We start from the raw sequence: 109,824 nt of genomic DNA on the forward strand, positions 1-109,824 counted from the left end.
AGTCTCTTGGTTGCGGGATGCTCAGCTGCGCCGAATGCCAAGCCTCCGATCTCGCAGGAAGTGGTCCAGCCGGAGGAAATCTCCTTCTGGAATCCCTTTGGGGGCGGAGAAGGGGAGTTTGTGGAGCAGCTGATCCGAGATTTTAACGCTTCCCAGACGTCGGTTTATGTCAAGCAGCTGCGATTGGAGTCCAATGAATACTATGTGAAGCTGAGTACGGCGCTGTCTTCAGGCAAAGGTCCGGATGTCGCCGTTGCGCATGTTGACCGTATATCGCCGTACATCAAAGCGAAGCAGATTATGCCGTTGGATGGATTGGCTGCAGAGACCGGGTTCCGGTTCGATGAGATTGAAAGCTCCAATGTCCAAAGCGTAAGTTATAACGGCAAGCCTTATGCGGTTCCTTTGGATACTCATTTTCATGTGCTTTATTACAATAAGGATATTTTGGGTAAAGCGGGTCTGCTGCAGACGGACGGCACCCCCATGCTTGGCGAGGCTACGCCGGAAGGCTTCGTTCGGATGCTGGAGCAGATCGCGGCCCGTGTGCCCGGGGTTCAGCCGATTGCCGTGAATACGCCGTACTTCCAAGAGCCGTTCCTGAATTTATATTATGAAGCGGGCGGCGACCTGCTCACGCCGGATATGTCCCGAGCGGCTATCCATAACGAGAAAGCGCTGCGGGTGCTAACCTTTTATCAAGAGCTGTATGCCAAACGCTTGGCCGATTTGAGTGACCGGACCCCGTGGGACTCTTTCCATAGCGGGAAGGCCGCCCTCTGGTTCGGCGGTGTCTGGGAAGCCGGGCATCATCTCAGCGAAAAATCGCTGCCGGTCGGGCTGATGCCGCTTCCGCCGATTTTCGGAAGCTCGGCGCACTGGGGCAGCTCGCATACACTTGTCGTCCCCAGTTATGTAACCAAAGAAAAACAGAAGGCAGCGATGGCCTTCATGTCTTATTTCTCGGAAACGGGCAGCATGCTCTGGGGACAGGCCGGACACGTTCCCGCCAACAAGGCGGTCTTGCAAAGCGCCGCATACCGGCAGCTCCCCTACCGCAGCATGTTTATAGAAGCCAAACAGGATGTGAAGTTTGCGCCGCGAACCGATAAGTACAGGGCGATTTTCACGGCGCTGTCGGAGGACCTGCAGAGCATCGTACTAGGCGGGCTGGATCCTGAACAAGGTTTGGCCGCGCTGGAGAAGAAGATTAATGAGATTATCACGAACTAAGGTATGAGTCGGTGTGAGAATGGGCGATCTAATGGCAAGGATTGGGCGGCAAGCCGATACGTTTGCTCTTGCAGCATCTCCCATGTCACAATAGACTTGGAGTAGGAACATCATGATGGAGCTGCGGGTACGCGCATGGACCTAACATGCGCTTATCGTCGGAACAACGAATAGAGCAGCGTCCAAAGACTGGAGTGGGAGAAGATGGACGTCAAAGAAGCGATTCGTCATCGCCGCAGCATCGGGAAGGTTAAGCAGGATCCCGTTGACAAGGCGCTGATTGAAGAAATTTTGGAAGCGGGTACGTGGGCGCCGAACCACGCGCATACCGAACCGTGGCGGTTCTGGGTGATGACCGGCGAAGGCCGGGGGCTGCTGGGCAGAGGGTATGCCGACGTAGCGGCGGCAGAGGCGGATCCTGCCCTGCCGGCGGAGGAGCTGGCCAAGCTGAAGAGCGCTCAGGAGAAGAAAGCGTTCCGCGCGCCGGTCGTCATCGCGGTAGCCGTCACCCCGTCGGCAACGGCTGTTGTGCCGGAGGTGGAAGAATACGCGGCGGTGCATGCCGCGGTACAGAATATGATGCTGACCGCGCACGCACTCGGTTTGGGCACGATCTGGCGGACGGGCGCGCCGACCTACCATCCGAAGATGCGCGAAGCGTTCTCCCTCGAAGCGAAGGAGGAACTGGTCGGCTTCGTTTATATCGGCTACCCGGACATGGCGCCGCCGAAGGCATCCCGGAAGCCGTTCGCGGAGTCAACGCTTTGGGTTAGCGAGTGATTCACATCATAAATAAGCCTCCCAACGGTGAATTGTTGGGAGGCTTGTTTGACGTTCCGTGCCAAGCGGGGATGTGCCTCTGGCATTACTGCTTGAGCGCAACCGCGATTCTAGCGGCGGTTTGGGCGTTATGGTACACGAGCGCGATGTTCGTCTCCAGGCTGCGGCCCTCCGTTAGCTGCTTAATACGCGCGAGCAGGAAAGGCGTGACTTTCTTGCCGGTCACGTTCTGCTCTTTGGCTTCCGAGAGCGCCTGCTGGATGAAGCCTTCGATCTCGGTATGGTTCATGGCGGATTCCGCCGGAACCGGGTTGGCGATGACGGCGCCGCCGGCCAGGCCGAGCTCCCACTTCGTGCGGAGCATGGCCGCAACGTCCGCAGCTTCATCGAGGCGGAAGTCTACGCCGTAGCCGCTCTCGCGGGCATAGAAGGACGGGAACTCGCTCGTCTTGTAGCCGACCACGGGTACGCCGTGAGTCTCCAGGTACTCGAGCGTGCGGCCGATGTCGAGGATCGATTTCACGCCTGCGCAGACGACGGCGACATTCGTTTGCGCCAGCTCCGTCAAATCGGCCGAGACGTCCATCGACACCTCGCCTTCGCGGTGCACGCCCCCGATGCCGCCGGTAGCGAACACTTCGATGCCCGCCAGTGCAGCGCCGATCATCGTTGCGGCGACCGTCGTTGCGCCGATTTGGCCGGATGAGAGGATATACGGGAAGTCGCGGCGGCTGACTTTCTCCACGTTCGGATTCGTCGCGAAAGCTTCGAGCTCCTGCTCGTTCAAGCCGATCTTGATCTTGCCGTCCATGATACCGATGGTAGCCGGAACAGCGCCGTTATCGCGGATGATTTGCTCGACCATTTTGGCCATTTCGATGTTTTGCGGGTAAGGCATCCCATGCGAGATGATAGTCGTCTCCAGAGCGACGACCGGTTTATTATTCGCCAAAGCTTCTTTCACTTCATCTGTAAACGTTAAGTACGATGTATTCATAATCAGTTCTCGTCTCCTTCAGATAAGTTCATAATCGTGTGCTGAAGCCGCTCTTCCGTCAGCTCGCGGGCGACGGATTGATCGGTTTGAAGCGTGATATGCGCTGCGGCAAGACCGTATGCGCAGGAGTCCATGTAGCTGAGCCCGCGCATCACGCCGTAAGCGAGACCGGCGACGAAGGCGTCCCCTGCGCCTGTAACCTCCACGACCTTGGTCGGAATTGGCGCGAACATCTTCTCGCCTTCCTCACCGGCATATAGGACACCTTCACTGCCAAGCGTAAGGAAGACATGGCGGACACCACGGCCGCGAATTGCGCCGGTGATCCGGCTGTAATCGCGGCTGCCTCCCGGCGTCATGCCCGCCAACTGGCAGGCTTCCTCCAGATTGGGGAAGATCGCCGTAACGCCATGCAGATCGGGCGGTAGTTTCTTGGCCTTCTCCGAGGACACCGGATCGATGAACAAGGGCAGGTTGTCCGTCTTGCATCGTTCCATCAAGTCACTGAGCGTCTCGGCAGGTAAGTTGGTATCTGCGATCACCAACCGGGATGAGGCGACATGCGGCCACTTATCCCGCAGCAGGGCGGGCGTAAATTTATCGTAGATGTCCATATTGGCAAAAGCCAGGAACATTTCGCCGGAAGCATCCAGCAGCGCGGTGTACGTTCCGGTGTTCTCGCCTTGGAGCACAATCGCCTGACTGACGTCGACGCCGCGCTTCCTCGTTTCTTCCAATACCCATCCGCCCGCTTTGTCATCGCCTGTTACCGTCAGCAGCGCGGTCTGGCAAGCAAGCCCTGCCAACGTTTCGGCGATATTCCGCGCAACGCCTCCGCACGATTCCGACACGGTGACGGGGTTGGAAGACGCCAGCCGGATAGGCTGTTTGCTGGCCGCTTTGCTGTCCAGATTCGCGCCGCCGATGCACGTGATCGTCTTGTCGTCGGCAGTCACATAAGCGCGTCCGCGGATCGTCCCTTTCTTGGTTAAGGCGGCGATATACCCGGCTACAGCCGAGCGCGAGATGCCGATGCTAGCAGCCATTTCATGTTGGGATATGAATGGATTTTGACGGATAAGCGCTAAAATTTGCTGTTCACGATCCATGCAATGGCTCCTTTCGATCGTTGACTATCTCTAGTTTAGGACAAATACAAACAAATGTCCATATAACAAACTTTTGTCCAAATTGACCAAATGAAAAGGAGCCTGCCCGGAAGGGGACAATGCTCCTTGTATGCATTATTCCGAATAAGACGTTTCCCTCCGGGAGCTGAGCCCAAGCAAACCCAACAGGCCGAGCAGCCCGATATAATGCCATCCGGACCAGTGTTTGTCTTTCGTCTCCTGCGTATGAACCATGAGAGCTTTCATGGATGTCGGCGGTGTAAGTCCGTAGGAAGCGGCGTGCTGATTCATGTTGTCCAGCTTTTTCAACCCGGCGTCTGCCCCCGGCATGCCGAACGGATTCGTTTGGAAAAAAGTAGGCGATCCCTGCTTCGCAGCCTCCCAACTTTCGGGCGTCGCGGCCATCTGTCGGTCGTGCGGATGCGTACGGTAATGATGAGCCCCGAGCAAGGCGGTTATGCAAAGGAAAGAAATCAAAGCAAGCTTCATAAATCGCGGAAACATGATCCATACCTCCAAGATCTTGTTGAATAGTAGTCTGTAAAATGCAGGTATGGATATATTCCCCTATGCGCGGAAACTTATGTATGAGAGCCGGCTATTTTTATTATTGATTAATGAACTTCTCGAAAACAAAACCGAAATCTTTCACTTTGTACTGTTTGTGCGTGCTTACGAGCCACTCGAATGCGCCTTGGCTGACAGCTTTGAACTCTTCGGAAACCTTCTGCCCTTCGGTCTTATTCGTCCGGTTCAGGGTGGAAGAGGCGATTTCAATGCTTTGCTTCGCATAGTCGAGGAAATGTTCATTTTCCTGCGTAATATCGGCGATTTTGATCAGAGCTTTGTATAGATCCTTGAGTTCCTCAACATGCTTCTTATGCACATCGATCGTGAAGGGAACGGAGCCCAGCGCGAATTTGATTTCCACATCCAGATCCACGGTACCGGCCGTCTCCAGAGCGACCTGGGACACGGCATATTTGCTATAAGGGTAGCGGTGCAGCACGCGCTTCTTGCTGACTGCGCTTGTGCCGTCGAGATGAATAAGCGCCTGGTTCGTAAAGCAGTACTCATCCGATTTGGACTTAATCAGGAAGAAAATCTTCTCACTATCCTCATGCAGCACGTAATCGTCGGCATCCACCTTGTCGTAATTCTCAGGCTTGATAACGGATCCTACATCGCTTAATCCCAGAATATCTGCCGCTACTCTACCGAACATTCGATCCACCCTCTCCTCAACAGTAATTAGGTATAGTACAAAATATGGAAACCATGCGAGTCCTATGCCCGATTAAAAAAAGAGCATAACGCTTCTGAAAAACGGAAGCATCATGCCCTATAATAGACTGCTTATTTGGTAACCGTCACTTGAACGGTCGTTCTCATGTTGGAATACGTCACTGTAATTCTGGCGGTTCCTTTGCCTGTGGCTTTAATGATGCCGTCCTTCACGTCAGCGATCATGATATTGGACGATGTCCACAAGGCAGGCTTGGTTACATCCTCTTCCGATCCGTCCGTGTAAGTGGCCAGAGCCTCGACCTTGGCTGTACTGCCTTCTTTCAGCTCGACTTTAACGACATCCGTTTTCAAATATTTCAAGGAATCGATGTCCACCGGGATCGCGACCATTTTGCCGCCGAAGGAACCGGTGATCGTGGTTTTGCCCGAAGCTGTCGGGGTGAAAAGTCCGTTCGTAACCGTCCCCAATTTATAGGCGTTCACTTTCCATGTCGCTGCTTCGGTTACATCCTTGGTTGTCCCGTCGGATAACGTCGCCGTCAATTTCACTTGAACTTGCTCGCCTCTTTTGGTGACGATGTAGGTCTTGTCTGCAACCAGTCCGGCAACGACGCCGATTTCCACCGGAATCGATACGCTCTTGCCGCCATAGGTAGCTGTGATGGTCGCTTTCCCGCGGGATACCGGGGTTACGACCCCTTTGGACACGGCGGCAATAGCGCCGTTGCTCGTCTTCCATTCGGCCTCATTGGTGACATTACGCGAAGCGCCGGAGGAATCCGTAGCCGTCAGCACGACGGAACGCGTCTCATTCAGGTCGAAAACGAGATTCACAACACTCGCGGAAAGATCGCTGGCCATATCCACTTGAACCGGAATGGTGACCGTTTTGCTGTCCAGCTGAGCTGTCAGTGTGGATTCACCTGAAGCCACAGCTTTCACTTTCCCGCCGTCCACAGTGACGGCTTTGACGTTGCTGCTCGTCCAGATGACGTCCGAGGAAACGTCTTTCTTCGTATCGTCGGTGTAGAGAGCTTCCGCAGTCAATGTAACGGTATCGCCCTTCTTCATCACGAGCTTCTCTTCGCTGACGGTCAAGCTTTTCAATACCCCTACGGAAACTTGAATGACCGCCGTGCGCGTGCCGTACTTCGCGGTGATGGTTGCCGCGCCGGTCGCAAGGCCGGTGATATCTCCGCTGCGGGCTTCGGCAATATCTCTGGAGCTGGTTGTCCATTCGGCTTTGCTCGTGACATCGACTTCTCTTCCATCTTTGAAGGACGCTGTCAATGTCACTTTATCCGTGCCGCCGATTTGCAGGTTGACGATTTTCTTGCTTGCTTTGATGATCGTCGGCACATCGACCTCGACTTTGGTCGTCGTCTTTTTGCCGCCGTATGCTGCCGTAACCGTCGCGATGCCGGCTTTGTAGGAGGTGATCTTCCCTTTGGTGACGAATGCCACGTTCTCTTCGTCTACGCTCCACTCGGCGCTATCCGTAACGTCGGCGCTCGTACCATCGGCATAAGTGGCGTGCAGAGTAAGCTGCTGCTCCTGTCCGGCTTGCATAGCAACCAGATCCGTATCGACAACGAGACGGCGTGGAACTTCAACGTCTACATTCGCGGCAACCTCTTTCTCCCCATATTTGGCGTAAACCTTCGCTTCGCCCATGGCGATGGCGGAGAGCTTGCCCTTCGTGACTTGGACGACGTCTTCATCGCTGGATGCCCATTCGGCGCGGTCCGTGATGTCTTCCGTCTTGCCGTCGGCGTAAGTAGCGGTCAGCTTCAATTCGCCTGTGGCATTTCTCTTCAAAAGAATGCTTTGCTTGCTTAACTCCAGCTTCAAGGTGCTGTCGACATCAACGGTCACCGTCGTAGACTTGGTGCCGTACGTTGCCGTCAGGTTAGCCGTTCCGACGCTGTAGCCCGTGACTTTCCCTTTGATGGCGTCAGCCACATTGGCTTTGTCCGTTGTCCATACGACCTTATCCGACACGTCGGCAATGTCGCCGTTCGGGTAAGTGGCCATAATTTTGATATCCTCGGTGCCGTTCAGCAGCAAGGACAGGCTGGACTTCTCAGCGTCAATCCTTCTCACAACCTCGACATCAACCTCAATTGTCAGAGATTGATTCATATATTTCACTGTGATCTTAGCGCTTCCGGGATTTTGCCCCTTCACCAGACCGTTGGTCACTGTCACGATGGAGCTTGTATCTACCGTGTAATCCGCTTTGCTCGTCACATCCTCGGATGTGCCGTCATCGTAGTAAGCGTTGATTTGAAGCTGTTCGGATGCATTCAGGCGCAGATCGAGCGAACGTTTGTCCGTTGTTAACGATTTGACCTTCTTGCTGACGGTTACGTTGACGATTTCCGTTTTGCCCATGTAGGTGGCTGTAATAACGGCTTTGCCTTCTTTCTTGGCCGTTACTACGCCGGCGTAGACGGAGGCCACGTCAGGCGTTCCCGAATTCCAGTCTGTCTTGACCGTTGCGTTCTCGGTAGCGCCGCTGACGAATATAGCGGTAGCTGTCAGATTCGCCGTATCGCCAACTTGCAGTGCAAGCTCATTCTTGTTCAGGACGAGTTTGGAAATTTCCTCAGCGGCGAGGGCGCTTCCTGCGGCTAAGGTTTGTGCGGCTAAAATAAAAATGAATACCAAGGAAAACCACTTGCTGTGCCTAAACTTCACGTTAATATCCCTCCGATACCGTCCTCTTAAGTTGACATGAAAATTATGGAACTGATAATATATCGGTTTCTGCGAATCCGAAATGAATAGCTGCCACATTATTTACATGAAATTAACCGGAGGTGAAAGGGGGCTCCCCCTGAGTGGCCGCGCTTGGAAGGCAGCCTGTTAGGCGGGGAGCGGAGGATGGAGGAGAGTGAGGGAGAACGGAGGAGGACGAGGAGAGTGGAGGAGGATGAGGATGAGGATGAGGGAGAGCGGTGCAAAGAGAGAATAGTAACGAGATGAAGTGTGGAACAACAGACGGGAGGCGGGTAACGAGACAAAGAGTGGAAGCGAGCAGACGAGCGTCGGCGATTCCCCACCGCGCTAACGGACACAGAAGCCCTTATTCGATGAATAAGGGCCTTTTTGGCGATGTAACGGACACCAGCGCCGTTATTTGCCCGATTTTGCCGGATTTCGACCCCGAATTCGGCAAATAGGGTCTGCTGTGTCCGTTAGAAAGGGCGCGGGATGCTTTTCACGCGAATAACGGCTGCTGAGTCCGTTAGAATGATAAGTTGGCTCCCCGAGCAGACGTCACGAAGATTAGCGGGCCCCCCGCCGCGCCAACGGACACAGGAGCCCTTATTCCTCGATAACGGACACCATCGCCGTTATTTGCTCATTGCAGCCGGATTCCATCCCGATCCCGCCCCAATCCCCCGCTCTTGGCGATGATCACTCAGTGCCCTGCCTCCCCCTGCCAGCCAGAGGATAAAATCAGTCATTAAAACGGATAAGATCGGATATGTACAAATCCAAAATCCGACCCTTATAATGAGACTGATAATTATTATCAATTAAAAAGGGTCCAGCATTCGCATTCAAATAGAGATGACTCGCTCATCACCTGTGTTTGCATGCTGCATAAGGAGGAAGAAACAAATGAGAGTTTTACAATTGATGCTTGCCATGGTGTTGACGCTTGCACTATCGGCCTGCGGCACATCGTCAACGACAACGACCGGAAGCGCAAGCAGCAGCCCTGCCGCCCCGGCAGCAAGCGCCGCACCACAGACGGACGCGGGAGAGAAAACGATCAAGCATGCGATGGGCACCGTCACACTGAAGAAGAAGCCTGAGCGCGTCGTCGTTCTTTTCAACGGTATGACGGACATTACCGTCCACCTGGGCGTGAAGCCGGTAGGCTCCGTGCAGTCCTGGGAAGAGAAGCCATGGTACAACTATCTCCGCACCAAAATGGAAGGGGTAAAGGATCTTGGAGAAGAGACGCAGCCGAACGTCGAGGCGATCATCGCGCTCAAGCCGGATCTGATTATCGGGACGAAACCCCGTCATGAGAAAATTTACCCGCAGCTCAGCAGCATCGCGCCAACCATTATGACGGAAGAAATTTTCGACTGGAAAGCGAATTTGAAGTATGCCGCCGACGCGCTGTACAAGAAGGAAGAAGGCGACAAAATCCTCGCCGATTGGGATAAGAAGGTTGCTGAGTTCAAGCAAAAGGCAGGCGACAAGATAGGGAAGACGGAAGTCTCGATCGTCCGCTTTGAGAGAGACGGCAGCGCGCGCTTCTACGCAACGGGCTTTGCCGGCACCATTTTCAAAGAATTAGGGCTTGCGCGTCCGAAAGCGCAAATTCTGGAGCCGGGCAAGGCGGTTCTGAATTTGACGACCAAGGAGCAAATGCCGCAGCTGGACGGGGATTACATTTTCGACATTACGAGACTGAATGCGGGAGAGCCGTCCGTCGAGAAATCCCAAAACGATTGGACCTCGCACCCGCTTTGGAAAAATCTGAAGGGTGTCAAGAACGGCAAGTACTTCAAAGTCGACTCCATTACGTGGAACTTGGCGGGAGGCTCGATGGCGGCTCAATCCATGTTGGCCGACCTCTACAAATACTTCGAGATTAAATAATGAAATGCATAAAGGAATGAACGATACGAGATCGTTCATTCCTTTATGAGCATGGGGAGACTCTCAAGATGAACCTTACTAAAACGAGCTTATGGAGAGCCGGCTGGCTGCTGGTTTTCGTTCTTATTATGCTCGGCTGCTTCGTCGCGAGCATTCTGTATGGCGCTACCCGGTACGAGTGGGCGATGGCGTGGTCGTCGATTGTTCACTATGACGAGAATGTGAATGAGCAAATTATTTTGCGCACGACAAGACTGCCGAGGGCTTGCATAGCATCCGCCGTCGGAGCCAGCTTGGCGATCGCCGGTGCTCTAATGCAGACGCTCACCCGCAATCCGCTGGCATCGCCAAGCGTATTGGGGGTAAATGCGGGCGCGTCCTTCCTGGTCGTGCTGGCGGCGGTTACGTTCTCCGTTTCATCGCTGCAGGTGCTGATGTGGATCGCGTTTATCGGAGCGGCGCTGGGGGCCGTCACGGTCTATATGCTGGGCTCGATCGGGAGGGACGGTCTGACACCACTTAAGATCGTGCTGGCCGGCTCTGCGATGAGTGCGCTGTTCGCCTCCTTCACCCAGGCCGTCCTCGTATTGAATCAGCAGGGGATCGGCACCGTACTCTTCTGGCTGACGGGCACGGTCGCCGGCCGCTCTCCCGAATTCCTCATGACGGTTCTGCCGTATATGGCCGTCGCGGGGGCCGCCGCCTGGCTGCTGTCCAAGGACATGAATTTGCTGCAGATGGGGGAGGAAGCGGCCAAAGGCTTAGGGCAAAAGATGGTTCTTATCAAATCGCTAGCCGGTATTTTCATTGTTATACTGGCCGGATGTTCGGTCTCGGTAGCAGGTCCGATCGGTTTCATCGGCATTGTAATCCCTCATATATCGCGGTTCTTCGGCGGTACGGATCACCGGTGGGTCATTCCGTATTGTGCGGTGCTCGGCGCGATTCTGCTGATGCTGGCGGACTTGGGCGCACGGTTCATTGCAATCCCGGAGGAAATGCCGGTGGGGGTTATGACCGCAATCATCGGCGTCCCTTTCTTCATCTACATCGCGCGGAAGGGGCTGTCCAAAGCATGAAGCTTTATCATACGGTTCGTTCCAAAAGCGGAGCGTTCTCTTTCCTGGTGCACCGGAAATCGTTCCGCATGACGTTCATCCTGCTCGCAGCATGCCTGATCGTCGCGATTATCAGCACAGGGCTCGGGGAAATCGTTATTTCTCCGCTCGATGTCATTCGCAGCATCTTCGGTGTGGGAGCGGACGATCACGCCATGGTGATTCAGAAAATCCGCCTTCCCCGCATTATCGTAGCTCTGTTGGTCGGGGCGTCCTTGGCGGCGGCCGGGGCGATTCTGCAAGGTATTATTCGCAACCCGCTGTCTTCGCCGGATATTATGGGCGTCACAGGCGGAGCTTCCGTCGGTGCGGTGACATTTCTGACGTATTTCCTCGGCACCCTCAGCATCCGCTGGCTGCCGGTTGCGGCGATGCTGGGGGCGGCGGTTGTATCCATCGTTCTCTATACGCTCGCCTGGAAGAAAGGAATCACGCCGGTCCGGCTCGTGCTGGTCGGCGTCGGCATGGCCGCCTTGATGTCGGCTGCGACAACGATGATGATCGTGTTCAGTCCGACGAATGACCCGGCTCAAGTGTATCTGTGGCTGACGGGCTCAGTCTATGCCTCGAACTGGGAGAATGTCCTCACGGTACTGCCCTGGACGATGGTGCTGCTTCCGCTTACCTTCCTCATGGCCCGGCATGTGAATATCGGGCAGCTGGGGGATGATCTTGCAGCAAGTGCCGGCAGTGCGGTGGAACGAAACCGCCTGATCCTGCTGCTGATCAGCGTGGCGCTGGCCGGCTCGGCCGTATCCGTAGCGGGCGGCGTCGGATTCGTCGGTCTGATTGCGCCGCATATGGCCCGGAAGCTGGTTGGCTCCAGCTTCGAGAATGTGCTGCCTGTCGCTGCCTTACTCGGCGGCACGCTTGTCATGCTGGCGGATCTTGTAGGGCGCACGCTGTTCCTTCCGCTTGATATTCCGGTCGGGGTATTCACTTCTGCCATCGGTGCGCCTTTCTTTATTTATTTGTTGTATGCCAGAAGGAATTCATGAGAGGAGCAATCCAAATGAGTATATCTGAATCAAAAACGATCCAAGCGGGTTCAATCGCTAAGATCATCCAAGAAAGAAGAACGATCCGAACGTTCAAAGAAGATGCGGTATCCGACGAATTGCTGCTGGAGCTGCTGAATGTAGCGATCTGGGCACCGAATCATGAGAACAGACAGCCTTGGCGCTTTGTGTTGTACAAAGGAGAGGGGCGGGCAGCGCTGGCCGATGCGATGCTCGAGACCTACTCGGGCGAGGAGCGCGAGAAGTATGGGAAGCGCAAGCGCGAATATTTCCTGGAGGTACCCGTTCATCTGGTTGTGGTTCTGAAGGAGGATACCCGCCAAAAGCAGTGGGATGAAGACTATGCAGCTGCATCCGCGCTCATTCAGAACTTCCAGCTTGCAGCTTGGGAACAAGGCCTCGGCGTCGTATGGAAAACGAATCATTACAATTATGTGGCGAGCTTCCGCGAAGCGATCGGCATTCAATCCGATGAGAAAATCGTCGGTGTGCTGCATATCGGCTATCCTGCCACCATTCCTCCCGTACAGAAGCGCACGCCTGCAGAGGAGCTGCTGACGATTATTGATAAATAATTACCCAAACACCTTTTCAAGTCGAGAGCGAACATATATAGTTAATTTGTATGATAATGATTCTCACTCTCCGACTTGAAAAGGGGGAAGTTGTGCATGCTTCCGGCTTCTGGATCCGAATTTGATTTCGTGTATTTCTCTTCCATTCATAAGCGTCGGTATGATAAGCGGAATATTATGCTCACCAGGACAAGTCCCGGTGAGCTGCTTGTCGTGGTGGCGCAGGGCGCAGGGCATCTCTATGCCGGACAGCTAACGGCTCCCGTCAAGCCGGGGATGTGCATATGGCTGATGCCGGGTCAGACATTCGACGTGCTGCAGGAGTCCGACACGTTGGAAGTATATCTCCTAGCCGTCCGTGAGTTAGCCGTGGCCAGACGCCAAGGGGGCTGGAGCTGCTCGCCGCAGACGGCCAAACCGCCGGGCAGACTGAATGCTGTCATGATGAAGCCGATGTTAGAGGGCATTAAGCGTCTGTACGAGGAAAGCAGAGACGGCCGGGCGGCCGGTGCCGGGCTGCAGATGCGCTTGCAGGGGCTGCTCTACGAGCTGAAGGAGCAGCTAGGTGCACAGCATGTAAGCGGAGAAGCCGTCGGCATTGACAGGACTCTAAGCTACATGCATAAGCATTATAGAGAAAAGATCAAGCTCGAGACCTTGTCGGATCTCGTAGGTCTTACGCCTACCTCGTATTCGAGGAGCTTCAAGAAAGCGAAGAAGATGTCTCCGGTTAAATATCTCAACCGGATCCGCATCGATTACGCCAAGCGGCTGCTGGAACAGCCTGGCTGCTCGGTCAAAGCTGCCGCAAGCGCCGTGGGTATGGGCAGCGAGTTCTATTTCTCCCGGATGTTCAAGAAGACGGTGGGCTTGCCGCCAACGCTCTATGTCAAGAGGAGGCAATTGAAGGTGGCATCCGCTTCCTGTTTCCGGTACAAAGATTGTTTGCTTTCTCTGGGCGTAGAGGATGCCTTTGAGCTGAACGGATATCTAAGCATCCAAACGGGAGAGGACGAGCGGGTTGTGGAGCTTCAACTGGAGCAAATGCGGGAATTCGGTCCGGATGTTATCGTCGCCGATGCCAGACACCTGTCGCTCTATGAGCGGCTGAGGCAGATTGCCCCAACGGTTGTCCTGCGTCTCAGCATGGACTGGCGGAAGGGATATATGCAGCTTGCCGAATTGGTCGGCAGAGAAGCGGAGGCCAGGTCTAACTGCCTTCAGCTTGCGGACAGAGTGAGCTTGGCGAGAGAACGCCTGTCTCACACGATCGGTATTAAGACGATTTCGCTGATCCGGCTGATGCATAACGGGAACGTTCGCGTCCAAGGGAAAGTCGATCATCCGCTGAACGATCTCCTGTACGCGGAGCTGGGGCTGCAGCCCGGCAGCTGCGTGCCGCGGGACCGAAGGATCAAGGAAGTTGCGCTGGAGAGCCTGACATCCCTCGAGACGGACTACTTGTTGGTGTGCGACAATGCGGAGGCGGACCGCCGCTTGCTGAAGGGGGCGCAATGGCGGCAGGCCGCCGGCGGAACGCAAAGCCGGGAGCCTCGTCTGATCCCGAACTGGGTCAGCATGAGCTGGGCTCCATCGGGGCAGCATCAAATTATTGACATGCTGGAGCAGTGGGAGGACTAAATAACGAAACCGTCAGGGAGAGTATCCCTGACGGTTTTTCGGCGTGTCTATAAGCCCTCGTTATCCCCGCTTGACGATCTGGAAATTCTCCTCAAGCAGCAGCCAATTTTGCGGGAACTTCAACCCCAGCTTCCAGTAGCTGATGCCTCGCAAGCCAAGCTCCTTCAGCAGACGGAACTTCGCTTGAATGGAACGGGCGTCCTCGAACCAGACTGTATGCTCCTTGCCGGCGTCGTCCCAATAATTGAAATGCGGAGCTTGGGCCGTATAGTCATATAAGATTTGGGCGTTGTATTTGCGTGCCAAATCAATAGCGGCTTGCGGCGAGACCGCTTTGGCGAAAGGGCCGCCTTTGACGAAGGGCAGGGTCCAGTCGTAGCCGTACAGGTTCTGGCCCATCATGATTTTGGAGGCCGGCATTTCGCTCACGGCATATTCCAGCACTTTGCGCACGGGGCCGATCGGGGAGACGGCCATCGGCGGACCGCCGCTATAGCCCCATTCATACGTCATGATGACGACGAAGTCGGAGATCTGGCCGTGCGCCCTATAGTCGTGTGCGGAGTACCACTCGCCCGCTTGAGCGGCACTGGTCTTGGGCGCAAGCGCCGTAGACATCAGGTAGCCCTGCTGATGAATCTGATCGGCCGCTTTCCGCAGGAAGCGATTGTAGGCATCCCGATCGGTCGGATACAGATGTTCGATATCGAAATGGATATCTTTGAAGCCAAGCTCCTTCGCCGTGGTTAGGATGGTCTCGAGCAGGCGGTTCTGTACCGTCTGATCCGTGAGAATAATGTGGCCGAGTTCGGCGCTGAATTGGTCTTTCTCGAGATTGGTGACGACCATCATCAGGGTGGTCCCATGCTGCGCAGCGATGCCCCGCAGATCGTCCAGCGGCGGCGCTTGCAGGGTGCCGTCTCGTTGAATGCGGAAGGAGAAGGGCGCTAAGTATGTGAGATGCGGAGAGGCTTCTCTGGAGGCTTGGATCAAGACAGGTGACACTTCATTGCCTCTCGGCTCCAGATAGGCATTCACTTCAGCTTGTTTACGCGGAGCAGGCGGGATATAGAGCCGGAACCCGACAGGCAGCGTTTGATTCAACGAAAGGCTATTGATGGATGCAAGCTCATGGAGATCGAGTCCTAACTTCCTGGCTATCGCATAGAGGTTATCCCCGGGCTGTACCCAATAGTACGAGCCTACAATGGGAATAACCAATGCCTGTCCGATCACCAGCGTTTGGCTCGGTGTCATCTCATTGGCGTCGGCAATCGTATCCACGGATACGCCATACGTTTGCGAAATGCGATACAACGTCTGTCCCTTCTGGACAACGTGGATTTGCATAGGAATTCCTCACTTTCTTATCGTAAGCAAGGAACCGTATCCGAGCCTACTTTTTTCTTTACCATATTCGAGAAGTACACAATGGGTGTATGTCTACTCCCAAACAAAATGGCGTATGCGGAAGGCAAGCTGATGGATGCAAAGTCGATGCATATCTTGACGTCCAATGAAGATAATAGAATAACTGGAAACTTATTCTTCATAAGGATGCTGTACATGCCACAGAAACCCCGCAGACAAATTGCTTTCGTCAGCCTGTTAGGCACCACTCAGCTGCATAAGCGCAATCCGTTTATCATTGCCTGGTGGTCCGCGGCTTTTCCCGGCTTTGGCCATTTGCTCCTGTCCAAATACTTCCGCGGCTTCATGCTTATTGGCTGGGAAATGCTGATCAATAGCCAGATGCATTTGAATGAAGCCATGGTGTACACGTTTACAGGCCAATTCGATAAAGGCAATGAGGTGCTCGACATCAAATGGATGTCGTTCTACGCGCCTGTTTATTTATTCTCCATCTATGACAGCTATCGCACTTCCATCGATATGAATCACCAATATATTTTGGCGAAACGAGAAAATGCCCCGATTGATACGTTCACGATATCCGGTATGGAAATCAATTACCTCGATAAGCGTTCGCCTTGGCTCGCGATTGCCTGGTCGTTGCTGATGCCCGGGATGGGCCAGCTGTATACCCATCGCATCATTAACGCTTTTTTCGTGCTGGGGAATTGGATTGTCGTTTCTTACTGGTCGCATTTGCTGCAGGGGATTCATTACCTGCTGTACTGGGATTTATCGCAGGCGGGTCATGTGCTTAGCATGAAGTGGGCTTTATTCTTACCGTCCATATACGGTTTTGCCCTCTATGATGCCTATGTACATACGGTGGAATATAACCGGCTTTTTGACCATGAGCAGGCCGTGATGCTGAAGAACGAATACCAACACCCCCGTTTTGCATTTCCTAATTCATCGCAGCGAGAGTGAGGAGGACCCTATGCATGTCATAGCGTCATTTGAACATTCGATCTATTTGGAGATGGCGATTACCGCTATTGAAGAGGAAGGTATTCTGAAGGAAAATATTTATGCGGTGCCGCTGCAGGAGCGGCCGACGAAGCCGAAGATGTTTGATACGATTCACAATTCGGATGGTGTCAGCCTGTTCGATGCCGGTGTCGCGATGGCCACGGCGTTCACGGTGATCGGGTCGACGTATGGCTTTGTCTTGAAAGGCGGAGCCATACTATGGGGGCTGATCGGCGCCGTTGTCGGCTTCCTATTAGGCTTCGTCATCGATGTCCTGCACAAAAAGAGAAAAGGCGAAAAGTTCGCGGCGCCGGGCAAAAAAACGGAAGTCATCGTTCTCGTCAACTGTACCAAAGAGGAAGCCAAGTACATCCAAATGACTTTCTGGGAGCATATGGCGCTCGGCGTGGCGGTTTGCGATTAAAGGCTTATGACCAGGTACTATTGGTAAATAGTACTATTTGGAATGAAGGTGTTCTCCTATAATAAGTATCAATAGCAAGATACTACAGAGGCTGCAGCAAGCAGCCGCAGGAGGACGAAGATGATGACAATTCGGAAACGCAATACAGCAGCTTTCACTTTTATGGCATGGGCATCCTTTATCGGTGCATTTCTGGCGATGTTTATCGGGATCTATACGTTGGATGAGTCACTCAGCGTCAAAGGCTATTTCGCCGTGTGCGCTTTATTCCTGACCATGTCGGCGTTCGTGCTGCAAAAGGTGATTCGCGATAATCTGGAAGACAGCTTCGATGCGCGCAAACGGAACACGTCGGCTTTCACCTTCATGGCCTGGAGTTCCTTCGCACTCGCGCTGCTGGGGATGTTCATCGGCATCATTAACTTGGAGCAGCTGCTTTCCGTTAAAGGCTATTACGCGGTTACCGCATTGTTTCTGACCATGTCTTCGTTCGTGCTGCAAAAAACGGTTCGCGACAACAATGACGATGCCGCCTTGCAGCCGGTAGATAAAACGTTTGAAGAGCTGTAGCAAGCACATGTTTCGATTTCCGGCGGATAAATGGAAGTATTTGGGGCATATTGGTCAATAGGACATATTTGTAAGAAAGGTTGGGTGCTATGACAGTGGAACGAGTTGTATTGATCGCCGTATGGGCGGTCTGTCTTCTGCTCATACCGCTCATGATCCCGAGGCATCGGATCCGGGAAGCCGTCCTGCTGTTCCTTTTCACCCAAATGATTACGTGGGTCATGAGTTTGCTGTTCGTGGAATGGCGCTTCATTGAAAACCCGATCCGTGAATTCCCGGCGGCTACCCAAAGCAATTTTACGAATAATTATTTGCTGTTGCCGCTCTTATCGACGTTGTTCTCTATCTACTACCCCGCGCAGAAGCCTGCTTCCGTCAGGTTTCTTTATCATTTACGCATCGTGCTGGCGATTGGTGTTTACTTGGCTTTCGTTTCCAGCTACACAGAGATATTGAACTATGTTCATTTCAATATTTATGCTCACATCCTTGTTGTATGGCTTGTAATAAATGCCGTAAGAAGCTATGCTTCTTATTTTTTCAAGAAAGAGATCCGGAAGGAAGGGCAGCCAGCAGGCTATGAATAATAAGATCGAATATAGCATCCTCTTGGCCGTGTGGGCGATCGCCTTGACAGGTCTGCTCTTGGTGCCCAAACGCCACCGCCGTAAAGCGCAGGTTGCTTTTCTTTTTCAACAGTTTATTTGCTGGATTCTGGGACTTATCGTTGTGCAAAATAATTGGCTGGACTATCCGGTCAGAGAGCTGAAGCGCAATTATTCCAGCTTGACCTTCGAATTCATCGCCTACCCGGCGATTGCCGTTTATTTGAATATTTACTATCCTGTGATGAAAACAAAGTGGACACGCCTGCTCTTCGTGCTCGCCTTTCCGGCGGCCATTACAGTGGTCGAAATCATACTTGAAAAAAATACGGAGTTGATCGACTATCACTCGTGGAGCTGGTATTGGACATTTGCCAGCATCCTGGTGACGCTTGGTTTGTCTCTCGTCTTTAACCGGTGGTTCTTCCGCGAAGGGAAGAGCGCGGCAGGGGAGACATCTTAGTCCCCATGCGTCAAGGGGGACATAGAAAAGCGGGACCAAGGATATCTCCTCAGCCCCGCTTGATGTTCATTAAGCGTTAATCAGGTATTGGTTAACCGTAGCCTTGATCAATTCCAGGCGGCCCGATTGGTTCACGATGTTGTTGTTGGCAAGCGCGTAAGCTTCGAGCGATTTGAAATCCGCTTTACCAGATACGATATCCGCGCCGATGCCGGACTTGAAGGAAGCGTAGCGCGTGTCGAGAATGTTGTCAAATACGCGGTCTTCGATCAATTTGGCCGCAACCTGCAGGCCGCGTGCGAAGGAATCCATACCGGCGATATGAGCGTACACCACATCGATCGGCTCGAAGGACGTGCGGCGAACTTTCGCGTCGAAGTTCACGCCGCCGCTGCCGATTCCGCCTTCATTAAGCAGAATCTCGTACATCGCCATTGTCGTCGAGTACAGGTCTGTCGGGAATTCGTCGGTGTCCCAGCCGAGCAGCAGGTCGCCTTGGTTCGCATCGATGGAGCCCAGCACACCGTTGATACGCGCAACACGAAGCTCGTGCTCGAACGTGTGGCCGGCCAGCGTAGCATGGTTAGCTTCCAGGTTCAATTTGAAATATGGAAGCAGGTCGTATTTCTGCAAGAAAGCAAGCGTTGTTGCCGCATCGAAGTCATATTGGTGCTTGGAAGGCTCTTTCGGCTTAGGCTCGATCAGGAATTGGCCTGTATAGCCGATTTCTTTGGCATAATCAACAGCCATGTGCAGGAAGCGGGCAAGGTTGTCAAGCTCCAGGCCAAGGTCGGTGTTGAGCAGTGTTTCATAGCCTTCACGGCCGCCCCAGAAAACATAGTTCTCGGAACCAAGCTCTTTGGCATGGTCAAGAGCTTTCTTCACTTGTGCCGCAGCATAAGCGAAAACATCGGCATTATTCGTTGTAGCCGCACCGTGTACGAAACGCGGATTCGTGAACATGTTCGCTGTGTTCCACAGCAATTTTTTGCCGGATGCTTGCATGTTGTCTTTGATCAGCGCAACGATTTCGTCCAGGTTGCGGTTCGTCTCTTGCAGCGTGTCGCCTTCAGGCGCGATGTCGCGGTCGTGGAAAGCGAAGTAGTCGACATCCAGAATGTGCAGCAGCTCGAAGCAAGCTTCAACACGCGCTTTGGCCAGCTCCATACCGGAGTATTGATCCCAGTCGCGTACCATCGTACCACTGCCGAACGGATCTGCGCCGTTAGCGGAGAAGGAGTGCCAGTAAGCGATTGCAAAGCGCATATGCTCACGCATTGTTTTGCCTAGAATCACTTGGTCAGGGTTATAAAATTTAAAAGCCAGCGGGTTCGTGGATGTGCGGCCCTCGTACTTAACTTGTTGGACGTTCTCAAAGTAGCTCATGCATTCAGCCTCCAAAATGGATTATTAATTGCCTCTGAAGTCATCATAGCATCATTCGATAAGTTTGTAAATTCATTAAACAAACTTAGTTCGTGCATGCTGCGTTCTTTCGTGATAGAATCAGGGCAAACATATAGAAATATAGTAATTGGAGCAGTGTGGGGGCTATTGGATGAAACAAACCGGCGATTTGAATCTAGTGAAAAAAATTAATAAATCGATCGTACTCCATCATATTCGGACGGACTCGCCCATCTCTCGGGCGCGCATCGCAGAAATGACAGGACTCACGAAGGCGACCGTTTCGAGTCTTGTGAATGAGCTGATCGAAAGCAGCCTTGTCGAGGAAATCGGCGCAGGCGAGTCGAGCGGCGGACGCAAGCCGATGATGCTTCTGTTCAATGGGACGGCCGGCTATGCGATTGGGGTCGATCTGGGGGTGCACGACATTCTGGCGGTGCTGACGGACTTGAACGGCAAGGTCGTGAGCGAGAAGCGAGCCTTGCATGACAACGCCTCCGCCGAAGCGGTCATTCAACTGCTCAAGCGGACGATCCGCGAGCTGATCGACAGCGCGCCTGAGAGCGCCTATGGGATCATCGGCATCGGCATCGGGGTGCCCGGAATATGTGACGAGGAAGGCAATCTGCTCTTCGCGCCGAACCTGAGCTGGGAGAACGTGCCGCTCCAGAAGCTCATCGAGGATACGTTCCATATTCCCGTCGTGATCGACAACGAAGCGAACGCAGGCGCTGTCGGCGAGAAACAGTTCGGCGCGGGGACAGAGACGACGAATCTGGTGTATATCTCCATCGGCATCGGGATCGGTGCCGGAATCATCATCAAAGGCGAGCTGTACCGCGGCGCAACGGGCTTTGCCGGCGAGATCGGGCACATCTCGATCCAACATGACGGGCCGAAGTGCCGCTGCGGCAGCTTGGGCTGTTGGGAGCTGTACGCGTCCGAGCATGCGCTGCTGGAGCAGGCGCGAAGGGAGCTGGGCGAGCCGGCCCAGCTGGACACGCTGCTCGCCAGGGCGGAAGCGGGGGACAAGACGGCCATTGCGCTCTTCGAGCGGCTGGGCTATTACCTCGGCGTCGGCGTAGTGAATATTATCAACGGCTACAATCCCGAGTTCATCATTCTCGGGGGCCGTTTGGCCGGAGCGGAGAAATGGCTCATGAAGCCTTTGCAGGATCTGCTCGAGAAGCGTTCCCTGCCTCTTCCGCGCAAGCTGCTGAACGTGGAGTTCTCGAAGCTGAGCGACCGTTCGACCGTGCTCGGGGCGTCTTCCTTCGCGGTTGCGAAGTTTTTTGCCTCCACAACGGTTTCCGTAGACAGTAATTAACAGGAAATTTCGAATTGACCTTCCGTTCATATGTTATGTAAAATAAGAAAGGCTATCTTATTACTTACATATAAAGGACGGGAACCAACGATGCTTCTGCGTTCAATCATCATTTGCTGTTACCTGATGGGAGCTTATTGGGCGTCCTATCATTATCCATCAATGAAGATGGTATTTTATCCGACACTCGGTGCGTTCAGCTTCCTGTTCATGCATCGTGTGGATCAATTTAAAGATGTCGGCCGAATAACGATCGGAGCTATTATTGCCGTTACGATCGGCAGTGTCATGTACGCGATCAGCCACGGAGCTGTCTCCTTTTTCCTGACGGCAATTGTTACGATTTCCCTTATCCAGCTTTTCAAATGGAACGCGGCTCCGATACTGGCCGTTTCCTTCGTCCCTTTTTTCGCTCACCCGACTTCGATCTGGGCATTGCCGGCGGCCGTTTTCGTCTCGCTGCTCGGTCTGATGGTATCTGTGTGGCTGATCGGGAAGATGGAGCAGGTGCCGGTCGTGACAAGAATCACTATGGTTCTTGAAGATCTCCGGGCCAAGACAGCAACCGCCGCGATGAAGAAAGAACTTTAAAACGAAAAAAAGCGACCAGCATGAACCTGCTGTCGCTTTTTTCTCATAAAGGAGACTTGCGTATGAAGCTGCATAAAGGAGAGACACTATTCCGGCAAGGTGAAACGGGAGGTCTGTTCCGGTTAAAGAGCGGGCTGCTCAAAATTGTCCGCGTTCACGAGGACGGCCACGCTACGCTCGTTAACATTATCGTGCCGGATGAAACGATCCCGCATCATTCGCTGATCAGTCCCAAGCCGTACCATGGGACGGCGGTGGCTCTTGTGTCTTGTGAAGTAGAAACGATCCCTGCCGAAGCTTGGTACCGGGATTTGGAGATGAACCCGGAGAAGTTCAGAGTCATTGCCCAGCAGCTGCAGGACAAGCTCCGGATGATGCAGCAGCGCATCGACCAGCTGGCGGAAGTCACTCCTGCGGGCAAGCTGAAAAAGCTGGAGAACTGGGTGCGCACCTATCTCGGCGACACCGTTCTGACCGATATATTGACGCAGGAAGAGATCGGCCAACTGGTCGGGCTGCGGCGGGAGACCGTGAACCGCCTCTTGCGTGAACAGTCGTTGAACCTATAGCGTACCGGCAGGACCGAAAAATTCGTAATGCCGATCCCCATCCGGAACTCCCCAATCCCGCAAAGCGCTGTTGACGCCTTTCATGAACGGAACGGGACCGCAGAAATAGAAGCTTGCCTCGCGCGCGGGCACAATGCTTTGCAGCCAATTGAGATCGATATACCCCTCTTTGTGATAAGCGTTAGCGGCACGGTCCGCCTCCGTCGGCTGATTGTAACACCAGTACGCGCTCAGCGAAGGGCGCTCCGAGGCCAGCTGCTTCACGTGCGCTTTGAAAGCGTGGTGATGGCTGTTTTGCGCCGCATGAATAAAGGTGATGGGACGGTTCGAGCCGGCCTTCACTAATGTATTCAGCATGCTGACCATCGGCGTAAGGCCGACGCCTCCGCTGATCAGGACGACCGGCCGGGTGTCCGTTTGGTCCAGCGTGAAATCTCCGGCCGGCGCGGAGAGCAGCAGCGCATCGCCTTCCTTCATCGCTTCATGCAAGTACACCGACACTTTCCCTCCGGGGCGGTCTGCCAGGCTGTCTTCCCGTTTCACCGAAATCCGGTAATAAGGCTTGCCGGGAGCATCGGACAAGCTGTACTGACGAATATGCGTATATTCTTCCCCCGGGATCTCCAATTTGACGCTCACGTACTGACCGGGTTCAAAGGCAGGGAGAACCGCCCCGTCTTCCGGCATTAGATAAAAGGAAGTAATCACATCGCTTTCCTCCACCTTGCGGGCGATGCGGAATCGTTTGAAATCTTTCCAGCCGCCGCCTTGTGCCTCAGCCGAGTGATACATATCCGCTTCCATGCCGATGAAGGCATCGGCAATGACGCCGTAGGCTTCGCCCCAGGCTCCCAGGATTTCAGGCGTAGCGGCATCGCCAAGCACATCTTGGATGGCGGCAAGCAGATGCTGGCCGACAATCGGGTAATGCTCCGGCTTCACGCCAAGGCTGCGATGTTTATGGGCAATCTGTTTCACCACAGGCAGGATCGCCTCAAGCCGGTCGATATGCAGGGCGGCCGCGTATACGGCATTCGCCAGCGCCGTCTGCTGCCTGCCTTGCTTCTGGTTGGCATGGTTGAATATGTTCAGCAGCTCGGGATGAGAAGTAAAGAGCATTTCATAGAACCGTTTCGTAATGGCTGTTCCATGAACTTCCAAGACGGGAATCGTGGATTTAATGATGGCAATTGTAAGTTGATTTAACATAAGGACACGCCTCATTTCAGTAAGTTTTGGTGTTTATGAGCAAAGTATAATAAAAGACGGGTGAGCGGATTGTGATTATAATCACACCAAAAGACAACAATCTGTGTCTGTATCCATCCGAGACCGTTTCGCGGTATACTAGAATGTAGAAATTTCCATATCCTTATAAAAGACAGGTGAGCGTGGATGCCTGACTGGTCTTATCATTCGATATTTAGGCCCTTGCTGTTCCGTATGCCTGCCAAGCTGGCCAGGAATTTGACTTTACAAGCGATGGGCGGCCTCAGCCGCTTGCCGGGGGGCACCTTCGTGATCCGCACGATGGGCCATGTCGAGCTGCGGCCCGAGCTGCAGGATGAGCTCGCCGGTGTACGCGTCTCGTGCCCCGTCGGCTTATCCGGGGCGCTGGATCCGCACGGGACGGCGCACCAGGCGCTCGCGCAGTTCGGGATCGGCTTCATCGAGCTCGGTCCCGTCACGGTGCGCGAGGTGCGCTGCGACGCGCCGATCGAGCGCGCGTCGGACCAAGAAGCCATCGTGTACCCTGATGGCTATGCCAACGATGGCGCGGACGCAGTCGCTGCGCGTCTGCGCAAGGGCACGGGGCATCGCCTGCCGCACTTCGTGCGGCTGCGGCCGATGCCGGGCAGCTCGCCGCGCGAAGCGCTGCTTCAGCAGCAGGAGCTGCTGGAGAAGCTGGCGCCGTACGCGGCGGGCTTCTACATCGACGGCCTCGCCGAAGGCTGGCCGCCGGAAGAAGCTGTGGCGTACCTCCGCGAGGTACGCCTGTTAGCGGCAGCGGCCGGCAGGCCGGCGCTGCTGGTTGTGCCGCCGCGGCTGCCCGAAGGGACGCTGCGGATGATCGCCGCCCAGCTGGCGAGCTGGAGCGGGGTTGTCGCCGGCGAAGCGCTGCCGGCGGGCGGGCGCCGCGTGTGCGTCGGCGGCCGTGAGGTGCTGCGCGCGCAGCTGGATCTGGTGCGCGAGCTCCGCGCGGCGGGGGCGCACACGATTATTGCGGCGGGAGCGGTGAGCCAGCCGCAGGATGCGCTGGAGCTGCTGGCCGCCGGCGCGAACGGCATCCAGCTGCACAGCGGGCTGGTGTACGCCGGGCCGGGGCTGCCGAAGCGGGTTAACGAAGCGATCCTGTATGAGCGCATTCGGGAGACGGAAGAGCCCAGTCCACCGTCCTTTTGGGCGAATTGGGGCTGGATGAGTCTGCTCGGCACCGGTATGATCATCGGCGGCGTGCTGGCGCTGCTGGTCGCGCTAACCACCGTGCTTCTGCCCTATGACGAAAGCTTCCTTGGCGTCACTCGCAGTGTCATCAACAGGTGGAACGGGCATCTTCTACATTTCATGTCCCATGACCGAATCACACTTGCCGGCACGATGATGTCCATCGGCATTTTCTATAACCAGTTGGCCAGGCACGGTCTGCGCACCGGCTCCCATTGGTCGCGTACGGCCCTGTTAGCCTCGTGCACCGTCGGTTTCTCCTCTTTCTTCCTGTATCTCGGTTACGGCTATTTCGATCCGCTGCATGCCGTCGCGGCGGCGGTTCTGCTGCCGATGCTCCTGCTGACGATCCGGGGGCTGAAGGATCTTCCTTCGCGGAAGCCGCCTGGGCTTTATAATGACGCCGTTTGGCGCAGAGCCCAATGGGGGCAATGCTGCTTCGTCATTCTGGGCGCCGGCCTCGCCGCGGGAGGCCTTACGATTGCTTGCGTCGGGGTGACGACGGTGTTCGTCCCGACCGATTTGGCCTTTCTGGGCGTGACCGCGGAGGAACTCGCCGCTTGGAACGAGCGTCTCATCCCGCTCATCGCGCATGATCGGGCCGGCTTTGGCGGTGCGTTGTTTTCGCTGGCTGTGGCGATCACGGCCTCTGCGCTCTGGGGGGTAGCCCAAGGCGAAGATTGGCTATGGCGGACATTCCTCTGGGGAGGCATTCCGGGCTTTGCATCCGGGCTTCTGGTTCATCTTCATATTGGATACACGGATTTCGTTCATTTGCTTCCCGTATATATCGCTTTGCTGCTGTATGCGGCGGGCCTGTACCTGCTGCATCCGTTCCTCGTCCTGAGGGCGGACCGGGGTCTGGACCGGGCGGCATCGGCGGAACCATTTTAAACGTCAAAGGCAGGTGCGGCTTGGTGGAGAAACTAGCCCTTATTTCAGATATCCATGGCAATATGCCTGCATACGAAGCGGTTATGAACGACATTCAGGGTCGGAACGTCACGCAAATTCTTTGTCTTGGCGATCTCGTCGGCAAGGGACCGCATTCCGAGCGTATTGTGGATCTTGTACGGGAAACCTGCGATGTGGTCATCAAGGGGAATTGGGATGATTTCATTGGCAATCCGACTGTGGATCCAGTCTTGCTGTGGCATCAGAACAGGCTCGGGAAAGAACGGACGACCTATTTGAAGGAGCTGCCGTTCTGCTACGAGTTCTGGATGAGCGGTAAATTCGTAAGGCTGTTTCATGCTTCGCCGAGAAGCGTATATGAGCGCATTCAGCCTTGGGATTCCATGGAGAGCCGGAGCTCGATGTTCGAGTCCTCCGAAGCCTGCGATGAGCGGCGGGAGGCGGATGTCGCCGGCTATGCCGATGTGCATAACGCTTTCTTGCAAATTCTAAAAGGCCGGATGCTGTTCAACACGGGGAGCGTCGGCAATCCGCTCGATATGACGCAGGCTTCCTATGTGCTGCTGGAAGGGGATTACCATAGCAAGGAGGCCGGAGTGTTCAATCTGCAGCATATTCGCGTTCCTTATGACATTGAGCTTGCCGTTCAGCAAGCGAAGGAGGAAGGGATGCCGGATGCAGACGCTTATATTCTGGAGCTGCGGACGGGGCAGTATCGGGGACGTAAGAAATAACACGTTACTGGGCGCGAGTTGGAGTCCTCTAACGGACTGGAAAGCCGTTATTCCTCGAATATAGGGGCAATTTCTGATGTAACGGACTCACGTGCTCTTATTTGGCGAGAAATCGTGCGAAACTCGAGGAAATCGATAGAATAGTGGCACCACAGTCCGTTACATTTGAATTCGGAGCCAAAAATAAGAAATAGCGGCAGCTGTGTCCGTTAGGGAGGGATGACTGTATATGTCTAGCCTATACCACCTATCTCTGTCGTTTGCCTGCATATATAAACAAGGCCTGCCCACTCATGGTGGAACAGGCCTTGGCGTTTTTATTGCTTACCCACTCTTGGGAGAAGGTCAGACAGGCTCGGACACTCACGTTAAAAGCTCTTCGCCAATTCCTTCGCGCGCGCGATCGCGTCTTCTTTGATTTGCTGCGCCTTATCCGGGAACTGATTATGGCCCTCTACGAAAAGGCCTTGGAAATCGGTAATTCCGAAGAAGCTCATGATGGCGCCGATATGACGATGGCCCATTTCCATGGCTGCTGCCGGGCCTTCCGTGTAGACGCCGCCTCGGGCTTGAATGTGCAGCGATTTTTTGCCGGGGAGCAGGCCAACAGGACCATTCTCCGTATATTTGAACGTTTTGCCGGCTGTACATAGCGAATCGAGATAAGCTTTCATAATCGGAGGGTAGGAGAAGTTCCACATCGGCGTTACGAAAACATATTTGTCCGCGGCGACGAACTGGTCGGTCAATTCACCCAGCCGGGCCACCTTGGACTGCTCCTCCTTGCTAAGCGTTGAGAAATCTTGGCCGCCTCGCAGCTTGCCCCATCCGCTGAACACGTCGGCATCGATGTGCGGTATGGATATGCTGTACAGATCGAGTGGGATCACTTCGTCGTTTGGGTGGGCTTCTCTATAAGCGTCGATAAAAGCTTTTCCTACAGCCATACTATAGGAAGTTTGATGGTCGTGCGGATGAGCGGTAATGTGTAAAATAGTAGCCAAGATCGTCCTTCCTCCCTGTTGTGTGCTGCGCTTTTTTAAGCCTTTTATAATGTTGATTAAAACGAAGCCGGCTATACCTAGCGAATTCTGGATGGCCTGAATCTTTGCTAAAATTGTAAAGCTCTGCTCATTGAGCCCGGGCTTCTTTTGAGTTATGATGAAAGACGGTGCTTTTTGGCTATACCAACAAATAAGATGCATACAATAAAATTTATATAAAGCGAGATGGATGAACATGAAACCTCAAGATTTAGGCTACAGAATGCCCGCCGAGTGGACAACTCACGAACGTACTTTCATTTCCTGGCCGGTTCAGGACTCTATGGTATACCCGGATGATTACACCGTCGTAACCAAAGGCTACGCGGACCTGGTGAAGGCTATCGCCGAGTTCGAGCCTGTGACTGTGATCGTCAATCCTGAGGACGCTGAGCAAGTTAAGGCTATGTTTACGGAGTCTAACGTTGACTTTGTGACAATTCCGCATAATGATGCTTGGTTCCGCGATAACGGACCAACGTTCTTGCTGAATGAGCAAGATGAGCTGGCCGCTGTAAACTGGAAGTTCAACGCGTGGGGCGGCAAGTATGCTCCTTGGGATTTGGACGATAACGTCGCTCCGCAGATTATGGAACGCCATGGCGTGAAGCGTTTTGACGCTCCGCTTGTCATGGAAGGCGGCTCCATTCATGTGGACGGAGAAGGCACGCTGCTGACGACAGAGGAGTGTTTGCTGAACACCAACCGCAATCCGGAGCTGAGCCGAGAAGAAATTGAAGCGCATGTGAAACAATATGTGAACGTGGATAAAATTATTTGGCTGAACAAAGGGCTGGACGGCGATGAGACGGATGGCCACGTGGATAACATCGCATGCTTCGCGGCACCGGGAAAAGTAATCCTGCAGGTGTGCAACGATCCTGAGGATGCCAACTATGCGATTACCCAGGAGAATTTGCAAATTTTGCGCAATGCGACGGATGCTCAGGGGCGTTCCTTCGAGATTATCCAAATCGAGCAGCCGCCGGTCGCTTTCCATGAGGAACAGCGCTTGACGCTGAGCTATTTGAACTTTTATTTTGTGAATGGCGGCATCATTTTACCGGTATTCGGGGGAGCTGCCGAAGCAACGGACCGCAAGGCGGAGGAAGTGCTGAGCGCGGCGTTCCCGGACCGCAGAATCCGGACAATCAACGGTATGTCGATTATCAAAGAAGGCGGCAATGTGCACTGCACGACGCAGCAAATGCCAGCCGGCAAGAAAGGGTGATTTGTAGTGAGAAAAGTAGCAGTAGCAGCTACACAAATGAGCTGTTCCACTAACATAGATGAAAACATTCGCAAAGCGGAAGCTTTGGTGCGCCAAGCGGCAGCTAAAGGTGCGCAAATTATTTTGATTCAGGAGCTGTTCGAGACGCCGTACTTCTGCCAAAAGGAAAAGTCCGACTACTACAGCTACGCAACGGAAGTGGAAACCAACAAAGCGATCAATCATTTCCGCGAAATTGCCAAAGAGCTTCAGGTCGTCCTGCCGATCTCTTTCTATGAGAAAAAGAACTGGGCCCGCTACAACTCGTTGGCTGTCATCGACGCTGACGGGCAGGTGCTCGGCACGTACCGCAAAAGCCACATCCCGGACGGTCCGGGGTATGAAGAGAAGTTTTATTTCAATCCGGGCGATACGGGCTTCAAAGTATGGAAAACACGCTACGCCAAAATCGGCGTAGGCGTCTGCTGGGATCAATGGTACCCGGAAGCTGCCCGCGTAATGGCGCTTATGGGCGCTGAGCTGTTATTCTACCCGACGGCTATCGGTTCCGAGCCTCAGGATGGTTCCATCGATTCGAAGGATCACTGGCAGATGTGTATGCGCGGCCACGCCGCTTCCAACCTGATGCCGGTCATCGCATCGAACCGGATCGGCAGAGAAGAAGATGAGGATTCCAGCATCGATTTCTACGGCTCTTCCTTCATTGCCGGCCCGCAGGGCAACATGATTGAAGAAGCAGGCCGCACGGAAGAAGCCGTGCTTGTCGCCGAGTTTGACCTGGATCAGTTGGAAGTTCAGCGGATCGAGTGGGGCATTTTCCGTGACCGCCGTCCGGAATTGTATAAGGCAATCGCCACTTACGATGGCAATCAGGTGCTGTAAGAACCAGCGTTGGTGGTCGGTGTTTGTGACGGTTCCGCGTTGTTGCGCCTGAGGGCTCAGCTTCGCGATTGGCCTGTCGCGGGACCGTATTCACGTCGCGGTTCACTTCGGGCTGTTCCTTAGGGAGCAGCCTTTTTTTGCGTTTCGGCGTGTGTGCCTATCGTGCCCTTGCCTTACATCGAGCTCCGCCACCTTCCCATGCATTTAGCTCCCCGGCGCGGCAAATGTTATAATAGGAGTAAGAATGGAGTGATCATGAGATGGACGCTTCCAAATATCAAAAATACTTCAACCCGGACGATTTCTGGTCCAAGCTGAAAAAGGGCGCTAAAAAAGCCGGCAGCAAAGTGATTTATAGCGGTTTGCTGCTCTTCTATGCCATGGAAAGTCCCAAAACGCCGCTAAAAGCAAAAGTGCAGATTTATGGAACGCTCGGCTATCTTATTTTGCCGCTGGATCTTGTGCCCGATTTGCTGCCGATAGTTGGTTACGTCGACGATCTGAGCGCGCTCGGCCTCGCTCTTGCCGCGGTCGCCAAAAATATTGACGATGACGTAAGGCTCAAAGCGAAAAATAAGCTGCGCGATTTCCTCGGAGACGATGCGGTCAAATCGAAGGATATCATCGACATTGACGGGCAAGTGGTGGGCGATCAAGAGAAGGGGGAAGCTCCTGAGCAGCACTCGTAGCAGGTGAGAGTAGTCAGCAGCGATGAGTGGTATCGCTAGCGCTGCGTCGCCACCGGTGCCCGGCTATCGGACACAGCGGCGCCTATTCGGCTCATGCCAGCGGGTACGAATTTGTAACGGAAACCGGCGCCGCTATTTGCTGGATCCATCGCGATTTTGCCCGGAAGTCGCACAAATAAGGTCTCAGCAGTCCGTTAGATCCGAAATGGGGCGATTTTTGCACCAATAACGGCGCTGGAGTCCGTTAGAATTGCCCGGAGACGCCGTCACCGGAAGCTACCCCCGGGCACAACGCCAAAAAAGAACCTTTCCATCCACATTCGGATCGAAAGGTTCTTCTCTTTTAGCAAGTGACCATCCAGCCATGCGTATCGGCGATACGGCCGTACTGGATGCCGGTGATCGTGTCATAAAGCTTATGAACGAGCTCCCCGATTTGGCCATCGTTGATGACCATCGATTTCCCCTGCCATAGCAGACTGCCGATCGGTGAGACAACGGCTGCCGTACCGGTGCCGAAAGCTTCCTCCAGAGTGCCGCTTTCATACGCCTGCACGATTTCGTCGATGGAGATTCTCCGCTCCGTAACGGGAACGCCCCAATCGTTCAATAGGTGAATGATGCTTTTGCGCGTGATCCCTTCCAGGATGGAACCGCTAAGGCTAGGCGTCACGACTTCCCCGGCAATTTTGAAAAAGACGTTCATACTGCCGACTTCCTCAAGGCTTTTCTTGTCGATAGCGTCGAGCCACAGCACCTGTGCACAGTCGTGCTCCTTAGCGAGCACTTGCGCCTTCAGGCTTGCCGCGTAGTTCCCGGCCGCTTTGGCACCGCCGGTACCGCCTTGAACGGCGCGGGCGTAGTGGCTTTCTACGAGGATTTTGACTGGCTGCAGCCCTTCCTCATAGTAAGCGCCGACCGGCGACATGATGACGACGAAGGAGTAACGTGACGAAGGACGCACACCTAGAGCTGCTTCAGTCGCAATGACGAACGGGCGAATATAGAGGGACGCACCTTGTCGGTCCGGCACCCAGTCCCTGTCCATGCGTACGAGCTCCTGAATCGCGTTCACGACGAATGCTTCATCGATAGGAGGCATATTCAGCCGTTCGCTGGAACGGTTCAAGCGAATGGCGTTCTGATCCGGACGGAAAATTTGAATGTCACCCGTGTCCGTACGGAAAGCTTTCAATCCTTCAAAAACAGCTTGCCCATAATGAAAAATCATTGCTGCAGGGTCGTAGGAAAGTGGGCCGTAAGGAATGATCCGCGGATCGTGCCATCCTAGTCCTTCCTGATAATCCATTACAAACATATGGTCGGTAAAATGACGACCAAATCCTAAATCCTCATACAGGCCTGGCTTCTTCTTGCAATGCTCATTCAGTTCCATGCGAATCTGTCCATACATCGCGGGGCAACCACCTTTCGTTTACGTTCATAACTGTTATTCTATACTATAGAAAAATAACAATCATTGATCAATAATCAAATATCAATTACGATCATAGGTAATCGCTATGATTCGGGGGTTACGGGAATGGATTACCGGTTGTTGGAATATTTCATGGCGGTCTGTGAAGAGCTCCATTTCACGAAGGCCGCAGAGAAGCTGGGCATCAGCCAGCCGACGCTTAGCCAGCAAATTCGCGCGCTTGAGCAGAGAATCGGTTCGCCGCTTTTTCAACGCGTCGGCAAGAAGGTGTACTTGACCGAAGCGGGCGGCGTTTTGCTTAAGCATAGCCGGAATATTTTCCATGAGCTGGAGCAGGCCCAGGTTGCTTTCAATGAAATTCAGGGCATGCAACGCGGCCGGCTGCGGATCGGTTGTTCGGGCAATCATCTGCTGACGGCGACGATCATGGCGTTCCACGCCCAGTTTCCGAAGATCGAGCTGTCGGTAGCGGAGCTCGCAACCGAGGAGACGATCGAAGGGCTGCTTGGCAATCAGTTGGATATTGGCGTCGTGTTTTTGCCGGAGGAGGATGAGCGGCTCGTATGCATGCCTCTGTACCAGGAGAAGCTCAAGCTAGTCGTATCGGCGCGCCATCCGCTCGCACAGGCGGAAGAAATCCGCCTCCAGGATCTCATGCAGCTCCCTGTTGCGATGCTGCCTCGCAAGTTCTACGTGCGGCATATGATCGAGGCGTGCTGCCAGCAGGCGGGCTTGACAGGCAAGCCGGCGCTCGAGCTTTCCACCTTGGAGTCCTTGCTGCAGATGGCCAGAAACGACGTCGTCGGAGCCGTTCTTCCCGGCTCCTATATGGAAAGCGCCATGAGCGGCGACATTCGCTGCATTCCCATTGTGGATCCCGCGCCGCAGAAGGATGTCGGCATCGTATACCGGAAGGACATGTACCTGTGCCAGACGACCAAAACGTTCCTGAAACAGGTCACCGGGCAGTTTCTTACAGAAAGATGAGGTCGCACTGCAGATGACATGTATATATATTTACGCCTGCCACGAAGACGAGCAGGCGCTGTGTGAGTTAGAGCTGCGCACGATGCTGGGCGCAGCTACGATCGTCGGCGCGGGCTACGCCGTCAGCCCGCGCCGCGTGGAGCCAAGCCGCAGCCCGTTCCTGAAGCTGCGGCTGGATGTCCTCTTCGAGGCCTCCAGTCTAGCGGAGCTGGCCTCGCAGGTAGAGACGTTGGCCGTGCGCGGGGCAACGTTCAAGGTCGCGTTCGCGGAGACGGACACGCCGGTCAGCTATGACCGGCAGCGGGACGCCGAACGCACGATAGGCCGGCATCTCCGCGGCAAAGCGGAGATGCGCCGGCCGGCGCAGTGGTTCGCCGTGACGGAGCTGCAAGGCCGCTGGCTGTTCGGCGACTGCGCCCACGGCGAAGCCGTCTGGCTGCGGCATCAGCAGAAGCCGCAGAACTACTCCACCGCCCTGAGTACGCGCGTCGCGCGGGCGGTGGTGAACATTGCCGTGCCCGTCACCGAGGGCGCGAGGGTCATTGACCCGTGCTGCGGCATCGGCACGGTGCTGGTGGAGGCGATGTCGATGGGCATCGACATCGTTGGCAGCGACATGAACCCGCTGGCGGTGCGCGGCGCGCGGGTGAATCTGGCCCACTTCGGCATGCCGAACGTGGTGCAGCTCGCGGATATGCGGACGCTGGAGCCGGGCGTGCAGGGCCGTGACCGGGGCCAGGAACAGGGCCGCTACGACGCGCTCATCCTCGACATGCCGTATAATCTGTGCTCCGTACTGCCGGACGACGAGCAGCTCGAGATGCTGCAAGCCGCTCGCCGGTTGGCCCAGCGCGCCGTCATCGTCACGACGGAGCAGATCGATCCGCTCATCGAGCAGGCGGGCCTGCGCATCATCGATCGTTGCGAGGTCCGCAAAGGGAGATTCAGCCGGCAGGTGATCGTCTGTCGTTAACTGATCATTTTACCTAGCGGACCGTCCTCGGCGATGATGTCCTGGATGGCATAGATGGATATCGGGAAATAAAGGAAGCCGTACACATAGGCCGCTAATTCATACACTTGAAAGTAAATGACCAGCGATTTATCGGCAATATAGAAATCCTGATCCGGTCGAATCGCTTGGAAGTCGACCAGCAGCGGAATGTTCCGTTGTTTAAGCTCGGCCTTAATGATTTCGCTTAGCCTGCCGACATAATCGCTGCCGGGTTTAAACAAATCCTTGAGCGCGTAAGCTTTGCCGGTTTCCGTGTTGAAGGTCAAGGCATTCTGAATCGTCAGTCCGTGCGCACCGCCGGAAAAGGCATAATTCCACAAGGTCAAGCTCAGCACGTTGCGTTCATTTGTTTTCAGCTCATAATAGGCCGTTACATCCGTTTGCGGATTCTGGGGATAGCCTTGATCGTGAAGCTGCTTATTAACGGCATTAACAATCGCCGTGTTCATGGCGCGTTCTGCGGTGTAGGGCATATGGTGAATAACAGCGGGGTAGAGCAGTCTTAATTTGTCGCGCAGCACTTGATAGGTCTGTATACTGACCGGGTGCTCCAATTCATCCAACCTCATGCTTATCATCCATCTCTCACGTTTTTAATCCAATTTATTCGGCGGATGGGCGTTTGGTTCTTTCAAGTATAGTGCGGTTATCCTTAGCGGGAGCCGAAGCAGGCTGAGATGCAGCTGTAACTGGATTTTCTCCCTCTATTTCAGCGACATAATGCTCAAGTTGAGGGGACAACTGGAAAAAAACCCGTTAATTTTGGCAACCGCTGGTAGCATCTCGAAAATCACCATTTAGCTGGAGATATTCCCGTTATGCGCCAAATAAGCAATCTAGACTATGGAATAACAGGAGTTTTTCCAGTTACTGCACGGATCGGCTGGGGGACGGATCACGGAGCTGGGCGTAATGGTATGGGGGCGAGCTAGCTGGCGCCGGAACAACTGGGATTTTTCTCGGAGCGGATCGGGCAGGGATACGTGTCTCTGAGCGGCGTACAATGGTATGGAAGTATAGCCAGTCTGGCACCGGAATAACAGGAGTTTTTCCAGTTACTGCACGGATCGGCTGGGGGACGGATCACGGAGCTGGGCGTAATGGTATGGGGGCGAGCTAGCTGGCGCCGGAACAACTGGGATTTTTCTCGGAGCGGATCGGGCAGGGATACGTGTCTCTGAGCGGCGTACAATGGTATATGGAAGTATAGCCGTCGGCGCGAAATAAAAAAGAGCTCTCCCCAACCGCTGCGGGCGGTGGGAAAGCTCTTTTTTGCCTTTTTATAGGTCATTATTCTTGGGAGGATGTATCTTCATTGGCATTGGTGGCATTGGCTGTCGAGCTTTGGAGCAGTGAGCTCAGCTCCTCCACCTGCTGCTTCGCTTGGCTGTCTTCCGCATTCGCCTCAGCTGCATTAATAGCATGGCTTACCACGTCGTTTTGATTGTTCGCTGGCATGTAGAATCACCTCCTCATTTTTCAACTAACTCAGTATGCCTCGGATGGAATCATATCATGCAAGAGTTGGTTATAGATTTTTCCTATAAATGAAGTCTGATTTATGTATTTCACAAATACGGTTATGAAGAGCATAATAGAAGAAAATGGAAGGGTGTGGATGGGGAATGGGGAAATCATTCGAGTCGATTTTACCTGAGCACGAAGCGTTTATTGCCAAGCAGCATATCTTTTTCGTGGGGTCGGCTCCTTTGTCGGGGGAGGGGCATGTGAATCTTTCGCCGAAGGGGCATGACGTGCTGCGCATTGTGAATGCCAATGAAGTGGCATATTTGGATTTGACCGGAAGCGGCAACGAGACGAGTGCGCATCTCGAGGAGAACGGGCGAATTACCGTGATGTTCACTGCCTTTGAAGGGCCGCCGATGATTCTGAGGTTGTATGGGCAGGGGCGCGTTATTTTGCCGGATACACCGGAATGGGAGGCGCTGGCCCCCCGGTTTACGATGCTGCCCGGAGCCCGGCAAATTATTGCCGTACACGTCCACGAGGTCAAAACCTCCTGCGGCTTCAGTGTTCCATTCTACAACTACGAAGGCGAGCGGAACACGTTGCAGAAGTGGGCGGCCGGGAAGGGCGAAGAGGGCTTGCTTGAATACTGGCAGCAGAAAAATATGACCAGCATGGACGGCATGCCCACACCGCTGGGGCAAAAGTTATCCACAAAGAGCCTTTAACTTCTAGCTAAAATGCTTCCGTAAAGCTTCTGGCGCCTCCACGCTTTTGCGCGTCGTGCTGTCCATGGTCACGCTCGTTACCAGCGCGTCCGCGCACAGTGTTCCCTGCTCGTTATAAATCTCCTGCTTCAGCACGTAGCTGGTTCGGCCGATACGTTCGGGACGGCAAGTGATGGTCAGATGCTCGCCTTGTTTGCATTCTTTTTTGTAATTGATGTTGATGTTGACCGTGACGGTTTGAATGCCCATCGCGCCGAAGGTATCGTAGGAGAGCTCGCTGAGCTCATACCATTCCTCGCGACCCCATTCGAGATATTCCAAATATTTGGCATTGTTGACGTGGCCGTTCACATCGATCTCCGTTGAGCGGACGACGATAGCTAGTTTGGATTCCATATGTGAGAGCTCCTTTGGGAACCTGCGGGACAGGTGGTTTTGTAGTATGTACTCGCTTAAACTCATTCTTGCTCGATTATAGCTTGATTAACCTATGGAAAACCAGTTTATGGCTCATAGCGCCCCACAATTTGGGTAAACTATCTCTCATGTGTTTGGCCATGGTTCGTGTGTGGTTAACAGTTCATATCGGCTGTTCAAGCCTAATTAAGGAGGATCTATCATGGAGCAGCAATACCGGATTGAACGAGATACGATGGGTGAAATCAGAGTGCCTGTGGATAAGTTGTGGGGGGCTCAGACGCAGCGCAGTTATGAGAATTTCAAAATCGGGACCGAGCGGATGCCAGAGCGGTTGATCGGAGCTTTTGCTTTATTGAAAAAAGCCGCGGCCCAAGTCAACCGCGAGCTGGGCGGACTATCGCCGGAGAAGGCGGATGCTATCGCGCAAGCGGCTGATGAGATCGTGCAGGGACGCTGGCAGGCCGAGTTCCCGCTTGTCGTTTGGCAGACCGGCAGCGGCACGCAGTCGAACATGAATGTCAACGAGGTGATCGCGCACCGCGGTACGGAGCTTCTTGGGGAGGGAGCCGCGCGTATTCACCCCAACGACGACGTCAATCGCTCGCAGAGCTCGAACGATACGTTCCCTACCGCGATGCACGTCGCCGGTGTTCTCGCGGTAGAGCAGGAGCTGCTGCCTGCGCTGGAGCTGCTGCAGGCTACGCTGCACAGCAAGATGATGGCTTATGACTCCATCGTGAAAATCGGCCGCACCCACCTGCAGGACGCCACCCCGCTGACGCTGGGGCAGGAGATCAGCGGCTGGTGGGCAATGCTCGAGCAGACAGGGCGCATGGTCCGCAGCAGCTTGGATGCGATGCGCGAGCTGGCGATCGGCGGTACGGCGGTCGGCACGGGGCTTAACGCGCATCCGGAGTTCGGCGCCCGCGTCGCCGAGCAGCTATCACGTGAGACGGGCACGCGCTTCGTCTCTGCGGCCAACAAGTTTCATGCGCTGACCAGCCATGATCAGATCGTGTACGCACATGGCGCGCTGAAGGCGCTCGCGGCGAACCTGATGAAGATCGCCAACGACGTGCGATGGCTGGCGAGCGGACCTCGCTGCGGGATCGGCGAGATTACGATCCCTGAGAACGAGCCCGGCTCCTCGATCATGCCGGGCAAGGTGAACCCGACCCAGAGCGAAGCGATGACGATGGTCGTGTGCCAGGTCATGGGCAACGATGCGGCCATCGGCTTCGCCGCCAGCCAGGGCAACTTCGAGCTGAATGTGTTCAAGCCCGTGATTATTCACAACTTCCTGCAGTCCGTGCGGCTGCTGGCGGACAGCATGCGCTCGTTCAACGACAACTGCCTCGTGGGCATGGAGCCGAATCGCGCGGTGATTCAGCGCAATCTCGAGCAGTCGCTCATGCTGGTTACCGCGCTTAACCCGCATATCGGATATGAGAAGGCGGCCAGCATCGCGAAGCAGGCTCATAAGGAAGGGCTGACACTGAAGGAGTCGGCTGTGCGCAGCGGCTACTTGACGGAGGAGCAATTTGACAGTTATGTGCGGCCGGAGGATATGGTACAGCCGAAAGCATGACTAACCGGCTGCCGGAAGCTTGAGGTTTGATGCGGTTAGAGGCATCTAGTAGCGGAAATTGAGTGCGTTATTAGGCCTGAAATAGGCTGATTAGCGGTTCAATGGGAAATAGGATGCGCTATTTGGCGGTCTAGGGCTGGATTGCAGGGGAATTGGGCGGAATAAGGCACTGTAGTTCGCCTGCAACCCGAGATAGGCCGGATTTGGCCGAAATAGCGGCTTACAGTTCCCTATGGGCACCAAAAAGGTTGGCAGGATGTGATTCCTGCCAACCTTTTTTTACTGAATCGGATCGGGGATCAGATTCTTCTCTATGAGCTCGCTGTTCGTCTTCATGTGCTTCATCTCGCTGCCGAGCTTCTTCATTTCGTCCAAATCCTGGGCCATGGAGCCATTATTGGCTTCTTCCAGAGATTTGCCGGAGGAGCCGTTGCAGAGCCGCTCCAGCTCGATCAGCTTATCCAGCGCGGCACGGCGCACTTCCAGGGGAACGAATCTGTTCTCCGGGAAGTCGGCCTCGTGGAAGTACACGGTGGTATTGCCGTGCTCCGTGGTAATCGCGGTAAGCCTGAGCGGATAGGAAGCGGCGGTCGCCTCGCTGTAAATGTCCAGTTGATACACGGCTTTCTCCGTATAATCAACACGCCTCAAGCCTTGATCCGTCAGTTGACGGTGCAGCAAGTTTTTATCCATTCGATTCCTCTCCTTTCGATGAGCAGGGGAGACGGGAAGCTTAATGCCTCCCGCTGAAGTAGGCGGGTTTGACCGACTGCATAGACGCAGTCGTATGCTTGGCGGCCTTATCGCCGAACTTGTCGCCAATCTCTTGCGCTTTATCGCCAGCATCGCGTGACAACGCCTGAGCCTTATCGCCGACCTTGTCGCCAATCTCTTGCGCTTTATCGCCGGCCTCGCGAGACAGCGCCTGAGCCTTATCGCCGACTTTGTCGCCAATCTCTTGCGCTTTATCGCCAGCATCGCGTGACAACGCCTGAGCCTTATCGCCGACCTTGTCACCGATCTCGTGCGCCTTATCGCCGGCCTCGCGTGAAAGCGCCTGAGCCTTATCGCCGACCTTGTCGCCAATCTCTTGCGCCTTATCGCTGGCATCGCGTGACAACGCCTGAGCCTTATCGCTGACCTTGTCGCCGATTTCCTGCAGCGTATCGCCGGCTTTCTGGCTCAAAGCCTGAGCGGTCTCGCTGGCCTTCTCAGTGAACTCTTGCATTGTTTCTCCGGCCTTATCCGCCATAGCCTGAGCCTTATCGCTGGTTTTTCCGGCAAGCTCGTGCGTTTTTTGCCCTAAGGCGGAAGCGAGTTGGTTCATTTTATCGTTGATAGTCCGATAGGTGTTTGACAAGTCCTGCCGCATCTGTGCCCCCGCTTTAGGGGCTAACAACAACGAGGTTGCAGCGCCAACAGCACCGCCGATCAATAAGCCTAACCATAAACCGCCTCTGTTTGTTTCGACTGCTTCACTCATAAGTCATCTCTCCTTTTATTGGGGTAATGGGATCCTGCTTGCATACCTGCTTGTACCCTGCCGCCATTGTTTTGAAACAACGGCCTTCCCGTCGATCTGTCTTCGCCTGAGTGCATATGATTGAAATTTTCTGAAATGGGTAGTAATTTAGTGGAAGATCTTTTGGTAGTGAACTATGGTAAACTATGGTAAGGGTTTCTGTTAACTTTTGCCCGAAAGGGGTTCTACCGATGAGTATTGTCATTGTCGACGATAACGCCACGAATTTGCTCATTGTCGAGAAAATTTTGCTGAAAGCCGGATATACCGATCTCACGATGGTGTCCTCCGCCAAAGAGCTGTATCAATTACTGGATATGAATTCGCCCAGCCCGGTCGACGTGCAGGTGGATTTGATTCTTATGGATATGATGATGCCGGAAATCGATGGCGTGGAGGCTTGCCGCACGATTCAAGCAGACGCGAGGCTGCGGGATATCCCGATTATTTTCGTAACGGCCATGGGCGATTCCAACAAGCTTGCGGAAGCTTTGGACGCCGGTGCGCTGGATTATGTGATGAAACCGATCAATAAGGTGGAGCTTCTGGCCCGTATCCGGTCTACGCTTCGTTTGAAATATGAGAAGGATTGGCACAAGGAACGCGACAAGCGGATCAAAACCGAGCTCGACCTGGCGAAGCAAGTCCAGCGCAGCGTGCTCAGCAGCCCGATCGATCAGGAGGATATTCAAATCTCCGCCGTCTATAAGCCTTCTTCCGAGCTGGCTGGTGATTTCTACGCGTGGTATCCGGTCGGACCGGGCCGTTACGGGGTTATTCTGCTCGATATGATGGGACACGGGATTTCTTCATCGCTTGTGTGCATGTATATTTACTCGGCTTTAAAGGATACGATTACGCATATCGGCGATCCGGAAGGCGTCATGCGGGAGCTGAACGCGAGGATGTATCAGCTGCATCAGCCGGATAGCTTGATCAATTACTATTTTACGGCGATCTATATGCTCATCGATACGGAGGAGCATACGATCGAATATGTCAATGCGGGGCATCCGGCCGGACTTGCGCTGGTGGACGGCGAGGCTCGCGAGCTGACGGAGGGATGCTGTGCAATTGGCTTTTTTGAGGACATAGAAGTGACGAAGGGCCGGCTGCGCTATGAGCAGGAAGCCCGGATCGTGTTATTCACGGACGGTTTGTCGGAATGGCTGGATGAGGAAGAACGGGACGGAGTGGCAGCAATCAAGATGGGTTTGCTGTCCGCAAACGGGCACGACCCCGAAGGTTTTGTCGAACGGTTAGATGCCCGCGAACAAAGCGAAACGCCGCAGGATGATATGTGTCTTGTGATGGTGAGCGTCTCCTGAAAAATGTAGAGCAGAACGCACGAAATTACCCTGATAATGGGAAATTTGTGCGTTTTTTGTTTCAATCGGCCCAAGCGTGTGTAATAACGTGTATGAATTTAATCAGCGGGGAGGAATAGGGAATGACCATGGCCTCAGCACCCAATCCGGACGCGATTTATTTATTACACGAGGGTACGCAGTATCAAAGCTACCGATTTCTAGGGGCTCACATCGTAGAGAGGGATTCCGTTAGAGGCGTTCACTTCGCCGTCTGGGCGCCCAATGCGAAGCAGGTGAACGTATCCGGCAGCTTCAACGGCTGGGATGGCCGACATCATGGCATGACGGCCTCGGATGGTGTATGGACGCTGTTCATACCGGAGCTTGAGGAAGGTACGCTGTACAAATATGAAATTATCACACTGGACGATGAATGTTATTTGAAAGCGGATCCGTACGCCTTCTCTTCGGAGCTTCGCCCTGGGACCGCCTCCAGAGTTACCTCGCTGGACGGCTATGTTTGGCAGGACGGGGAATGGCTGTCCGGGAAAGCTGAGAGCGGGTTGTTGCGTCAGCCATTATTGATTTATGAAGTGCACTTGGGAAGCTGGAAGCGCAAGGAGGATGGGGGCTTCTACAGTTACGTGGAGATAGCCGACCAGTTGGTCGATTACGTGGCCGAACACGGCTTCACGCATATTGAGTTGATGCCGCTTGCCGAGCATCCGCTCGACCAATCGTGGGGGTATCAGGTGACCGGGTATTACTCGGTGACAAGCCGGTTCGGCACCCCGCAGGAGTTCATGTATTTGGTGGACCGCTGCCATCAGCGGGGAATCGGCGTCCTTATGGATTGGGTGCCGGCACACTTCTGCAAAGACGCGCATGGCTTGGCCCGGTTCGACGGAACGCCGCTGTATGAATATGCGGACAACCGCAAAGGAGATCATCCGACGTGGGGGACACACGTGTTTGATTACGGGAAGCCGGAAGTGCAAAGCTTCCTGATCTCCAATGCGCTATTCTGGATGGACGTTTATCATATCGACGGACTGCGGGTAGATGCGGTATACAGCATGCTGACACTGAATTTCGGCAGAAAGGCGGAGGACTGCATCACGAACGAGCAGGGAGGCGAGGAGAATCTGGAAGGCATCGCGTTTCTCCGGAAGCTGAATGCGGTCGTTTTCGCGAGATACCCGAATGCCTTGATGATGGCCGAGGACTCGAGCTCGTTTCCCGGTGTGACACGGGGGGTCGACCAGGGCGGATTAGGTTTCAATTACAAATGGAACCTGAGCTTCTCATGGCATACGCTCGATTACATGAAGAAAAGCGATGAAGAACGGACAGGCCTGAAGCCGCAGCTCACACATTCGCTGGAAGAGGCGCGGAAGGAGAATTACATTCTTCCTTATGCGCATGATGAAATGGTAGAGCCGGATAAATCGCTGCTTGGCAAAATGTCGGGAACCGACAGCTGGCAGCGCTTCGCAAATCTGCGCGTACTTTACGCTTACATGATCGCCCATCCGGGCAAAAAGCTGCTGTTCATGGGCAGCGAATTCGGCCAGATGCGGGAGTGGAGGCCTGAAGCGGCGCTCGACTGGGAGCTGCTGAAGGACCCGGCGCATGAACAGCTTCGGCAGTATACGGCGGCTTTGAACCATTTTTACATATCGGAGAAAGCACTGTGGGAGCAGGACTTCGACCCTAGCGGGTTCGAGGATGCAGACTTGGAGGGGGCCTCGGACGGGTTGGTGCAGTTTACCCGGCAGGGGAAGGACGATGAGGAGTCGTTGATGGTCGTCTGCAACTTTAGGCCGGAGCCGCATGAGGGCTATCGCATAGGGGTTGCCAAGCCTGCGCGGTACCAGGAAGTCTTTAACAGCGATCGGCACGAATATGGCGGTTCGGGCGTAATGAACGCTCCTGTCCTCATAGCCGAAGAATGGTCGTGTCAGAATCGTCCTTATAGTATTGCAGTTACGATACCGCCCCTGGCGGCAGTGATGTTCAAACAAACTCAAACGGAAGGATGAGATTCAGATGAGAAAGCAGGAATGTGTGGCTATGCTGTTAGCCGGAGGCGAAGGCAGCAGACTTCGTCCGCTCACCCAGCATATGGCGAAGCCGGCGGTTCACTTCGGAGGCAAATACCGGATTATCGATTTTGCACTAAGCAATTGCCGTCATTCGGGGATCGGTACGGTCGGCGTGTTAACGCAGTACAAGCCTGCCGCATTGCATGCGCATATTGGGAGCGGGGACGTCTGGGCCGGTGCCGGCAGCGGGGGAATTACGATTTTGGACCGGAAGGCTGGCGCATCCAATGCCTACTCGGGAACAGCGAATGCCATCTATCAGAATCTGGACTATCTTCGGGCGTATAACCCGAGCTATGTTCTCATTCTTTCGGGCGATCATATCTATAACATGGATTACCGCAAAATGCTGAAGCATCACCAGGCTTCGGGGGCCGACGTCACCTTGGCGGTTATGCCTGTCAAGTGGGAGGAGGCGAGCAGGTTCGGTATTGTTACCGCTGATAAGCGGGACCGGATTACCGAGTTCGTCGAGAAGCCGTTCAGACCGCAGAGCAATCTGGCTTCGATGGGAATCTATATTTTTAACTGGAAGACTCTGCAGGCGAGCTTGGAACAGGATGCCGGGCATACGGCGTCAAGCCATGATTTCGGGCAGGACATTATGCCAGGCTTACTGGCCTCCGGCGTCCATTTATCCGCCTACCCATTCGAGGGGTATTGGAAGGACGTCGGCACAGTCGAGAGTCTCTGGGAGTCTCACATGGATTTGCTCGGCTATCATCCGAAGCTGCAATTGGAACCGGAGCGTTGGCCCGTACTGACCAGGCGGCGCAATCTTCCGCAGAGCCATGTGGCGCTGGATGCCCGTGTCAATAATGCGGAAATCGGCGATGGCGTGTCCATATACGGCAATGTCAGCCATTCCGTGCTGTTCGACGGCGTGAGCGTAGGCGATCACAGCCGGGTGCTGAACAGCGTAATTATGCCGGGCGTACAGATCGGGCGCCATGCACTCGTGCTGAATGCTATTGTCGGCGAAGGCTCTGTGATCAAAGACGGCGCCATCGTAGGAAAGCCGGGCGAACCCGGCATCACCGTGATCGGCGAACGCACGGTTGTGGGACGGGCTTATCCGGCTGCGCTTCCTGCCAAGCTGACGGGAACGCGGTTGAATTTCATTTAGCCCGCTGGGTCCGAAGGAGGATGCTTTATGGAACATGTTCTCGGTATGATCGACCTGATGAACGACGGGGCTCATTTGTCCGCGCTCACACGCTGCCGGTGTACAGGCGCCGTCCCCTTCGGGGGCCGGTACCGGTTGGCCGACTTTGCGCTGTCCAATCTGAGCCGTGCCGGCATTCGGAAGGTCGCCGTGCTGCCGAGTCCCAAAGCGGACTCGCTGCTTCGGCATATGGGAGACGGCCGTCACCATGGCCTCGAGACGCTGGAGACGCTGCATGAAGCGTATGGCGACTGGCCGTACGGCCGTAACTGCCTTGATGCGTTGCAATCCAGGCAGGAAACGTACGTGTTGATTGCACCCAGCAGCGTCATTTATCTATCGCCGTACGAGCGAATGATGGAGGATCATATCGGCAGCGGCGCGGACATTACCGTGCTCTACAAGCATTGGAGCGAGCTGGACTCTTATGCGCATATGGGACAAGCGTACCGCTTGGAGATGAACGAGCATGGCCGTGTGGTGCAAGCCGTCCCTACCTATCATGCGCTGCCGGATCAATCGCCGCAAAATATCGGCTTGGACACGTTCATCATGAAGCGGGACCTGCTGATCGATCTCGGCCGGTTCCGAGCGAAGCAACAGCGCAGTCTGACTATGAGCGAGCTTGTGTGGGCGCACTTGGACGAGCTGGATGTGCATGGGTTCATGAACCATGGCTATGCCGCTAACATTGACTCCATCGATAGTTACTACGCTCACAGTATGCACCTTTTGCAGCCGCAAGGGTGGCGGCAGTTCATGCAGCATCAAGAGGCTGTTTACACACGGCCGAATGAGGAGCAGGCGATAGCCTGCCACCCGCAAGCTTTGATTCGCAATGCCTTCGTGGCGCCGGGCTGCCGGATCGAGGGGTATGTGGAGAACAGCATCTTATTCGCCGGCGTTGCCGTTCAGCCGGGTGCCCAAGTGCGTAACAGCGTTATTATGCACGATTGCGTCATCGAGGCGGGAGCGGTCTTGGACAAGGTGATTTTGGACAAAGAGGTCACGATTGAGCGGGAAACGGTCGTTCGCGGCGAGTACGCCCACCCATATGTCGGTGAGAAGCACGGTGTATTGTCCTCGTAGCAGGATTGTTCGGCTGGTGAGCCGTTTTCCTGCAACTGCTTAAGAGGCCGGCCTCGCCGCAAAGCTTGTGTAAAGCTCGGACGCTTGTTACACTTGAAGGAGCAAAGACGATAAAAGGAGTGTGGCTCATGTCAACAGTCAAGTTCCAGATTGATCAGGAAGAATTGGAGACATCCATACAGCTTCATCTCCGCGGAGAGCTTGATTTGGCGGCGGCTCTAACGTTCCGCCATGCGCTCGAAGCGGTCGTGCAGCGGACCGACAAGGCATTAGTTCTCGAAGTAGGCGAGCTCAAATATATAGACAGCACAGGGATCGGCATTGTGGTCTCCGCCATGAAGATCCGGGACGAGTTGAAGGCGCCGTTCGCGGTGCGCAACGTTCCTTCCGGCATTAGACGGCTCTTCGATCTGACGGGTATCTCCGGATTTCTGAATGAAGGGATCGAAGGAAGCGCATGAATGTCGTTCGACTGCATATCCCCGCAGCAGCGGAATATTTGGATATCGTCAGGCTTAGCCTGTATGGTATTGCGTCCAAGATGGGCTTCTCTTACGAGGACATCGAGGATCTGAAAGTCGCGGTCTCGGAAGCCTGCAACAATGCGGTGCTTCACGGGGAGACCTCGTCTCCCGTAGGCCAGATCCAGATCAGCTATGAGCTGGGGGATGGCAAGCTGACCGTGAAGGTGAAGGATGACGGCCCCGGTTTCGACTACCAGGGGCCAGCGGAGCCGCCGGCCGTGCCGGCTTCCGGTCCGGTGAGCGAGCTGCAATCCGGAGGCCTCGGTATGTACTTGATGCAGGCACTGGTCGATGAGGTGTCCGTGAACACCGCACAGGGAACCGAAGTTACACTAGTGAAATATGTTTAAGACGAAAGCTCGCCCCAAATCGGTTCATACCGGCTTTGGGGTGAGCTTTTTGCTTATGGCAGGCCTGCAAGGTGGGCAGCAGCGGATATTGGAAGCTCTATGCTTGGTCCCGTGGTACTGCGGGGATTCGCCCAATAGCGAGCCGTATTTCCGCAACTCGCAAGAAAGGCTGTTCACCTACGGTGAACAGCCTTTCTTGATTATCCGAGATATGCTTGAAGCATCCAGCTGTGTTTCTCCAGCGAGGAGCGAATCCCGATCAGCATGTCCGCTGTTGGCTGGTCCTTGCTCTCCTCAGCCAGCTCGATGGCTTCGGTCAGCTCCGTGCAAACCGTGTTGAAGTCGTCGGCCAGCTGTTTCACCATGTCCCCTGCAGACGCCCCCTTAGCCGCTTCTTTGATGGAGGAGAGCTCCAGGTGCTCCTGCAGGGTCGCCGTCGGCACCGCACGCAGCGAGAGCATGCGTTCCGCGATGACGTCCAGATGGAGCGCAGCTTCGGTGTATAGCTCTTCGAATTTGATATGCAGCGTGAAGAAATTCTCGCCTTTCACATACCAATGATAGTTATGCAGCTTCATATACAGAATTGAGAAGTTGGCGACCTGCTTGTCCAGGATGTCGGTAACCGCGTTTGTTTTGGTTGCTGTTTTCACCATGAGTAATTCCTCCATTCATTGGGTAAGGTTGTTTCTTACTTTCTTACCATGTACGTACCCTGTGCGGTGACTTTTGAAACGATGCCGGAAATTTGTTCGGAGTGTTTCATCCGCGAAGGTTCGGGGTATTGATAAGTAATCAAGCAAACAGGGGTGATTGGTATGTTAGTCCAAATTAGCGCAGCCATTGCTGCCGTAGCGTTCGTATTCCTTGTCTTCTATCTCATCCAAACCTTGAAATCGCTGAAGCTTTCTTTGGATCAAATCACTCTGACAATGGGCCAGATGAAGGAAGAGGTATCGCAAATTTCTTCAGAAGTGCAGGATGTCATTCTCAATACGAATGAAATGGCTGTCGATGTTCGAGGGAAGCTGGCTAAGCTGAATCATTTGTTCAGCTCTGTGAACGATATCGGCCAAGTGATCCATGAGCTGACGAGCTCCGTGAAGCAATCGGCAACGGGCCTCATCGATGCCGTCAAGCAAACGCGCTTACCGACAGAAACGCCGGCACTCAGCCGGAAATGGCAAACGATTTGGCAAGGGGCTCAGGTTTCCTTGGAAATGTGGAAGAAATTAAAAGCGAAGAAATCACCGCACGTCGGTGTTATGAAATAGAGAGGAGTCAATCTTGTGAATATACGTAAATTTACCGTCTACAAACAAACGAATGATAAGGAAAATATCATATACTTGAGTGGGGAGCTTGATCTGTCTGCAGCCTCCGAACTGGCGGCCGTATTGGATTCCGTCGTCTCCCAGAAGGATCAGCAGCTGACCTTGGATCTCAAAGAATTAAGATACATCGACAGTACCGGCATCGGCATGTTCGTCTCCGTGCTCAAAGTTAGAGCCGCGATGGGCGCACCGTTCCGTATACAGCATGTCCCGTCCCGAATCGGGCGCTTATTCGAAATAACGGGCGTCGCCCGCTACTTCGTCAACGGCGAGCTTCAACTGCAAACACAAGGTCAATCAGAAAGGAAAGAAGAAATCATATGAGCCCATACATCGGACTTACGATCCCTGCCCAAGCGGAATATTTGGATATTGTACGACTTACCTTATACGGAGTGGCTTCTAAAGCCGGCTTTTCGTTCGAAGACATCGAAGATATGAAGGTGGCGGTGGCGGAAGCTTGCAACAATGCGATATTACATGCTTATGAACATGCCCAGTCAGGGACAGTGGAGATTCGCTTCGAGCAGCAGGATGGCTGCCTGCAGATCGCCGTCAAGGACCAGGGTGCAAGCTTTCATTATGTGCAGAGGGATTCCGAGGCGGTTACCCTGCATCACAAATCGATCGGCGAAGCGGCGGTGGGAGGTTTAGGTATATTCTTGATGCAAGCGTTGATGGATGACGTACAGGTACGGACGAACAGCGGTCAAGGCACAGAGGTTGTCATGAAGAAGCAGTTGGCAGGGCAGCTGAACAGAAAAGAGGAGATGGTATGAATGCTAATGCATCGTCCTCCAAGCCTTTATATGACATGTATGTGAAGATGAAAATCTACAAGGAAACGTCTTGCCCAGAGACGGCTACGGAATTGCTGCTGCACTACGAACCGATCGTTCGTATGGCGGTCGGCAAAATGTCACGGAGCCGTCCTGATTTATATGAAGATTTGTTTCAAGTCGGGCAGATGTCGATGTTGAAGCTGTTCGCCCAATACGACAGCACGATGGATACGCCGTTTGAGGCCTATGCCATGAAAAGCTTGATCGGCCACTTGAAAAATTATTTGCGCGACAAGTCATGGTACATACAGGTTCCGAGACGGATCAAGGAGAAAGGGACGCTTGTTCAGCGGGCTCTGGATGAGCTGACCGTCCAACTTGAGCGCTCTCCGAATGTCGACGAAATTGCGGCTTATTTGGAATTGAGCGTAGAGGAGACGATTGAAATCCTGGCTGGGCGCGACTACTATCACTACACCTCGCTGGACACTCCGCTTACAAGCGAAGGCGACAGCGCGACGATCGGCGATATGATCGCCGGGGCGTCAGACGATTTTCAATCGATTGAGAGACGGATGGACCTCGAGGAGGCCATGACTTGTTTGAAGGAGGAAGAGCGCAAGGTGATCGGCCTCATCTACCGGGAGGGGCACTCGCAGCGGCAAATTGCCGACCAGTTGGGCATTTCGCAGATGAGCGTTTCCCGGATTCAGAAGCGGGCCATGGTGAAGCTGAAGGAGGTTCTTACACCGGGCAGCACATAGAAGGGGTTGCGGCTGGGCGATGAACTTGGTACATCGTTCCAGCCTTTCTTCGTATGTACTGAGTTAGGGGGATGCAGCAAGGCCTGTTCCCGTAGCGTTTGCACCATGACAGGGCAGCTATCCGTCCATGATAAGAGGGGCCGATAATTTCTAGTATATGTCAGCTAGTGGGCGTACTCTTTCTCTCTACCTCCTTAATTATGGTATAGTGAGAATAGTAGAATGTTACCATAACGTTCTCTATGAACTGTGTTGGGAGGCAGCTATGAACTTATTTTTGCGTATGAATATCCGCACCAAAATCTTGCTGGGATATGTTTTTATTATCATATGCTTAGGCGTGGCAATTTTGATCGTAAGCAGCCGTGTCACTGCGCTGCAGAAGGAAGTTAACTTCATATCCAACCACGATTTGGAAGCCCACGATTTGATTAATGCGATTCAGAAAAATATGGTAGACATGGAAACCGGTATGCGGGGCTACATCATAACAGGGGACATCTTATATTTGGAGCCCTATGATACCGCCGGCAAAACCTGGCTCGACAATTATAATAAGCTGATGCAGCTTGTAGATTACAACCAGGCTCAGAAGCAAAGCCTGGAGGCGATCAAGCCGACGATTCAGAGCTGGATCCGTACGGCCGGCGATTATGTGATCAACTTGAAGAAACAAAACAATCAAGCTGCTATCGATGACTATTTTAAGCAAAACTCAGGAAAAAAGTTGATGGATCAGCTGCGCACGCAGTTCGATTCCTTTCTTGCCGCTGAAAAGCAGCTTACGGCTGCCAGGGCTCAGCAGCTGGCGCAAAGCAATTATAATCTTAAAGTCGTGCTTTTTACGCTGCTCGGCATTATTTCTATTTTTGCGATTCTCGTAGCGCTGCTGCTCTCCAACTCTATTACGAAGACGATTAAGCAGGTTACAACGATGATCCGCTATATTACCTCTTCCGAAGGCTCCCTGGAAACGAGGATCGCTGTTTCTACGCAAGATGAGATCGGTGAATTGGCGGGAGCGACGAATGATATGCTGGAGGACTTGGAGAAGCAGAACTGGATACAAACGAACATCGCGGAAGTAGCCACTCTATACCAGGGGATTAACGATGTGGGCTGTTTGAGCGAAGTCTTCATCAGCAGGCTTGCTCCAATGCTCGGCAGCGTCTATGGCGTTGTCTATCTCCGTGAGCAGCATGGGACCGATACCCGCTATGTGAAAATTGCCGGATATGCCGTATCCGGGGAAGCGGCTGCCGCCTCCGTCTTCAAGCCGGGCGAGGGCTTGATTGGGCAATGTGCGCTGGACCAGCGAATCTTCTTGATCGATAGTCTGCCGGAAGACCATGTGAAGATGACATCGGGCCTGGGGGCGTCCAAGCCGCGCAGCCTGCTGGTTGCGCCAATCCTTGTCGATGGCCGGACGGAGGCCGTCATCGAGGTGGCTTCGCTTCATTCGTTCCAGTCGCAGCACTTGACGCTGGTCGATTCGCTGCAGGAGAAGTTCGGCTCGGCGATTGCTAATGTACGCAGCCGAATGGAAGTCGAGCGGCTGCTGTCCGAGTCGCAGATGCTGACGGAAGAGCTGCAAGCCCAGTCCGAGGAGCTGCAGGCTCAATCGGAAGAGCTTCAGATGCAGCAGGAACAGCTGCGTATGACGAATGAATTCCTCGAGGAGCAGAACCATTTCTCCGAGCAGAAGGCGCTGGAGCTGAAGAAGGCGAAGGACGAATTGGAAGAGTACTCGCAGAAGCTGGAGACGAGCTCGCAATACAAGTCCGACTTCCTGGCGAACATGTCGCACGAGCTGCGCACGCCGCTGAACAGCATCATGATTCTCTCCCAAATGCTTGCCGAGAATAACGGCGATCTGCAAATGTCCGAAATCGTGGAGTACTCCCGTGTGGTGAATGCCGCCGGGAAAGACCTGCTGGCGCTGATCGACGATATCCTGGATTTGTCCAAGGTCGAAGCGGGCAAAATAGATATTATGACCGATGACTTCAATGTGACCGAGCTGCCGCAATTAATGAAGCTGATGTTCGCTCCGGTCGCGGAGAAGAAGGGACTGGACTTCGATGTCATCCTGGAGCCGGATGTGCCGAATGTCATTGCGACTGATGGTATGCGACTTCAACAGATCTTGAAAAATTTGCTGTCCAATGCGTTTAAATTTACGGAGAAAGGTTCCGTAACGATGAGAATCGCCTTGGCCGACCCTGGGCGTGTCAAGGAGCTGCTGCATCGGGATCCGGAGGAAAAGGTGCTGGCTATCTCGATTACGGATACCGGCATCGGGATTCCGATCGACAAGCAGCAGGTTATTTTCGAGGCGTTCCGGCAAGTGGACGGCACGACGAACCGCCAGTACGGCGGAACCGGGCTCGGGCTGTCCATTTGCCGCGAGTTTACGAAGCTGTTAGGAGGCTCCATCGTGGTGAAGAGCGAGCTTCACAAAGGCAGCACGTTCACCTTGTACGTACCGAATGCCAGGGAAGCGGATCCTCATGCGGCGAAGAACAATAACGCCCATCAAGGCGAGATCGCTGCAGCTGTTGAGGAGCGTTCGATCGTCTCGGTCTCCGTATCTGCCTCCGCCTCCGCACAAGAGCCGGAACAAAGCCGCACCGCGGCAGCGGTCGGGGACGAGCTGCTGTTGTCCGAAGCGGTTCACTCGGATGCCCAGTTGTTCCACGGCAAGAGGGTGCTGCTTGTCGATGACGACGCGCGCAACGTTTTCGCGCTTGTGACGGCGCTGGAGACGAAAGGCGTGACCGTGGACGTAGCGGAGCACGGCAAAGAAGCCATCGAGATGCTGGGCGAGCATGCCGAGTATGACCTCATTTTGATGGACATTATGATGCCGGTGATGGATGGTTACGAAGCGATGCAGGCGATCCGGGGCGACATGCAGATGCCTGATTTGCCGATCATCGCCTTGACGGCTAAGGCCATGAAGAGCGAGAAAGAGAAATGTCTGGAAGCGGGCGCTTCCGACTATATTACGAAGCCTTTGAATATGGATCAGCTATTTTCGCTTATGCGTGTATGGTTAACGAAGCAGGTGAAGAAACGATGAATCGTAAGTCCATAGAGGAGCCCGTCACTCATGAGAAGCAAGCGTACGAGGACGAGCTGCAGAACATTGAGATTAACCTGCTGCTCGAAGGGCTCTATCAGATGTACGGCTTCGATTTCCGCCATTACGTTCGCTCTTCCTTGCGCAGGCGTATCCTTAACCGCATGAAAGCGGAGAAATTGCCGAATGTCACGGCGCTGCTGGGGAAGGTGCTCCATGAGCCCGGCTTCGTCGACCAGCTGCTGAATGACATGTCGATCCGCGTGACCGAGATGTACAGGGACCCGAGCTTTTTCCGCGCCTTCCGCAACTTGGTCGTTCCCGAGCTCAGGCGGTATCCCGAGATCCGTATCTGGCATGCAGGCTGCGCCACGGGGGAGGAAGTATACTCCATGGCGATTCTGATGCAGGAGGAGGGACTCGCGGAGCGAACGAAGATCTATGCGACGGATATGAACGAAAGAGCTATTGAAGCCGCACAGAAGGGCGCATTCCCGCTGAAGCAGATGCAGGCCTTCACGAAGAACTATTTGGACGCCGGCGGAACGAAGGCATTCTCCGAGTATTACACGACGGACCATCAATATGCGTACTTCCAGCCGCTGATGAAGGATAATTTGATGTTCGCCCAGCATAATCTGGCGACGGACGGTTCCTTTAATGAGTTTCATGTGATTTTGTGCCGCAATGTCATGATTTACTTCGATAACCGGCTGCAGACTCACGTGCACAGCCTTTTCCACGGCAGCTTGGTATCCGGAGGGTACTTGGGCTTGGGCAAGAAAGAATCCATCCTATTCGTACCGGAGGGTGTGAACTACGAGGAGTTTGTTCCGCAGGAACGCATATACCGCAAGAAATGAACCGCAGGGGACTTCGAATGAAGAGCCCAAGCGGTTTTTTGCTGTTGTTTCGACCGCAGATCAGGCGGTTAATTTACTTCTAGATTGTATTTTGATATGAAAAGAGGGATAACGATGGGGAACGAGAAGAGACGGACCGGTGAGCGCATGCCGGAGAAATTGTTAAGAGAGCTGGATAACGAAACCGATGCCAAGCTGAATATCGAGCAGTTAGCCCGGATCACCGCCATGGTTCGCGAGTATCAGGGAAACATCAAGTCTCATCTGACGCATCAGCAGGAAAAGAAGTCGACGTGGGCCGACCGGCTGGCGGATCGCATAGCGTTTTTCGGAGGAAGCTGGACGTTCATTGTGTTCTTCGGCTTGTTTCTGGCAGCATGGATGGCGCTGAATCTGACTCGCTTGGCCTTCGATAAGCCTCCGTTCATATTGCTGAACCTGATTCTGTCCTGCATCTCGGCATTCCAAGCGCCTGTCATTCTAATGAGCCAGAATCGTCAAGCGGCCAGAGATAAGCAGGAGGCTATTCTGGATTTCGCCATTAATTACCGGGCGGAGCAGGAGAATATGGAGCTGAAGGAGCTATTGGAACGGCTGGACAGCAGATTGGAACGGATGGAGCAGCGTGTGTTAGACAAAATGCAGTGAGAGTGAACAAGCCTTGTTTCACATGATGGACAAGCGGGTATTAATGATCATAGCCAAGAACAACAAATAGATCATGAAAGAAGGTGTTTCCTATGTTAGGTTGGGCTATCATGTTCCTGATTATTGCGCTAGTCGCAGGAGTATTCGGATTCTTCGGCATTGTTTCAACAGCCGTAGGGATTGCCAAGGTATTATTCTTCGTGTTCCTGATTATGTTCGTCGTCTCGCTGATTTTCGGCAGACGGAAAGGCTTCTGACGATTACCGTAGTGAGTAGCCAGACGCTTCACCTATACCCTATTCGATTGAGGAGGAACGACCATGAATACTTATCCAAGAGTGAGTGTGACATCCAACCTTCAAGAAGCGCAGGAGCAAGTGAAGCAGCTATACCGCGAGGGTTTTGCAAGGGACAACATTTATGTACTGACACATAGTGAGGACGGCACGGAATTCGTTGCCAACTATACGGGTGCAGAGCAGATTACGATGGCGGAGGAAGGCGTGTTGACGTCGATCGCCAATCTGTTCCGATCCCGCGGCGAGGAGCTCCGGGCGAAGATGAGAGCGCTTGGTGTGTCCGAAGCCGAGGCGACCCGGCTGGAGAGCGAGTTGGATAGAGGCAAGATACTCGTTCTCGGGAAGCCTTCGGGTGAAGGCATGGTGTATGATGAGGCTGATTTCCAACGGACGATATTGTAAAGGAGAAGGTGTCCCGCTGACGGGGCACCTTTTTCGTTGTCCGCGGCGATGCGGCGTGCAGGGCCGGCTAACGGACCCCACGGCCGTTATTCCGGCGTGATCGGCGCGGTCGCGAGTCTAACGGACACCGGAGCGCTTATTTGCCGGTTTCGCGGCGAAATCTCGCCGAAATGGGGCAAATAGCGGCAGCGGTGTCCGTTAGAGAAGGAAAGCGGCTCAAATGCGTGGAATAAGGGCCGCTGTGTCCATTGGCGGGGGGCGGGCTTCGCCGGCTAACGGACCCCACGGCCGTTATTCCGGCGCGATCGGCGCGGTCGCGAGTCTAACGGACACCGGAGCGCTTATTTGCCGGTTTCGCGGCGAAATCTCGCCGAAATGGGGCAAATAGCGGCAGCGGTGTCCGTTGGAGAAGGAAAGCGGCCCAAATGCGTGGAATAAGGGCCGCTGTGTCCATTAGGCGCAGCCGGGTCTCCGTCGCAGCCGATCTCACCTTCCCGGCCAGCGCAGTCGGTTCCTGGTTGCCGTCCCCGCCGGCGACACGGCGCAGCCGTCCCCGCCGATCGCCGGCCGAAACATGAGAAAGCCCTATATACCAGAAGGTATACAGGGCTTTTTCGGGGCTTCTTCGTACTGCCATCGGCTGATCCTTTAAATCAACGCCTGCTGCTTGTGTTCGATAAGGTAGGGAGCATCTTGGAATCTTTGACCATGGCAGAATGACAAATCGGACATTCCGGACTTTCTTCGAATGAAAAGTTATCTCTCATCCAACAGGAGCACTGTTCCGTGCTGCAAGTCCAAATGCTCGTTTGCTCTTCGGGAACTGGTTCCATCGATTTCTTTGAAAAGTACATATGAAACTCCTCCTTGTCATCGTAGATTCAGACTCAGACTCGCAAGCAGTGTATAGCAATATGGAGTAAGGACTACAGCTTGACTACATTTTCAGCTTGCGGTCCGCGGTTACCTTGAACAACTTCAAATTGTACGCGTTGGCCTTCATCCAAGCTTTTGAAACCTTCCCCTTGAATTGCGCTGAAGTGAACGAACACGTCGTTGCCGCCTTCCACTTCAATGAAACCAAAACCTTTTTCTGCATTGAACCATTTAACCGTACCTGTTTCCATGTAACATAAACCTCCAATAATTTGTTCCTGCGTATCGACTTTTGGTTAGTGTAAAACCTGATAGCTTGTTAACAACGCAGCTTTGATAATATATCCAGTTGGAAGGGAGCTTATTCCAATTTCATGAAAATTTCATTTCCGGGCGGATTGACCTCTGCCAAATGCTGCATTTCACTGAGGCTGCTTGCCGCAGCAAAGCCCTGACGCGGGCTCTAACGGCGAGCCCCCGTCTCTAGCTGCCGCACAGGCCTCGGTCCAGCGCCACGGCGCCGAGCGGCCGCCTGTATTGGAGGCCTGTACGCTTCCGCCACAGCCAGCCTTACAGCCGCCGATGGCCCAACCAAAAAAGCTCGCCCCAAAACTCAGACGACCTGAGGGGCGAGCTCTCCTGCTATTCGCGTGAAATATTCACGCTGTAGGTATCCTCATCGAACGCGACTTTGCACCCAAGCTGCTCGGCGATGAAGCGCAGCGGCACGAAGGCTGCGCCGTTCTTCAGAACAGGTGCGCTGTCCAGCTGCACGGACGCACCGTTCACGCTCGCGGCTGTGGAGTCCAGCGTCAGCACAAGCGTCTTCTCGGTCAAAGCGTCCTCGACCTTGATCTGCTTGGCGGCTGCATCCCATTTCACCTCGGCGCCCAGCCGCTCGGAGAGGAAGCGCACCGGCACCATGGCCGCACCTTCCTCGTTAATGTACGGATGACTCGCATCGTACGGCGAGTATTCTTCTTCTTCTTCTTCACTGAGCAGAAGACGGATATCCTGCTTGGCTATCTTGAGATCGTGCCGCAGCAAGTTGTAGAGCGGGGAATCCTTCTTGATCGAGCCGAGTACGGCAGCGCCGTTGTCCTTCGAGATACTGTCCAGATCCTGCGTCCCGCCGGAAACATCAATCGCCGCCGCTTTAACCGGCTTGTTGATATTCCAAATTTCGTTGGTATAGGCGAGCTTCACAGCGCTGACGCCAGAGCTTGGATCGGCGATCGGCAATGTCAGCTCGGACTGAACCTTGCGAATTTGTTTCTCGCCATCTATGTACAGATCGGCTTTCAGTGTGGTCTGGTCGCTCAGGAAAGCTTTGGCCTGCGGGTCCGAGAGGGAGGTGCGCATTTGCTCCATATTCTTATCCCAGTCCTTCAGTTGTTTCCCCAGCATTTGGTTGATGGTTGTATACAGGAATTCGACGGCCAGCGTTTTGTTATCCAAGTAAGCGGTGGCAAGATCGGCATATTCGGAATGCGTCTCTTCCCCGGCGGCGGAGGCCTTCATGGATTCCTTGATGACCGGCACGAGGATGTCGTAGAGATGGCCGAGCATCTCCTTCAATCCTTTCTCATCCGCTGCTACATTCGTCAAGAATGCTTTGAGCAAAGGGAGCAGTTCGCTGCCCTTAATCTCGATTTGAACTTTCTGCAGCGCGAGGGTTTCGTTGTAGACAGTATCCGTAACGGACGAGACGGAAATATGTTCAGGGTTCGGCAAGTTTGTAATGAAGAATTTGTATAAAGCCGGCATAAGCTCGTTCATTTTAGCGATCAGCTGCTGCTGCATCTCGGCGGAAATCGCCGCCGCAGCGGGAGATACAGCAGCTGCTGTATCGTCGAATCCCTTCGCCATATGGATAGAGAAGGGTTTCTTCGCACCTTCGACTTGCAGGATGAAGGCCTTTCCGTTCCATGTCATTTGAAAAGGAATCGATCCCTTGCCATACGTCAACGCACCGTCAACCGACATGTTCATTTTGTCCTGCAGCTGAATGTTTCGCAATTCCAGCTTGGCATGGTTCAGTGCTTCGATGGCTTGCTGGTCTTCTGCGGATAATCCGCCGGAATTGGTTGTGACAAGGTCCAGTTGAAGCGTGGTTTTGGCCGAGGCGGACTGCAGGGTGGCATTGTTCAGAAGAGCCTGTCCTACATCCAAGCCTTGAATTGTTTGGCAGCCTGTCAGCACCATCAGCATCACAGCCAATGCAGCGGAAAGCCACCATGTCATTCTCTTTCTTAACATCTACGAATCTACTCCTTATTATGAAATTGCTAGAGAATAATAGCTGCGATAGATTATACGCATGGATGAAGAGAAAGATGCGGTGGATACAGTAAATTATTACAAATCATGGGATCCGCATATGGCCAAAGAAAAACGCCCCCAGGTCCAAGCAGACCGTAGGGGCGAGATCGTATTTAGGCAAGAAGTAAAATGACGAGCAGTTCGAACAGCACCAACGTCAAAATCTGATTGTATTGAGCGGGTGTGTATACCGGTCTATGGCCTTGATGATGCGGGCTCATCGGAGTCGTCTGCAGATAGGCGTGATGCCCGTCAACGTTGACCAAAACTCCCTCATACGTATGCCCGTCTAGGGTTGTGACACGAATCGTGCGGCCGACATAGGGGTGAAGCGCGTTCATGATCATATTTCTTTTATGCCTCAATTGATTCGGCCAATTGGGTTCTGCCTGATAGAGGACATGGGGACCGTGCTGTCCATGGTGGCCGTGCTGGCCGTGCTGGTCATGTTGACCGGGTTGGAACGGAGGATTCGTATACATGGTTTTCGCTCCTTTATTCGTTACGGCTGCTTCGAGCAGACGCATGTTGAATGCCTAGATGTATATAGACTATTCGCCCACCCGGAAAAGGTTCCGATAACGCAGCACAGCACATTCCGCACAACCCCGGCACTAATCCCGCTTGATCGTTACGACTCGCGTATCATCGTCGAACGAGACGACACCGCCGAGCGATTCTGCGATGAAACGGATCGGGACGAACGTAGAGCCATTAACGAGCGTTGCTGCGCTCTCCAGTTCGATTGAAGCGCCGTCAACGCTGGCGGTGCGGCGATCCAGCTTCAGGACGATGGTCCTGCCGGACAGCAAGTCTAGAATGGTAACTTCCTTCGTATCGGCATTCCAGCCGACTTCAGCGCCTAGCTTTTCCGAAATAAAACGGACCGGCACCATCGTTTTACTGTCTCCGTTGATGAAAGGCTGCGGAGTATCGCTTGCCGCCGGATCCCCGCTTTCATTTAATTGCAAATGGACTTCTTTTCTCGCGATTTTCGCGTCTTCTCTCAGCAAAGTGTAGATGAGCGAATGCCGGTCGAGGTTGCCCAGCACTCTGTAGACCGTGGAAGCATCTACACCGACGGGCACGAAGCCGCCGGAGATATCGATCGAATCAGCCTTCACCGGCTTATTCACATTCCAGGTCTCGCTAACGAAATTCAACCTCAAACCGGCAACCCCAGTGCCCGTATCCGGCATCGGCATGCTCAGCGCCAAGCTTTGTTTCCGTACCCCGTGATCGCCGTCTACGTAGAAGTCCGCCGCCAGCGCGGACTTGCTGCCGAACATAGCGTGAACCGGCAGGACGCCTTGTTCTCCGTCGCCCGATATAACGGCGGCTAGCGACTCTGCCGCTTTGGCGAGATAATCATGGACAGGCTGATAAATGAAACCGACAGCCAACGGCTTATTGCCGAGCAGCTTTAGCGTGAAGTCCGCTGAACCCGATGCGATCTCTTCCTGAATGATCGGGTACATGGCATCGTACAACTGGCTGATCAGCTCTTGCAGCCCTGCTTCATCGGCAAGAATCCCGCTAAGCAGCCTGTCCAGCAGGGAGGCCAGTTCCGTGCCGGTTAGCTCCATATGTACCTTCTGAAGGGACAGGTCCGCTCCGCCAACTTTCTCCGTAACGGAGGAGACCGCAATGCTCGGAGGATTCGGCATATTCGCTAGAATAAACCCGATGACGGCGGGCTTAATCTCCGCCGCTTTGCTGCCGATCTGCTCTTGAAGTGCGGCAGGGAGCAGCTTGGTGAACGATGCGTTCGAACTCCCCAAGAGGTCGATAACAACCGGCTTCTTCCCGCCCTCGACCTGCCAGATGAGCTTCGTGCCGTCCACGGCAATCTGGAAAGGGATCGTACCTTTCCCATATGTGATCGTGCCGTCTGCCGAAAGCTTCTGCGTACTCTCGGTTTTCACATTTGCAAGTTCGATTGTCACTTTGTGCAGGGCGCTAAGGGCCTGCTGCTCAACAGCGCTCAGTTGGGAAGTATCCCCGGGCACAAGCTCGATCTGCAGGCTGCCTGCGGACTCCGAGGATGTGGCTGCCGAACTTTGTTGAATGGCTGCAGCCAGGTCTACGCCTTGTACGGACTGACAGCCCGTCAGCGTCAACAGCAAGAGAACCCATGCGGCGGAAACCCACCAGGTCACTTTCTTTTTATACATGTGCTAATCTACTCCTTAGGTTTAATAGAATAACATAAAGACGCCCAATGATTATACGCGAGCCGAAGAAGAAGGATTCGCACCTCATTTTAGATTTTTTTTGACCGAAACCTTTTATTACCAGTTGAGTCTATATTTATGAGGTGAGAGATGCGCTTCGGCAGGAAGCCCTAAGGAGGTGACGTCTATGATGACTTTGTTTGCCATATGTTTCTTTACAGGCCTTGTATTGACGGTGCTGCTCACGTTTTTCGGCGGCGATTTCTTCGAATTCCACGGGGATGCCGGGGGAGGACATGGCCACGGCCATGGGGGACCGTCCTTCTTCAACCTGTCCTCGCTGTTAGCCAGCTTGACGGCATTCGGCGGGATCGGTTATATGCTTGGCGAGCTCGGCATGACGAACGCTTTGGTCATTTTGCTGATTGCTATCGGTTCCGGCCTCGTGATGGGATGGCTGTTCTTCCTCTTTTACGTCAAAGTCATCTACAAACATGATAACAGTATGAAGGAGAGCGATTTTGAGCTTAGCGGACAACTGGGCAGGTTGATCGTGGGAATTAACGGCCATGGCATCGGCGAGATGGTCATTGTCATGCAGGGGACCAAGCGCTCTATCAGCGCTCGATCCGCGGAGGGAGAGTCCATTCCCAAAGGGGCTAAGGTAGTTATTTTGCATATGGATAAAGGTGTTGCGACAGTAAGCAGATTCAGTGATCTGGCCTAAATACACTCTCGGGAGGTAATACGTTCATGTTGACGGTATTGTACACGGTGGCAGCGATCGTGATTGTCGTTTTTATTTTACTTACCACCATTGTCAGAGCCTATAAGAAAGTGCCGCCGAATGATGCGATGATCGTGTTCGGTTTGGGGGGCAAGCGCGTCGTGCAGGGCGGCGGCACCTTCGTCATTCCGGGCTTCCAGAGCTTCAAAACGATTTCCATGATGCTGATGAGCTTCGATGTGAAGCCGGACCAGCCGATGTTTTCCTTGCAGGGCATAAGGCTCAAGATTGAAGCGGTTGCTCAAATCAAAATTCAGAGCGATCCCGTCGCCATCGCCACGGCCTCCGAGCAGTTTCTGGATCATACGCTGCTGGAACGCGAGATGATGATTCTGCACTCCGTAGAGGGACATCTGCGCGGATTGGTCGGACAGTTGACGGTCGAAGCGATTCTTAAGAACCCGGATGAGTTGAACAGCAAGATGAGAGAGACGTGTTCGGAGGATTTGGATAAAATGGGTCTCAGCCTGATCTCCTTCGTTCTCAAGCGCGTGGCGGATGATCAAGGCTATATTGAGAACCTCGGAGTTCCGGAGATTGAGCGCGTCCGCAAAAGCGCCAGCATCGCCAAGGCCGAAGTCGAGCGGGATATCCAAATTCGCCAGGCGGACACGGAGAAGGAATCGGCCATCCGGCGAGCCGAGGCGCACCAGCTGAAGATTGAAGCGGAGACGGCTGCTACGGCCAAGGAGGCGCAGTACCGCAAGGAGCTCAGCATGAAGGAGGCGGAGTTCAAGCAGGAGACGACCTCCCGCCAAGCCGAGGCGGATTTGGCCTATGAGCTGAAGCAGAATCAGATCAAGCAATCGCTCGTGACCGAGCAGGTGCGAATTAAGCAGATGGAAGCCGAAGCGAACAAGAACGTTCGGCAGATCGAGGTCGAGCTGAAGCAGAAGGAGCTCGAAGCGACCGTCATCAAGCCGGCCGAAGCGGAGAAGCAGGCGGCTATTATGCGCGCGGAAGTGAGCAAGCAGCGGCAAATTCTCGAAGCGGAGGCCGAAGCCGAGTCGACGAGAAAACGCGGCGAAGCGACGGCTGAGGCCGAGCTCGCCAAAGGGAAGGCGAATGCGGAGGTCATTCGCTTGGCCGGTCTTGCGGAAGCGGAGGCGCTGGAGAAGAAAGCCGAGGCTTACAAGCAGTATACGCAAGCGGCGGTAACGGTGGAGATTCTGCGGATTCTCCCGGAACTGGCGGAACGCATTGCGGCCCCTCTGAGCAACGTGGATAAGATCACGGTGATCTCGCAAGACGGCGCGACCTCCGGCGTGAACCGGGTGACGGGCGACATCGCCAAGATGATTGCGCAGGTGCCCGAGATTACGCAAACGCTGACAGGTCAAACCGTCACCGATCTGGCGCGCGCCTTCCTCGGCAAAGACGCGGACCTAACGGCGAAAACCGTTATGAATAAGGATACGGAATAAAAGAATGCCCTCGGCCTTGCTGTTCTAAGGCTGAGGGCATTTTTCTCTGCGGCGAATGTCGAATTGCTATACAATAGGAGAGAAGCTGGGATGTTGGTTGGGTCCCAGAGTTTAGATTGAAACGAGGCAGTCCATCATGCATATTTACCGCAAGTTTCTGCGAGATTTGATTCGCAACTATATCATAGGCTCCGGCATTGCCGTTGTGGTGGTAGGCGGGGTCATCATTTCGACGACGCTAGCGATTTCGAGTGCGGAGATGGTCCACATTTTCTTCATTATGATCTTATCGCTCTGTGTGATGATCCTGGCCGAGCTGCTCGTATTTCGCCGGCATATGCAGCCGATTCGGGCTATGCTAGTCCGGGAAGCGCCCGAACTTGCCGTCATCCGCGAGGCTTATGTGCAGACCCACCGCTTCCCGGCGCTCTCGGTGAAACGAATTCTGGGGCCGCACTTTCTAGGCCTCTCCGTCCCGGCGATGGCGATGGCCTTCATCGCGATTAAGGCGGGATGGCTGTCGCTTCCGATGTATTATCTCGGCCTTGCCGGCGTTGGAGCCGTACTGGTGGCCAGCATGCACGCTTTGCTGGAATTCTTCATGACGGCTCAGGCGATTCGCCCGGTCCTTATACATATCCGCGATGTAGGCGGGCGTCTCTATGGCGAAGATGTCTCGCTGGACGGGCGGGTCATCGTATCCATTCAGTGCAAGTTTCAACTGAGCGCCTTTCTAATCGGGACGATGCCCTTGTTCCTGTTCAGCTTGGCGACGCAAATCCGACTTATTTCGGAAGCGTCGCATGTATCCGTCGATTATTGGAAATGGGCGGGCCTTATTCTGCTGCTCGGTGTCGGCTTCTCTTCGTTGGGGGCCAGGATGCTGGCGAGAGATATTCAGCAGCCGATCGAATATTTACATAAGGCGATGAAGGACGTCCAAGCGGGGGATTTGCAAGTGCGCGCGTCGGATTTATATTCCGATTAGTTCTCGCGGCTTGTGGCCGGCTTCAATCATATGGTCAAAGGCCTGGAGGCCCGCGAGCGCATGAACAATCAGCTGCTCCAGAGCTATTACGCTACGCTCGCTGCCGCTCTGGACGCCAGAGATGCTTATACGGCCGGTCATTCCACACGCGTCGCCCAATATTCGCTGATGATTGGCAGAGCGGAAGGGCTGAGTGAGCGGCAGCTGGATCTCCCGAACAAAACGGCGCTGCTGCATGATATCGGCAAAATCGGCGTGCGTGACGATGTGCTGTTGAAGGAGGGCCGGCTGACCGACGAGCAGTTCGAGATCATCAAGCTGCATCCGGTGCTGGGTGAATCGATCTTGAAGCAGATCGAGCCCGCCGAAGCGATGGCTCCGCTGCTTCCCGGCGTGCGCTCGCATCACGAGCGCTATGACGGCAAGGGATATCCGGACGGCCTGCAGGGCCAGGATATTCCGGAATTCGGGCGCATCATAGCGGTAGCGGATGCGTTCGATGCGATGACGTCCGACCGGCCGTACCGGAAGGGGATGCCTGCGGAGAAAGCGCTGGCCATTCTCCAGGAAGGGAAGGGGACGCAATGGGATCCCCGCTATGCGCAGTCGTTTATGGATGCATATACGAAACAGTAATACAAAGGGGCCACCCGGCGGCAGAAGGATCTGCACGTGCGGGTGGCCCCTTATTGCATGCTATTCAGCTGCTCGGGCCAGCTTATCCGAGAGCGTCGGTTCCAGGAAGCGGCCGACCTTGTCAATCCACTCCTCGACGTAATGATCCGTGGCCCACTGTGCCATCACCAGCTTCTCGCCGGGTAATAAATCCAGTGTAAGCTGCGGAGCGCTGCCCGGCGCTTGGCCGTAAGGGTAGAACTTGAGCTGATCTTTCTCGAAGATCACGATCATATCGCCTAGCGGCGATGTCAGCGCATCCGTCGCTTGCGGCCAGGTGGACTGAATGCCGCTCCAGGTACAGCACAGCTCGTCGTGATTCACGACCTTCTCCGGCAGCTCGCGCGGGAAGTCATGCAGCACGTAGCTGTCAGGCGCTGTGGAGCTCGCGCGCGGTGTCTCCGCGACTTTGCCGACCCAGCGACCGGGTTCGCGCTGTATCGTCCAGCTCTGGGATGTGAGATCTCCGCGCAGTCCGCTGGACAGGGAGGCAAGCGTGCTGTCAACGTTCGCATTCGAGCCATAGACATCGGCAAGCGATACGTGATTCTTGTCCACCGGTTTATTATAGAACTGGATGGTGTGCCCTTCCTTCAATTGCGGGAGAGTACGCACCCAGATGCGGTCCGCCTGATAAGGGACATTGCCCCGCAGCGTCTGCTCCGACTCGGCAATCGACAAGTACTGATTCCCTGCGAAAAGCAGCGTTTCCGTGCGATTCAGCTGTTCGCTTTCCACATCCGGGAATACTTCCGGCTTGGCAGGCTGATCGGCTAAGTGCGCGGATAAGTAGTGGAATTCATCGGTCTTCGTTCGATGAACGAGCGAGTCGATCTTCCAGAAGTTTTGCTTATAGGGCATGAGAATTCCTGGGCCCTCGGATGTTAATTGCAGCTGTCCGCGAACAGGCGCGATCAGCATCGTGCGATACGTACTATAGGGCATTGGCTTCACCGACCGCCCGGATTGGGCCTCTGCAGGCTCCTGCTCGGTCCTTAGCCCAATGAGCAAAGCCGTCGTAATCGGCGTCGGCGAGTGGCTGACGGACGCTGCAGCCGTTGTTAAACCGGCGTCTGCGACAGGAGCGGCTTCGCTCTGGGTATGCAGCGTTCCCCATGGGAAAAGCAGCAGGGCTGCGGCGACCGCGCCGATGCCTGCGAAGCAGAACACGGGCCCTACCTTCGGCTTCGTTCGTTCCTTGCGCTCGATCGCGTCTTCGATGTCGCGTTGAAGCTTGGAAGTAAAGCCGGGGCGCTCAAGCGGTCCTGATTCCAATTGTTTGCGTAAATCATCCGGATCAGGATTGTTCAAGAGCCTCACGCTCCTTCAGTTTGACCACCTTGAGTCTGGCGTGGTGAAGCCGCGATTTGACGGTACCCTCCGAGATGTTAAGAATGGATGCCATTTCTTTGGTGGAGAGCTGGTAATGAGCATGCAAAATAAGAATCTCCCTGTACTTCGGAGGCAGGGAAATCACTTTTTTCCAAATATCGCTTGCGTATAATTTCTCCATGGCTTCCGTTTCGGCAGATTGTGATGTGCCCGTCGATTGGATGAAGCCGACAAGCGTCACTTTGCGCCAGAAAGCCTTGCGCAGATAGTCGTAAGTTGTATTGCGGGTAATCGTAAGAAGCCAGGTCTTGACCGAGGCCTCACCGCGGAATGTAGTAAGATTGCGATAAACTTTAAGGAATGCATCCTGTGTAATATCATCGGCTAAATCCGAATTGCGGCAAATGCTGAAGGCATAATTCCAAACATCATTGCCATAGGTTTCCATCAGATTACGAAGAATAACTTTCTGATCTGTGGTTTCAGATACGTATTTCAAATATTCAAAAACATGGACACCGGTCGTCTCCATTCCCTCACCTCTCTGAATTAGACGCGTGCAGCCTGAAAAAGTTCGATATCCGCCTAAAAAAATTTACTGCACCCTATAACTATACCATTCGAATGCAGTAAGGAACATCGGTCTATGATTCAGAGAAAGGATCGAAAAAAGTGTGTCCAAATAGACGGGGACGGGGCCGGAAGGAGGCAGGAGGCGCGGGCGGGAAAGTTCAGTCCTCGTGGGGGTGTTCGATTTTGCCTACCGTAATTGCTTTGTAGCGCCAGAAGGTTTCGTTAATGAGTGCCGCCTCTTGGTCATTCAAATATTGAACCAATACCGTGACTTCAGGTACCTTATTGGGACGGCGGGAGAGGCTGTGCTTGGATTTCAACAGCTGTCCGATGATGAACCCGATCAGGAAGCCGCCGATGCCGTAGAGCAGCCCCCAGATAATAGGGCCCCATTCCAGCACGAATCCTAAACTGATACCGATCACGCTGCAGGCCGTCGCGCTGGCAAAACCGATTTCAACGGCTTTGGTTGTCTGGTCGAAGCGCTGGTCGACGATAGACAACGATTTATCTCGATGAGCGTTCATGAGGACAGGCAGAATCCGGCCGGACGGAATCCCGCTGTGCTCCAGGATGCTTAGAGCTTGTTCCAGCTCCGTGCTATGTTCAAATGTACCGATTATCCACAGTGGAATATGGTTTGCGCTGCTGCCGCCCATGATTCGATTCCTTGCTTTCTCATAATAATCCGTCAAATATTGGCGCTGTGTTATACGAAACAACCGATTCTGTTCAATAGAGCTCGAATAGGCATGGAACATGGCGCCTCCGAGCACGGAGGGCATGAACATCAGCCACTGAGGCTGCAAAATGCTGGCCACCATCCGGTTATGTCCCAGGATTAGCGCCATAAGGGCCTCATAACTGTGAGAGAAAGTGATGTAAATCCACCACCAGAGAATGCCGTAAAAGCCCAACCAGATATGTTTATTGTAGAGCTGTCCCAGACCGGGAAAAAAGAACGAGCAGAAAGCGGCGACAAGAGGCCGTTTCTTCTCGAGGAATTGAATGCCGGTTGAGCGCATGAGATGAACCGGAATCCGGCCGTTTTCCAAGATAGCCAACTCATAATGCTTGTTCGTTTCGAGCGCGCTTCGGTAGCTGTCCCAAATCGCAAAGAAATAAATAATCATATAGCCGTACAGCCACTGAGGGTGCAGCACCTGCTTGGCCATTGCGAAGTTGCCGCTGAAGGAATACACCATACCCTCATTGATATGGGCTAATGTATTAATGATAACCTCGGATAAGGTCAGCAGAACGCCTGTCGTATTTTTGTACATGAGCAGGTGTCCGAAACCAGGGAAGGAAGCTGACCACCACGCCACCATGACCGGATTGCGCCGCTGGGCATAAATAATATCGAACCTTCGTACGGAGGCCATCATCCATCGGGGAGTGGAATTTGTCGACAACGTAAATCCATCCTCTCTGCGTTTGGTCTAGTATCACAACAATTGGCATTTATTATGCAAAATATGGGATGCAAAATTTGTCGCAACAGTCTTGACAATAGAAGGCCATAACACGCAATATGAAGGTAGGATGATGTCATCAAACAGGTCCTTCGGAGAGGAAGAACACCATGAATTTCGTTGAGCATATTATGGATCACCTGCGTTCCGGTGCCATTAACAACTATCCGCAGCCAGTTTCACTGAATATGGGACTAGCGTATACGGTTAAACTGGAAGACAGAAAGACGAATTTAATTTGGTTGCCTTTTGAATATACGGGACTTGCTTACGTGGATATGGGACAGCAAGTGAATGTTTATCCCTATTATCGAGGCGTCATATTTGAAGAGGTCGAGCTTTCCCGCGGTACGGATCTGCATAAGCCCCAAACGGAGGAAGCCTTCGTTAAGACCTTATTTCACAAAAGCTGGGAAATGCATCAGCTGCTCCAGCAGGAGAAATATGCCTATTTGCAAGGCAGCGCACCGGATTTCTTGACCAAGATGCTGTACATAGCCGATTGGCTGCGCTATTATAATTCGGCCGTAACCGTAGGCGCACGAAAATCATAATCGCCGTTCATAGTAGGACCATAACATCTACAGGTGTAGAGGGTATGGTCCTTTTTGCTGATCTGGGAGACGGTGCCGGCCGTTCTGACAGGTGCTGGCGGTGCGGCTATAGACCCAAGCCTGACCGGGTTTGTCGCGTCTTCCTTACTAGGCATAAAGCCTGTTCTCAAAGCTGAATAGAAGGCTTATTCTAGACAATGGTACAAGTTGGTACCGAATAAATTGTAGAGAAGCGGAGAATCTTGTATGCGGCAATTGAATAAATGGCTAACCATAGCAGCGGTATGCTGCGTAATAACCATAGGCACTCAGCAAGCGAAAGTTGAAGCTGCAGCCATGAAGGATGTCAAGGGGCACTGGGCGGAGCAGACGATTAACCAGATGTCGCAGCAAGGGCTGCTTGACGGCTTCCCGGACGGGACCTTTCGGCCCGACGACGCGGTGACGGCAGATCAATTCGTGAAAATTGTGCTGCTTGCTTTCACCGATATATTTCCCAATGGGGAGCGGAATTGGAGAAGCAGTTTCCTGCAATCGTTAAGCGCCGGCAATCAGAGCATTTTGCAGCAGGATTACCGGGACTTCACATTCAAGCCGAGCACGGTCGGCTATTGGGCCAAACCTTATTTGGATTTGGCCAGCGATCTTCATTTCATAAGCAAAGGCCAATTCCCGGATTACAAGGCGAAGCTGAAGCGGGAGGACGTTGCAGAGATCTTATATTATTTACTTAAGGAAACCGAGTATTTGGAGGACGAAGCGTACAGCCTTCGAGCGGCCTCCCAGTTCGGCGATCTGCGGAGCGCGACGGCAAGACAGCAGAGGTTCATCGGGGAAGCGATGACGAAGGGGATCATGGAAGGATACCCGAACGGATACTTCGGTGTCGGCCGTGACGTAACCCGTGCCGAAGCGCTGCAGATCATTGCACGGCTGCAGACCAAATCGAAACGGATTAGCGTCAAGAACGAGGGCGAGGCGTTCGTCAAAGTCGTGCCTACGAAGGATGGCAGCTACAAGAAGTTGATCTTCCCCGATCAGCGCATGCTGGAGGCTTACGATGTTATGGAAGAAGCCGGCAAGCTGCGCGGGACGAACTACGATCTGGAGGAAACGACGCTGCGCCTGTTCCGGAACGCGGAGGCCAAGGCCGTTGCCGTGAACGGCCCGACCGCCGGAGTGCGCAACAGCAATGAGGCCTCCCTGTGGCTCGATCCGCAGTTCGCCACTTACGGCGTAACGGTCCGCTTGGAGGACGGCACATTGGCCCGTAATATGGAGAGCATCCGGAAGTTCACGGATAACCTGTTCGGCTATGATGCCGACATTTTCTATCGTCATTTCACGGAAGCCTGCGCTCAGGCGGCGGCCCAAGGCGTATTGGAGACGACGACGAAGCAGATCGGGAGCTTCTCTGTGGAAACGCGTTTGGAGCCGGACGGCAAAACAATTGTTTTCTCGATCATACACGCTTAGCGGATTGGATGAGGTGTACATACAAGTTGTACGCCTCTTTTTAATTTGAGCAGGTATCTAGCTAACATGTACGTACAAGTGTATAATGAGTTATTATACACGGAAGGTGATGAGAGCAAGTGCTGGACAATTTAAAACAGGCGGTTCTGGAAGCGAACCTGGACCTGCCCAAAAATCGGCTGGTCACATTCACATGGGGAAATGTCAGCGGGATTGACCGCGATCAGGGACTTGTCGTAATTAAACCAAGCGGTGTTCCCTACGAGGAGCTGAAAGCCGAGGATCTCGTTGTGGTGGACTTGGAAGGCCGCATTGTAGAAGGCAAGCTGAAGCCTTCCTCGGACACGCCGACCCATCTGGCGTTATACCGCGCTTTCCCGTCGATTGGCGGTATTGTGCATACGCACTCGCCGTGGGCCACCAGTTGGGCGCAAGCGGGCCGGGGCATCCCGGCGCTGGGTACGACACATGCCGACTACTTCTATGGTGAAGTCCCCTGCACACGTCTCATGACGGAAGCTGAGATCAAGGGGGCATACGAGCTGGAGACGGGCAACGTCATCATCGAGACGTTCAAGGATTTGGACCCGGCGATGGTGCCAGGCGTGCTGGTGAACTGCCATGCGCCGTTCAGCTGGGGCAAGGATCCGCACAATGCGGTGCATAACGCCGTTGTGCTGGAGGAAGTTGCAAAGATCGCCTACCGCACCTATCAACTGAATCCTTCGATTCAGGCGATGGATCAGACGCTGCTGGACCGGCACTTCCTGAGAAAGCACGGAGCTAACGCCTATTACGGGCAGCAATAATACCGGCGATTGACCGGAATCATAAATTTATGGGGCGACCGGGAAGCGGAGGTTGCCCCTTTTCTATTATCAGCGGCTAACGGACACCATGAGGCTGTAAATTAACTATGGACAGTTTTGCGTGAACGGACACATGCAGAGAATGTATGTGATTTTTCGTATACATTTTGTGGTCTCCCACAGATTTCCGAAGTTATATACAATTAATCGAAAGCCTCACCACGGCCACGGCCGTTATCCTAATGGACACAGGCGCCTCTATACACCGACTTGGGAGTGAGGACGGGCCGAAATGAGGAAATAAAGGTGCTGGTGTCCGTTAGCCGCAAAAGAAGGGGGATTTCCCGTTCCGGAGGGGGGCCGTGCCTATGCCTGTATACACTTACACGATCCCGTCGGTCAGTCTTTACCGATTCCGGCTCTGGGCATCGCGGCATCCCATTTTCACAGCCTGTCCCACGGGAAGAATGCCGATCTTGGCCGAGATTCCCACTCCTCATCTTTGGCGGGAATGAACGCTTAATGGTATGATGAGAGTGCAAGACGATTAGGGGAAGAAGGATGATGAAGTCATGTTTACGAAAGCCAACTACGAGGGAACAAGAGAAGACAACTATGCCTTGCTGATTCAGCAAGTTGAAGCATTGATACACGATGAGCCGAATCGCATTGCCAATTTGGCCAATGCCGCGGCGCTGCTCGGACAGTTTCTGACAGAGATCAACTGGGTGGGGTTCTATCTGCTGGACTCGTCCCAAGAGAAGGAAGAGCTTGTGCTGGGGCCCTTCCAGGGACTGCCTGCATGCGTGCGAATTCCGCTAGGCAAAGGGGTTTGCGGGACCTCGGCGCAGCGCCAGGAAACGGTGCTTGTACCGGACGTGCATGCGTTCCCGGGGCATATCGCCTGCGACGCCGCTTCCCAATCGGAGATTGTCGTGCCGATCGTGCGGGGCGATGAGCTGATCGGCGTGCTCGATATCGATAGCCCGATCCTGAGCCGTTTCGATGAAGTCGACCGGCGTTATTTGGAACAATTCGTACAGAAGCTTGCAGCCGCTATGTAATCTCGTATTGCAAGGCGAGAATGTCTTCAAGATCATCTTCGGAACAAAAGCTGCAGCTTGCGAGAACGTTGTTACGCCGCAAGCGACTATACAACATAATCAAATGACTGGTAAGCTGCTGTTCCAGAACCGGATCTGCGATGCTGAATTCAATCCCGTATTCATAGAGGGTTGGCTTCAGCATCGTTTTTCGTTTAATGACGCCCAAAATTTTCATTTCTTGATGAAACAGAAGGAAAGTAAACTCCAGCAGCAAGCTCATCTCGGTAGGAAGATTCAAGGGGGTGTGCATGCGGATCCCGCCGGCACTGATATCCTTGATCATGATTTTGGAGTGTTTGGTTTCGATTGCTTTATTTTTGATCCCGATGATTTTGAACATGGCGGATAATGGGATTTGGAGATGAATCCTGAAGCTGGAGCGCTTATTTGGCTGTGACATGAAGATGCTCCTCTAGGTTAATAGGTATATTATACTATAAAAGTAGTCATTTTGGTTCGCATAATTAGAAAAGAAGCCCCCTATTTAGGGAGCTTGGCAGCGAATGCTTTCAAATTTTCCTCACCGTTAACGAAAATCCGCTTTAGCTGGTAAGGCGGCTGCTGGTTGGTGGCTACGCCTTGTTCGGTGGTAAATGCATACCGAAACCCGTGCTGCTTCAGGATCTTCAGCGTTGTTTTATTGTATTCCCCATAGGGATAGCAGAAAATATCGGCTTTCGTTCCCAATTTCGCTTCAATTTGTTTCCTGGCTTCCACGATTTCATAGGTCTGCTCATCCGCTCCAAGACGAGGGAGGTGAGGATGTGACATGCCGTGCGGTTGAATATCCCAGCCTGCCTCGTGGAGCTTACGGATCTGCTCCCAGTTGAGATAGCCATCCTGTTCCGTCATGCCTGGGGAAACGAAGAGCGTCGCGGGGAAGCCGTATTTGGCCAAAATCGGCATCGCTTGCTCATAATTGTCGATGTAGCCGTCATCGAACGTAAGCAGCACCGGTTTCTCCGGAACTTGGAGGGAATCGTCTCCTTCCAGGAGGCGGATGAACGTATCAAGCTTGAGAGGGGTGTAGCCTTGCTTATGCAGGTAGGCCATCTGCTCCTTCAGTTTGTCCGGAGAGATCACGACGATATTGCCTGGATCTATCGCAACACTATGGTAGTTGAGCACGGGAATGCTTACCTTCTTCAGTGCCTTGGGAACGTAAGTCGCCGCGGTAACGGTAACGGCGGCTGGCGGCTCCGGCTTCATGTCCACTGGCAGTGGACTTCCCGGGGAGAGGGAGAGCTCTGCAGGTTGGCTAAGGTCCGTATGCGGGCTTGACCCTGTATGCTCGCTGTGCTCTGCGCCCTGCTCTCCAAGCGTCCGCTCTGCAGCCGGCAGCGGTTCCGCAGCGGGAGCTTGCTCGGGAGCTGCTAACCCGACTTCGACCGTCCTGGCAGGTTCAGACGACATGTCCGCGATGCGTACAGGCTCCTCGAGCCGTGAAGCCCCGGCAGCTTCCTCCGCGGAATCGGGGGCTTGTCCGCCATGCAGAGATGCGGCAGCGGGGACAGCTCCTTGCTTGCTGTAGCTGGAAGCGGGTGTGCAGGAGGCTATAAGGAAGAGAAGCAAAGTGAAAAGCCCGGCAGATTTGGCAAGCGACAGGACTTTTTTACCCGTTATGTTCATAGGTTCACACCAACCGTTTCTAGAGAAATAATCTATTACTCTATTTGTAAGCAATGGCTGGGGGAAATATACATAAAACAAAAAACTGGCAGAAGGGACTGATGACAGTCTCCAATGCCAGTTCAAGCGTTAATACATGTTGCCGATGATGGTAGCGAGTAGCTTACGCATCGAGCGTGTGCCGACTTTATCCATAATTTTATCGATATGAACCTTAACGGTCTTTTCACTTATGCTGCAATGTGCTGCCAATTCTTTGTTGCTATAGCCATGAAGAGCGATAAGTCCCATAATCTCAGCTTCCCGATTCGTAAGCAGGTGGATTTCTGCAAATTGGGAGATGACGGATTGCACACTTTTGGGTTGGACGATCCGAATTAAATTCTCTTGTGCATAGGGCATGCTTGGACAACCTCAATATCTATTAGTAATATCTGGTGCAAAGTACATTGTAGCAGAGATGTGCCCTGTAGCTTTGCTACCAGATTTGTCTATTTTCTAAATTTTGCATGAAAAAATGTCCTTCGCGCCTAATCCTTACTTTGGATCACAAGCAATAATCCCGAGCTGATCTCAATCAAGCCCTCCGGTTCCGTGAGAATATTGCTGATTCCAAGCGATTGCCCGATGACTAACGTAGCCTGGTGCAGCGGGTATTGAAAGCCGTGAAGCGTAATGCCGGTAACCTCCAAGCTTAGCGGGAGCAAAGAGATATGAGAATAGCGGCCCCGCTCGACCCGCGTCGATTGATTCATCACGAGGATATGATTATTAGCGTCTATAATCGAACAGGAGATCCCCAGCTCGGTACTTTTGCGCAGCAGGTGCACATTCGCCAAGGAATGATCGAACCGTGTGCCTAGAGCGCCGAGAATAAGAATATGGTCCGGATGCCGGTCCAGCGCCCAATTGAAAGCCATTTCCGTATCGGTCAAATCCTTATGCACCGGATCGCATTCGATGAAGCTGCGGCTGGAAGAGCGAATGAGGTCCAACTCCTCTGCGGTCACCGAGTCGAAATCTCCCATCGAGATGTCCGGTTCATAGCCGTGTTGAATAAGAAATAAGGCTCCGCGGTCAGAACCGACCAATAAGTCAGCTTCTTGGATGATGTCAAGTGCCCAGTCGCCGAGCGTGCCCCCCGTAACAATGATGATGCGTTTTCCGTTCATGCTTGATCCCCCAGCGTCATTATCATCCCCTTAGTATACCATAATCAAGCAAAAAACCGAGCCGCATCCATCGCAGCCCGGTTCCATGATTAAGTTCTGTTATTGATGACGGTTGCTGATTTCAATTTTCGCCGTCAGCATCGTGATTAACGCGCTTGCGCATCGGGTTCAGCTCCGACTGATCGTGATCAATTTGGGCCTCATCTGCGAAGCCCTGAAGTTCCCAAGTGGTGCGGCCCAGGATAAGATCCGCCGGAAATTCATCCCCGCGTTTCAGTGTTACCTCTTGTCCAGCCTCATTGGCATAAATGCCGTCTGTCTCCACGACATCGCCTGTCATTGGATCCATGGATTTGTCTTTCGACATGCCGTATTCCTCCTTTCCTGTTGCTTATCCATACGATTTCCAAGCGTGGAGGAAATTATGAGTAGAATCGTGTAGAATGAGAAGGTTGTCATGGAAGGCTAATAGAAGGATTGGACAGAAAGGGAAGGAACATCATGGCATTATGGGGGACAATGGTGAACGCAATCGCCATTATCGTAGGGGGATTATTAGGGATGGCGCTGCCCCGCATCTCGGAAGGCATCAAAAGCACCGTCATGCAGGGCCTTGGGCTTGCCATTACGGTGCTGGGCATCACGATGGCCTTCAAGTCGAATAACATCGTGCTCGTTATTATGAGTCTCGTTGCCGGAGGGATCGCGGGTGAGCTGCTTCGCATCGAATACAGGCTTGCCCAGCTCGGTGATTGGCTGCAGGCCCGAATGAACCAAGCGAACGCCGGGAACGCCACCGGCCGCATCTCGGAAGGCTTCGTGACATGCACGCTGGTGTACTGCATCGGAGCGATGGCCATTCTGGGACCGCTGGACGGCGGTCTCCGGCATAATCATGATATTTTGTACACGAAAGCGCTGTTGGACGGATTCCTGTCCATTATTTTCGCATCGACCTTGGGGGTCGGCGTCATCTTCTCAGCAGCATCGGTGTTCATTATGCAAGGTACGATCGCCTTAGCCGCAACGTTCATCGCAATGGCCTTCAGCCAAGCGTCGCTGGATGCAATGATCGTTCAGATCACGGCGGTCGGCGGTGTTCTGGTTATTGGCGTAGGCATCAATATTTTGCAGATTAGGAAAGTAAACGTTGCCAACATGCTGCCGGCACTGGTGATAGCGGCGGCAGCCGTACCGCTGCAGCAGCATATGGCCGAATGGTGGCAAAGGTTCTTCTAGACGGCGGAACCGTTGAATTTGTAGCCGACGCCCCGAACCGTAATAATATAGCGGGGCTCGGCCGGATTCGCTTCGATCTTCTTGCGCAGATTGCTGATATGTACGATGAGCGTTCGCGGGTCTCCCATACTATCGAGACTCCAGATCAGCTCGAATAGATGTTCGATTTTATATACCCGGTTAGGGGTCTTGGCCATTAAGGAAAGCAGATCGAATTCTTTGGCCGACAGCGAGATCGTCTGCCCGTTCACACGAACGATATGGCTGACCAGATCGATTTCGAGTCCGGGGAACCTCACAAGCTGCGGATCGTCCTGATGCTGCTCGCGAATAGAGTTGCGCCGCAGCAGGGCCTTCACTCTGGCGACAAGCTGGCTAGGGCTGAACGGCTTCGTCATATAATCGTCGCCACCCATACTCAAGCCGAGAATCACGTCGATGTCTTCGCTTTTGCAGGAGATGAACAGGATCGGCGTATTACTTGTCTTACGCAGCTGCCTGCAAACTTCTATACCATCGAGTCCCGGAAGCAAAATATCCAGAACGATAAGATCGGGTTTGTGCTCTTTCACGATTTCGAATACGTCTTGTCCATTATTGGCGCTGATAACTTTGTATCCTTCTCGAACTAGGTAAAGCTGGATCAATTGGACAATTTCTTGCTCATCATCTACTACTAGAATTGTTTCTCCTGCCATAACTAGAAATCCTCCTTAGTAACGGAACGGCTCTACGAAGGGAACGGTTCCCCGCTCACTAATGTTAACCTCATTATAGAACGAATCTCCCAGAAAATTCTATCCTTTTATTGCCAAAAAGTGAGATTTGACGCGGTTCCTGCAAGCGGGAGGGTGTAATGGACTATGTATTTTCTCGACTTTTGTAGAAACATGTCGAAAAACAGAAAATGCTTTCGCCAATTAACGCAAAATTTAGCTGGACTTTATCAAATCTTTATGTTTCCATGCTAATCTACCTTAGTCTCTATGCAGAAGCACACGAGGGGGCGACGAAAGTAATGAGTCATTCGGCTGATAAAAGTTTTGCGGTACCCCCATGGATGCAGAAGGATATATTCGTACGCCAATTCATCGAGCAAGCGTGGGATTTATTTTGTATATTCGATGTTCATCGAAATTTAACCTATGCCTCCAAGAGCTTCAACCCGGTGATCGGCTTCATTCCTGAAGATTTTCTGCAGGTGGTTGAGCTCATTGATTCTGAATATCGCATGGATTTACATAAAATGTTTATTCGAACGGTACAGACGTGCTGCAGCAGCAAGCTGGAGTTTCGGATGAAAGGAACAGGCGAGAGCTATAATTGGTTCGAATGCACCTCGATGCCGATCCGCGATGCGGCGGGGGAGCTCGCCGAGATCTGCTTCGTGCTGAATGACATCACGCTCCGCAAGAACCAGGAGAACCGCCTCATCGCCATGGCTTTCCACGATCCTCTGACAGGCTTGCCGAACCGCAGGCTGTTCAAAGAGCATTTGCATCAATTGCTTATGCAGGCCAAGCGGATGGACCGGTATTTTGCCCTTGTCTATTTGGATATCGACGATTTCAAGCTGATTAACGACACCATGGGGCACGATGTGGGGGACGCGTTCCTGCAGCATTTTGCCCAGCGTATTCAAGGCTGTCTTCGCGAAGTGGATATGTTTGCCCGGATGGGCGGCGACGAGTTTACCATTCTGCTGCCGGGCGTAGATTGCGAGGAGCATGTCAGAGGCGTGGCACAGCGGATTCTGAACTGCGTCGATCAGCCATGGGAGGTCTTGGATCAGGTTTTTAGGGCTACGGTCAGCATGGGGATTACGATGTATCACTCCGACACGAGGGAAGCTTCACAGATGCTTAAGGAAGTGGACATTGCGCTTTACCAAGTCAAGGGCAAGGGACGCAATCATTATCAATTCTATCAACCGAAATCCCGATAACGTACTCTATTAACAACCGCCGCGAAGGGCTAAGCCCCTCAGATAGCGGTTTTTTTGGCATTTACCCAATATTTACTCCTAGCCTATTAGCAGTCTTTCAAGGATGATAGAAGAATGTGATGAAAAGGTAGAAGGAGATGAGTGGCCAAGATGAGGTTGAGAAAAGGCCTTGTTGCCTTAGCGGCAGCGGGATTATTGACGATAGCGACAGGCTCGGGGCTGTATCATGCTCAGGCTGAGGCTGAGGCAAGTTCCGCGCAGGGTAAGTTCAACATGTCTTATATCTTTTTCGGCAATCCGAGTTCGTATACGGCTCAAGTAGATAAAAGCGGTCAAACGCTCGATGTGGTTTCTCCAAGCTATTTCCATCTTCAATCCGATGGCAGCCTGGAGCTTTCCGCTACGATACAAGCTTCTTTCATATCGGACATGCATGCGCGCGGGAAACGCGTCGTCCCGTTCTTGAGCAATGATTTCGACCGTGCGCTGGGAGAGAAAGCGATTGATAACCGGGAGGCGCTGGCGAATCAAATCGTGCAGGCCATTCAGACGTATAACCTGGACGGCATCCAATTCGACATTGAGAATGTGGATGGCGCTTACAGAGACGGGTATACCGATCTTGTGAAAAAGCTTCGTAACAAATTGCCGAGCGGCAAAGAGGTATCCGTTGCGGTGGCGGCCAACCCGACAGGCACAACCGGCAGTTGGATCGGCTTATACGACTATAAGGGATTGGGCGCCGTTGCCGACTATCTGATGGTCATGGCCTATGACGAGAGCTACCCGGGCGACCCGACACCGGGGCCTGTAGCTAGCTTACCCTTCGTGGAGAAATCCATTCAGTATGCCGTTTCGCAAGTGCCGGCTGAGAAAGTCGTTCTCGGTGTCCCGTTCTACGGCAGATACTGGAATCAGAATCCCGCGAGCAACGGCGCCGGTGTTACCTCTCAAATGGTGCAGAAGCTCATCAGCACGTACAAGGGGTCCGTCCAATATGATCGTGCGAGCCAATCGCCGGTTGCCAGCTTCACGATCCGTGAGGAGGATACGGCCACAAGCATTAACGGCCAACCGTTAGAACCCGGCGATTACACCGTTTGGTTCGAAAATGAGCAGTCCATGAAGGAAAAGCTGAAGCTGGTGAGCAAATACAAGCTCAAAGGTACCGGCAGCTGGAGCTTAAATCAGGAGACGGCGGATACCTGGGGGTATTTCGGCCTCTGGGCTGACGGCTTCTACTTCACCGATATGCAAAAGCATTGGGCCCAAGACGCTGTGCTTGCCGCGGCGAACCGCGGCTGGATGCTCGGCCCGGCCGCAGACCGGTTCGCGCCTGATGCGGCGCTGACCCGCGCAGAAGCCGCGACGATTATGGTGCGCGTGCTTGGCTTGGAAGGCGAGTCCGCGGGCAGCGGCTCGTTCACGGATGTGCCTGCTACGCATTGGGCGTGGCAGGATATCCAGCTCGCGAAGAAGGGCGGGCTGATCGAGGGGATCAGTGCGGACCGCTTCGCGCCGGATCAAATCATGACGCGGGAACAGATGAGCATGCTGCTCTCCCGCGCTTTGCACTTGACTTCGCAGGGCGGCTCCGCCTCTGCGAAGCGCTTCTCCGACGTGCCGGCGGACCGATGGTCGGCGGAGGCTATTGCTGCGATGAGCAGCAATGGCCTTGTCGACGGCTTCGCGAACGGCACGTTCCGCCCGGGCGCGTCGCTCACGCGTGCGGAGATGGCGGCGCTGCTGAGCCGCGCGCAGCCGCTGCTTACGAAGTAAGCAGCTGGGTGCGGCTGGCCGGTGGTGCCTCGCTCGCACGGACGCACCGCAAGTGCTCGGCCCCTGGAACCACAGGCACCGCTTGCGCTAACGGACACCAGAGCCGTTAATCGGGCGAAAATGGGGCGTCCTCAGTGTTAACGGACCAGAGAGCCGTTATTTGCTGGAATTCGGGCGGATTCGCCCGGTTTTGAGGCAAATAACGTCGCTGGAGTCCGTTAGAATCGTGGAGCGCCCCAGAACCGCGGAATAAGCGCTGCTGTGTCCGTTAGCTGGCCGGTGCCTCGCTCGCACGGACGCACCGCAAGACTGCTCGGCCCTGGAACCACGGGCACACTAACGGACACCAGAGCCGTTAATCGGGCGAAAATGGGGCGTCCTCAACGCTAACGGACCAGGGAGCCGTTATTTGCTGGAATTCGGGCGGATTCGCCCGGTGTTGAGGCAAATAACGTCGCTGGAGTCCGTTAGAATCGTGGAGCGGCCCAGAATCGCGGAATAAGCGCAGCTGTGTCCGTTAGCTTATCTCAGGGGCAAGTAAGGCGCCCTGTCAGAAAATAAAAGTACAGCTAAATCATCTGATTTAGCTGTACTTTTTGCGCATTTTTGCACCGTCCCATCCGCAGCCGAGCGGAGGATGGTGATCTTACATCAGCCCCATCATAAGCCGTGGAGGATGGTGATCTCACGTCAGCCCCATCATAAGCCAAGCGGCGGCTTGATGGCAGGGAGCAGATCGCCGATGACGTCCGCCTTCCCCAAATTGATGAAAGTGGTCTGCTCCTTGGGGCCGGGTTTGTTCGTGACGAATTGGCGAATGTTCATGACTCGGGATTCTCCGCTGGAGATACGGTTGCTGCCGATCTGCAGCACGGACGTAGCGGAGAGGCCCAGGATGCGAAGACCTCGTACCCGAATGAAGGAGCCCAAGTTATCCACACACATTGTGAAAGGCTCCGGGGGCTGAGGGATCGGGATCGGGCGCCGATAGAACGGATAGGCTTTGAAGCTTCCCTCATTGCCGTAATAAATCGGCACCTCGCGCTGCACGGCGAAGACGTTGGTATTCAGCGCGGTATTGACGTTATCTCCGACCTGCATCACGCTGCTGATGCTGATGGAATTAACATAGACGTAGCCCACGATCGATAGACGGGCCACTGGCTACACCTCCGCTGGAAGTGGGACGAACGGAGAGATGATGACGGATTCCGGCGGCGTGTCGAACATCGAGGACAGAGAAATGACCTCCGTATCGCCGATAAGGAAGATCGATGAACTCGCTACCCCGACGATGCGGACATCGCCAACGAAAATTTGCTTGTTTTCCACTTGCAAGTTGAACATGGCTATCCCTCTTTTCTTGGCAGACTGGATATGTAGTTTTCGATTGCCGAAATGATGTCCTGCTTAGTCTTCTCAACGATGCTTGTCGTTACGGCTTCCATCGGTTCTTTGAACCCGACGCCGCGGTACTGGTTGACGTAATGCTGGATTCGGTTGTCCAATTGTTTGCGGATATCGTCGATAATAAGCTCCTTATAGTCTTCATCCAGATGATACTGGTATTTCTGTTCCAGATTGAGCATGTCAGCTTGAACGCCATACTGCAAATATTGGGCGATGCTGTCCCAAACGTCCCGCTGTACGCCGGATCCGGTGGTGCTGCGCGGTTGTTCCTGCTGCCCCTGCCGCGATTCCTGGCCTTGACCCGAGCCTTTTCCTTGACCGGCACCCTGAGTGTGCCGCTTCTTAGATCCGATTTCCGGAGCAATCACTTGCTCAGGCCCGATCCCCAATTCCTGCCCCTGAACCTGCGCCTGCTGTCCTTGGAAGAAAGGGTTCTGATCCTGACCGGCCGTATCCTTCCCGACTGAGGCACCATTGACTGTGAAATCATCAACGTTATCCAGTGAGCTTGGGCTGATGCCGATGGTTAGCGTTCCGTCGAGCTTCTCCACTTTGAGTTGATCGAAGTTATACTCGATTTTATCGATGTGGAACCTTTTCTGATCTTTCAAGGCATCGAGGTCCGATTGCAGCTTTTTGACGGTCGTTTCGAGCTCGTCGATCCTCCGCTTCTGCGTTTCGATAAAGGAACAGACCTGCTCAGCCCATTGCTGCCATGTAATCAAGTTAGGCAATGTATGGCACCTCCTTCCGATATGGTTAGGCCAGGCGGCAGCTTAAGTGGGTGGCGGCAAACGCACGAGGGCGACCGGGTTGACCGGGCTTGAGCCAAGCTCCGGGGTGGGTTCGACAAAGCCGCCGGTATTATAAAGGTTGGATAACGAGCGGATCGATCCCGCGGTGCCAATCTGGAGCACGGAGGAGTTGGCCACGGAATTCACTTTCAGCTGTTGAATCATGATGGTTTGATGAATGATCATGTTCATAGTGGAGGAACACCTCGCTATCCTTGAAGTCGCTCATACTAGACGATCACTCCGCTAGTGGCGTTCGCTTCGATGAGATCGGAATCATTGGTCACGGTCGTGCTGTAGGCATTATACACGCGCGGGAAATCTCCCGTATTGAAAGAGCCTGCGCCAGCAAAAGTTTTGGATGAACTGTTAGGGGCGATGATGAAGGTATCGCCGAAGTGGACGACAGAGCTAGACCCCACGCTGATAATTTTCACGGTTCCTACGATTGACGGCATAGTCGGTCTCCCTTGTTTCAGGCTTTATCTCACCTTCAGTATATGAGGGTATTCGCCTAGAGGTGACCTGTTTTCAGGACGGTGTCACATTCGCGAGTAGGCACATATACTGGTGCATGAGATAAAGGAGGTGATGGGCATGAACGGCTTTAATCGTCATCCTTGGCTGAAGTGGGAGCAGGTTGAGAAGTTCCTTGGGCAAAAGCTGCCTTTCGGTGAAAAAGGGCAGACCTTTCTAGATAATATGACGTGGGTTGAGGGATATGTACAGGACATGCTGAAAAAAGCGATGCCGGGCCTGAGTGCAAGCATGTCCACCCATGGGGCGGAATCGGAAATCTTCGAAACGCACGAACACGTTATCATTAAAGTGAAAATTCCGAAGGGGGAAGACCCGAAAGCGCTGCAGGTGTTCGTCAAATCGAACCAGTTGAAGCTGACGGGCTTTCTGAGCGGCAACAGCAAGATTGTGAAGCTGCCGACGCTTGTATTGCCCAGAACGGCGAGAGCGAGTTATAAGCAGCGTCAGCTGCAGATCAGGGTGCGCAAGCGCGGTTTGAAGGAGAATTACGTGGAGACGTACATTCGCTATTAAGCGTGCTGCACGGCGACTGAAAAAAGCATCCCGGCGGGATGCTTTTTTTAACCGTTCTTTATGGATAAGCTTATAACTGATTCCTACAGTACGCGGCGAGCCGTCATGTAACGGGAGGACCAAGTGCCGCTGTGGATGTTCGTGATGCGTACGCCGCCGGCGCCGTAAGTGTGCAGCAGATTGCCGTTGCCCATGTAGATCGCAACATGGTTAATTACGCCCGGTTTGCCGGGAATCGAGAAGAACACCAAGTCGCCTGTGCGTAGGTTGCTTCTGGATACGTAGCTGCCTACGTGCGCTTGATTTTTGGACGCACGAGGCAAGCTGACGCCTACGCGTTTGAACACGTATTGCGTGAAGGACGAGCAGTCGAATGTCCGGGTCTGACCGGCTTTCGCACCGAATTGATAAGGTCGGCCCAAATAATTTTTCCCGATCGAGATGACACTGCTTGCACGGGAAGTCGCCGTGATGGACGCATCGATTGTCGTTGCATCCGTAGCCGCGTTAGCTTGATGAGGCGTGGAGACCATACCGGCGGATAATCCTATAGAAACGGTCAATGCCGTAATTGCTAATGTTTTGTACCATTTAGTTTGCTTCTTCATCTGTGTTTCCTCCTAAAGTTGAGTTGTTTGAACGGCTCTTCGCCAGACTCTTCTATGTGAGTAACTTTGGGGTGTCTCGTTGACATGAACCCAGTATACCAGATGAAAAATAACCTATTATTTACCTTGCAACCTTTTTCACTATGCGGTTACTGACATTATGGTGCTTTCTGAGAAAACCGTGAGAATCGTATTAAAATGTTTTTATTGACACGCTTTCAAAAGCTTCGCGGTCACGGTAGTCCCTTGCCCCACGCGGCTTTCCACTTCGATGGCGCCCCCATGCTTCTGCACGATATGAAGGGCGATGGCGAGCCCGAGACCAACTCCGCCTTGCTTCCGGTTCCTTGCTTTATCGCTCCGGTAGAACCGGTCGAACAAGTGGGGGATATCGCTTTCGGCGATGCCTATCCCGTAATCGGTGACCTGGAGGACCACCCATTTGTTCTCAAGGAGGCCGATGGTGAGCATGACCTTCCGTCCGCTGTACTTCAACGCGTTATCGAGCAAAATGATCAGGAGCTGCCGGATTTGATGGGAGTCTCCGGTCATGAGCAGCTCCTCGGCGTCAGGCTCCAGCTGCCGCACAACTTCAATTTCCCTGCCGGAGGTCAGGCGCAGCGAGGCGGCCGTCTGCTCGGCGAGCGGCAATAAATCGAAGGTGATGCCCTGCTCGCAGTTCTGACGCACAACATCGGTGAGGGAAAGCAGGTTCTGGGTCAACTGCTTCAGATGGGCGGATTCGGCGATGATCGCCTCCAGCGCTTCTTCCCGCAGTTTCTCATCATGGAGCGCCCACCTCCGCAGTAAGCTCGCATAGCTCTCGATAATCGTAAGCGGTGTGCGCAGCTCGTGAGAGGCATCGGCGAGAAACTGCTCCTGCTTCAGGAACATATCCTGCAGCCTGTCGATCATTCGGTTGAAAGTGGCGCCGAGCTTCATCAATTCATCGTTCGAGTCTTTGGTCTGCAAGTCGATATGCCGGAACGAGCCGCTCTCCTCAATGTTCTGCATCGTAGCAACGAAGTGCTGCAGCGGCTGGAAGAGGACGTTCGTATAGAAATAACCCCCGATAAGCGCCAGAATCAGCGTCCCGGTAGAGGTCAGCAGAAGCACGGAGACGAGCATATCCGCGTATTGGTCCAGCCTGCGCAGGCTTCGCCCGATTTCCAACGTTGCAACCTGGTGGCCTTCTTTGAAAACCGGCATTTTCACAAAAACGAAAATCCCGTCCGATGCGGTTTCGACGTTTACCGTATCTTTATTCACATAGGCAGGCGGATAGTTCAGCAGAACGGTTTCCGAACTGACTTGATAGATGACCTCTCCGTTCGGAGCGACATAGCGCAGCATCTCCTGCGGGATCAGCAGTTCATCCAATTGCGAATTGTTGCGCCAGTACTCCGGGTGGTTCGGCAGATCCCGCAGCAGGAGCGTTCTCGCCTTCTCCTTCAGCAAGTCGGCCTCGCCATTAGTCGTCACCCGGATGAACATATAGTAGACGAGGGTAAAGGAGATAAAAAGGATCATCATCAGCCCGACGGCGACCCCGAGCGTAATTTTCAGCTTCAGACTCATAGCGGCTTCTGCTCGGCCGGCTGCATTTCGTCGTCCGGATCTTTATCCGGCGGCACCGATTCCGCTTTCAGCAAATAACCGACTCCGCGTATCGTCTGAATGAGCTTGGAGGAGAATGATTTATCCACCTTCTGCCGGAGATAGCGGATATAGACGTCGACAACGTTCGTGTCCCCGACGAAATCGTAGCCCCACACCTCGGAAATAATCTGCTCCCGCGTCATCACTTCGTCCTGATGCTGAATCAGGAAGCGCAGCAGCTCGAATTCCGTCGGTGTCAGTTCGATCGCTGTTCCTTCGCGGACAACGGCTCTGCTCTTCAAGTCCATCGTCAGGTCATCGACTTTCAACAGATGCGGTTGCTCGGCGGGCTGCTCCTGCAGGCTTCTCTGCCGCAGCAGGCTGCGGATACGAGCCAGCAGCTCCACCGTCGCGAACGGTTTGGTCACATAGTCGTTGGCTCCTTGATCCAAGCCGCTGACACGATCCGAAACGGCATCGCGTGCGGTCAGCAAAATGATAGGGAGCGCAGCGTTCACCTGGCGGATGCGGCGTAAGACTTCCAGGCCGCTGAGCTCCGGCAGCATGACGTCCAGCAGAATTAGGTCCCAATCGGTCTCGGACAAGGCTGTTTCCAGTCCCGAGCGCCCATCCGGCCTCGTATGTACTTCATAGCCCTCATGCTCTAGCTCCAGTTTCAGCACACGGGCAATGCGTTCTTCGTCCTCGATCAGCAATATGCGGCTCATGCGGAAAGATGTCACTCCCATTCCCGCCTGAAGCGGGTGTCAATTCGTCCTCTTAGTTTCTCAGGCCCGGCACGTTTACATACATGCACACCCGTATTCGGAGGAATCTGGAATCCCGCAAGCCCAGTCTTGCTTGAAACGTCCATTCGCCTAGTCCACGTTCACCCTTCCCGACATAAACTAGCACAGAGAAAACCGGCAAAGGAGCAGGATGCATGAGCATATCACCGGACAAAAGGGTGCGCGCCAAGACGATACAGCGAGTGGCGATATTGCTGCAGGATCAGGATGCAATCGGAAGAGTCTATGTGGAGCTTGAAGGCGGATTGAAGTCGCGCGAAGTGATGGTCGAAGCGTTGAAACGATTGGAGGATGGCTTGATTTATGCCGATGAGAATTGCAAAGAGGTTATCAATAGCGAATATATTGAATTATCCCGTAAAAAAGGAACGGGCCGCCGGGACGAAGAGGAGTTCATCTTCCTGATTGACCGGGAATATGCCGAGGATTACGTCGTTTCCGCCAAAATTATTAAATAAAAGAAAACCCCTTGCCGGGGTTCAAGGTAAAGCCTTGAACCTGCGGGCAAGGGGTTTGTTCACCCAATGCACATTAGCCTTTGTGGGAAGCAGGCACAGTCTCGACGGAAGTCAAACGGTCGTAGAAATCGACGAAGTTGTTTCTTTCCGGGGAGCTAAGCTGCGCCATCGCAGTACGCGGATGCTCATCCAGCGCGCCGACGATCATATAGGGGATGAGGTAACCCCAGTCCCACTTCTCGCGCATCGTGATCATGTGCTTTTCAATGATTTCAAGCACAGGACGGATGTCGTAGCGAGCGCCTTTCAGGTAGCTGAGCAGCAGCTCCGTCGTACAGTTGCCGGCTGCGCGGCCCATGCCGTACACGGAGGAGTCCAGGAACGATACGCCTCTGGAAGCGCCCGTAATCGTGTTGGCGAAAGCAAGCTGCATATTGTTGTGCATATGCAAGCCGAGCTCTTTCTCCGGCAGCAAGCGCTGGAACTTGGTCACGAGATAGTCGATATCTTTGGGAGCCATGCTGCCGTAGGAGTCTACGATGTAGACGACGTCAACCGGGCTTTTGTTAATTTCTTCGAAAGCTTCAACGAGCTCATTCTCCATAACGTGGGAAAGCGCCATGATATTCAAGGACGTTTCGTAGCCCATGTCATTAAACTTCTGTACAAGCTCAAGACCTTTGTCCACATCTTTGATGTAGCAAGCGACGCGAATCAGGTCAAGCAAGCTGTCTTCACGAGGCAAAATATCCTTCTCGTCCACACGGCCGATATCTACAAGAGCGGAAAGCTTGGTATCTGTCTTCTTGGTAATCACATCGCGCAGGAACGCTTCGTTTAAGAATCTCCACGGTCCGGAAGCTCCGCCTTTCAGCAGCTTCTCCGAGTTTTTGTAGCCAATTTCCATATATTCTACACCGGCTGCACTTAAGCCGCGATACATGTCTTGGACAAACTCCACACTAAAATCCCAATCGTTCACCAGACCGCCGTCCCGAATCGTACAATCCAAAATCTTGTGTTGATGATGCTTAACCATGCTCCGTATAGCCCCTTTCGACTGCTCATGTCGCTTAAGATTTTGCTATATTATCACTTATGAAGAGGTGGCTTGTCAATGCAGCAGGCTTCATATCTGTCAACTTTTGCAGGCAACATATGGTAAAATGGTCGAAGTGTGATAGATCCTGTCAGGGGGAATGGCTGAATGAATCGTAACGAATTGACGCATGCCAGAGAGATTGCCGCACAAGCGGCGAAGAAAGCAGGGGAGTTGGCCAGAGAGAGGTTCGGCAGCAAGCTGGCTGTTCAGCATAAGGATGATCGGGGCGATTTGGTGACGGAGATTGATGAGAAAGCGGATCAGTTGATTGTCGCCGCTATCGCGGCGGCGTTCCCGGAGCACCGGATCTATAGCGAAGAGGCCGGCGAAGGCGGAGCGGCCAGCGAGTGGGTGTGGCAAGTCGATCCGCTGGACGGGACGAACAATTATGCGCTGGGCATCCCGCTTTACGGGGTTTCCGTCTCTTTAAGTTATCAGGGCCGGATTATGCTGGGCGTCGTCCATGACTCGGCACTGGGGATCGGGTATTCGGCCGTGAAAGATGAAGGCGCATGGCAGGATGGCATCAAGCTGAAAGCGCAGCCCGGCGGCGCATTGGCCAAATCCACGATTTCGTGGATTCAAGGCCATGGCGTGGGCAAAGACGACCGGGACGCCCTTAAGCTCAGACATCATCTGGAGCACTCGTTGAAAAGGGTGCTGCGCGTATGGGCGCCGTCCCTAACGTGGGCGATGCTTGCCAGAGGGGACCTGCACGGTATTGTCCTGTACAATTCCGAGGGTGAGGATTTGTATGCGGGGCTGCTGCTGGCGCAGGAGGCGGGGGTGAAGGTGACGGACTTCGCCGGTCGCCAGCTTGCTGTACTGGGCGGTGCCGCGCCGCAAGAAGCGGAACTGCCGCCTTGCATCGTGGCCGCGGTGCCTGCGTATCATGACGAGCTGCTGCGATTGGTGCAGGATGCGTTGAAATAGAATAGGAGGGGAACAAGTTGCAGAAGCTAATGGCAGACTTTTCATTTAGTGGAAGAAAGGATGCTAGAGGATGAAGAACTTTGTTCCTATTTTTTTTGAATTCGAGAAGGAGCGGGATGCCCTGCTGGCCCTCGATACGCTCGAGGAGCTGGGCTACAAGCCTGAGCTGCTGGAAGGCGAGCGGTCGACGCTGCACATCCATCTCGACGATCAGGAGATGACCTCAGCGCTCGAGATCGCGCAGGCTCACGGCGGTCGCTTGGTGGAGCGGCAGCCTGAGCAGCAATCGGAGGCGTCGGCATACGCGATGGCCTACGACCTCGAGGGCTCGATCCGCATTCCGGCGCACACGGTGAATGAGGATTGGCCCGACGGCTATGCCGCCTCGACGGACGCCGACGCCGTGCCTAGCGACGAGGAGGCGGCCTTCGACCCGTCCTCGGACGACTACAACCATTTCAGCGCCGGCATTCGCATCTGACATTCGGCAAGAAGCTCATACCGCTGCTGGAGGGGGCGGAGCCGACCGCTTGGGACTGGCCGGCTTTGACCGGGCGGCCGCCTTTTTATGGCAGATGGCTTCTGAAGGCGTAACTTTTCGCAGGCTGCAAACGTCTGGTAGATATAGGAAGCCAAACGGAGAAGGAGCGGGTCGCGATGAGAAGACGTTACGTAGGGGCTGCATGGGCAGCGGTACTCGTCAGTTTGATGGCGGGATGTATGGATGATCGAGCGGTGAATGGCAATGCAGGCGGGAGTCCAAGCGCGAGCGGAAGCCCTGCGGGCACCATCTCGCCGGCGCCTAGCACTGCTCCAACCGTATCTGCCCCGCCGGTGAAGAAGCCGAATCCGGTGACAGCGGAACCGGCCGCCACGGCACAGCCGACGAAGCAGCCTGTGCCGACGTCTTACGCGAAGGAAGCCGATGCGAAGAAAGCGATCGAGCAGCGTGCCCAAGACACGGTCCAAGCGCTCAAGGACCACGATATGAGCAAGCTCGCGAAGCTCGTGCATCCGAAGAAGGGCGTGCAATTTTCGCCGTATTCCCACATTGACACTACGCATGATGTCCGAGTCCAAGGAAGCGGACTGGACGCGCTATGGACAGATACCAACACAACGCATTGGGGCACGTTGGACGGCTCAGGGGACCCGATCGATCTGACTTTCCCGGACTATTGGAACAAATTCGTATACAACCAAGATTTTGCAGCGGCGCCGCAAACCAGCTACAACACGATTCTAGGCAAAGGGAATATGGTCAACAATGTGTTCAGCATCTACCCGGTTGCGTCGTTCATTACGGTAGAATATCATTTCCCTGGCATCGATCCGCAGTTTCAGGGAATGGACTGGACCAGCCTGAGGCTCGTTTATGAGAACTCGGGCGGACAATGGTACTTGGTGGCGGTCGTACATGATCAGCACACAATGTAAACTTCGTTCGTAAATCGGTTTGCAATTCGCAAGAAAACCGCATTTTACCTCGCTTTTTCGAAGGTAAAGTTCGGTTTTTTTTGCGTTTTTGAAAATTAACCATTGACAGGTAACTCCTTATGTCATATTCTTATGGCATTAACCCGAGTAAGTACGTAGGAATTAAGGAGATGATTCTAGTGCAAAACAACCTGGTCACCGCATTTTCAACGAACTGGGTCAGCTTAGTTGTATCCATTCTCATTATTGGTTTGCTGTTTTTCTTGGCCAGAAAAAGAGTAAGCTTCGGAAACCGCGTTTTCATCGGTTTGGGTCTAGGACTGGTAGCCGGTATCGTATTTAACCAACTGCATTTGGAGTATAAGAGTGTAAGCACGATCGGAACGATTTATGTCAACTTGATCAAAATGCTCGTTATGCCTCTAGTCCTCATCCTTGTTATTAATAGTATTTCTTCATTATCTTCGTTAGGCCAGCTTCGCAAATTGGGGCTGAAAACGATCGGCTGGTTCTTGTTAACAACCGGTATCGCCGCCATCATCGGTCTGGTCGTTGCGCTGGCAATCGATCCGGGCAACGGGATTGCACAGGCTGTGCCGAAAGATTTCAAAGCAAGAGAAATTCCGACGTTCTCCCAAGTTATCCTCGATCTGGTGCCTTCTAACCCGATCAATGACATGGCCACAGGCAAAGTCGTGCCGGTTCTGATCTTCGCGATCTTCGTAGCCGTAGCGATCGTACACATCGGCTCCAAGAAGCCGGAAAGCGTTGAAGCAGTCAAATCTTTCATCACTTCGGCTACAGCGGTCGTTCACCAAGTCGTCAAGTATGTCATTCGTCTGACACCTTACGGTGTATTCGCACTAATCGCAGCTATGGCGGCGAAGTACGGTTTGGAAACACTCGCTCCGTTAGCGAAAATTATTTTGACTTCGTATGTGGCATTAATCATCCACTTCGTCCTGATCTTCGGCGGATTGGTGCTGCTGGTGGCGAAAGTTAACCCGATTAAATTTTTCAAAAAAGCGTATCCGACCATCGCTGTCGCATTTACAACACGAAGCAGCTATGCAACGCTGCCGGTGAACTTGGAAGTCATCACGAAGCGCCTTCGCGTATCCCCGCGTATTGCTTCCTTCGTAGCGCCGCTTGGCGCAACGATGAACTTCAATGGCTGCGGCGGGGTTTGGCCGGCGGTTGTGGCGATCTTCGTAGCGAAGGTTTACAATCTTCCGATGGGGCCGTCCGAGTATTTCATTCTTATCCTGGTGAGCGTCATTTCCTCCATCGGTGTGGCAGGTGTTCCGGGTCCGGCGGCCATCTCGACGACGGTTGTATTAACAGCTCTTGGCTTGCCTCTGGAAGGTATGGGGCTTGTGCTTGGCGTTGAGGCGCTGATCGACATGGGCCGTACAGCGGTTAACGCAACGGGCACAACGGTTACGGCGCTGCTTGTAGCGGAATCCGAAGGGGAATTCGACCGTGCGGCATTCGATCGTGACGAGGAAGACGATCTCGAAGCGGTTACAGCATAATAAATTAGCAAAAAGGCTGTCCGAAGTCATATTAATGACTCGGGCAGCCTTTTTTTATGTTCAAAAGCATCTGACGGAACCGACGGAGGTGCTTCCGCATTTAGGGCTGAGCCGCGCTGGTGCCGGCCGTGTAGCCGGTTGAGAAAGCGGCTGTAATATTATATCCGCCGGTATAGCCGTGAATGTCCAGCACCTCGCCGCAGAAGTACAGCCCGTTCACCAGCTTCGATTGCATCGTGCTCGGCTCGATTTCTTTGAGATGGACGCCGCCGCCTGTCACGAAGGCTTCCTCAATCGACAGCGTGCCGTGAATGCGCACGGGGAAAGCTTTCATCAGCTTGCAGAGCTCGAGCCATTTCTGCTTCGGAATGTTATCGTACGTCAGCTGCTCGTCCAGACCGGTTCGCTCCAGCAGCATCGGGATCAGGCGCTCGGAGAGCAGCCCTTTGAGCACATTCTTAATCGCTTTCTTGGCCTCGGCCTGTGCCAGCGCCATGCTCTCTTTATACACATCGTCCGCACTTCGATCCGGGAAGAGATCCACAGTGAGCAGCACCTCCCGGCGCTCCGACTTGGCCAGCTCCTTCACGACGAACTGGGAGCAGCGCAGAGCGATCGGGCCGGACAGTCCGAAGTGGGTGAAGAGCATGTCTCCCCGGTGGGAGACGATGGCCTTCCCTTTAGCGTTCCACACGGTCAGGGACACGTCCCGCAAGGAAAGCCCCTGCAGCTCGCGGCCGCGGATCCAGGCTTCCTTCGAGGTCAGTGGAACCTCGGTCGGGAAGAGCGGCGTGATCGTATGCCCGCCCGCCTCGGCCCAGGCGTAACCGTCTCCCGTGGAGCCGGTGTGCGGGACCGAGCAGCCTCCCGAAGCGATGATGACGGCGCGGCTGTTCAGCTTCTCGCCGGAATGAAGCTGGACGCCTTGGACGGCTCCGTCTTGGTACAGCACTCTCTTCACCGGGCTGTTCGTCCGGATCTCCACGCCCTGCTTGCGCACTTGGCCGATCAACGCGTCTACGACGGTCTTGGCCTTGTCGCTGACGGGAAACATTCGGCCGTTATCCTCTTCCTTCAAGGGAATGCCTAATCCTTCAAAGAATTCGATAATGTGCCTGTTGCCGAACTGCGTAAGAGCGCTGTACAGGAAGCGCCCGTTGCCCGGAATATGCTTGATCAGCTCGTCCATATCCTTGTTGTTCGTAACGTTGCACCGGCCGCCTCCGGAAATCCCCAGCTTGCGGCCCAGCTTATCCCCTTTATCCAGAAGAAGCACCCGGGCTCCCTGCCGGCTTGCCGCAATACTGGCCATGAGGCCGGCCGAGCCTCCGCCGATGACGATGACATCATACATCCTGCAATACCTCTCGTTCATTTTTGGAAAATTGTATCACGATTTCGATCCAAACCCAAATGATACGAGGGGAGAATCCGCTCTTCCGAAGAGCAGAGCAATACATGTACGCCGCATTATACTAACAACCTGTGGATAACTTGTTGATAAGAACCCGCGGATTGTGGGTAAATCCTCAGGGTATTGTGGATAATGTGCGCAATTATGTGGATAAAGGTTCCAAGTCTTAGGATACCTTATCTTGAAAATGATAGTGATCGATGTGCATATCGATCCATCTGCGCTGCAGGGAGGCCTTGTTCCCGAAGTAGTGGAGCTCTTGTGCAGACGAAAGGACAACCGCCTCGCATACAGATGTGCGTGCGCCCATCAGCTTCAGGCCCTCTTGGATCCCGAGCTGCGCCAGCGTCCTTGCCCATACCTGGCACTCCACGAGATCTTGCCCGGCTACGGTGCATTGCACGACGTCGCTTACGGGCCCCGAGGCAGGATGCTCGAGCCGGCTATAGGTCGCTAGGGAACCTTCGGGCATCGCGACGGCGCCCAACTTGGCGCTAGGCTGCCAGGGACTCTGAATGCCGATGACCCACGGATCGATGCTTGCCAAGTTCCGGCCCCACACGGTAATAGCGCCTCCGGCCAGGATGAGGCCTTGCTCCATGGACAGCCTTTTCCGCATATATTCCGCTAACCGTTTAACCGCCCAGCCATGCTCCAGCCCCCTTAAGTCGATGTTCGAATCCTGGGGAATCTTAATCGATTTCATGGAAGGGTCGACTTCCCATTCAAGGGGAGAGGCCTGCGTGCCGTGAGCTAGAAGCGGGTTGTAGCAGCCGTCGGTTACCGCTTGGTACATTTCGGCTAGGAATAAGACCTCGAGCATGGTATTCGAGACCATGCAGTTTTCGCCGGCCAACATATTCAGCAGAGCGATTTCACTGCCCGCCAGCAGCGGATTGAACCGCTTCTCGACGTCGCGAAACCAATCTTCGGTGATTTGCGTTACAAGGGAGCGGTCTTTCTCGCCGCAGCGGAGCAGCATTTCGATTTCAGAGTCCAATGCATGGAAATGAAACGAATGAAAGGATGGGGTGATAGGCTCCATAAGGTTTCCTCTTTTCTTTGATGTCCTGCCGTTGATGAACCTATTATAGAGTCATTAACTGAGATTCAATTGATAGTTGGCTGAAAAAATACTGAAAGAAATGACCGCGGGCGGCCATTTCTCTTACTTTCAGCAAGCTTTCAGCTTGTGCTCAGGTTGCTTTTAGGCAGGATATGGGATACTGACTATAGAAAAAGTTCTGTATTGAATCGAACACGGAGGTACACACCCCATGCGCCAATTAAAAGGAATCAAAATTTTGCTCGTTGACGACGAGCCTCATATTTTAGAATTTTTGGAGCTCGGCCTGACGAATGAAGGTTTCGAAGTTATGACTGCTACGGACGGGCTCTCCGCCATTACGACGTGCAATAAATTTCAACCTCATATTGCGATTCTGGATGTGATGATGCCGGGAATGGACGGTTTCGAAGTGTGCCGGATGCTCAAGAAAACCGAGAACATCGCCGTCATTATGTTGACGGCCAAAGATGAGATCGATGACCGGGTGAAGGGGCTGACCCTCGGAGCGGACGATTACATGGTCAAGCCGTTCAGCTTTGAAGAGCTGCTGGCCCGCATCTATGCGCGGATTCGGAACCATTTTCCCAACCTATTCGGCGAGGTTGTTATCGGACCGCTCCGCATGGACGACCGGCGCAAGGAGATCAGCCTTCATGACAAAGTGCTGGAGCTGTCTCCTACGGAATATGAGCTGCTTAAATTCATGGCCATTAATCACGGCCTGGTGCTCAGCAAATCGATGATCCTGGATAAAGTCTGGGGCTACGACTTCGGCGGCGAAGAGAACATCGTGGAGGTGTACATCCGATCCTTGCGAGATAAGCTGGGCGATAAGGAGCATAAGCTGATCCGCACGATTCGCGGCGCCGGCTACCGGATGGATCTGACATGAAGCGGAAGGGCCGGTTTGCCGATCTCTTCGTGATGAGTTCCTTGAAATTTCAGCTGCTGTCCAGAACGCTGCTGGTCATGTCGGCGCTGCTGCTGCTGATTGGCGTTTTCCAATATGTCGTCATGCAGCGGTTCATGTATCAGAACAAGGCGGAGACAATCCGCAACCAGCTTGCTGCGCTTCCTCCGAATATGTGGCAGCGCTTCGGCATGCTGGACGGCCAGAGCGCGTTGATAACGAAGCAGGAGTCGAATCGGGATAACCACAATTATGGCGGAGACCTGAAAGACCCCGAACGGATATTCATCTCGGAGCTATCCATCGCCTTGATTGATAATCAAGGGAATTATAAGCTCATCTCTTCGCCATTCGCGGAGCCGACGCCTCAATTGGATCAAGCGGAGTATCTGGAGCTCATGAGCAAGAAAATGAAGCTCAATCACCGCATTATGAAGGACGCCAGCGGCAATGAGCAGCTGGTGGTGTTTCATCAAACCGGCGGAGAACGCGGCGGACCCGGCGGTCCGGGGGTTCAAGGACTAATTCAAGCCAGTGCCAGCGTCGCGCCCATTCGGGACGTTCTGTTCCAGCAGCTGCTTACGTTCGTCTTCCTTTCTTTGTTAGCTATGGTGATGGGGCTGTTAGGCTTCCTGCCTGTGTTAAGGCGGACGCTGGTTCCGCTCTCCAATATGGTCGATACGGTCAAACAGATTGATGCCGGCAACCTTAACGAGCGTTTCCCCGAGCATCAAGGACAAGTGGAGATGGATCAGCTGGCTGCTTCCTTTAACGGGATGTTGGAGCGGTTAGAGATTTCGTTTGAAGCGGAGAAGGAAGCCAAGGAGCAGATGCGCCGTTTTGCAGCCGACGCCTCGCACGAGCTGCGCACCCCGCTCACCTCGATTCACGGCTTCCTCGAGGTGCTGCTTCGCGGAGCGTATCAACAGCCGGATCAGCTGTTGAAGGCGCTGAAGAGCATGCACGGCGAATCGGTCCGCATCAAGAAATTGGTCGAAGACCTGCTCATGCTGGCCCGGCTGGACAGAACCCCCGCCTTTCAGAAGTCGGAAGGCGTTCTGGATGAGCTGCTGCATGAGATGGAGCCGCAGCTTCGCCTGCTGGCGGGGGAACGTACCGTTACGTTCAGCTTGGCGCCGCAGACCCGGTATGCGTACGATCCGGATAAAATCAAGCAGGTTGTCCTCAACCTGTTTCACAACGCCATTCAGCATACGCACCCGCTGACGGGCAAAGTCGATCTGACGCTGGAACGAACGGCGTCGGGCGTGGAGATTGCGGTGCATGACAACGGGGAGGGGATTGCCCCGGAGCATATACCGCATTTGTTCGACAGGTTCTACCGCATCGATTCCTCGCGGGCGAGAAGGAGCGGGGGCGCTGGCCTCGGCCTGTCGATTACCCACTCCATTGTGGAGCTTCATGGGGGAACGATCGAAGTGAGCAGTGTAGCAGGGGAAGGCAGCACTTTCAAGGTGCTGCTGCCCTTGGTGAAATGAAGAAGGCCCTTTCCTGGTAGATGGTCAAGACCCCAAATTGTAGACATTGAAAAAAAGCCCTATACGGCAAGCTGGCGCCGATACTCTATCGGTGTCAGCTTGTTTAGCTTTAATTGGATACGTTCTTCATTATAAAATTGGATAAAAGCCTCAATTCGTTGTTGAGCTTCTTCAATCGAACGGATATCATATGGGTAGAGCGCTTCCGCTTTAAGATGCGAGAAGAAGCTTTCCATAGCGGCGTTGTCTAAACAATTACCGCGACGCGACATGCTGATTTGGGCGCCAACCGTAGGCAGCATGTCGTGGTAAGCATGAGACGTGTACTGGAATCCTTGATCGCTGTGAACGATCAGCCCAGTCACGTCTTTATGCTGTTTAAAGGCCTTCTCAAACGTCTTTATCACTAACTCATTGTCGTTGCGATGACTGATGTGAAATGCGACAATGTCGTTGCCTTATAGATCCTTGATGGCCGACAAGTAAAGTCGCTGATCTCCTACGCGGTACTGTGTGACGTCGGTAACCCATTTGTTATTCGGCTTTGATGCCGTAAAATCTCTATTTAACAAATTTGGAGCAACTCGACCATCTGACTTCATAACTTGATATGCACTAAAATACGGACGCTTAGCTCGAATAATAGAACGAATACCGAGTTCTTGCATAATGCGCAGAACCTTCTTGTGGTTCACTGTTTGGTCATGCTGTCGTTTTAGTTCAGCTGTAATCCTTCGATAACCATATGTGCCCTTCCGTAGGTCTATACAGCTTGAATGAGTTTCTTAACCTCCCTATCTGGATCTTGTTCTTTACGGTTCAGATAGCGATAGTATGAACTTCTCCAGACGCCCAATATCTTGCATAGCTGCACCACCGGATATATGTTTGATGCTTCTTCGATGATGGCGTACTTTCCTCTTACACCTCCCGTTTCCAGATTTCCAAGCACTTTTTTAACATCGCATTTTCTCTTTCGAGTTTCTTATGTTCGCGATCCTTGTCGATATACTCCGTTCTACGGCCTCGCTGATCAAGTAGACCAAACTCTCCCTGCTCACGGTATTTCCTCATCCACTTCTTTACACGATCTTTATCTTGAATGGCTAGATGCTCCGTGATTTGTCGGTACGTCCATTTTTCCACTAGATGCAGACGTATCGCCTCAAGCTTCGTTTCCTCTGGATAAGTATTGTACGTTTGTCCCTTAATCCCCATAAAAAACACCCCTTAGAATTCATCGGATTAACCAGTGGGGTTTTCCAATGTCTATTCTAAGGGGTGCACATTAGAAGCCGGGGGAGGGCTTTTTTTGATGGGCAATACAAGCCCACCGTCACTCCGCTTTTTTCCGTGAAATGAAGACTTTACTAGCGGGAGGTCGGAATGCTTCAAACCTATCGACAAACTTTCATAAAAAAACCCCATTTAAAAATCAAAATGCCGAAAAGTCCAGGGGACTTCTCAACAGTCAGAAAATCTCTACTTGTGAGAACCTAGCAGGAAACGTTCCAGTAAAAAACATCGATAGAGGGATAACCGTTACTTTTCATGGATTAACAGGGGGCTTTGGGAAATTCCAGTTACGCCCTGCGGCAGATCAAGAAAGATCAGCTCCCTTATCGGGATACCCGCCCATACCGGGAGTTTCTCCTGTTAAATGCAGCCTGAAGGATTCTCAAATGCTGGATAACTGGAAAAGCTCCTGTTAATCGGCCAGTCCCCGCAGTCTTTACGTGGAATGGTGATAAATTAAGGGGAGGAAATCCCTTTATTCGTACAAATGGGCTAATATTCTCAGGAATAACGGGAGAAATTCCAGTTACACCCTGCGGCAGATCAAGAAAGATCAGCTCCCGTATCGGGATACCCGTCCATACCGGGAGTTTCTCCTGTTAAATGCAGCCTGAAGGATCCTCGAATGCTGGATAACTGGAAAAGCTCCTGTTAATCGGCCAGTCCCCGCTGTCTTTACGCAGAATCGGGATAAATTAACGGGAGGAAATCCCTTTATTCGTACAAATGGGCTAATATTCTCGGGAATAACGGGAGAAATTCCAGTTACGCCCTGCGGCAGATCAAGAAAGATCAGCTCCATCAACGGGATACCCGTTCATACCGGGAGTTTCTCCTGTTAAAATGCAGCTTGCGCAGCCATTCCCATTTTCAGCCAATGCTCAGAAACCTCTCAACCAACTCTCAGTTTATACTCAGATGGGTTTCAGGTTAGGCATCTATACTAGGTTTTGTAAGGAACAAACAAACAAAAATTAAAAGAAAAAGGTGGAAACAAACATGAAAACTATCTCCAGAAAAATTCTTACAGGTTCGCTGATCGCATCTTTCGTACTTGGTGTTGGTTTTGTTGGAGCTCTACATAATCAAGCATTTGCAGCAACAGATACCGCGGCGAGCAGCACGACAGCTGCACCGGCGCAGAAGGCGGGCTTTGGTAAAGGCGGCAAAGATTTCGGCGACCGCGGCGGCTTCCGTGGCGGCAGTGTCCTGAAGGAAACGGCGACGATCCTTGGCGTTGAGGAAAGCGCGGTGCAGGAAGCGCTCAAAGCGGGCAAAACGTTGGCTGCCTTCGCAGAGGAGCAAGGCATCGCGAAAGCGGATTACCTGGCTAAGCTGGTTGCCGCAGAAACGACTGCCATCAACGACCAGGTGACGGCAGGCAAATTGACGCAAGAGCAGGCGGATAAAATCTTGACAGGGCTCTCCGATCAATTAACGAAGCAAATTGACGGCACCAAAGGCGGCTTCCCTGGCGGCGATCGCGGCGGTAAGGGTAAGGGGTACGGCGGCGGAAACCTCGTGCAAGAAGCGGCAACCGTTCTAGGCGTAGAGCCAAGTGCCGTGCAGGAAGCTTTGCAAGCAGGCCAAACCTTGTCCGCCTTCGCAGTGGAAAAAGGGCTGACGGAAGCCGATTTCGTAGCGAAACTGGTTGCCGCCGAAACGGCAGCTATCCATGCTGACGTTACAGCCGGCAAGCTGACGCAAGAGCAGGCGGACAGCAGACTGCAAGATCTTTCCGACCGCATTACCAAGCAAGTGCAAAACACACGTCCAGTAGGCGGAGAAGGGCGCGGATTCGGCGGCCACGGAGGTCCTGGCGGATTCTTCGGTAACCCGGATGCGGTAACGACCATTCTGGGCATCACGCAAGACGAGCTGAGAACCGAGCTGGAAGCAGGCAAATCCATCGCTGACGTAGCTGCAGCGAAGGGCATCAGCGAAGACGATCTCATCAGCAAAATCAAAGAGTCCATGACCGACAGCATCAAGCAGCATGTGGAGCAAAAGGGCGCGCCGAAAGGTCCTAGGGGCGCAGCCCAACCAGCGCCGACTGCGCAGACGCCTGCGGCCGCAAATTAATCGGCCGTCCCCCGGCTGAAACAAATAAAAACTGCCAGACACCAGGCCCATTGTGAGCCTTCTGTCCGGCAGTTTTTTTGTTTATTTCACATCGTACCCTTTGGCAATGGAAGGTTCGATCCATCGCTTCGTCGTATGTTCGCGGCGGTGAATTACCACGCGGTCCTTATACACATCCACGACGAGACTCTGGCTGACGCCGATCGTCTCCGGTTCGTTCTGCGCGTTCCATACTTCACGGATCGACGCACTGGAAGCGGCCAAGAACTTCAGCTGCTTGACCTGGTTGGTCGTCTCAAGGTTCCAGTGCGTATGGCCGCTGAACATAATAACGTTCGGATGCGCATCCAGCAGCGCCCGGAGCTCCTGGTGCTGGACGACGCCCAGCTCCCGGTCTGTCCCATCCAGCGTCTGCGGCAGCGGCTGGTGCAGGAACACGAACACCGGCTTGCCGCCATCCGCGGCGTCCGCAGCCGCAAGCCGTTCGCGCAGCCATGCAAGCTGCTCGGGGGAGAGGAACGCATCCTCCTTGTAGGCTGCGTTCACGTCGCGGTACGCTTCCCCGCTGAGGAAGAGGAAGCGGTAGCCCTCCACGATAAGCTCGTGATAAGGCTTATCGTAGCCCCACATGCGGTTGAATAACGCGACCGCCTTCTGGCTCGACCAGGATGGATTCATCCTCGATGTATCCATCCCGCCGTTCGGCGTCCGCCAGACGCCGTAGTAGTCGTGGTTGCCCATGGTTGCGTGCACAGGGGCATGCGGCTGACGGCTCAGCAGCCACAGCAGGCTCCGGTAGTCGGCTTCGCTGCCGCCTGTGAGGTCGCCGTTCAGAACGAGCAGCTTGCTGTCCGGGCGCACCTTGTGGTGGTCGGCCAGCGCGCGGGTGAGCAGCAGCTCGGACACTTGGTCTCCGGCGGTGATATGAATGTCGCTGAGCACTGAGAAGGAGAACAGCGGCGCAAGCGCCGGCGGATCTCCCAATGCGCTGCCCGCGGTTCCTGCGCCGGAAACAGCGCCAAGCCCGACGGTGCGGGAATTCGGCACACCACTGACGTCGCTGGATGCTGCTCCTAAGGCAGCCGATAATCTCGTGCCCGGCACGATGCGTTCATTGGCCTCAATCCCTGCGCTGTACGCCGTAACCGGCGCCGAAACGAGCAGCAGGGTCACCAAGGCCAGTCGTAGTTTGGATGAAAACATAGCGATCTAACCTCTCATGGAAGTAATGGAATGGTATTTGGTTCTAGTGGTATTCCCAATTTCGAGGGGATTTATGTTCGGGGACGCCCAAATCGAGCGTCGCCTGTTGACTTTTATGTTCATTGGTTGTATGGTTAATTACATGAGTAACTAACCAATGTGGTGGTGAGGGAATGAGAATCATGATGGACGACAGCCGCCCGATTTTCGTACAGATCGCGGAGCGTATCGAAGATGACATTATCGAGTCAAGAATGCCGGAGGAGTCGCAGGTGCCTTCTACGAACCAGTTTGCGGCTTTCTATCAAATCAATCCGGCGACCGCGGCGAAAGGCGTTAATTTGTTAGTGGATCAAGGGATTTTGTACAAGAAACGCGGAATTGGCATGTTTGTAGCGGAAGGAGCGCGAGCGAAGCTGATGGAGAAGCGGAAGGAATTGTTTTATGAGCAGTACGTGGTGACGATGGTGAAAGAGGCGGAGAAGCTTGGCATCACGGTGGAGCAGTTGACGGAAATGGTGCGCAGAGGAGGGAAAGCGTAATGGCGGGTATTGTGGAAGTTAACGGATTGACGAAGTCATATGGGCATGTCACGGCGGTTGACAATGTCAGCTTCAAACTGGATGAGCATAAAATTTATGGTTTATTGGGCAGAAACGGCGCCGGTAAAACAACGATCATGCACATGCTTACGGCCCAGCAATTTGCCACTAGCGGGGAGCTAAGGGTATTCGGCGAGGCGCCTTTCGAGAACTGCCGTGTGCTGAATCAAATTTGTTTCATCAAAGAGAGCCAGAAATACCCGGAAACGTACCGGGTCGTCGATGTGCTCGAGGTGGCCAAATCCCTGTATCCGGATTGGGACGACGCGTTCGCCAATGCGCTGCTGGAGGATTTCCGGCTTCCGCTCAAGAGGAAGGTCAAGAAGCTCTCGAGAGGTATGCTCTCGTCGGTCGGAATTGTTGTCGGGTTGGCCAGCCGCGCTCCGCTGACCATCTTCGATGAGCCCTATCTGGGCTTGGATGCCGTCGCCAGAGCGCTATTCTACGACCGGCTGCTTGAAGACTATGCCGAATACCCGCGAACGGTTATTCTTTCGACGCATCTGATCGACGAAGTCAGCCGCCTGCTGGAGCATGTGCTCGTGATCGATAACGGCAAGCTGATCCTGAATGAGGATGCGGACGCGCTGCGCGGCCGTGCCTGCACAGTCTCGGGCTTGGCCTCAGCAGTAGACGCTTTCTCGCGGGGCAGGGAAGTACTGGACCGGCAATCCATCGGCGCCGCGGCGACAGCGACGGTACTAGGTGCCCTGAACGAGCGGGACTGGAAGGAAGCAGAGTCGCTGGGGCTTGATTTTACGCCGGTTTCGCTGCAGCAGCTTATTGTTCATCTGACACGTACACCGGTTTCTGGAAAGGGGACGGAGTAAGCATGAATCGAGTACGCAACGTTATTAAGCTTCATATGAAGAACAAAATGTCATGGATTTGGGTGCCCTGGATGATTCTGGGCTTGAATTTCGTCATCAGCTTCGTTATAGCGTTGTCGCTGAATGAGGATGAGACGATGAATACGGGGGGACTATTCTCCGTCTTTATTTACATGCTGGTGACCGGTTCGGTGACGTTGAAGGATACGTTCCCGTTCGCGTTGGGGCTTAGCATTCGCAGGAAGGACTATTTCCTCGGAACCGTGGCGATGGCTTCGCTGGTCAGCCTGTTCACATCGGTGCTGTTGACGGTGGTGTCCCTGTTGGAAGACGTCACGGGAGGGTGGGGTGTGCGTCTGCACATTTTCAAAGTCGCTTTCCTGAGCGACTTCTCGCCGATCGTAGCTTGCGGCATTTATTTCATCATCCTTCTGCATATGTACTTTATGGGGTTTGCCATCTCCAGCGTTCACCGGCGTTACGGCGGTGCGGGATTGCTGATCTTCTTCATTGCCGCAGCGCTGCTAACGACAACAGGTGCCTTGCTGTTCAGCCATTTTGCGCTGTGGGGCCTCATGTTTGCCTGGATGGCGCATCATTATTTGGAGCTTTTTTGGTGGATGGTTCCTGTCGTAGCCTTTTATTTAGCGGTATCGTATGGCCTGCTGCGCAGGGCGGCTGTTTAGTAAGGGAAGCCCGGCAGAGGGAGGGAGAATTCCCCGCGTATAATGCTTAAGGAGCTACAGGACACTCTCCCGTTGGCTCAGGAACGGCTGATAGTTGTGGAACGTTCGCGAAACGAAGCAAAAGCAAAACAAAGACCTAGCCGCAGGCTAGGTCTTTTGGTGTTACACCACATTGTTCGTATTGGTATCGATCAGATCCGGATCACTAGTGTTCGCACTGCCGTTCAGAACATTCTGGACACTGCCGAAGCTATCCCCTGGGGAAAATGAGTTGGCACCCGCATATATCTTGGAATTGCTCGATAGCCGAATTAAGGCGGTATCGCCGATCTGGACATTCGAACCCGAGTTCACACTAAGAATTTTGATACCTCCGTACACAACTGAAGGCATTGGTTCGCCCTCCTTCCCGATCCCTAACTATTGTATGTACACAGAAGCCCATCTGCCACTCAGAGGTCGTAGAAACGCCCCGACTAAGGTCTAGGATCAAATACCGTCCGCGGTCCGTTTTGGCCAGACGCGATTTTACCTAGAATAAAGACATGAACAAGAGCACAGCACATAACGAAAGGCGGTGACAAAATCATGAAAAGAAATACGGGCTTAGCCGCTCTGCTAATCGCATTCGGCGCATTGATTCTGCTAAACAAGCTGGGCATTCACTTGGGACCGTTCATCGGTTCGGTGATGGAATACCTCATTCCGATCGCCATGGTCGGTCTGGGCTACATCGGCATCCAGAACGGCAATAAATTCGGATGGATCATTGCAGGGATTGGCGGTGTCATCCTGCTTGGCAAATTGGCCGGATGGATCATTATTCTCCTGGCGATTGGATTGATTGGTTACGGGGTTTCGATGTTGACTAGAAGAACCGTGTAAATAAGGTTGGCAAAACAGAGAGTGAAAAAGGTGGTATGAGAGATGAGCCTATTTCGGCGCATGAGAGACATTACCGTAGCATCCCTGAATGAACATTTGGAACGAGCCGAAGATCCGGTTCGGTTGATTGACCAGTACTTAGCTGCTCAGCGCGAACAGCTTCAACAGTCCGAGAGGCTGTACCAGCAATGCGTAACGCACGCAGCTTCGCTCCGGCAGCAGTATCTGACGGCGCTGGAAACCAAAGAGAAGCGCGAGCATCAAGCGCTCTTGGCTCTCAAGGCCGGCGAAGAACATATGGCACGAATCGTGCTGCAAGAGAAGTTACAAGCGGAAGAGAAAAGCGAGCAGTACCGTGAATTGTATGAGCAAGCGAAGCAATCCATCCTTGAATTGGATGAGGAGCTCCAGCAGCTCAAAGCCGATTACAAAGAAGTTGCCGACAAACGCAGCTACTACTTGGCCCGTATGGAATCCGCCAGGCTGCAGCAAAGAATGCATGCCCGCAGCAGCGTGTCGCAGGATGCGTCACCGCGGATGTTCGGCCGGTTGGAAGAGCGCGTATCCGATATGGAGCTTCACGCAAGAACGCTCCGCGATGTAAGACGTATGGGCCGCGAAAGCTTTTACGGCGGGGGCAACCCGGCTGTAGACGCTGAGCTCGAGGCTCTGCGAAACAGACTGAATCAGGAGGGAACAACCAATCATGAGCAAATTGTACCGCTCACGAAGAGATAAGAAAGTGACCGGCCTGTGCGGCGGACTCGCCGAGGCCATGAATGTCGACGCGACGCTGCTGCGGTTGCTCGTGGTCATCACGACATTTTTCACCGGAGGAACCGTCCTCTTCATCTATTTCATCGCTGCAATCGTCATTCCGAAAGAGCCTGGCTACGACCACCCGCCGTATGACCCCTACGCCGGTTCGTACCGTCCGTACAATGGCGGCGGCTGGAACGCGCACAAGCCTTATCCGGGTCAAGTGCCTCCGCATCAGCAGCAAGCTGGCTTCGGCGGTCCGCATGCGGCCGGCCCAACGAACAACATTGATGAAATGATGAAAGATATCGAGAAGAAAGCTTTGCAAAGAGAAGTTGAAGAACTGAGAGCCAAAGTCGCTCGTTTCGAACAAAAACAACCAATTGATATTAAAAAAGGAGACGTGTAAACCATGGGAGTATTTACAAGAATGAAAGATATGACAGTAGCATCGATTCACGAGGTATTGGACAAAATTGAGGATCCGATCGTGATGCTGAATCAGTATCTGCGTGACATGGAGCAAGAAATCGCTCAGGCTGAAGTCACGGTAGCCAGACAAATCGCTTCCGAGCGCAAATTGAAACAACGCCTCGAGGAGTCCGTCCGCTTGGCTGCGGACCGTGAAGCCAAAGCTTCCGCAGCGATCAAGAACGGCCAAGAAGCTATTGCCCGCCAAGCCGTTGAAGAGAAGCTGTATCACGAAGATAAAATTGTCGAGTACACGGATCTGCACGCTGCCGCTAAGGCCCATGCGGATGAGCTGACACAGCAGCTGCATGAAATGAAAGACGAATTCTACAAAATGCGCAATAAACGCAACGAGCTCGTATCCCGCGCTCAGCTTGCAAAAGCCAAGAAGCAAATGGCGCAAGTATCCTACAACGGCGTTATCGAGAGCGGCAACGCATCCCGCGGCTTCCAACGCATGGAAGAGAAGATCATCCAGATGGAAGTCGAAGCGGAAATCGCCCGCAAGCCTTACGTATCCGCAGGTACAGTAAGCAGCTACACGCCGGTCGATGTGGCGAAACAAGCGAAGGTCGACGAGCAGTTGAGCCTGTTGAAAGAGAAGCTGAACGGCAACGCTGCAGAGTAAGCTGCCGGTGTGCATGGCCATCCTTAGGTAGATTTTGTGCCTGGGATGGCCTTTTTTTGCGTTTTTTCGGAAGGAAGACAAGGGGATCTTCGTTCTTATTGTCAGATTTCCCGGGAAATATTGGGTTTAATGTCGAAAGGGAGGAAAGCCATACTAACTCTGTTCCAGATTTGAGTGAACGGGGGAGATTAGGATGGCCGATAGAAAACGGTTGGCTGGCTTTTATGCAATAGGTTTCATAATCTTCGTTGGGGCAGCCGGATGGACAGCGATGCATATCCATACCGAGCAAGCAGGACAAGGGCCCGGACAGGTGGGAGCAAGTGTGCCGGGTCTGATGCTGGGAAGCAGTCCTGAACCGGTATCGGAACAGGGAGGTCGGCAAGATGAGCAGGATGTCCCGGTTGTCGAGACGAGACATTTCTACTCCGGACCTCCGCATGCGCCATCTTCTCGGGACAAAGTCGCGTACTTGACCTTCGATGACGGGCCCTCCAAGAGCACAAGAGAAATTCTTCGCATTTTGAAAGGCTACGGTGTGCCGGCAACCTTCTTCGTCGTAGGAACGCAGTCCCCGGAAGGGAAGTCGCTTTATCGAGAAATCGCCGCTGAGGGGCACGCGCTTGGCAATCATACCTATTCGCACGATTATCACCGTATTTACCAATCCGCGGAGGCTTTCATGAAGGACGTGCGCAAGCTGGATCAACTGCTGGAGGAGACGATCGGCTACCGGCCTGATATTCTGCGGTTTCCTGGAGGATCCAATAATCATTTGGGCAGGAAGTCCGGCGGCAAAGGAATCATGAGCAGGCTGGCCGGCAGGGTGCAGGAGGAAGGGTATCAGTATTTTGACTGGAACGTCAGCTCGACGGACGCCGCCGCTCCTGTTCAGGATAAAGAAATGATTATCGAATCCGTTTCCAACGCGAGCCGAGGGAAGAATCAAGTCATCGTCCTTATGCACGACAACACATACAAGAGAACGACGGTTGAGGCGCTGCCTGTCGTGATCCGCAAGCTGAAGATGGCGGGATTCCGCTTCGATAAGTTGGACAAATCTTCGTTCACGTTTCAATTCCTTAAGCCATAACTGTTGCGGATCCCGGTTCCTCTCGCTACGATAGGAGTAGAAGAGAGGTGGGACCCGTCATGATGCCGGATGTATTACAGTTAGGACCGTTACAGTTGCAAGGCAAACTGGCTGCGCTGCTGCTGGCGTGCGCACTGGGCTTATGGCTCATAAGGCGCTCGGGAAGGCTGTTCCGGGTGCAAGAGAATGGGAAGGACCGGGAAGAAATCCTGAGGACGAAGTCAATTGACGATATCGTCTTTAACGGGGGCATGATCGTGCTTCTAACCTGGAAGTTCGGGGTTTTTCTCTCGCAGCCTTGGCTCCTATGGACAAGTCCGCTGAAGCTGCTGATGGTGACGGGCTCCGGAACGGAAATCATCTGGGGAGGCCTGCTGGCAGGCGGCTACATGTACGTTCATTTGCGGAAACTTCGTATCCCGGTATACTTATTTCTTGATTTATGTGCGGCCGGTGCGACGGCTTCAATCTTGCTGTACAATGCGTTGGTTCCGGCATACGGATTGCCGACGGAGCTGCCTTGGGGAGTCGGCGCACAGGGTACCGTCTCCCGCTTTCATCCTTATGGGGTTTATGCGGCGCTGCTGCTGGTGCCATTGCTTGTGTGGCAGCTTGTTTATGCCGCTAGGAAGGTGAGTTTCGGGAGCGGTCTCCTATGGAAGTACTCGCTGATCTATGGCGGGGCTGCCGGGATGCTGGCCAGCTTCTTTGCGGCGGTTAAACCGGTGGCGATGTATTTGAGTTTGGCGCAGCTCGTCTTTCTTTTCATGCTTACCGTTGGAATGCTCCTCCCTGCTTTGGCACATAATACAGGCAGAAGGGAGCTGAGTGCAATGAATCAGAACGATTCCAAAACCCAAATCCAGCAAGAACAGCAAAACAAAGAGCGCGAAAAGAACGCATCTTCCGGTAAAGAGGGGTTCGTCGATAAAAAGCTGGACGGACCTAACCGGCCATCGACATGAGTCAAGATCCGAAGAAACCGGCTAAGGCCGCTGCGAAATCGGACAATCTTGACCCGTTCGAGATTAATTTCCTGCCGCAATTCGAGCAGGGACGCGGCCCGCGAGAAGCGTTCGTCAACGAACACGGCGTCGTTATCGGCGACCATGAATATTCGTCCCCGAACTCTCCGCTGGAACAGTGGACGGAGGAGACCGACCCTACGGTCATGGCCGGAGACGAATGGGTTCATCCGTATAAGGATATTGGGTTCCATAGCGCTGAGAATCGCGATTACTTTGAAAAAGGAATCGTGCCGCAAAGCGGTATTTATACGCATCCGGACAAAGATGTTTCGTACGAGCCGGGTGAAATTTCGAGTACTCGCAGGAAGGATGAGGCGGAAGCTTAATAGCTTTCGCTTTATTTCTGTTGGGACAGGCAAGGCTAAAAGACTTTGCATTCATCGTATTCGGATGTATAATATAAGCTGTAACGATTACGTTTTGAGAGTAACTATTAAATCCTAAGGGGTGGCACATATGGCAATGTCTTTTGATTCCTACATGAAAGATATGGTTAAACCGATGAGAGAAGATTTGACTCGTCTGGGCGTTACGGAGCTTCTGACTCCGGAGCAAGTCGAGGAAGCAATGGAGAAGTCCAAAGACGGCACGATGCTGCTCGTCATCAACTCGGTGTGCGGCTGCGCAGCAGGTCAATGCCGTCCGGGCGTGGCTAAAGCGCTGCAGAACGATACGCTGCCGACTTACACATATACAGTGTTCGCAGGTCAAGAGAAAGAAGCAACGGCCAAAGCGCGCGAATATTTGGCGCCTTACCCGCCTTCTTCCCCATCCATCGCTTTGTTCAAGAACGGTGAGCTGGCGCATTTCATCCAACGTCACCAAATTGAAGACCGCTCCGCTGATATGATCGCCGGCGATTTGATCGGTGCTTTCAATCAATATTGCAAATAATTAACGGCATAAACCTATCGGTACGACTCGCGATTGCGCATTTGGCAATGCGGGTCTTTTCCTTTTTGTGGGCGAAAATGTTGCGGTTGTCCTTTAATTTTGATGGTCAAGCGTCTATACTAGATTTCAAAGAGGTTTGGTTCACTACTTAAAGAGAAAAGGTGGAGAGAGGCATGAGTTTGCAAGCGGAAATTATCGCAAAGCTCGGCGTGAAGCCGGAAATCGATGTTGATCAGGAAATTCGCAAGCGCGTGGATTTCTTGAAAGATTATGTGCTCGGCGCCAAAGCGAACGGCCTGCTGATTGCGATAAGCGGCGGGATCGACAGCGCCGTAGCGACGGGGTTATGCAAGCAAGCGACGGATGAGCTGACCGCAGAGAAGGGCACCGAGTACAAGACAGTCGGCGTGTTCCAGCCTTATGGCCAGCAAGTGGACATCGAAGACAGCTATGCGGTAGCCAAAGCGTTCGACTTGAAATACCAAATCGAGAACAATATCGAAGAGGCTGTCGACGAAATCGCGATTGAAGTTGAGTACGGACTCAAGCATATCGGCGTTCACCAGCATGTAAGCCGCGGCGGCAAAGGCAACATCAAGGCGCGGACGCGCATGGTGATGCAGTATGCGCTTGCGTTCGAACTGGGCTTGATCGTCGTGGGCACCGACCATGCCTCCGAGGCGATCACGGGCTTCTTCACCAAGTATGGCGACGGTGCGGTCGACATTACGCCGCTTAGCACGCTGAACAAGCGGCAAGTGCGTGCGCTTGCAGCGAAGCTCGGCGTACCGCAGAGCGTGCTCGATAAGGCGCCGACGGCCGGCCTGTGGGACGGACAGACGGACGAGAACGAGCTTGGCATTACATACGGCGACAACAGCGACTACCTGGAAGGCAAGCAAATCGACCCTGCGGTCCAAGAGAAATTGGAGAAGCAGTATCTCAAAACGGAGCATAAACGGATCCCGATTCCGGGTATATAAAAAATCCCCCCGACCTGATGTGGTTGGGGGGATTTTGTGCGTGTGAGGGGGCGGCGGGAGGCGGCGCCCCCTTGGTACGGCGGGGGCGGAGGCGGAGGCGGTTATGGGCTAAGGAGCGGGAGTGACTGGCCGAAGGAGCGTGGGAGCTTCTTAGCCTAAAGTGCACGATAACAGGAATTTCTCCTGTTAATTCTGTTGAATGAAGCACATGCGGACAGGATAGCTGGAAAACCTCCTGTTAATTCAGAGCAAAAGTGCCGCACGAGGCCGTTCTTCGCCGTTTTAACGGGAGTAATTCCTGTTATTCTTCCATAGGCCGATTGAGCGTTGGAATAGCGGGAGTTTTTCCTTTTAATTATGGGCGTCTGAGGTAGGAGTTCGACAGGCAGCGCTGCGAAACGCGGAGGGGTCAGGGAACGAGCGTTGCAATGAAATATTAGCCTAGAAGCGCATCGAAACCAGGCTAAGGTGAGTTGGTTTTGGCTTGGCAGGAGAAGATTCTGGAATGAGTAGCGCCGGTAACAGGAATTACTCCTGTTAATTCTGTTGTATGGAGCCCATGTGAACGGGATAACTGGAAAATCTCCTGTTAATTCAGAGCAAAAGTGCCGCACGAGGCCGATCTTCGCCGTTTTAACGGGAGTAATTCCTGTTATTCCTTCCGCAAGCCGATTGAGCAGCACAAATAAAAGGAAGAATTCCAGTTAAACCAACTCCCGCGCTTTCGTTTGAGCTGCTTCCGCACCCGTAATACTGTGTGGAGCAACGGTATAACCAAAGAACTACCGCCAACTTTTGGGACGATGGATTTGCATAACAACGCAAGAAAGGTTGAGGACACCTATCCTCAACCTTTCTACATTGTAAAAACCTAGGGCACACGCACGCCGCGA

121 protein-coding genes and 1 pseudogene (1 of these 122 cut by a window edge) are annotated in these 109,824 nt (G+C 53.6%); 75 read left to right on the plus strand and 47 right to left on the minus strand.

Going from position 1 to position 109,824, the window contains the following annotated elements; all coding sequences use genetic code 11:
- The first annotated feature begins 6 nt into the window (after positions 1–6).
- Together PUT07_RS28120 and PUT07_RS28125 are read left to right on the plus strand one after the other, a co-directional pair.
- Positions 7–1,233 carry an ABC transporter substrate-binding protein gene (locus PUT07_RS28120; RefSeq protein ID WP_274472103.1) on the plus strand — a complete coding sequence of 409 codons (1,227 nt, stop codon included), beginning with the start codon at positions 7–9 and terminating at the stop codon, positions 1,231–1,233.
- Between the two features lie 204 nt (positions 1,234–1,437).
- Complete coding sequence (locus PUT07_RS28125) at positions 1,438–2,013, plus strand: nitroreductase family protein (protein ID WP_274472104.1); 576 nt, start codon at positions 1,438–1,440, stop codon at positions 2,011–2,013.
- 85 nt (positions 2,014–2,098) lie between these two features.
- Here PUT07_RS28125 and PUT07_RS28130 read toward each other — a convergent pair whose 3' ends face one another.
- The 5 genes from PUT07_RS28130 to PUT07_RS28150 all read right to left on the minus strand — a co-directional run bounded on the left by PUT07_RS28130 (position 2,099) and on the right by PUT07_RS28150 (position 8,088).
- On the minus strand, positions 2,099–3,010 hold the full coding sequence (locus PUT07_RS28130; RefSeq protein ID WP_274472105.1) for a pseudouridine-5'-phosphate glycosidase: 912 nt from the start codon (positions 3,008–3,010) through the stop codon (positions 2,099–2,101).
- A 2-nt stretch (positions 3,011–3,012) separates the two neighbouring features.
- Positions 3,013–4,119 (minus strand): carbohydrate kinase, encoded by a 1,107-nt coding sequence (locus PUT07_RS28135; protein WP_274472106.1) that lies wholly within the window; start codon positions 4,117–4,119, stop codon positions 3,013–3,015.
- Positions 4,120–4,254: 135 nt separating this feature from the next.
- Positions 4,255–4,644 carry a hypothetical protein gene (locus PUT07_RS28140; protein WP_274472107.1) on the minus strand — a complete coding sequence of 130 codons (390 nt, stop codon included), beginning with the start codon at positions 4,642–4,644 and terminating at the stop codon, positions 4,255–4,257.
- Positions 4,645–4,747: 103 nt separating this feature from the next.
- Positions 4,748–5,365: a PH domain-containing protein gene (locus PUT07_RS28145; RefSeq protein ID WP_274472108.1), complete on the minus strand. Its 618-nt coding sequence runs from the start codon at positions 5,363–5,365 to the stop codon at positions 4,748–4,750.
- Positions 5,366–5,496: 131 nt separating this feature from the next.
- Entirely contained in the window at positions 5,497–8,088 is a 2,592-nt protein-coding gene (locus PUT07_RS28150; RefSeq protein WP_274472109.1) for an Ig-like domain-containing protein, read from the minus strand.
- 260 nt (positions 8,089–8,348) lie between these two features.
- Here PUT07_RS28150 and PUT07_RS28155 point away from each other — a divergent pair, with 260 nt between their 5' ends.
- The 6 genes from PUT07_RS28155 to PUT07_RS28180 all read left to right on the plus strand — a co-directional run bounded on the left by PUT07_RS28155 (position 8,349) and on the right by PUT07_RS28180 (position 14,367).
- The gene (locus PUT07_RS28155) at positions 8,349–8,573 is read left to right on the plus strand and encodes a hypothetical protein (protein WP_274472110.1); all 225 of its coding nucleotides are present in this window, start codon (positions 8,349–8,351) and stop codon (positions 8,571–8,573) included.
- 445 nt (positions 8,574–9,018) lie between these two features.
- Positions 9,019–10,014 (plus strand): ABC transporter substrate-binding protein, encoded by a 996-nt coding sequence (locus PUT07_RS28160; protein ID WP_274472111.1) that lies wholly within the window; start codon positions 9,019–9,021, stop codon positions 10,012–10,014.
- A gap of 68 nt (positions 10,015–10,082) precedes the next feature.
- Entirely contained in the window at positions 10,083–11,093 is a 1,011-nt protein-coding gene (locus tag PUT07_RS28165; protein ID WP_274472112.1) for a FecCD family ABC transporter permease, read from the plus strand.
- On the plus strand, positions 11,090–12,130 hold the full coding sequence (locus PUT07_RS28170; protein ID WP_274472113.1) for a FecCD family ABC transporter permease: 1,041 nt from the start codon (positions 11,090–11,092) through the stop codon (positions 12,128–12,130). Before PUT07_RS28165 ends, PUT07_RS28170 begins: the two co-directional genes overlap by 4 nt.
- A 14-nt stretch (positions 12,131–12,144) precedes the next feature.
- On the plus strand, positions 12,145–12,726 hold the full coding sequence (locus tag PUT07_RS28175; protein ID WP_274472114.1) for a nitroreductase family protein: 582 nt from the start codon (positions 12,145–12,147) through the stop codon (positions 12,724–12,726).
- Between the two features lie 96 nt (positions 12,727–12,822).
- Positions 12,823–14,367: an AraC family transcriptional regulator gene (locus PUT07_RS28180; RefSeq protein WP_274472115.1), complete on the plus strand. Its 1,545-nt coding sequence runs from the start codon at positions 12,823–12,825 to the stop codon at positions 14,365–14,367.
- Positions 14,368–14,427: 60 nt separating this feature from the next.
- Here PUT07_RS28180 and PUT07_RS28185 read toward each other — a convergent pair whose 3' ends face one another.
- Positions 14,428–15,717 (minus strand): glycoside hydrolase family 18 protein, encoded by a 1,290-nt coding sequence (locus tag PUT07_RS28185; protein ID WP_274472116.1) that lies wholly within the window; start codon positions 15,715–15,717, stop codon positions 14,428–14,430.
- Between the two features lie 216 nt (positions 15,718–15,933).
- Here PUT07_RS28185 and PUT07_RS28190 point away from each other — a divergent pair, with 216 nt between their 5' ends.
- The 6 genes and pseudogenes from PUT07_RS28190 (at position 15,934) to PUT07_RS28215 (ending at position 18,811) form a co-directional block, all read left to right on the plus strand.
- On the plus strand, positions 15,934–16,707 hold the full coding sequence (locus PUT07_RS28190; protein WP_274472117.1) for a hypothetical protein: 774 nt from the start codon (positions 15,934–15,936) through the stop codon (positions 16,705–16,707).
- Between the two features lie 10 nt (positions 16,708–16,717).
- Complete coding sequence (locus tag PUT07_RS28195) at positions 16,718–17,173, plus strand: hypothetical protein (RefSeq protein ID WP_274472118.1); 456 nt, start codon at positions 16,718–16,720, stop codon at positions 17,171–17,173.
- A 129-nt stretch (positions 17,174–17,302) separates the two neighbouring features.
- Positions 17,303–17,500, plus strand: a pseudogene (locus PUT07_RS28200) (YiaA/YiaB family inner membrane protein); the annotation flags it as partial.
- A gap of 39 nt (positions 17,501–17,539) precedes the next feature.
- Entirely contained in the window at positions 17,540–17,743 is a 204-nt protein-coding gene (locus PUT07_RS28205; protein WP_274472284.1) for a YiaA/YiaB family inner membrane protein, read from the plus strand.
- An 89-nt stretch (positions 17,744–17,832) separates the two neighbouring features.
- On the plus strand, positions 17,833–18,330 hold the full coding sequence (locus tag PUT07_RS28210) for a CBO0543 family protein (protein ID WP_274472119.1): 498 nt from the start codon (positions 17,833–17,835) through the stop codon (positions 18,328–18,330).
- On the plus strand, positions 18,323–18,811 hold the full coding sequence (locus PUT07_RS28215) for a CBO0543 family protein (protein WP_274472120.1): 489 nt from the start codon (positions 18,323–18,325) through the stop codon (positions 18,809–18,811). The genes PUT07_RS28210 and PUT07_RS28215 overlap by 8 nt, the downstream gene beginning before the upstream one ends.
- 69 nt (positions 18,812–18,880) lie before the next feature.
- On the opposite strand, the gene xylA is transcribed toward PUT07_RS28215, so the two are convergent.
- A complete protein-coding gene (gene xylA / locus PUT07_RS28220; RefSeq protein WP_274472121.1) occupies positions 18,881–20,197 on the minus strand; it encodes a xylose isomerase in 1,317 nt (438 codons plus the stop codon).
- A gap of 172 nt (positions 20,198–20,369) precedes the next feature.
- Between xylA and PUT07_RS28225 the strand changes: the two genes are divergently transcribed.
- From PUT07_RS28225 to PUT07_RS28235, 3 genes are all read left to right on the plus strand, one after another.
- Positions 20,370–21,545 carry an ROK family transcriptional regulator gene (locus tag PUT07_RS28225; RefSeq protein ID WP_274472122.1) on the plus strand — a complete coding sequence of 392 codons (1,176 nt, stop codon included), beginning with the start codon at positions 20,370–20,372 and terminating at the stop codon, positions 21,543–21,545.
- A 90-nt stretch (positions 21,546–21,635) separates the two neighbouring features.
- The gene (locus PUT07_RS28230; RefSeq protein WP_274472123.1) at positions 21,636–22,136 is read left to right on the plus strand and encodes a hypothetical protein; all 501 of its coding nucleotides are present in this window, start codon (positions 21,636–21,638) and stop codon (positions 22,134–22,136) included.
- Positions 22,137–22,198: 62 nt separating this feature from the next.
- A complete protein-coding gene (locus tag PUT07_RS28235; RefSeq protein ID WP_274472124.1) occupies positions 22,199–22,705 on the plus strand; it encodes a Crp/Fnr family transcriptional regulator in 507 nt (168 codons plus the stop codon).
- Here PUT07_RS28235 and hmpA read toward each other — a convergent pair.
- Positions 22,700–23,929: an NO-inducible flavohemoprotein gene (gene hmpA / locus PUT07_RS28240; protein WP_338000779.1), complete on the minus strand. Its 1,230-nt coding sequence runs from the start codon at positions 23,927–23,929 to the stop codon at positions 22,700–22,702. The genes PUT07_RS28235 and hmpA overlap by 6 nt on opposite strands.
- A gap of 624 nt (positions 23,930–24,553) precedes the next feature.
- On the opposite strand from hmpA, the gene PUT07_RS28245 reads away from it, so the two are divergent.
- Both PUT07_RS28245 and PUT07_RS28250 read left to right on the plus strand, forming a co-directional pair.
- Positions 24,554–26,044: a hypothetical protein gene (locus PUT07_RS28245; RefSeq protein WP_274472126.1), complete on the plus strand. Its 1,491-nt coding sequence runs from the start codon at positions 24,554–24,556 to the stop codon at positions 26,042–26,044.
- 23 nt (positions 26,045–26,067) lie between these two features.
- Entirely contained in the window at positions 26,068–26,799 is a 732-nt protein-coding gene (locus tag PUT07_RS28250; RefSeq protein ID WP_274472127.1) for a metallophosphoesterase family protein, read from the plus strand.
- A gap of 368 nt (positions 26,800–27,167) precedes the next feature.
- Here PUT07_RS28250 and PUT07_RS28255 read toward each other — a convergent pair whose 3' ends face one another.
- Complete coding sequence (locus PUT07_RS28255; RefSeq protein WP_274472128.1) at positions 27,168–27,803, minus strand: FMN-dependent NADH-azoreductase; 636 nt, start codon at positions 27,801–27,803, stop codon at positions 27,168–27,170.
- Positions 27,804–28,038: 235 nt separating this feature from the next.
- On the opposite strand from PUT07_RS28255, the gene PUT07_RS28260 reads away from it, so the two are divergent.
- The 3 genes from PUT07_RS28260 to PUT07_RS28270 all read left to right on the plus strand — a co-directional run bounded on the left by PUT07_RS28260 (position 28,039) and on the right by PUT07_RS28270 (position 30,644).
- Positions 28,039–29,073, plus strand: a complete 1,035-nt coding sequence (locus PUT07_RS28260; protein WP_274472129.1) for an agmatine deiminase family protein — start codon at positions 28,039–28,041, stop codon at positions 29,071–29,073.
- Positions 29,074–29,079: 6 nt separating this feature from the next.
- Positions 29,080–29,955: an N-carbamoylputrescine amidase gene (aguB, locus tag PUT07_RS28265; protein ID WP_274472130.1), complete on the plus strand. Its 876-nt coding sequence runs from the start codon at positions 29,080–29,082 to the stop codon at positions 29,953–29,955.
- Positions 29,956–30,215: 260 nt separating this feature from the next.
- The gene (locus PUT07_RS28270) at positions 30,216–30,644 is read left to right on the plus strand and encodes a DUF1232 domain-containing protein (protein WP_274472131.1); all 429 of its coding nucleotides are present in this window, start codon (positions 30,216–30,218) and stop codon (positions 30,642–30,644) included.
- A gap of 343 nt (positions 30,645–30,987) precedes the next feature.
- Here the strand turns inward: PUT07_RS28270 and PUT07_RS28275 are convergent, their stop codons facing one another.
- A complete protein-coding gene (locus PUT07_RS28275) occupies positions 30,988–32,058 on the minus strand; it encodes a branched-chain amino acid aminotransferase (RefSeq protein WP_274472132.1) in 1,071 nt (356 codons plus the stop codon).
- A 129-nt stretch (positions 32,059–32,187) separates the two neighbouring features.
- Here PUT07_RS28275 and PUT07_RS28280 point away from each other — a divergent pair, with 129 nt between their 5' ends.
- Positions 32,188–33,069, plus strand: a complete 882-nt coding sequence (locus PUT07_RS28280; RefSeq protein ID WP_274472133.1) for a LysR family transcriptional regulator — start codon at positions 32,188–32,190, stop codon at positions 33,067–33,069.
- A gap of 13 nt (positions 33,070–33,082) precedes the next feature.
- Complete coding sequence (locus PUT07_RS28285; RefSeq protein ID WP_274472134.1) at positions 33,083–34,042, plus strand: TRM11 family SAM-dependent methyltransferase; 960 nt, start codon at positions 33,083–33,085, stop codon at positions 34,040–34,042.
- Here PUT07_RS28285 and PUT07_RS28290 read toward each other — a convergent pair.
- Both PUT07_RS28290 and PUT07_RS28295 read right to left on the minus strand, forming a co-directional pair.
- On the minus strand, positions 34,039–34,653 hold the full coding sequence (locus PUT07_RS28290) for a DUF3298 and DUF4163 domain-containing protein (RefSeq protein WP_274472135.1): 615 nt from the start codon (positions 34,651–34,653) through the stop codon (positions 34,039–34,041). The genes PUT07_RS28285 and PUT07_RS28290 overlap by 4 nt on opposite strands.
- Positions 34,654–35,374: 721 nt before the next feature.
- Positions 35,375–35,542, minus strand: a complete 168-nt coding sequence (locus PUT07_RS28295) for a hypothetical protein (protein ID WP_274472136.1) — start codon at positions 35,540–35,542, stop codon at positions 35,375–35,377.
- A 167-nt stretch (positions 35,543–35,709) separates the two neighbouring features.
- Here PUT07_RS28295 and PUT07_RS28300 point away from each other — a divergent pair, with 167 nt between their 5' ends.
- Positions 35,710–36,279, plus strand: coding sequence for a pyridoxamine 5'-phosphate oxidase family protein (locus tag PUT07_RS28300; RefSeq protein WP_274472137.1), 570 nt, complete (start codon positions 35,710–35,712; stop codon positions 36,277–36,279).
- 3 nt (positions 36,280–36,282) lie between these two features.
- Here PUT07_RS28300 and PUT07_RS28305 read toward each other — a convergent pair whose 3' ends face one another.
- Complete coding sequence (locus PUT07_RS28305; RefSeq protein ID WP_338000780.1) at positions 36,283–36,675, minus strand: acyl-CoA thioesterase; 393 nt, start codon at positions 36,673–36,675, stop codon at positions 36,283–36,285.
- 223 nt (positions 36,676–36,898) lie between these two features.
- On the opposite strand from PUT07_RS28305, the gene fumC reads away from it, so the two are divergent.
- Positions 36,899–38,287: a class II fumarate hydratase gene (fumC, locus tag PUT07_RS28310; protein ID WP_274472139.1), complete on the plus strand. Its 1,389-nt coding sequence runs from the start codon at positions 36,899–36,901 to the stop codon at positions 38,285–38,287.
- 279 nt (positions 38,288–38,566) lie between these two features.
- On the opposite strand, the gene PUT07_RS28315 is transcribed toward fumC, so the two are convergent.
- Both PUT07_RS28315 and PUT07_RS28320 read right to left on the minus strand, forming a co-directional pair.
- Complete coding sequence (locus PUT07_RS28315; RefSeq protein WP_274472140.1) at positions 38,567–38,980, minus strand: hypothetical protein; 414 nt, start codon at positions 38,978–38,980, stop codon at positions 38,567–38,569.
- Between the two features lie 40 nt (positions 38,981–39,020).
- Positions 39,021–39,770, minus strand: a complete 750-nt coding sequence (locus tag PUT07_RS28320) for a YtxH domain-containing protein (RefSeq protein WP_274472141.1) — start codon at positions 39,768–39,770, stop codon at positions 39,021–39,023.
- Positions 39,771–40,000: 230 nt separating this feature from the next.
- Between PUT07_RS28320 and PUT07_RS28325 the strand changes: the two genes are divergently transcribed.
- The 6 genes from PUT07_RS28325 (at position 40,001) to rsbW (PUT07_RS28350) (ending at position 46,352) form a co-directional block, all read left to right on the plus strand.
- Positions 40,001–41,137 (plus strand): PP2C family protein-serine/threonine phosphatase, encoded by a 1,137-nt coding sequence (locus PUT07_RS28325; protein ID WP_274472142.1) that lies wholly within the window; start codon positions 40,001–40,003, stop codon positions 41,135–41,137.
- A 122-nt stretch (positions 41,138–41,259) separates the two neighbouring features.
- Positions 41,260–43,161 (plus strand): 1,4-alpha-glucan branching protein GlgB, encoded by a 1,902-nt coding sequence (gene glgB, locus PUT07_RS28330; RefSeq protein WP_274472143.1) that lies wholly within the window; start codon positions 41,260–41,262, stop codon positions 43,159–43,161.
- Positions 43,162–43,168: 7 nt separating this feature from the next.
- A complete protein-coding gene (locus tag PUT07_RS28335; protein ID WP_274472144.1) occupies positions 43,169–44,350 on the plus strand; it encodes a glucose-1-phosphate adenylyltransferase in 1,182 nt (393 codons plus the stop codon).
- Positions 44,351–44,377: 27 nt separating this feature from the next.
- Positions 44,378–45,478, plus strand: a complete 1,101-nt coding sequence (gene glgD / locus PUT07_RS28340) for a glucose-1-phosphate adenylyltransferase subunit GlgD (protein ID WP_274472145.1) — start codon at positions 44,378–44,380, stop codon at positions 45,476–45,478.
- Positions 45,479–45,606: 128 nt separating this feature from the next.
- Positions 45,607–45,939 (plus strand): STAS domain-containing protein, encoded by a 333-nt coding sequence (locus tag PUT07_RS28345; RefSeq protein WP_274472146.1) that lies wholly within the window; start codon positions 45,607–45,609, stop codon positions 45,937–45,939.
- Positions 45,936–46,352: an anti-sigma B factor RsbW gene (gene rsbW / locus PUT07_RS28350; RefSeq protein ID WP_274472147.1), complete on the plus strand. Its 417-nt coding sequence runs from the start codon at positions 45,936–45,938 to the stop codon at positions 46,350–46,352. The genes PUT07_RS28345 and rsbW (PUT07_RS28350) overlap by 4 nt, the downstream gene beginning before the upstream one ends.
- Before the next feature lie 200 nt (positions 46,353–46,552).
- Here the strand turns inward: rsbW (PUT07_RS28350) and PUT07_RS28355 are convergent, their stop codons facing one another.
- Positions 46,553–47,008 (minus strand): Dps family protein, encoded by a 456-nt coding sequence (locus PUT07_RS28355; protein WP_274472148.1) that lies wholly within the window; start codon positions 47,006–47,008, stop codon positions 46,553–46,555.
- 162 nt (positions 47,009–47,170) lie between these two features.
- Between PUT07_RS28355 and PUT07_RS28360 the strand changes: the two genes are divergently transcribed.
- The 11 genes from PUT07_RS28360 to PUT07_RS28410 all read left to right on the plus strand — a co-directional run bounded on the left by PUT07_RS28360 (position 47,171) and on the right by PUT07_RS28410 (position 54,914).
- Complete coding sequence (locus tag PUT07_RS28360) at positions 47,171–47,626, plus strand: DUF948 domain-containing protein (protein ID WP_274472149.1); 456 nt, start codon at positions 47,171–47,173, stop codon at positions 47,624–47,626.
- Positions 47,627–47,641: 15 nt separating this feature from the next.
- Positions 47,642–48,010, plus strand: coding sequence for an STAS domain-containing protein (locus tag PUT07_RS28365; protein ID WP_274472150.1), 369 nt, complete (start codon positions 47,642–47,644; stop codon positions 48,008–48,010).
- Complete coding sequence (gene rsbW, locus PUT07_RS28370) at positions 48,007–48,465, plus strand: anti-sigma B factor RsbW (RefSeq protein ID WP_274472151.1); 459 nt, start codon at positions 48,007–48,009, stop codon at positions 48,463–48,465. The genes PUT07_RS28365 and rsbW (PUT07_RS28370) overlap by 4 nt, the downstream gene beginning before the upstream one ends.
- Complete coding sequence (locus tag PUT07_RS28375) at positions 48,462–49,232, plus strand: sigma-70 family RNA polymerase sigma factor (RefSeq protein WP_274472152.1); 771 nt, start codon at positions 48,462–48,464, stop codon at positions 49,230–49,232. Before rsbW (PUT07_RS28370) ends, PUT07_RS28375 begins: the two co-directional genes overlap by 4 nt.
- A gap of 265 nt (positions 49,233–49,497) precedes the next feature.
- Complete coding sequence (locus PUT07_RS28380; RefSeq protein WP_274472153.1) at positions 49,498–52,314, plus strand: CHASE3 domain-containing protein; 2,817 nt, start codon at positions 49,498–49,500, stop codon at positions 52,312–52,314.
- Positions 52,311–53,177, plus strand: a complete 867-nt coding sequence (locus PUT07_RS28385) for a CheR family methyltransferase (RefSeq protein ID WP_274472154.1) — start codon at positions 52,311–52,313, stop codon at positions 53,175–53,177. The genes PUT07_RS28380 and PUT07_RS28385 overlap by 4 nt, the downstream gene beginning before the upstream one ends.
- A 114-nt stretch (positions 53,178–53,291) precedes the next feature.
- A complete protein-coding gene (locus PUT07_RS28390) occupies positions 53,292–53,825 on the plus strand; it encodes a DUF1003 domain-containing protein (RefSeq protein ID WP_274472155.1) in 534 nt (177 codons plus the stop codon).
- Positions 53,826–53,917: 92 nt separating this feature from the next.
- Entirely contained in the window at positions 53,918–54,082 is a 165-nt protein-coding gene (locus tag PUT07_RS28395; protein WP_274472156.1) for a DUF1328 domain-containing protein, read from the plus strand.
- A 63-nt stretch (positions 54,083–54,145) separates the two neighbouring features.
- Entirely contained in the window at positions 54,146–54,526 is a 381-nt protein-coding gene (locus tag PUT07_RS28400) for a general stress protein (RefSeq protein ID WP_274472157.1), read from the plus strand.
- Positions 54,527–54,562: 36 nt separating this feature from the next.
- Positions 54,563–54,709, plus strand: a complete 147-nt coding sequence (locus tag PUT07_RS28405) for a hypothetical protein (protein ID WP_274472158.1) — start codon at positions 54,563–54,565, stop codon at positions 54,707–54,709.
- A gap of 37 nt (positions 54,710–54,746) precedes the next feature.
- Positions 54,747–54,914 (plus strand): hypothetical protein, encoded by a 168-nt coding sequence (locus PUT07_RS28410; RefSeq protein ID WP_274472159.1) that lies wholly within the window; start codon positions 54,747–54,749, stop codon positions 54,912–54,914.
- 265 nt (positions 54,915–55,179) lie between these two features.
- Here PUT07_RS28410 and PUT07_RS28415 read toward each other — a convergent pair whose 3' ends face one another.
- From PUT07_RS28415 to PUT07_RS28435, 5 genes are all read right to left on the minus strand, one after another.
- Positions 55,180–55,380, minus strand: a complete 201-nt coding sequence (locus PUT07_RS28415) for a cold-shock protein (RefSeq protein WP_274472160.1) — start codon at positions 55,378–55,380, stop codon at positions 55,180–55,182.
- A 72-nt stretch (positions 55,381–55,452) separates the two neighbouring features.
- Complete coding sequence (locus tag PUT07_RS28420) at positions 55,453–55,653, minus strand: cold-shock protein (protein WP_274472161.1); 201 nt, start codon at positions 55,651–55,653, stop codon at positions 55,453–55,455.
- A 391-nt stretch (positions 55,654–56,044) separates the two neighbouring features.
- The gene (locus tag PUT07_RS28425; protein WP_274472162.1) at positions 56,045–57,661 is read right to left on the minus strand and encodes a copper amine oxidase N-terminal domain-containing protein; all 1,617 of its coding nucleotides are present in this window, start codon (positions 57,659–57,661) and stop codon (positions 56,045–56,047) included.
- A 176-nt stretch (positions 57,662–57,837) separates the two neighbouring features.
- Entirely contained in the window at positions 57,838–58,206 is a 369-nt protein-coding gene (locus PUT07_RS28430) for an LSm family protein (protein ID WP_274472163.1), read from the minus strand.
- Between the two features lie 132 nt (positions 58,207–58,338).
- The gene (locus PUT07_RS28435; RefSeq protein ID WP_274472164.1) at positions 58,339–59,898 is read right to left on the minus strand and encodes a copper amine oxidase N-terminal domain-containing protein; all 1,560 of its coding nucleotides are present in this window, start codon (positions 59,896–59,898) and stop codon (positions 58,339–58,341) included.
- Positions 59,899–60,085: 187 nt separating this feature from the next.
- Between PUT07_RS28435 and PUT07_RS28440 the strand changes: the two genes are divergently transcribed.
- The 4 genes from PUT07_RS28440 (at position 60,086) to PUT07_RS35490 (ending at position 63,733) form a co-directional block, all read left to right on the plus strand.
- Entirely contained in the window at positions 60,086–60,625 is a 540-nt protein-coding gene (locus PUT07_RS28440; RefSeq protein WP_274472165.1) for an NfeD family protein, read from the plus strand.
- A 26-nt stretch (positions 60,626–60,651) separates the two neighbouring features.
- Positions 60,652–62,109: a flotillin family protein gene (locus PUT07_RS28445; RefSeq protein ID WP_274472166.1), complete on the plus strand. Its 1,458-nt coding sequence runs from the start codon at positions 60,652–60,654 to the stop codon at positions 62,107–62,109.
- Between the two features lie 136 nt (positions 62,110–62,245).
- Entirely contained in the window at positions 62,246–63,097 is an 852-nt protein-coding gene (locus tag PUT07_RS35485; RefSeq protein ID WP_338000781.1) for a hypothetical protein, read from the plus strand.
- 60 nt (positions 63,098–63,157) lie between these two features.
- A complete protein-coding gene (locus PUT07_RS35490; RefSeq protein ID WP_338000782.1) occupies positions 63,158–63,733 on the plus strand; it encodes an HD-GYP domain-containing protein in 576 nt (191 codons plus the stop codon).
- A gap of 60 nt (positions 63,734–63,793) precedes the next feature.
- Here the strand turns inward: PUT07_RS35490 and PUT07_RS28455 are convergent, their stop codons facing one another.
- The 3 genes from PUT07_RS28455 to PUT07_RS28465 form a co-directional block, all read right to left on the minus strand.
- On the minus strand, positions 63,794–65,083 hold the full coding sequence (locus PUT07_RS28455) for a hypothetical protein (protein ID WP_274472167.1): 1,290 nt from the start codon (positions 65,081–65,083) through the stop codon (positions 63,794–63,796).
- On the minus strand, positions 65,070–65,636 hold the full coding sequence (locus PUT07_RS28460; protein ID WP_274472168.1) for an RNA polymerase sigma factor: 567 nt from the start codon (positions 65,634–65,636) through the stop codon (positions 65,070–65,072). Before PUT07_RS28460 ends, PUT07_RS28455 begins: the two co-directional genes overlap by 14 nt.
- A 199-nt stretch (positions 65,637–65,835) precedes the next feature.
- The gene (locus PUT07_RS28465; protein ID WP_274472169.1) at positions 65,836–67,092 is read right to left on the minus strand and encodes a hypothetical protein; all 1,257 of its coding nucleotides are present in this window, start codon (positions 67,090–67,092) and stop codon (positions 65,836–65,838) included.
- Positions 67,093–67,262: 170 nt separating this feature from the next.
- Between PUT07_RS28465 and PUT07_RS28470 the strand changes: the two genes are divergently transcribed.
- The 4 genes from PUT07_RS28470 to PUT07_RS28485 all read left to right on the plus strand — a co-directional run bounded on the left by PUT07_RS28470 (position 67,263) and on the right by PUT07_RS28485 (position 71,055).
- Positions 67,263–67,706 (plus strand): hypothetical protein, encoded by a 444-nt coding sequence (locus tag PUT07_RS28470; RefSeq protein WP_274472170.1) that lies wholly within the window; start codon positions 67,263–67,265, stop codon positions 67,704–67,706.
- A gap of 246 nt (positions 67,707–67,952) precedes the next feature.
- The gene (locus tag PUT07_RS28475) at positions 67,953–69,182 is read left to right on the plus strand and encodes an S-layer homology domain-containing protein (RefSeq protein WP_274472171.1); all 1,230 of its coding nucleotides are present in this window, start codon (positions 67,953–67,955) and stop codon (positions 69,180–69,182) included.
- A 119-nt stretch (positions 69,183–69,301) separates the two neighbouring features.
- The gene (araD, locus tag PUT07_RS28480) at positions 69,302–69,991 is read left to right on the plus strand and encodes an L-ribulose-5-phosphate 4-epimerase (protein ID WP_274472172.1); all 690 of its coding nucleotides are present in this window, start codon (positions 69,302–69,304) and stop codon (positions 69,989–69,991) included.
- 572 nt (positions 69,992–70,563) lie between these two features.
- Positions 70,564–71,055 (plus strand): GAF domain-containing protein, encoded by a 492-nt coding sequence (locus PUT07_RS28485; RefSeq protein WP_274472173.1) that lies wholly within the window; start codon positions 70,564–70,566, stop codon positions 71,053–71,055.
- On the opposite strand, the gene PUT07_RS28490 is transcribed toward PUT07_RS28485, so the two are convergent.
- The 5 genes from PUT07_RS28490 to PUT07_RS28510 all read right to left on the minus strand — a co-directional run bounded on the left by PUT07_RS28490 (position 71,048) and on the right by PUT07_RS28510 (position 74,265).
- Entirely contained in the window at positions 71,048–71,497 is a 450-nt protein-coding gene (locus PUT07_RS28490) for a PilZ domain-containing protein (RefSeq protein WP_274472174.1), read from the minus strand. The two genes, PUT07_RS28485 and PUT07_RS28490, sit on opposite strands and share 8 nt — an antisense overlap.
- An 80-nt stretch (positions 71,498–71,577) precedes the next feature.
- Positions 71,578–72,726: a polysaccharide deacetylase family protein gene (locus PUT07_RS28495; protein WP_274472175.1), complete on the minus strand. Its 1,149-nt coding sequence runs from the start codon at positions 72,724–72,726 to the stop codon at positions 71,578–71,580.
- A 129-nt stretch (positions 72,727–72,855) separates the two neighbouring features.
- Entirely contained in the window at positions 72,856–73,128 is a 273-nt protein-coding gene (locus tag PUT07_RS28500; RefSeq protein WP_274472176.1) for a helix-turn-helix domain-containing protein, read from the minus strand.
- Positions 73,129–73,256: 128 nt separating this feature from the next.
- Complete coding sequence (locus PUT07_RS28505) at positions 73,257–73,898, minus strand: thiamine diphosphokinase (RefSeq protein ID WP_274472177.1); 642 nt, start codon at positions 73,896–73,898, stop codon at positions 73,257–73,259.
- A 121-nt stretch (positions 73,899–74,019) separates the two neighbouring features.
- Positions 74,020–74,265, minus strand: a complete 246-nt coding sequence (locus PUT07_RS28510) for a hypothetical protein (protein WP_274472178.1) — start codon at positions 74,263–74,265, stop codon at positions 74,020–74,022.
- A 134-nt stretch (positions 74,266–74,399) separates the two neighbouring features.
- Between PUT07_RS28510 and PUT07_RS28515 the strand changes: the two genes are divergently transcribed.
- On the plus strand, positions 74,400–75,137 hold the full coding sequence (locus tag PUT07_RS28515; RefSeq protein WP_274472179.1) for a DUF554 domain-containing protein: 738 nt from the start codon (positions 74,400–74,402) through the stop codon (positions 75,135–75,137).
- Here the strand turns inward: PUT07_RS28515 and PUT07_RS28520 are convergent.
- Entirely contained in the window at positions 75,134–75,835 is a 702-nt protein-coding gene (locus PUT07_RS28520; RefSeq protein ID WP_274472180.1) for a response regulator transcription factor, read from the minus strand. The genes PUT07_RS28515 and PUT07_RS28520 overlap by 4 nt on opposite strands.
- 320 nt (positions 75,836–76,155) lie before the next feature.
- Between PUT07_RS28520 and PUT07_RS28525 the strand changes: the two genes are divergently transcribed.
- Complete coding sequence (locus PUT07_RS28525; RefSeq protein WP_274472181.1) at positions 76,156–77,082, plus strand: sensor domain-containing diguanylate cyclase; 927 nt, start codon at positions 76,156–76,158, stop codon at positions 77,080–77,082.
- A 150-nt stretch (positions 77,083–77,232) separates the two neighbouring features.
- The gene (locus PUT07_RS28530; protein WP_274472182.1) at positions 77,233–78,861 is read left to right on the plus strand and encodes an S-layer homology domain-containing protein; all 1,629 of its coding nucleotides are present in this window, start codon (positions 77,233–77,235) and stop codon (positions 78,859–78,861) included.
- A 699-nt stretch (positions 78,862–79,560) separates the two neighbouring features.
- On the opposite strand, the gene PUT07_RS28535 is transcribed toward PUT07_RS28530, so the two are convergent.
- Genes PUT07_RS28535 through PUT07_RS28555 form a run of 5 tightly spaced genes read right to left on the minus strand, consistent with a single transcriptional unit; the run spans position 79,561 to position 81,523 of the window.
- Positions 79,561–80,022 carry a spore germination protein GerPE gene (locus PUT07_RS28535; protein ID WP_274472183.1) on the minus strand — a complete coding sequence of 154 codons (462 nt, stop codon included), beginning with the start codon at positions 80,020–80,022 and terminating at the stop codon, positions 79,561–79,563.
- Between the two features lie 3 nt (positions 80,023–80,025).
- Positions 80,026–80,208, minus strand: a complete 183-nt coding sequence (locus PUT07_RS28540; RefSeq protein WP_274472184.1) for a spore gernimation protein GerPD — start codon at positions 80,206–80,208, stop codon at positions 80,026–80,028.
- Positions 80,209–80,210: 2 nt separating this feature from the next.
- Positions 80,211–81,005, minus strand: a complete 795-nt coding sequence (gene gerPC / locus PUT07_RS28545) for a spore germination protein GerPC (RefSeq protein ID WP_274472185.1) — start codon at positions 81,003–81,005, stop codon at positions 80,211–80,213.
- 42 nt (positions 81,006–81,047) lie between these two features.
- The gene (locus PUT07_RS28550; RefSeq protein ID WP_274472186.1) at positions 81,048–81,257 is read right to left on the minus strand and encodes a spore germination protein GerPB; all 210 of its coding nucleotides are present in this window, start codon (positions 81,255–81,257) and stop codon (positions 81,048–81,050) included.
- Between the two features lie 38 nt (positions 81,258–81,295).
- On the minus strand, positions 81,296–81,523 hold the full coding sequence (locus PUT07_RS28555; RefSeq protein ID WP_274472187.1) for a spore germination protein: 228 nt from the start codon (positions 81,521–81,523) through the stop codon (positions 81,296–81,298).
- Between the two features lie 139 nt (positions 81,524–81,662).
- Here PUT07_RS28555 and PUT07_RS28560 point away from each other — a divergent pair, with 139 nt between their 5' ends.
- Positions 81,663–82,118, plus strand: a complete 456-nt coding sequence (locus tag PUT07_RS28560; protein WP_274472188.1) for an Hsp20/alpha crystallin family protein — start codon at positions 81,663–81,665, stop codon at positions 82,116–82,118.
- 83 nt (positions 82,119–82,201) lie between these two features.
- Here PUT07_RS28560 and PUT07_RS28565 read toward each other — a convergent pair whose 3' ends face one another.
- From PUT07_RS28565 to PUT07_RS28575, 3 genes are all read right to left on the minus strand, one after another.
- Positions 82,202–82,726, minus strand: coding sequence for a C40 family peptidase (locus PUT07_RS28565; protein ID WP_274472189.1), 525 nt, complete (start codon positions 82,724–82,726; stop codon positions 82,202–82,204).
- 204 nt (positions 82,727–82,930) lie between these two features.
- On the minus strand, positions 82,931–84,304 hold the full coding sequence (locus tag PUT07_RS28570) for a sensor histidine kinase (protein WP_274472190.1): 1,374 nt from the start codon (positions 84,302–84,304) through the stop codon (positions 82,931–82,933).
- Positions 84,301–85,053, minus strand: coding sequence for a response regulator transcription factor (locus PUT07_RS28575; RefSeq protein WP_274472191.1), 753 nt, complete (start codon positions 85,051–85,053; stop codon positions 84,301–84,303). Before PUT07_RS28575 ends, PUT07_RS28570 begins: the two co-directional genes overlap by 4 nt.
- A gap of 215 nt (positions 85,054–85,268) precedes the next feature.
- Here PUT07_RS28575 and PUT07_RS28580 point away from each other — a divergent pair, with 215 nt between their 5' ends.
- Positions 85,269–85,592, plus strand: coding sequence for a hypothetical protein (locus tag PUT07_RS28580; protein WP_274472192.1), 324 nt, complete (start codon positions 85,269–85,271; stop codon positions 85,590–85,592).
- Between the two features lie 73 nt (positions 85,593–85,665).
- Here PUT07_RS28580 and PUT07_RS28585 read toward each other — a convergent pair whose 3' ends face one another.
- Complete coding sequence (locus PUT07_RS28585; RefSeq protein WP_274472193.1) at positions 85,666–86,631, minus strand: aldolase catalytic domain-containing protein; 966 nt, start codon at positions 86,629–86,631, stop codon at positions 85,666–85,668.
- A 168-nt stretch (positions 86,632–86,799) separates the two neighbouring features.
- On the opposite strand from PUT07_RS28585, the gene PUT07_RS28590 reads away from it, so the two are divergent.
- From PUT07_RS28590 to PUT07_RS28605, 4 genes are all read left to right on the plus strand, one after another.
- Complete coding sequence (locus tag PUT07_RS28590; protein WP_274472194.1) at positions 86,800–87,627, plus strand: inositol monophosphatase family protein; 828 nt, start codon at positions 86,800–86,802, stop codon at positions 87,625–87,627.
- Between the two features lie 70 nt (positions 87,628–87,697).
- The gene (locus tag PUT07_RS28595) at positions 87,698–88,108 is read left to right on the plus strand and encodes a hypothetical protein (protein ID WP_274472195.1); all 411 of its coding nucleotides are present in this window, start codon (positions 87,698–87,700) and stop codon (positions 88,106–88,108) included.
- Between the two features lie 176 nt (positions 88,109–88,284).
- Entirely contained in the window at positions 88,285–89,064 is a 780-nt protein-coding gene (locus tag PUT07_RS28600; protein WP_274472196.1) for a hypothetical protein, read from the plus strand.
- Between the two features lie 179 nt (positions 89,065–89,243).
- The gene (locus PUT07_RS28605) at positions 89,244–90,599 is read left to right on the plus strand and encodes a dicarboxylate/amino acid:cation symporter (protein WP_274472197.1); all 1,356 of its coding nucleotides are present in this window, start codon (positions 89,244–89,246) and stop codon (positions 90,597–90,599) included.
- Between the two features lie 100 nt (positions 90,600–90,699).
- Here PUT07_RS28605 and PUT07_RS28610 read toward each other — a convergent pair whose 3' ends face one another.
- On the minus strand, positions 90,700–91,953 hold the full coding sequence (locus tag PUT07_RS28610) for an NAD(P)/FAD-dependent oxidoreductase (protein ID WP_274472198.1): 1,254 nt from the start codon (positions 91,951–91,953) through the stop codon (positions 90,700–90,702).
- 226 nt (positions 91,954–92,179) lie between these two features.
- Entirely contained in the window at positions 92,180–93,058 is an 879-nt protein-coding gene (locus PUT07_RS28615; protein ID WP_274472199.1) for an FAD:protein FMN transferase, read from the minus strand.
- Between the two features lie 232 nt (positions 93,059–93,290).
- Between PUT07_RS28615 and PUT07_RS28620 the strand changes: the two genes are divergently transcribed.
- Positions 93,291–93,974 carry a response regulator transcription factor gene (locus tag PUT07_RS28620; RefSeq protein ID WP_274472200.1) on the plus strand — a complete coding sequence of 228 codons (684 nt, stop codon included), beginning with the start codon at positions 93,291–93,293 and terminating at the stop codon, positions 93,972–93,974.
- Complete coding sequence (locus PUT07_RS28625; protein ID WP_274472201.1) at positions 93,971–95,491, plus strand: sensor histidine kinase; 1,521 nt, start codon at positions 93,971–93,973, stop codon at positions 95,489–95,491. Before PUT07_RS28620 ends, PUT07_RS28625 begins: the two co-directional genes overlap by 4 nt.
- Positions 95,492–95,550: 59 nt before the next feature.
- Here the strand turns inward: PUT07_RS28625 and PUT07_RS28630 are convergent, their stop codons facing one another.
- The 3 genes from PUT07_RS28630 to PUT07_RS28635 form a co-directional block, all read right to left on the minus strand.
- Entirely contained in the window at positions 95,551–95,898 is a 348-nt protein-coding gene (locus tag PUT07_RS28630) for an IS3 family transposase (protein ID WP_274472202.1), read from the minus strand.
- Positions 95,899–95,949: 51 nt separating this feature from the next.
- A complete protein-coding gene (locus PUT07_RS35670) occupies positions 95,950–96,258 on the minus strand; it encodes an IS3 family transposase (protein WP_379240885.1) in 309 nt (102 codons plus the stop codon).
- Between the two features lie 154 nt (positions 96,259–96,412).
- Positions 96,413–96,709 carry a helix-turn-helix domain-containing protein gene (locus tag PUT07_RS28635; protein ID WP_274472203.1) on the minus strand — a complete coding sequence of 99 codons (297 nt, stop codon included), beginning with the start codon at positions 96,707–96,709 and terminating at the stop codon, positions 96,413–96,415.
- Positions 96,710–97,786: 1,077 nt separating this feature from the next.
- Between PUT07_RS28635 and PUT07_RS28640 the strand changes: the two genes are divergently transcribed.
- Positions 97,787–98,869, plus strand: a complete 1,083-nt coding sequence (locus PUT07_RS28640; RefSeq protein ID WP_274472204.1) for a hypothetical protein — start codon at positions 97,787–97,789, stop codon at positions 98,867–98,869.
- Positions 98,870–98,950: 81 nt separating this feature from the next.
- Here PUT07_RS28640 and PUT07_RS28645 read toward each other — a convergent pair whose 3' ends face one another.
- Positions 98,951–100,072, minus strand: a complete 1,122-nt coding sequence (locus PUT07_RS28645) for a metallophosphoesterase family protein (RefSeq protein WP_274472205.1) — start codon at positions 100,070–100,072, stop codon at positions 98,951–98,953.
- A 173-nt stretch (positions 100,073–100,245) separates the two neighbouring features.
- Here PUT07_RS28645 and PUT07_RS28650 point away from each other — a divergent pair, with 173 nt between their 5' ends.
- From PUT07_RS28650 to PUT07_RS28660, 3 genes are read left to right on the plus strand one after another with little or no spacing between them, the layout of a single operon-like run.
- Positions 100,246–100,614, plus strand: a complete 369-nt coding sequence (locus PUT07_RS28650) for a GntR family transcriptional regulator (RefSeq protein ID WP_274472206.1) — start codon at positions 100,246–100,248, stop codon at positions 100,612–100,614.
- Positions 100,614–101,504 (plus strand): ABC transporter ATP-binding protein, encoded by an 891-nt coding sequence (locus PUT07_RS28655; RefSeq protein WP_274472207.1) that lies wholly within the window; start codon positions 100,614–100,616, stop codon positions 101,502–101,504. Before PUT07_RS28650 ends, PUT07_RS28655 begins: the two co-directional genes overlap by 1 nt.
- A 2-nt stretch (positions 101,505–101,506) precedes the next feature.
- The gene (locus PUT07_RS28660; protein WP_274472208.1) at positions 101,507–102,190 is read left to right on the plus strand and encodes a hypothetical protein; all 684 of its coding nucleotides are present in this window, start codon (positions 101,507–101,509) and stop codon (positions 102,188–102,190) included.
- A gap of 162 nt (positions 102,191–102,352) precedes the next feature.
- Here PUT07_RS28660 and PUT07_RS28665 read toward each other — a convergent pair whose 3' ends face one another.
- On the minus strand, positions 102,353–102,583 hold the full coding sequence (locus PUT07_RS28665) for a spore germination protein (RefSeq protein ID WP_274472209.1): 231 nt from the start codon (positions 102,581–102,583) through the stop codon (positions 102,353–102,355).
- A gap of 195 nt (positions 102,584–102,778) precedes the next feature.
- On the opposite strand from PUT07_RS28665, the gene PUT07_RS28670 reads away from it, so the two are divergent.
- From PUT07_RS28670 to nadE, 9 genes are all read left to right on the plus strand, one after another.
- Positions 102,779–103,075 carry a LiaF transmembrane domain-containing protein gene (locus PUT07_RS28670; protein ID WP_274472210.1) on the plus strand — a complete coding sequence of 99 codons (297 nt, stop codon included), beginning with the start codon at positions 102,779–102,781 and terminating at the stop codon, positions 103,073–103,075.
- A 42-nt stretch (positions 103,076–103,117) separates the two neighbouring features.
- Complete coding sequence (locus tag PUT07_RS28675) at positions 103,118–103,813, plus strand: PspA/IM30 family protein (RefSeq protein WP_274472211.1); 696 nt, start codon at positions 103,118–103,120, stop codon at positions 103,811–103,813.
- Positions 103,782–104,243, plus strand: coding sequence for a PspC domain-containing protein (locus tag PUT07_RS28680; RefSeq protein ID WP_274472212.1), 462 nt, complete (start codon positions 103,782–103,784; stop codon positions 104,241–104,243). The genes PUT07_RS28675 and PUT07_RS28680 overlap by 32 nt, the downstream gene beginning before the upstream one ends.
- A gap of 3 nt (positions 104,244–104,246) precedes the next feature.
- A complete protein-coding gene (locus PUT07_RS28685; protein ID WP_274472213.1) occupies positions 104,247–104,933 on the plus strand; it encodes a PspA/IM30 family protein in 687 nt (228 codons plus the stop codon).
- 193 nt (positions 104,934–105,126) lie between these two features.
- Positions 105,127–106,026: a polysaccharide deacetylase family protein gene (locus PUT07_RS28690; protein WP_274472214.1), complete on the plus strand. Its 900-nt coding sequence runs from the start codon at positions 105,127–105,129 to the stop codon at positions 106,024–106,026.
- 59 nt (positions 106,027–106,085) lie between these two features.
- On the plus strand, positions 106,086–106,991 hold the full coding sequence (locus PUT07_RS28695) for a hypothetical protein (protein WP_274472215.1): 906 nt from the start codon (positions 106,086–106,088) through the stop codon (positions 106,989–106,991).
- The gene (locus PUT07_RS28700) at positions 106,988–107,380 is read left to right on the plus strand and encodes a DUF3905 domain-containing protein (RefSeq protein ID WP_274472216.1); all 393 of its coding nucleotides are present in this window, start codon (positions 106,988–106,990) and stop codon (positions 107,378–107,380) included. Before PUT07_RS28695 ends, PUT07_RS28700 begins: the two co-directional genes overlap by 4 nt.
- Positions 107,381–107,510: 130 nt before the next feature.
- Positions 107,511–107,948: a BrxA/BrxB family bacilliredoxin gene (locus tag PUT07_RS28705; RefSeq protein WP_274472217.1), complete on the plus strand. Its 438-nt coding sequence runs from the start codon at positions 107,511–107,513 to the stop codon at positions 107,946–107,948.
- A 173-nt stretch (positions 107,949–108,121) separates the two neighbouring features.
- A complete protein-coding gene (gene nadE, locus PUT07_RS28710) occupies positions 108,122–108,931 on the plus strand; it encodes an ammonia-dependent NAD(+) synthetase (protein WP_274472218.1) in 810 nt (269 codons plus the stop codon).
- A gap of 871 nt (positions 108,932–109,802) precedes the next feature.
- On the opposite strand, the gene PUT07_RS28715 is transcribed toward nadE, so the two are convergent.
- A protein-coding gene (locus tag PUT07_RS28715) for an aldo/keto reductase (RefSeq protein WP_274472219.1) crosses the window boundary here: on the minus strand, positions 109,803–109,824 show its final stretch. 956 nt of this gene lie beyond the right edge of the window; 22 of the gene's 978 nt are visible here — the last part of the coding sequence; its start codon lies off the right edge, out of view — the gene reads right to left on this strand; the stop codon is at positions 109,803–109,805.

The organism is Paenibacillus sp. MAHUQ-63 (genome assembly GCF_028765165.1).
GTDB lineage: Bacteria > Bacillota > Bacilli > Paenibacillales > NBRC-103111 > Paenibacillus_E.

What these genes read in the sequence shown, in the direction of transcription:
- PUT07_RS28570 (WP_274472190.1), bottom strand. Translation starts at nt 84,304, where the DNA reads ATGAGTCTGAAGCTGAAAATTACGCTCGGGGTCGCCGTCGGGCTGATG.
- nadE (WP_274472218.1), top strand. Translation starts at nt 108,122, where the DNA reads ATGAGTTTGCAAGCGGAAATTATCGCAAAGCTCGGCGTGAAGCCGGAA.
- PUT07_RS28285 (WP_274472134.1), top strand. Translation starts at nt 33,083, where the DNA reads ATGACATGTATATATATTTACGCCTGCCACGAAGACGAGCAGGCGCTG.
- PUT07_RS35485 (WP_338000781.1), top strand. Translation starts at nt 62,246, where the DNA reads ATGCATATTTACCGCAAGTTTCTGCGAGATTTGATTCGCAACTATATC.
- PUT07_RS28550 (WP_274472186.1), bottom strand. Translation starts at nt 81,257, where the DNA reads ATGAACATGATCATTCATCAAACCATCATGATTCAACAGCTGAAAGTG.
- PUT07_RS28395 (WP_274472156.1), top strand. Translation starts at nt 53,918, where the DNA reads ATGTTAGGTTGGGCTATCATGTTCCTGATTATTGCGCTAGTCGCAGGA.
- PUT07_RS28145 (WP_274472108.1), bottom strand. Translation starts at nt 5,365, where the DNA reads ATGTTCGGTAGAGTAGCGGCAGATATTCTGGGATTAAGCGATGTAGGA.
- PUT07_RS28705 (WP_274472217.1), top strand. Translation starts at nt 107,511, where the DNA reads ATGGCAATGTCTTTTGATTCCTACATGAAAGATATGGTTAAACCGATG.
- PUT07_RS28500 (WP_274472176.1), bottom strand. Translation starts at nt 73,128, where the DNA reads ATGCCCTATGCACAAGAGAATTTAATTCGGATCGTCCAACCCAAAAGT.
- PUT07_RS28245 (WP_274472126.1), top strand. Translation starts at nt 24,554, where the DNA reads ATGCCGGGCAGCTCGCCGCGCGAAGCGCTGCTTCAGCAGCAGGAGCTG.
- PUT07_RS28635 (WP_274472203.1), bottom strand. Translation starts at nt 96,709, where the DNA reads ATGGGGATTAAGGGACAAACGTACAATACTTATCCAGAGGAAACGAAG.
- PUT07_RS28175 (WP_274472114.1), top strand. Translation starts at nt 12,145, where the DNA reads ATGAGTATATCTGAATCAAAAACGATCCAAGCGGGTTCAATCGCTAAG.
- PUT07_RS28230 (WP_274472123.1), top strand. Translation starts at nt 21,636, where the DNA reads ATGCTTCTGCGTTCAATCATCATTTGCTGTTACCTGATGGGAGCTTAT.
- PUT07_RS28515 (WP_274472179.1), top strand. Translation starts at nt 74,400, where the DNA reads ATGGCATTATGGGGGACAATGGTGAACGCAATCGCCATTATCGTAGGG.
- PUT07_RS28640 (WP_274472204.1), top strand. Translation starts at nt 97,787, where the DNA reads ATGAAAACTATCTCCAGAAAAATTCTTACAGGTTCGCTGATCGCATCT.
- PUT07_RS28135 (WP_274472106.1), bottom strand. Translation starts at nt 4,119, where the DNA reads ATGGATCGTGAACAGCAAATTTTAGCGCTTATCCGTCAAAATCCATTC.
- PUT07_RS28435 (WP_274472164.1), bottom strand. Translation starts at nt 59,898, where the DNA reads ATGTATAAAAAGAAAGTGACCTGGTGGGTTTCCGCCGCATGGGTTCTC.
- PUT07_RS28485 (WP_274472173.1), top strand. Translation starts at nt 70,564, where the DNA reads ATGTTTACGAAAGCCAACTACGAGGGAACAAGAGAAGACAACTATGCC.
- glgD (WP_274472145.1), top strand. Translation starts at nt 44,378, where the DNA reads ATGGAACATGTTCTCGGTATGATCGACCTGATGAACGACGGGGCTCAT.
- PUT07_RS28680 (WP_274472212.1), top strand. Translation starts at nt 103,782, where the DNA reads ATGAGCAAATTGTACCGCTCACGAAGAGATAAGAAAGTGACCGGCCTG.
- PUT07_RS28420 (WP_274472161.1), bottom strand. Translation starts at nt 55,653, where the DNA reads ATGGAAACAGGTACGGTTAAATGGTTCAATGCAGAAAAAGGTTTTGGT.
- PUT07_RS28685 (WP_274472213.1), top strand. Translation starts at nt 104,247, where the DNA reads ATGGGAGTATTTACAAGAATGAAAGATATGACAGTAGCATCGATTCAC.
- PUT07_RS28590 (WP_274472194.1), top strand. Translation starts at nt 86,800, where the DNA reads ATGAATCGTAACGAATTGACGCATGCCAGAGAGATTGCCGCACAAGCG.
- PUT07_RS28425 (WP_274472162.1), bottom strand. Translation starts at nt 57,661, where the DNA reads ATGTTAAGAAAGAGAATGACATGGTGGCTTTCCGCTGCATTGGCTGTG.
- PUT07_RS28600 (WP_274472196.1), top strand. Translation starts at nt 88,285, where the DNA reads ATGAGAAGACGTTACGTAGGGGCTGCATGGGCAGCGGTACTCGTCAGT.
- PUT07_RS28170 (WP_274472113.1), top strand. Translation starts at nt 11,090, where the DNA reads ATGAAGCTTTATCATACGGTTCGTTCCAAAAGCGGAGCGTTCTCTTTC.
- PUT07_RS28580 (WP_274472192.1), top strand. Translation starts at nt 85,269, where the DNA reads ATGAGCATATCACCGGACAAAAGGGTGCGCGCCAAGACGATACAGCGA.
- PUT07_RS28160 (WP_274472111.1), top strand. Translation starts at nt 9,019, where the DNA reads ATGAGAGTTTTACAATTGATGCTTGCCATGGTGTTGACGCTTGCACTA.
- PUT07_RS28650 (WP_274472206.1), top strand. Translation starts at nt 100,246, where the DNA reads ATGAGAATCATGATGGACGACAGCCGCCCGATTTTCGTACAGATCGCG.
- hmpA (WP_338000779.1), bottom strand. Translation starts at nt 23,929, where the DNA reads ATGAGGCGTGTCCTTATGTTAAATCAACTTACAATTGCCATCATTAAA.
- PUT07_RS28565 (WP_274472189.1), bottom strand. Translation starts at nt 82,726, where the DNA reads ATGAAGAAGCAAACTAAATGGTACAAAACATTAGCAATTACGGCATTG.
- PUT07_RS28440 (WP_274472165.1), top strand. Translation starts at nt 60,086, where the DNA reads ATGATGACTTTGTTTGCCATATGTTTCTTTACAGGCCTTGTATTGACG.
- rsbW (WP_274472151.1), top strand. Translation starts at nt 48,007, where the DNA reads ATGAGCCCATACATCGGACTTACGATCCCTGCCCAAGCGGAATATTTG.
- PUT07_RS28385 (WP_274472154.1), top strand. Translation starts at nt 52,311, where the DNA reads ATGAATCGTAAGTCCATAGAGGAGCCCGTCACTCATGAGAAGCAAGCG.
- PUT07_RS28595 (WP_274472195.1), top strand. Translation starts at nt 87,698, where the DNA reads ATGAAGAACTTTGTTCCTATTTTTTTTGAATTCGAGAAGGAGCGGGAT.
- PUT07_RS28675 (WP_274472211.1), top strand. Translation starts at nt 103,118, where the DNA reads ATGAGCCTATTTCGGCGCATGAGAGACATTACCGTAGCATCCCTGAAT.
- PUT07_RS28125 (WP_274472104.1), top strand. Translation starts at nt 1,438, where the DNA reads ATGGACGTCAAAGAAGCGATTCGTCATCGCCGCAGCATCGGGAAGGTT.
- PUT07_RS28470 (WP_274472170.1), top strand. Translation starts at nt 67,263, where the DNA reads ATGAATTTCGTTGAGCATATTATGGATCACCTGCGTTCCGGTGCCATT.
- PUT07_RS28215 (WP_274472120.1), top strand. Translation starts at nt 18,323, where the DNA reads ATGAATAATAAGATCGAATATAGCATCCTCTTGGCCGTGTGGGCGATC.
- PUT07_RS28260 (WP_274472129.1), top strand. Translation starts at nt 28,039, where the DNA reads ATGAAACCTCAAGATTTAGGCTACAGAATGCCCGCCGAGTGGACAACT.
- PUT07_RS28625 (WP_274472201.1), top strand. Translation starts at nt 93,971, where the DNA reads ATGAAGCGGAAGGGCCGGTTTGCCGATCTCTTCGTGATGAGTTCCTTG.
- PUT07_RS28130 (WP_274472105.1), bottom strand. Translation starts at nt 3,010, where the DNA reads ATGAATACATCGTACTTAACGTTTACAGATGAAGTGAAAGAAGCTTTG.
- PUT07_RS28620 (WP_274472200.1), top strand. Translation starts at nt 93,291, where the DNA reads ATGCGCCAATTAAAAGGAATCAAAATTTTGCTCGTTGACGACGAGCCT.
- PUT07_RS28225 (WP_274472122.1), top strand. Translation starts at nt 20,370, where the DNA reads ATGAAACAAACCGGCGATTTGAATCTAGTGAAAAAAATTAATAAATCG.
- PUT07_RS28165 (WP_274472112.1), top strand. Translation starts at nt 10,083, where the DNA reads ATGAACCTTACTAAAACGAGCTTATGGAGAGCCGGCTGGCTGCTGGTT.
- PUT07_RS28320 (WP_274472141.1), bottom strand. Translation starts at nt 39,770, where the DNA reads ATGAGTGAAGCAGTCGAAACAAACAGAGGCGGTTTATGGTTAGGCTTA.
- PUT07_RS28575 (WP_274472191.1), bottom strand. Translation starts at nt 85,053, where the DNA reads ATGAGCCGCATATTGCTGATCGAGGACGAAGAACGCATTGCCCGTGTG.
- PUT07_RS35490 (WP_338000782.1), top strand. Translation starts at nt 63,158, where the DNA reads ATGAACAATCAGCTGCTCCAGAGCTATTACGCTACGCTCGCTGCCGCT.
- PUT07_RS28375 (WP_274472152.1), top strand. Translation starts at nt 48,462, where the DNA reads ATGAATGCTAATGCATCGTCCTCCAAGCCTTTATATGACATGTATGTG.
- PUT07_RS28295 (WP_274472136.1), bottom strand. Translation starts at nt 35,542, where the DNA reads ATGCCAGCGAACAATCAAAACGACGTGGTAAGCCATGCTATTAATGCA.
- PUT07_RS28415 (WP_274472160.1), bottom strand. Translation starts at nt 55,380, where the DNA reads ATGTACTTTTCAAAGAAATCGATGGAACCAGTTCCCGAAGAGCAAACG.
- fumC (WP_274472139.1), top strand. Translation starts at nt 36,899, where the DNA reads ATGGAGCAGCAATACCGGATTGAACGAGATACGATGGGTGAAATCAGA.
- PUT07_RS28430 (WP_274472163.1), bottom strand. Translation starts at nt 58,206, where the DNA reads ATGTATACGAATCCTCCGTTCCAACCCGGTCAACATGACCAGCACGGC.
- PUT07_RS28530 (WP_274472182.1), top strand. Translation starts at nt 77,233, where the DNA reads ATGAGGTTGAGAAAAGGCCTTGTTGCCTTAGCGGCAGCGGGATTATTG.
- PUT07_RS28290 (WP_274472135.1), bottom strand. Translation starts at nt 34,653, where the DNA reads ATGAGGTTGGATGAATTGGAGCACCCGGTCAGTATACAGACCTATCAA.
- PUT07_RS28475 (WP_274472171.1), top strand. Translation starts at nt 67,953, where the DNA reads ATGCGGCAATTGAATAAATGGCTAACCATAGCAGCGGTATGCTGCGTA.
- glgB (WP_274472143.1), top strand. Translation starts at nt 41,260, where the DNA reads ATGACCATGGCCTCAGCACCCAATCCGGACGCGATTTATTTATTACAC.
- PUT07_RS28180 (WP_274472115.1), top strand. Translation starts at nt 12,823, where the DNA reads ATGCTTCCGGCTTCTGGATCCGAATTTGATTTCGTGTATTTCTCTTCC.
- PUT07_RS28380 (WP_274472153.1), top strand. Translation starts at nt 49,498, where the DNA reads ATGAACTTATTTTTGCGTATGAATATCCGCACCAAAATCTTGCTGGGA.
- PUT07_RS28235 (WP_274472124.1), top strand. Translation starts at nt 22,199, where the DNA reads ATGAAGCTGCATAAAGGAGAGACACTATTCCGGCAAGGTGAAACGGGA.
- PUT07_RS28540 (WP_274472184.1), bottom strand. Translation starts at nt 80,208, where the DNA reads ATGTTCAACTTGCAAGTGGAAAACAAGCAAATTTTCGTTGGCGATGTC.
- PUT07_RS28610 (WP_274472198.1), bottom strand. Translation starts at nt 91,953, where the DNA reads ATGTATGATGTCATCGTCATCGGCGGAGGCTCGGCCGGCCTCATGGCC.
- PUT07_RS28670 (WP_274472210.1), top strand. Translation starts at nt 102,779, where the DNA reads ATGAAAAGAAATACGGGCTTAGCCGCTCTGCTAATCGCATTCGGCGCA.
- PUT07_RS28300 (WP_274472137.1), top strand. Translation starts at nt 35,710, where the DNA reads ATGGGGAAATCATTCGAGTCGATTTTACCTGAGCACGAAGCGTTTATT.
- PUT07_RS28660 (WP_274472208.1), top strand. Translation starts at nt 101,507, where the DNA reads ATGAATCGAGTACGCAACGTTATTAAGCTTCATATGAAGAACAAAATG.
- PUT07_RS28510 (WP_274472178.1), bottom strand. Translation starts at nt 74,265, where the DNA reads ATGTCGAAAGACAAATCCATGGATCCAATGACAGGCGATGTCGTGGAG.
- PUT07_RS28185 (WP_274472116.1), bottom strand. Translation starts at nt 15,717, where the DNA reads ATGCAAATCCACGTTGTCCAGAAGGGACAGACGTTGTATCGCATTTCG.
- PUT07_RS28195 (WP_274472118.1), top strand. Translation starts at nt 16,718, where the DNA reads ATGCATGTCATAGCGTCATTTGAACATTCGATCTATTTGGAGATGGCG.
- PUT07_RS28520 (WP_274472180.1), bottom strand. Translation starts at nt 75,835, where the DNA reads ATGGCAGGAGAAACAATTCTAGTAGTAGATGATGAGCAAGAAATTGTC.
- PUT07_RS28305 (WP_338000780.1), bottom strand. Translation starts at nt 36,675, where the DNA reads ATGGAATCCAAACTAGCTATCGTCGTCCGCTCAACGGAGATCGATGTG.
- PUT07_RS28460 (WP_274472168.1), bottom strand. Translation starts at nt 65,636, where the DNA reads ATGGAGACGACCGGTGTCCATGTTTTTGAATATTTGAAATACGTATCT.
- PUT07_RS28140 (WP_274472107.1), bottom strand. Translation starts at nt 4,644, where the DNA reads ATGTTTCCGCGATTTATGAAGCTTGCTTTGATTTCTTTCCTTTGCATA.
- PUT07_RS28390 (WP_274472155.1), top strand. Translation starts at nt 53,292, where the DNA reads ATGGGGAACGAGAAGAGACGGACCGGTGAGCGCATGCCGGAGAAATTG.
- PUT07_RS28690 (WP_274472214.1), top strand. Translation starts at nt 105,127, where the DNA reads ATGGCCGATAGAAAACGGTTGGCTGGCTTTTATGCAATAGGTTTCATA.
- PUT07_RS28490 (WP_274472174.1), bottom strand. Translation starts at nt 71,497, where the DNA reads ATGTCACAGCCAAATAAGCGCTCCAGCTTCAGGATTCATCTCCAAATC.
- rsbW (WP_274472147.1), top strand. Translation starts at nt 45,936, where the DNA reads ATGAATGTCGTTCGACTGCATATCCCCGCAGCAGCGGAATATTTGGAT.
- PUT07_RS28345 (WP_274472146.1), top strand. Translation starts at nt 45,607, where the DNA reads ATGTCAACAGTCAAGTTCCAGATTGATCAGGAAGAATTGGAGACATCC.
- PUT07_RS28495 (WP_274472175.1), bottom strand. Translation starts at nt 72,726, where the DNA reads ATGAACATAACGGGTAAAAAAGTCCTGTCGCTTGCCAAATCTGCCGGG.
- PUT07_RS28445 (WP_274472166.1), top strand. Translation starts at nt 60,652, where the DNA reads ATGTTGACGGTATTGTACACGGTGGCAGCGATCGTGATTGTCGTTTTT.
- PUT07_RS28665 (WP_274472209.1), bottom strand. Translation starts at nt 102,583, where the DNA reads ATGCCTTCAGTTGTGTACGGAGGTATCAAAATTCTTAGTGTGAACTCG.
- PUT07_RS28270 (WP_274472131.1), top strand. Translation starts at nt 30,216, where the DNA reads ATGGACGCTTCCAAATATCAAAAATACTTCAACCCGGACGATTTCTGG.
- PUT07_RS28525 (WP_274472181.1), top strand. Translation starts at nt 76,156, where the DNA reads ATGAGTCATTCGGCTGATAAAAGTTTTGCGGTACCCCCATGGATGCAG.
- PUT07_RS28505 (WP_274472177.1), bottom strand. Translation starts at nt 73,898, where the DNA reads ATGAACGGAAAACGCATCATCATTGTTACGGGGGGCACGCTCGGCGAC.
- PUT07_RS28205 (WP_274472284.1), top strand. Translation starts at nt 17,540, where the DNA reads ATGGCCTGGAGTTCCTTCGCACTCGCGCTGCTGGGGATGTTCATCGGC.
- PUT07_RS28190 (WP_274472117.1), top strand. Translation starts at nt 15,934, where the DNA reads ATGCCACAGAAACCCCGCAGACAAATTGCTTTCGTCAGCCTGTTAGGC.
- PUT07_RS28275 (WP_274472132.1), bottom strand. Translation starts at nt 32,058, where the DNA reads ATGTATGGACAGATTCGCATGGAACTGAATGAGCATTGCAAGAAGAAG.
- PUT07_RS28410 (WP_274472159.1), top strand. Translation starts at nt 54,747, where the DNA reads ATGCGTGGAATAAGGGCCGCTGTGTCCATTGGCGGGGGGCGGGCTTCG.
- PUT07_RS28560 (WP_274472188.1), top strand. Translation starts at nt 81,663, where the DNA reads ATGAACGGCTTTAATCGTCATCCTTGGCTGAAGTGGGAGCAGGTTGAG.
- PUT07_RS28700 (WP_274472216.1), top strand. Translation starts at nt 106,988, where the DNA reads ATGAGTCAAGATCCGAAGAAACCGGCTAAGGCCGCTGCGAAATCGGAC.
- PUT07_RS28325 (WP_274472142.1), top strand. Translation starts at nt 40,001, where the DNA reads ATGAGTATTGTCATTGTCGACGATAACGCCACGAATTTGCTCATTGTC.
- PUT07_RS28645 (WP_274472205.1), bottom strand. Translation starts at nt 100,072, where the DNA reads ATGTTTTCATCCAAACTACGACTGGCCTTGGTGACCCTGCTGCTCGTT.
- PUT07_RS28695 (WP_274472215.1), top strand. Translation starts at nt 106,086, where the DNA reads ATGATGCCGGATGTATTACAGTTAGGACCGTTACAGTTGCAAGGCAAA.
- PUT07_RS28655 (WP_274472207.1), top strand. Translation starts at nt 100,614, where the DNA reads ATGGCGGGTATTGTGGAAGTTAACGGATTGACGAAGTCATATGGGCAT.
- PUT07_RS28360 (WP_274472149.1), top strand. Translation starts at nt 47,171, where the DNA reads ATGTTAGTCCAAATTAGCGCAGCCATTGCTGCCGTAGCGTTCGTATTC.
- PUT07_RS28280 (WP_274472133.1), top strand. Translation starts at nt 32,188, where the DNA reads ATGGATTACCGGTTGTTGGAATATTTCATGGCGGTCTGTGAAGAGCTC.
- PUT07_RS28355 (WP_274472148.1), bottom strand. Translation starts at nt 47,008, where the DNA reads ATGGTGAAAACAGCAACCAAAACAAACGCGGTTACCGACATCCTGGAC.
- PUT07_RS28555 (WP_274472187.1), bottom strand. Translation starts at nt 81,523, where the DNA reads ATGCCGTCAATCGTAGGAACCGTGAAAATTATCAGCGTGGGGTCTAGC.
- PUT07_RS28210 (WP_274472119.1), top strand. Translation starts at nt 17,833, where the DNA reads ATGACAGTGGAACGAGTTGTATTGATCGCCGTATGGGCGGTCTGTCTT.
- xylA (WP_274472121.1), bottom strand. Translation starts at nt 20,197, where the DNA reads ATGAGCTACTTTGAGAACGTCCAACAAGTTAAGTACGAGGGCCGCACA.
- PUT07_RS28400 (WP_274472157.1), top strand. Translation starts at nt 54,146, where the DNA reads ATGAATACTTATCCAAGAGTGAGTGTGACATCCAACCTTCAAGAAGCG.
- PUT07_RS28585 (WP_274472193.1), bottom strand. Translation starts at nt 86,631, where the DNA reads ATGGTTAAGCATCATCAACACAAGATTTTGGATTGTACGATTCGGGAC.
- PUT07_RS28335 (WP_274472144.1), top strand. Translation starts at nt 43,169, where the DNA reads ATGAGAAAGCAGGAATGTGTGGCTATGCTGTTAGCCGGAGGCGAAGGC.
- PUT07_RS28615 (WP_274472199.1), bottom strand. Translation starts at nt 93,058, where the DNA reads ATGGAGCCTATCACCCCATCCTTTCATTCGTTTCATTTCCATGCATTG.
- PUT07_RS28315 (WP_274472140.1), bottom strand. Translation starts at nt 38,980, where the DNA reads ATGGATAAAAACTTGCTGCACCGTCAACTGACGGATCAAGGCTTGAGG.